The sequence below is a fragment of the Agriterribacter humi genome (genome assembly GCF_009192765.1).
Classification (GTDB): Bacteria; Bacteroidota; Bacteroidia; order Chitinophagales; family Chitinophagaceae; genus Agriterribacter; species Agriterribacter humi.
The window spans coordinates 1-106,712 of sequence record NZ_VOHQ01000017.1 but is presented as its reverse complement, the minus strand read 5'-3'; the positions used below and the strand labels follow the sequence as shown (position 1 = coordinate 106,712).

Annotated in this window: 72 protein-coding genes; 45 read left to right on the top strand and 27 right to left on the bottom strand. The window is 41.2% G+C overall.

The window, feature by feature from the left end; all coding sequences use genetic code 11:
* Window positions 1-152: 152 nt before the first annotated feature.
* From FRX45_RS21110 to FRX45_RS21100, 3 genes are all read right to left on the bottom strand, one after another.
* Window positions 153-656: a hypothetical protein gene (locus tag FRX45_RS21110; RefSeq protein WP_152270473.1), complete on the bottom strand. Its 504-nt coding sequence runs from the start codon at window positions 654-656 to the stop codon at window positions 153-155.
* Window positions 657-783: 127 nt separating this feature from the next.
* Window positions 784-1,542, bottom strand: coding sequence for an SDR family NAD(P)-dependent oxidoreductase (locus FRX45_RS21105; protein WP_152270472.1), 759 nt, complete (start codon window positions 1,540-1,542; stop codon window positions 784-786).
* Window positions 1,543-1,643: 101 nt separating this feature from the next.
* Entirely contained in the window at window positions 1,644-2,780 is a 1,137-nt protein-coding gene (locus tag FRX45_RS21100) for a serine hydrolase domain-containing protein (RefSeq protein ID WP_152270471.1), read from the bottom strand.
* 66 nt (window positions 2,781-2,846) lie between these two features.
* Between FRX45_RS21100 and FRX45_RS21095 the strand changes: the two genes are divergently transcribed.
* Window positions 2,847-3,821 (top strand): D-2-hydroxyacid dehydrogenase, encoded by a 975-nt coding sequence (locus FRX45_RS21095; protein ID WP_152270470.1) that lies wholly within the window; start codon window positions 2,847-2,849, stop codon window positions 3,819-3,821.
* 63 nt (window positions 3,822-3,884) lie between these two features.
* Here the strand turns inward: FRX45_RS21095 and FRX45_RS21090 are convergent, their stop codons facing one another.
* Window positions 3,885-4,931 carry a nucleoid-associated protein gene (locus FRX45_RS21090; protein WP_152270475.1) on the bottom strand — a complete coding sequence of 349 codons (1,047 nt, stop codon included), beginning with the start codon at window positions 4,929-4,931 and terminating at the stop codon, window positions 3,885-3,887.
* Between the two features lie 67 nt (window positions 4,932-4,998).
* Between FRX45_RS21090 and FRX45_RS21085 the strand changes: the two genes are divergently transcribed.
* Window positions 4,999-6,915, top strand: coding sequence for an ABC-F family ATP-binding cassette domain-containing protein (locus tag FRX45_RS21085; RefSeq protein ID WP_152270469.1), 1,917 nt, complete (start codon window positions 4,999-5,001; stop codon window positions 6,913-6,915).
* 32 nt (window positions 6,916-6,947) lie between these two features.
* On the opposite strand, the gene FRX45_RS21080 is transcribed toward FRX45_RS21085, so the two are convergent.
* Window positions 6,948-8,597: a PAS domain-containing sensor histidine kinase gene (locus tag FRX45_RS21080; RefSeq protein WP_152270468.1), complete on the bottom strand. Its 1,650-nt coding sequence runs from the start codon at window positions 8,595-8,597 to the stop codon at window positions 6,948-6,950.
* 106 nt (window positions 8,598-8,703) lie between these two features.
* Between FRX45_RS21080 and FRX45_RS21075 the strand changes: the two genes are divergently transcribed.
* Entirely contained in the window at window positions 8,704-9,657 is a 954-nt protein-coding gene (locus FRX45_RS21075) for a site-2 protease family protein (RefSeq protein WP_152270467.1), read from the top strand.
* 118 nt (window positions 9,658-9,775) lie between these two features.
* A complete protein-coding gene (gene pepT / locus FRX45_RS21070; protein WP_152270466.1) occupies window positions 9,776-11,023 on the top strand; it encodes a peptidase T in 1,248 nt (415 codons plus the stop codon).
* A 95-nt stretch (window positions 11,024-11,118) separates the two neighbouring features.
* Here pepT and gcvP read toward each other — a convergent pair whose 3' ends face one another.
* The gene (gene gcvP, locus FRX45_RS21065; protein WP_152270465.1) at window positions 11,119-14,028 is read right to left on the bottom strand and encodes an aminomethyl-transferring glycine dehydrogenase; all 2,910 of its coding nucleotides are present in this window, start codon (window positions 14,026-14,028) and stop codon (window positions 11,119-11,121) included.
* A gap of 293 nt (window positions 14,029-14,321) precedes the next feature.
* Here gcvP and FRX45_RS21060 point away from each other — a divergent pair, with 293 nt between their 5' ends.
* The 3 genes from FRX45_RS21060 (at window position 14,322) to FRX45_RS21050 (ending at window position 15,968) form a co-directional block, all read left to right on the top strand.
* Window positions 14,322-14,840, top strand: coding sequence for a YkgJ family cysteine cluster protein (locus FRX45_RS21060; RefSeq protein WP_152270464.1), 519 nt, complete (start codon window positions 14,322-14,324; stop codon window positions 14,838-14,840).
* 154 nt (window positions 14,841-14,994) lie between these two features.
* The gene (gene parS, locus FRX45_RS21055) at window positions 14,995-15,492 is read left to right on the top strand and encodes a type II RES/Xre toxin-antitoxin system antitoxin (RefSeq protein ID WP_152270463.1); all 498 of its coding nucleotides are present in this window, start codon (window positions 14,995-14,997) and stop codon (window positions 15,490-15,492) included.
* A gap of 11 nt (window positions 15,493-15,503) precedes the next feature.
* Window positions 15,504-15,968 (top strand): RES family NAD+ phosphorylase, encoded by a 465-nt coding sequence (locus tag FRX45_RS21050; protein WP_193311802.1) that lies wholly within the window; start codon window positions 15,504-15,506, stop codon window positions 15,966-15,968.
* Window positions 15,969-15,971: 3 nt separating this feature from the next.
* On the opposite strand, the gene FRX45_RS21045 is transcribed toward FRX45_RS21050, so the two are convergent.
* From FRX45_RS21045 to folK, 3 genes are read right to left on the bottom strand one after another with little or no spacing between them, the layout of a single operon-like run.
* Entirely contained in the window at window positions 15,972-17,225 is a 1,254-nt protein-coding gene (locus FRX45_RS21045) for an MFS transporter (RefSeq protein ID WP_152270461.1), read from the bottom strand.
* Between the two features lie 13 nt (window positions 17,226-17,238).
* Complete coding sequence (locus FRX45_RS21040; RefSeq protein ID WP_152270460.1) at window positions 17,239-17,871, bottom strand: deoxynucleoside kinase; 633 nt, start codon at window positions 17,869-17,871, stop codon at window positions 17,239-17,241.
* A gap of 53 nt (window positions 17,872-17,924) precedes the next feature.
* Window positions 17,925-18,410 carry a 2-amino-4-hydroxy-6-hydroxymethyldihydropteridine diphosphokinase gene (folK, locus tag FRX45_RS21035; RefSeq protein WP_152270459.1) on the bottom strand — a complete coding sequence of 162 codons (486 nt, stop codon included), beginning with the start codon at window positions 18,408-18,410 and terminating at the stop codon, window positions 17,925-17,927.
* A 59-nt stretch (window positions 18,411-18,469) separates the two neighbouring features.
* Here folK and sppA point away from each other — a divergent pair, with 59 nt between their 5' ends.
* The 10 genes from sppA to FRX45_RS20985 all read left to right on the top strand — a co-directional run bounded on the left by sppA (window position 18,470) and on the right by FRX45_RS20985 (window position 35,822).
* Complete coding sequence (gene sppA, locus FRX45_RS21030; RefSeq protein WP_152270458.1) at window positions 18,470-20,227, top strand: signal peptide peptidase SppA; 1,758 nt, start codon at window positions 18,470-18,472, stop codon at window positions 20,225-20,227.
* 51 nt (window positions 20,228-20,278) lie between these two features.
* On the top strand, window positions 20,279-21,385 hold the full coding sequence (locus FRX45_RS21025) for an ABC transporter permease (RefSeq protein WP_152270457.1): 1,107 nt from the start codon (window positions 20,279-20,281) through the stop codon (window positions 21,383-21,385).
* A gap of 13 nt (window positions 21,386-21,398) precedes the next feature.
* Window positions 21,399-21,920: a hypothetical protein gene (locus tag FRX45_RS21020; RefSeq protein ID WP_152270456.1), complete on the top strand. Its 522-nt coding sequence runs from the start codon at window positions 21,399-21,401 to the stop codon at window positions 21,918-21,920.
* A gap of 216 nt (window positions 21,921-22,136) precedes the next feature.
* Window positions 22,137-22,568: a PepSY-like domain-containing protein gene (locus tag FRX45_RS21015; protein ID WP_193311801.1), complete on the top strand. Its 432-nt coding sequence runs from the start codon at window positions 22,137-22,139 to the stop codon at window positions 22,566-22,568.
* Between the two features lie 231 nt (window positions 22,569-22,799).
* Window positions 22,800-24,770 (top strand): pyrroloquinoline quinone-dependent dehydrogenase, encoded by a 1,971-nt coding sequence (locus tag FRX45_RS21010; protein ID WP_152270454.1) that lies wholly within the window; start codon window positions 22,800-22,802, stop codon window positions 24,768-24,770.
* A 448-nt stretch (window positions 24,771-25,218) separates the two neighbouring features.
* Complete coding sequence (locus tag FRX45_RS21005; RefSeq protein WP_193311800.1) at window positions 25,219-25,824, top strand: RNA polymerase sigma factor; 606 nt, start codon at window positions 25,219-25,221, stop codon at window positions 25,822-25,824.
* A 59-nt stretch (window positions 25,825-25,883) separates the two neighbouring features.
* Window positions 25,884-27,032 (top strand): FecR family protein, encoded by a 1,149-nt coding sequence (locus FRX45_RS21000; protein ID WP_152270452.1) that lies wholly within the window; start codon window positions 25,884-25,886, stop codon window positions 27,030-27,032.
* Between the two features lie 108 nt (window positions 27,033-27,140).
* Entirely contained in the window at window positions 27,141-30,416 is a 3,276-nt protein-coding gene (locus tag FRX45_RS20995; RefSeq protein ID WP_152270451.1) for a SusC/RagA family TonB-linked outer membrane protein, read from the top strand.
* 51 nt (window positions 30,417-30,467) lie between these two features.
* Window positions 30,468-32,165 (top strand): RagB/SusD family nutrient uptake outer membrane protein, encoded by a 1,698-nt coding sequence (locus FRX45_RS20990; protein ID WP_152270450.1) that lies wholly within the window; start codon window positions 30,468-30,470, stop codon window positions 32,163-32,165.
* Window positions 32,166-32,435: 270 nt separating this feature from the next.
* Window positions 32,436-35,822, top strand: a complete 3,387-nt coding sequence (locus FRX45_RS20985; RefSeq protein WP_193311799.1) for a VCBS repeat-containing protein — start codon at window positions 32,436-32,438, stop codon at window positions 35,820-35,822.
* 75 nt (window positions 35,823-35,897) lie between these two features.
* Here FRX45_RS20985 and FRX45_RS20980 read toward each other — a convergent pair whose 3' ends face one another.
* Window positions 35,898-36,521, bottom strand: a complete 624-nt coding sequence (locus FRX45_RS20980; RefSeq protein ID WP_152270448.1) for a 3-keto-disaccharide hydrolase — start codon at window positions 36,519-36,521, stop codon at window positions 35,898-35,900.
* Between the two features lie 301 nt (window positions 36,522-36,822).
* On the opposite strand from FRX45_RS20980, the gene FRX45_RS20975 reads away from it, so the two are divergent.
* The 3 genes from FRX45_RS20975 to FRX45_RS23655 all read left to right on the top strand — a co-directional run bounded on the left by FRX45_RS20975 (window position 36,823) and on the right by FRX45_RS23655 (window position 42,684).
* Window positions 36,823-39,819 carry a hybrid sensor histidine kinase/response regulator transcription factor gene (locus FRX45_RS20975; protein ID WP_152270447.1) on the top strand — a complete coding sequence of 999 codons (2,997 nt, stop codon included), beginning with the start codon at window positions 36,823-36,825 and terminating at the stop codon, window positions 39,817-39,819.
* Window positions 39,820-39,986: 167 nt separating this feature from the next.
* Window positions 39,987-42,449 (top strand): translocation/assembly module TamB domain-containing protein, encoded by a 2,463-nt coding sequence (locus tag FRX45_RS20970; protein WP_152270446.1) that lies wholly within the window; start codon window positions 39,987-39,989, stop codon window positions 42,447-42,449.
* Between the two features lie 16 nt (window positions 42,450-42,465).
* Window positions 42,466-42,684, top strand: a complete 219-nt coding sequence (locus tag FRX45_RS23655) for a hypothetical protein (protein ID WP_226805499.1) — start codon at window positions 42,466-42,468, stop codon at window positions 42,682-42,684.
* Here FRX45_RS23655 and FRX45_RS23755 read toward each other — a convergent pair.
* Window positions 42,629-42,745, bottom strand: a complete 117-nt coding sequence (locus FRX45_RS23755; RefSeq protein WP_262884223.1) for a hypothetical protein — start codon at window positions 42,743-42,745, stop codon at window positions 42,629-42,631. The genes FRX45_RS23655 and FRX45_RS23755 overlap by 56 nt on opposite strands.
* Before the next feature lie 176 nt (window positions 42,746-42,921).
* Between FRX45_RS23755 and FRX45_RS20960 the strand changes: the two genes are divergently transcribed.
* The 3 genes from FRX45_RS20960 (at window position 42,922) to FRX45_RS20950 (ending at window position 44,844) form a co-directional block, all read left to right on the top strand.
* Complete coding sequence (locus FRX45_RS20960; RefSeq protein WP_152270445.1) at window positions 42,922-43,869, top strand: sugar phosphate isomerase/epimerase family protein; 948 nt, start codon at window positions 42,922-42,924, stop codon at window positions 43,867-43,869.
* A gap of 118 nt (window positions 43,870-43,987) precedes the next feature.
* Complete coding sequence (locus FRX45_RS20955; protein ID WP_152270444.1) at window positions 43,988-44,371, top strand: hypothetical protein; 384 nt, start codon at window positions 43,988-43,990, stop codon at window positions 44,369-44,371.
* 191 nt (window positions 44,372-44,562) lie between these two features.
* The gene (locus tag FRX45_RS20950; protein WP_152270443.1) at window positions 44,563-44,844 is read left to right on the top strand and encodes a TFIIB-type zinc ribbon-containing protein; all 282 of its coding nucleotides are present in this window, start codon (window positions 44,563-44,565) and stop codon (window positions 44,842-44,844) included.
* Between the two features lie 307 nt (window positions 44,845-45,151).
* Here the strand turns inward: FRX45_RS20950 and FRX45_RS20945 are convergent, their stop codons facing one another.
* From FRX45_RS20945 to FRX45_RS20910, 8 genes are all read right to left on the bottom strand, one after another.
* Window positions 45,152-45,373, bottom strand: coding sequence for a hypothetical protein (locus FRX45_RS20945; protein ID WP_152270442.1), 222 nt, complete (start codon window positions 45,371-45,373; stop codon window positions 45,152-45,154).
* A gap of 120 nt (window positions 45,374-45,493) precedes the next feature.
* Window positions 45,494-46,090 carry a DJ-1/PfpI family protein gene (locus FRX45_RS20940; protein WP_152270441.1) on the bottom strand — a complete coding sequence of 199 codons (597 nt, stop codon included), beginning with the start codon at window positions 46,088-46,090 and terminating at the stop codon, window positions 45,494-45,496.
* A gap of 91 nt (window positions 46,091-46,181) precedes the next feature.
* Complete coding sequence (locus tag FRX45_RS23400) at window positions 46,182-46,682, bottom strand: transposase (RefSeq protein WP_193311798.1); 501 nt, start codon at window positions 46,680-46,682, stop codon at window positions 46,182-46,184.
* Between the two features lie 653 nt (window positions 46,683-47,335).
* The gene (locus FRX45_RS20930; protein ID WP_152270440.1) at window positions 47,336-56,419 is read right to left on the bottom strand and encodes an RHS repeat-associated core domain-containing protein; all 9,084 of its coding nucleotides are present in this window, start codon (window positions 56,417-56,419) and stop codon (window positions 47,336-47,338) included.
* A gap of 207 nt (window positions 56,420-56,626) precedes the next feature.
* Entirely contained in the window at window positions 56,627-57,355 is a 729-nt protein-coding gene (locus tag FRX45_RS20925; protein WP_152270439.1) for a hypothetical protein, read from the bottom strand.
* Between the two features lie 657 nt (window positions 57,356-58,012).
* Complete coding sequence (locus FRX45_RS20920) at window positions 58,013-65,872, bottom strand: PA14 domain-containing protein (protein WP_193311797.1); 7,860 nt, start codon at window positions 65,870-65,872, stop codon at window positions 58,013-58,015.
* A gap of 260 nt (window positions 65,873-66,132) precedes the next feature.
* Window positions 66,133-67,248, bottom strand: coding sequence for a hypothetical protein (locus tag FRX45_RS20915; RefSeq protein WP_152270437.1), 1,116 nt, complete (start codon window positions 67,246-67,248; stop codon window positions 66,133-66,135).
* 9 nt (window positions 67,249-67,257) lie between these two features.
* Window positions 67,258-69,723 carry a hypothetical protein gene (locus tag FRX45_RS20910; protein ID WP_152270436.1) on the bottom strand — a complete coding sequence of 822 codons (2,466 nt, stop codon included), beginning with the start codon at window positions 69,721-69,723 and terminating at the stop codon, window positions 67,258-67,260.
* Window positions 69,724-70,543: 820 nt separating this feature from the next.
* Between FRX45_RS20910 and FRX45_RS20905 the strand changes: the two genes are divergently transcribed.
* The 8 genes from FRX45_RS20905 to FRX45_RS20870 all read left to right on the top strand — a co-directional run bounded on the left by FRX45_RS20905 (window position 70,544) and on the right by FRX45_RS20870 (window position 78,546).
* A complete protein-coding gene (locus tag FRX45_RS20905; RefSeq protein WP_152270435.1) occupies window positions 70,544-70,852 on the top strand; it encodes a hypothetical protein in 309 nt (102 codons plus the stop codon).
* A 471-nt stretch (window positions 70,853-71,323) separates the two neighbouring features.
* Window positions 71,324-71,962: a PAQR family membrane homeostasis protein TrhA gene (trhA, locus tag FRX45_RS20900; protein ID WP_152270434.1), complete on the top strand. Its 639-nt coding sequence runs from the start codon at window positions 71,324-71,326 to the stop codon at window positions 71,960-71,962.
* Between the two features lie 318 nt (window positions 71,963-72,280).
* Entirely contained in the window at window positions 72,281-73,501 is a 1,221-nt protein-coding gene (locus tag FRX45_RS20895) for an MFS transporter (protein WP_152270433.1), read from the top strand.
* 60 nt (window positions 73,502-73,561) lie between these two features.
* On the top strand, window positions 73,562-73,996 hold the full coding sequence (locus FRX45_RS20890; protein WP_152270432.1) for a type ISP restriction/modification enzyme: 435 nt from the start codon (window positions 73,562-73,564) through the stop codon (window positions 73,994-73,996).
* 15 nt (window positions 73,997-74,011) lie between these two features.
* Window positions 74,012-74,476, top strand: coding sequence for a GyrI-like domain-containing protein (locus FRX45_RS20885; protein ID WP_152270431.1), 465 nt, complete (start codon window positions 74,012-74,014; stop codon window positions 74,474-74,476).
* A gap of 273 nt (window positions 74,477-74,749) precedes the next feature.
* Window positions 74,750-75,811 (top strand): calcium:proton antiporter, encoded by a 1,062-nt coding sequence (locus FRX45_RS20880; RefSeq protein ID WP_152270430.1) that lies wholly within the window; start codon window positions 74,750-74,752, stop codon window positions 75,809-75,811.
* An 88-nt stretch (window positions 75,812-75,899) separates the two neighbouring features.
* Window positions 75,900-77,252, top strand: coding sequence for a Gfo/Idh/MocA family protein (locus FRX45_RS20875; protein WP_226805497.1), 1,353 nt, complete (start codon window positions 75,900-75,902; stop codon window positions 77,250-77,252).
* A 256-nt stretch (window positions 77,253-77,508) separates the two neighbouring features.
* Complete coding sequence (locus FRX45_RS20870; protein WP_226805496.1) at window positions 77,509-78,546, top strand: alkaline phosphatase; 1,038 nt, start codon at window positions 77,509-77,511, stop codon at window positions 78,544-78,546.
* 52 nt (window positions 78,547-78,598) lie between these two features.
* Here FRX45_RS20870 and FRX45_RS20865 read toward each other — a convergent pair whose 3' ends face one another.
* From FRX45_RS20865 to fbaA, 4 genes are all read right to left on the bottom strand, one after another.
* On the bottom strand, window positions 78,599-79,279 hold the full coding sequence (locus FRX45_RS20865) for an AcvB/VirJ family lysyl-phosphatidylglycerol hydrolase (protein WP_152270427.1): 681 nt from the start codon (window positions 79,277-79,279) through the stop codon (window positions 78,599-78,601).
* A 7-nt stretch (window positions 79,280-79,286) separates the two neighbouring features.
* Window positions 79,287-81,800 carry a phosphatidylglycerol lysyltransferase domain-containing protein gene (locus FRX45_RS20860; RefSeq protein ID WP_152270426.1) on the bottom strand — a complete coding sequence of 838 codons (2,514 nt, stop codon included), beginning with the start codon at window positions 81,798-81,800 and terminating at the stop codon, window positions 79,287-79,289.
* Window positions 81,801-82,108: 308 nt separating this feature from the next.
* Window positions 82,109-82,651, bottom strand: coding sequence for a DUF4142 domain-containing protein (locus FRX45_RS20855; RefSeq protein WP_152270425.1), 543 nt, complete (start codon window positions 82,649-82,651; stop codon window positions 82,109-82,111).
* Window positions 82,652-82,977: 326 nt separating this feature from the next.
* On the bottom strand, window positions 82,978-84,045 hold the full coding sequence (gene fbaA / locus FRX45_RS20850; RefSeq protein WP_152270424.1) for a class II fructose-bisphosphate aldolase: 1,068 nt from the start codon (window positions 84,043-84,045) through the stop codon (window positions 82,978-82,980).
* Window positions 84,046-84,367: 322 nt separating this feature from the next.
* On the opposite strand from fbaA, the gene FRX45_RS20845 reads away from it, so the two are divergent.
* The 6 genes from FRX45_RS20845 to FRX45_RS20820 all read left to right on the top strand — a co-directional run bounded on the left by FRX45_RS20845 (window position 84,368) and on the right by FRX45_RS20820 (window position 92,933).
* Window positions 84,368-87,775 carry a SusC/RagA family TonB-linked outer membrane protein gene (locus tag FRX45_RS20845; RefSeq protein ID WP_152270423.1) on the top strand — a complete coding sequence of 1,136 codons (3,408 nt, stop codon included), beginning with the start codon at window positions 84,368-84,370 and terminating at the stop codon, window positions 87,773-87,775.
* A gap of 12 nt (window positions 87,776-87,787) precedes the next feature.
* Window positions 87,788-89,239 (top strand): RagB/SusD family nutrient uptake outer membrane protein, encoded by a 1,452-nt coding sequence (locus tag FRX45_RS20840; protein ID WP_152270422.1) that lies wholly within the window; start codon window positions 87,788-87,790, stop codon window positions 89,237-89,239.
* A gap of 45 nt (window positions 89,240-89,284) precedes the next feature.
* Window positions 89,285-90,169 carry a zinc-binding metallopeptidase gene (locus tag FRX45_RS20835; protein ID WP_152270421.1) on the top strand — a complete coding sequence of 295 codons (885 nt, stop codon included), beginning with the start codon at window positions 89,285-89,287 and terminating at the stop codon, window positions 90,167-90,169.
* 24 nt (window positions 90,170-90,193) lie between these two features.
* Window positions 90,194-91,486 (top strand): DUF4302 domain-containing protein, encoded by a 1,293-nt coding sequence (locus tag FRX45_RS20830; protein ID WP_152270420.1) that lies wholly within the window; start codon window positions 90,194-90,196, stop codon window positions 91,484-91,486.
* 120 nt (window positions 91,487-91,606) lie between these two features.
* A complete protein-coding gene (locus tag FRX45_RS20825; protein ID WP_152270419.1) occupies window positions 91,607-92,176 on the top strand; it encodes a collagen-like protein in 570 nt (189 codons plus the stop codon).
* Window positions 92,177-92,300: 124 nt separating this feature from the next.
* Window positions 92,301-92,933, top strand: a complete 633-nt coding sequence (locus tag FRX45_RS20820; RefSeq protein WP_152270418.1) for a hypothetical protein — start codon at window positions 92,301-92,303, stop codon at window positions 92,931-92,933.
* A gap of 11 nt (window positions 92,934-92,944) precedes the next feature.
* Here FRX45_RS20820 and FRX45_RS20815 read toward each other — a convergent pair whose 3' ends face one another.
* The 3 genes from FRX45_RS20815 to FRX45_RS20805 are packed head-to-tail and all read right to left on the bottom strand — an operon-like array spanning window position 92,945 to window position 96,205.
* Complete coding sequence (locus FRX45_RS20815; protein WP_152270417.1) at window positions 92,945-94,087, bottom strand: glycosyltransferase; 1,143 nt, start codon at window positions 94,085-94,087, stop codon at window positions 92,945-92,947.
* A gap of 2 nt (window positions 94,088-94,089) precedes the next feature.
* Complete coding sequence (locus tag FRX45_RS20810) at window positions 94,090-95,181, bottom strand: glycosyltransferase (RefSeq protein WP_226805495.1); 1,092 nt, start codon at window positions 95,179-95,181, stop codon at window positions 94,090-94,092.
* A 10-nt stretch (window positions 95,182-95,191) separates the two neighbouring features.
* On the bottom strand, window positions 95,192-96,205 hold the full coding sequence (locus FRX45_RS20805; RefSeq protein WP_152270416.1) for a Gfo/Idh/MocA family protein: 1,014 nt from the start codon (window positions 96,203-96,205) through the stop codon (window positions 95,192-95,194).
* Window positions 96,206-96,325: 120 nt separating this feature from the next.
* On the opposite strand from FRX45_RS20805, the gene FRX45_RS20800 reads away from it, so the two are divergent.
* The 7 genes from FRX45_RS20800 (at window position 96,326) to FRX45_RS20770 (ending at window position 102,725) form a co-directional block, all read left to right on the top strand.
* Complete coding sequence (locus tag FRX45_RS20800; protein ID WP_152270415.1) at window positions 96,326-96,835, top strand: hypothetical protein; 510 nt, start codon at window positions 96,326-96,328, stop codon at window positions 96,833-96,835.
* Window positions 96,836-96,935: 100 nt separating this feature from the next.
* Window positions 96,936-97,208 carry a 30S ribosomal protein S15 gene (rpsO, locus tag FRX45_RS20795; protein ID WP_152270414.1) on the top strand — a complete coding sequence of 91 codons (273 nt, stop codon included), beginning with the start codon at window positions 96,936-96,938 and terminating at the stop codon, window positions 97,206-97,208.
* 157 nt (window positions 97,209-97,365) lie between these two features.
* Window positions 97,366-99,546 (top strand): polyribonucleotide nucleotidyltransferase, encoded by a 2,181-nt coding sequence (gene pnp / locus FRX45_RS20790; protein ID WP_152270413.1) that lies wholly within the window; start codon window positions 97,366-97,368, stop codon window positions 99,544-99,546.
* 63 nt (window positions 99,547-99,609) lie between these two features.
* The gene (gene prmA / locus FRX45_RS20785; protein WP_152270412.1) at window positions 99,610-100,440 is read left to right on the top strand and encodes a 50S ribosomal protein L11 methyltransferase; all 831 of its coding nucleotides are present in this window, start codon (window positions 99,610-99,612) and stop codon (window positions 100,438-100,440) included.
* Window positions 100,441-100,501: 61 nt separating this feature from the next.
* Window positions 100,502-101,146: a glycerol-3-phosphate 1-O-acyltransferase PlsY gene (gene plsY / locus FRX45_RS20780; protein ID WP_152270411.1), complete on the top strand. Its 645-nt coding sequence runs from the start codon at window positions 100,502-100,504 to the stop codon at window positions 101,144-101,146.
* Window positions 101,147-101,260: 114 nt separating this feature from the next.
* Complete coding sequence (locus FRX45_RS20775; protein ID WP_152270410.1) at window positions 101,261-102,067, top strand: M48 family metallopeptidase; 807 nt, start codon at window positions 101,261-101,263, stop codon at window positions 102,065-102,067.
* 139 nt (window positions 102,068-102,206) lie between these two features.
* Window positions 102,207-102,725, top strand: coding sequence for a hypothetical protein (locus FRX45_RS20770; RefSeq protein ID WP_193311796.1), 519 nt, complete (start codon window positions 102,207-102,209; stop codon window positions 102,723-102,725).
* Window positions 102,726-102,755: 30 nt separating this feature from the next.
* On the opposite strand, the gene dnaG is transcribed toward FRX45_RS20770, so the two are convergent.
* On the bottom strand, window positions 102,756-104,699 hold the full coding sequence (dnaG, locus tag FRX45_RS20765; RefSeq protein ID WP_152270409.1) for a DNA primase: 1,944 nt from the start codon (window positions 104,697-104,699) through the stop codon (window positions 102,756-102,758).
* Between the two features lie 152 nt (window positions 104,700-104,851).
* Here dnaG and FRX45_RS20760 point away from each other — a divergent pair.
* On the top strand, window positions 104,852-106,712 hold a 1,861-nt coding region (locus FRX45_RS20760), incomplete at its 3' end, for a PKD domain-containing protein (protein WP_152270408.1).

Sequence of the window (106,712 nt, the reverse complement as noted above, 5' to 3'; positions counted from 1 at the left end):
GGCATAGGAGGCTTGCTCAGGTTTTGTTTTGAAATAAAACAATGCTGAATATAAAATAACGGGATTTCGAAAGCTAAAGTCAAAGGGTTTCAATGTTGGTTCATTGAAACCCTTTCGTATGCCACCGTACTTAATAGCAGTGACAAAATATATTATCTTGCTTTTTTATCGGCCGCCTCGGTTTTTCTGAACAGCATTACATAACCACATAAATCCTTCTTTTGTTTGTTATTTACCTGCAATGGTTTTATCATATGATATTCAGACATTTTAGGGATATAAGAATAACTGATAATATTGCCATTTATGTCACTCCATCTTTTCTTCTCGTATACCACCTGTTTTTCATTATAATCATACATCCTTACCTCATACATATTAGATTTCATGTCGCCAATAAAAACAAACTGGTACGATGTACCTTCACTCATGGGCACTATAATAGGAATTTCATATTCGCTCTCCATAGTAATAGAAGCTTCACGCAGTACGGAAAAACCGCCATCTTCGAGTAAATGTTTTACGCTGTCGGCCTGTTTTTGAATGGATTGGTTATCACAGGGGCTAATACGAATGACATTATCTGATTGAGCAAATGATGAAAAACTAAATAATAATGACAGGGCGCATATGGCTGAAAGGAGTGGCTTTTTCATTTTTAATATTTTTACAGGGTTGTGGATTGGCTTATCCCCTTATTAATCCGGGTCGAATGAACTGCATTAACGAACAAATCATTTTTAATTTACCCGTAAAATATTCAACGCAAATATGCTGCCTAAATTATTCTTTGTGAAAATAAATGGCATCTGCCTGCTGTGAAGGACATATAACAAGGTCGTTAATGCAAACATGCTCAGGAACTGTTGTACAATAGAAAATAACATCTGCAACATCCTTAGCTGTTAATGGTTTAAAACCATTGTATACTGCATTGGCCTTTGCTGCATCTCCCTTAAACCGCACTAATGAAAATTCTGTTTCTGCTGCTCCCGGATGAATAGCAGTTACTTTTATGTTATGCCTGAGCAGATCAATCCGCATGCTTTTACTTAGGGCATCTACTGCAAACTTACTGGCACAGTATACATTACCTCTTTCGTATACTTCCTTTGCTGCCACTGAACCCAGGTTGATGATATGTCCTTTATTTTGTGAAATCATTAACGGCAGCACAGCCCTTGAAACATATAACAGGCCTTTTACATTAGTGTCCATCATTGTATCCCATTCATCCAAATCCGCTTCATCAAAAAAATCGCGCCCGAGTGCAAGGCCTGCATTATTAATAAGAACATTTATGTTCCGCCAGTCACCGGCAATACCATCAACGGCACTAAAAACAGCGTCACGATTGCTTACATCAAAAGGAAGAGACAGTACCCGGACAGAAAATTTTTCTTCAAGATCTTTTTTAAGCTGCTTTAATCTGTCTTCTCTTCGCCCGTTAATAATGATATCGTATCCCGCTTCCGCAAACTGTAAAGCGCAGGCTTCACCAAATCCTGAAGTAGCGCCGGTAATAAAAACAATTTTGTTCATTTAAAATAATGAATATATGAGCGGCAAAGGTAAAGTGAAAAAACACAAGTGAGCAGGGGCGCTAAGTAAAAGATGCTGTATGTTATCAGGATACCTGCGCTTTATTTAAGCGCCTGTGCCCAGGTTATTAATTTATTCACTTCTGCAGGAACATTGTTAATTTTTTCATCTCTTTCTTCTCCCAAACGAACGATAACCATATTAAGAGCGGGTATACAAATGATATACTGACCCAATATGCCTCTTGCATAAAAGATGTCCTGCTGATCGGGTATGATCCACCATTGATAACCATAGTAATTGCATGGTTTGTTGTTCTCATCCGGAATTAAGCAGGGGGTAACGGATTTGTGGAAATAAGCGCTGTCAATAACAGGATTGCCGTTTATTTTTCCGCTATCCAGCATCAGTTGACCTATGCGTGCAAAATCGCGTGCATTGCTGTTAAAGCAGCAATAGGCCTTTTCCTGACCTCCTTGCTTATCTGTGCTCCATAAGGCATTGTGTTCTGCTCCCAGCGGTTGCCAAAGTTTTTCGGCAGCATACACGCTTAGGGATTTGCCCGTTGCTTTTTCTACGATCAAACCCAGTAATTGCGTATCGCCGCTTTTATAGGAATGATATGTGCCCGGCATCTTAACAATATTTACACCAGTGGCAGTTTTATATACATCAGACCCATAATATAATTCAGTGGTTACTGAAAATGGATTGGCATAACTTTCATTCCAGTCGCTGCCACTGCTCATTGTTAACAGATCGGCAATTTTTACTTTAGCTTTTTCTCCTTCGGCAAACTCAGGAAGGTATTTACCCACCGGATCGTTTACTGAACCAATCTTACCCTCATGTATAGCCGCCCCTATAAGCAGGCTGGAAATACTCTTCGCGACTGAAAAAGAATTGGATAAGGAACTGTCACTATATCCATTCCAGTATTTTTCAACAATGATTTCCCTGTTTTGCACGATCAGTAAACCAATAGATTTTAATGTTGTAAGATATTGCTCCAGCGTATCCGGTATTTTTATTTTACCGTAATCGGTGGAAAGACGCCAGGGAACAGGTTGTATTGCCGGTATTGTACGGTTATCAAAAATGGTATAGTCATCAACGCCGGCAAAATTATATACCACAGCTTTATACAAATAGGCTTTGCCTGTTAGTGCAGGCAATATCAGAACGGCAAGCACAGCAATAAGGATAAATTTTCCGGGTCGTTGTTTATTTTTTTTCATTGTGGCGGGGAGGTTAGGACAATCCTGCTTATTTTCGGGGCTACTAAGATACAATAAATTATAAGCATGAATATTGTAATACTTGACGGCTACTCGATTAACCCGGGCGATTTAAGCTGGTCGTTACTGGAAACATCTGGCACCTTAACCGTTCATGACAGAACAGCGCCAGGCGAAGTGTTGAAACGCTCGGCCTGCGCGGAAATTGTACTTACCAATAAATCAAAAATCCCGGGTGATGTGATTAATGCATTGCCTCAATTGCAGTATATAGGCGAGCTGGCAACAGGTTACGACAATGTAGACATCCGGGCTGCTGCTAAACGGAACATTCCTGTATGCAATGTACCCGGCTACAGTACGCAATCGGTTGCGCAATTAACATGGGCGTTAATACTGGAACTTACTTATAATGTTAACCACCGTTCTGCTGAAGTGCATAATGGCGCATGGACTAGGAGCAAGGATTTTTGTTTTGGTCATGAAGGCTTATTTGAACTACAGGGAAAGACGCTGGGACTTATTGGGTTAGGACAAATTGGTTCTGCAGTAGCAAAAATAGGAATGGCTTTCGGAATGAAAATTATCGCTTCTGTTCGTCATCCTGATAAATATGATATTCCTGGTGTAAGCTTTACGGGTACAGAAGATTGTTTCAAACAATCGGATTTTATCAGCCTGCATTGTCCGCTTACCGAAGCTACACGTCAAATGGTAAACAAGGATATGTTACAGCTCATGAAACCTTCGGCATATATAATAAATACTGCACGCGGGGCTTTAATAAATGAAACAGATTTAGCCGCCGCATTACATGCCGGTGAAATAGCCGGAGCAGCGCTTGATGTATTATCAGCAGAACCTCCTTCTGCAGATAATCCTCTTTTAAAAGCTCCCCATTGCATCATTACACCACATATTGCATGGGCTACAAAGGAGGCCCGGGAAAGACTATTGAAAGAGGCAGCGGAAAATATAAAAGCCTTCTTAAATGGCAAACTTAGAAATGTGGTAAACGGTGTAGGACCCTCCAAAAAATAAAGCGGCTTTAGTACTATGGATAGTGAATTTGCATTATAGGTGGAATAGTGAATTCATTGGGGTTTAATGCTCCTCGTCAAAATATATTTTATAGTATTTTTTTCCTGTCATTTCATCGTACCCCTTTTCCATCAAATCACGCCTTCCATGTATATATACATGGAAGTTCTTATCTAATTTCAATATGCTTTTAAACGATTTTTGTTGCTTTTTTACGGCAGACAGATGAATATCAAACTCATCCTGTATTTCAAAATTCCGGGATGCTTCAAATTTTTGCTTATACTCCATAAATGTATCTACCACTTCGGGATGGTGTATCACTTCACTGGCAAATTCCTGTATGTTAAATTGTTCTTTCGTTTTAAAATAATCCATAGAACGGTTCAGCAGATCAATCTGGTCGCTTTTGCTGACTTCAAATTTTTCTGTATACTCATTGCTGATAAAATTTTTACACAATCCTAAATATTTATCGGTATTGTGGTAACTGTCGGCATAAGGTTGTACCTGCAAAAAATCATTGACCCAGTATTGAGTGTCATTTTGTTTGTTTGCATTATCTACCACACAAACTTTATATCCTTCGCTGGTATGGGTTTTAAATACAATACAGCCTTTATCCAGTTTATTAATATTGATTCCTTCTTCCTGTATGATTTCCCAGTTTTGACCATGCGGAAAAATCCTAAGAAATGTTTCCCTGCTTTCCGATTTAAAAATGCCCAAAGCCTCTGTTTCACCACCTTCGAAAGGTATTTTATCAAACAAAGCCACATATAATTCTCCTTCTTTTACTTTTACATGGGTGGATTTGCTGTATAAAAAGCGGGCTAATAAATGAGTCTGTTCTACAAAAACATCCCCATTTTCAAATATTTGACGGGTATAATGATAAACCTCATTAAGGTTGATATCACTTAAATGGGTAAAACGGTATAGCTCATTATCGTTAAAAGCATGGAGAAAATACCTGGTAAGCATGCTGCGTACTATGCCATCGTTTAAAATAAGGGGCTGTACGGACAATTTTAAATCTTCTGCGCGGGTAGGGTTTCCGATTTTATGAACAATCACTTTCGACAATGATGCGTTTTCTATTCCAGTCATGCGCCAAAAATACAAAGACATTGCAGCTTGTTGCGGAACTCTCTAAACTCTTTTTTATCTTTGCCACATGCATTATGTATCTGCTGAAGGATTGGGAAAGTCTTACGGAGTAAAACCACTTTTTAAAAATCTGGATTTTCATATTGAAGAAGGCGATAAGATCGCATTAATAGCCCGTAATGGTTCGGGAAAATCTACTTTACTTAAAATTATCGCCGGCAAAGAAACACCGGAGGACGGAAAACTATGGGTACATAAAGATGTAACTGTGGCGCTTTTTGAACAGGAACCGTCCTTTATTGATGACCTATCTGTGCTCGACAATATATTCCATCACAATCACCCGGTTATTAATGCCATTAAAGCGTATGAAGCGGCAAGTGAAAGTGAGGATGAGATTTCACTGGGCAATGCCATTATAAAAATGGATGAGCTGAATGCCTGGAATTTTGACAGCAAGGTAAAGCAGATCCTGGGCAAACTTAATATCCACCAGTTTCAGCAAAAAGCCGGTACGCTTTCGGGTGGCCAGCGCAAGCGGGTGGCGCTTGCCCGAACCTTAATTGATATTGGTTTTGAACACAAGCATGTTCTCCTTATTATGGATGAGCCTACCAACCACCTGGATGTTGAAACAGTGGAATGGTTAGAGCATTACCTGAACCAGGAAAAGGTAACCTTATTGCTGGTTACGCATGACCGTTATTTTTTAGATGCAGCATGCAACGAAATTTGGGAAATGGATGGCAGCGAATTATTTGTATATAAAGGAAATTACGAGAACTATATAGAAAGAAAAGCTGCGCGGCTTGAACAGCAGGCATCCGGTATTGATAAGGCGAAAAATCTTTACCGCAAAGAATTAGAATGGATACGAAAGCAACCAAAGGCCAGAACTACCAAATCGAAAAGCCGCATAGATGCATTCAGTGCGGTGGAAACCAAAGCCAAACAACGGATGCTGGATAACCAGGTGCAACTACAGGTAAAAATGAGCCGCCTGGGAGGTAAAGTAGCAGAACTAAAAAAAGTATATAAGGCTTATGGAAGTCATGTTATATTAAAAGGTTTTGATTATACATTTGCAAAGGGCGAACGAATAGGTGTTGTAGGAAAAAACGGTGCTGGTAAATCTACCTTTTTAAATATCCTGCAGGGACTTGAAAAAGCCGACAGTGGAAAAATAAACATTGGTGAAACTATTGTTTTTGGTTATTATTCACAGCTGGGCCTTGAAATAAAGGAAGATGTCAGGGTAATAGAATATGTAAAAAATATAGCGGAAAACTTTCCGTTGGCCAATGGCGGATCACTCAGTGCCGCCCAGTTCCTTCAGCTTTTTTTGTTCGACCCCGATCAGCAATACACTTTTATATCGAAGTTAAGTGGTGGTGAAAAGAAAAGGCTGCTGCTGCTTTCCATACTTTTCCGGAATCCTAATTTTTTAATATTAGATGAACCCACCAACGATCTTGACCTTCCTACATTGGGTGTGCTGGAAAATTTTTTAAGTGAATACCAGGGCTGCCTGCTGATTGTTTCGCACGACCGTTATTTTATGGACAGGCTTACGGATCACCTATTCGTTTTTGAAGGAAATGGTGAAATAAGAGATTTCCCGGGAAATTATACCCAGTACAGGTTGTGGAAGAAAGAACAGGAGGAGGAGAGCCGGTTGCAGCTTGCCGGAAACAAATTACAGCAAACAGGCAAGGGGCTTCAGGGTACAGGAGCAAAGGAACAGGATTTGGATATTGAAAAAAAGAAACTTTCCTACAAGGAAAAAAGGGAATTTGAGCTGCTGCAAAAAGAAATAGGGGAGCTGGAAAAAGAGAAAAAAGATATTACGGGTAAGCTCAACAGCAGTGCCCTGCCTTACGAACAATTACAGCAATTTTCGAACCGGATAGGAGAAATTTCACAACTATTGGATCAAAAAGAAATGCGCTGGCTGCAATTAAGCGAAATAATGGAAAGCATTTAAGGATTCTGGCTGGTTTTACGCTCGGCCTCGATTTATACTTCAAATTCCACGTTCAGCACAAATCCTTTCCCCGGCGCGGTATCCATATTTATTTTACCCTGGTATAATTCAATCCTGTTGCGGATATTCCTTAACCCCATGCCCTGTCCGTTATCAACGGTAAGATCGGTGCCAACGCCATCATCGGTAATTACAAGCAATACTTTCTCCTCCATTTGTTCTATGTGCACCGTAACATTATGTGCGTGTGCGTGTTTAACAATGTTATTCAGTTGTTCCTGCACAATGCGGTACAGCATCAGCTTATGGCTTTCCATAAGCCTTGCTTCATCAAGATGCTCTATGTCTACCCGGATATTAACAGGCTGAACTTCTTCTATAGCTTCACCCAAACTGATCAGCGAATGTTCAAGTCCCAGTTCGGCAAGCAGCGGCGGGGCAAGGTTTTTGGAAAGATTTCTCAGCTCTTCAATTACCTTATCAATATATTCATTGCTTTTTTTAAGCAATCCGTCCCTGATTTTATCATTAACAATGGAGTGTTCAATATACAATTTTACCACCCCCAGCAACTGGTTTACGTTATCGTGCAGTTCTTCGGCCAACTTCCTGCGTTCACTTTCCTGGGTATCCATAACTGTTCGGGCCAACTGCCGGCGATATATGATTTCTTTTTCGGCTAATTGCTGCTGCAGGTTGCGTTGTTCGGTAACATCGTGCATAGATACAATGAGCCTGAAAGCCCTGCCTTCACTGTTACGCAAAATAGAAAAACAGTCTGTTATAATTTTATACGATCCGTCTTTACACGCAAACCGGTATTCGTTATTGAGTGTTGTAACATGAGAGATTTGCAGCGCGGCATTCATTTTATCCATTATTTTCTCCTTATCTTCCGGATGAATATTGGCCTTCCACCAGCTATAGCCCTGTTGCAATTCGGCATCATCATATCCAAACAACAGTTTAATGTTTGAATTATAATAAATTTGTCCGGTCAGCATATTCCAGTCCCACAATCCTTCCATAGTAGCCATGCTGAGAATATTATACCGTTTCAGGCTTTCCTCAAGTTTTTTCTTTTCATTTCTTTTATTTGTAATATTTTCCAGAATCAGAATGTAAACCGGAGTACCGGTTTTGTCTTTCACTTCATTAACAGATATATTGCAGATAAGCTTTGTCTGGTCTTTAGTGGTAATGCCTGCAAGGTTTTTCATTCTGTTGAGCTTACCCTGCTTTAGCATCATATCCCAATATTCCAGCTCAATATTATCTTCAACTTTTATAATTAAGCTGTAATGTTTTTGTGTAAGTTCAGAACTCGTATAACCCGTTAGTGTACAAAAAAAAGGATTTACATAAAGGAATTGCCCCTGGCTGTTTAAACGCGCAATGCCCAGGTCGATTTCGGCAAGAATGGTTTCCAGTTCAGTATGGTTAAAAACAAGGGTATTGTATTTTTGATTAAAATATTTACTGTTCCGCCGGATAATAAGGTAGATGATTATTGCGGTTAGGCCTACAAAAGCCACGCCTTTAAAGCTTTGCAGGTAATGATACAGCCTTATATCATTACCAAAAGCCTGGAGCAGGAGATAATCAGTACTGAGTATCCAAATTAATGCTAAAATGAGAAAGAATGTTACGGCCTGGATGGTTGATAAAGGGCGTCCTTTCATACAATTAATTTACGGCAAACATCACCGCCTGAAATTTTGTTATTAATTATTCAAAATAATAACTTATTTTTTGATTTAACACGCATATGCGCAGAAACATATCCGAATGACAAATGGTACCTCAGCAGATGAGCCCGGAATACATGGAAAAAAGCCTATACAAACTGCATTTGCCCGGCCTGGCCACACCTTACTGAAAACAATAATCAGCTTCGTCCTGTATATAGCTGTATATTATTATTTTTTTCAGGATAATTTAAAATGGCTTGTAATGCTTACCGCTGTTATTCTTTTGCATGAAGCCGGTCATTTTATTGCTATGAAAGGTTTTGGCTACAAAGATGTGCGGCTTTTTTTTGTTCCTTTTATTGGCGCTTTTGTTTCAGGAGAACCAAAGATCGTGTCGCAGCGGCAGCGCATTGTAACCCTTCTTGCCGGGCCGCTCCCGGGCATGCTGGCGGGGCTGTTGTTTTTTATACTGTTTCTTCAAAACCACCAGCCCGTTTACTATCAATTGTCGTTTGTGCTGGTGATGCTCAATGCATTCAATCTTTTGCCGGTTACACCATTAGACGGAGGGCAACTGCTTGAAAATCTCTTTTTTCGTTCGTCCGGAAGAATACAACTTGCTTTTCTTATTGCATCGGCTGTACTCCTGTTTTACCTGGCTGTATATACACGAAATTATTTTATCGTCTTTGTTGTATGGCTCATTGTTATCCGTTACCGGAAAATCAGTACTGTATACGAAGTGCGGAATGAACTGGATAACGATAACCTGGGTTATAGTAAAAACTACGATGAACTCACAGATGAAGAATATATGGCGACCCGGAGAATAATGATAAAACACGTTAAGGCATTGAAACAATATGATCCTGAAATTGTGTCCCCCGATGAGGAAGATGTTGTGGCATATCTTAATAAAGTATTGATCCCTCCTGTACAAAACGAAATTACCGTCCAGGAAAAGATTATTATTATTGTTGTTTGGATTGTACTGTTGGTTATCCCGTTTGTGGTGTACAGCAAATATTCAGTAAGGTATATTTTGGCATAGGAACAATATGAAAAGCAGGGTAAGACGGGCATCGTAATTTTAAGAGCTGGTTTATTGATCTTGCAGCGATGTTATTTTTTAAAAGACGCGAAAATACTAATGATTAAAAATTCTTTCTATGTTCAGCATTTATGATTTTACAGTGGCAGACAGGTTTATGCGTTATGTTCAAACCGATACTCAGTCGGATCCAGATTCTGGATCATTTCCTTCCACTGAAAAACAAAAGAATCTTTCACGCATCCTGGTAAAAGAATTACAGGAAATGGGCATTGCCGATGCGGAACTGGATGAGTACGGGTATGTGTATGCTACGCTTTCATCCAATACAGAAAGAAAAACACCCGTTATTTGTTTTTGCTCGCATGTAGATACTTCGCCCGATTGTGCCGGTGAAGGAGTGAAACCTGTTTTGCACCGGAATTATGATGGGAATGATATTGTTTTACCTGACGACCCCGCCCAGGTAATCAGCACAACTGCGCATCCCTACCTGTTGCAAAAGACAGGGGAAGATATAATTACTGCATCGGGAACCACCTTGCTGGGAGCCGATGATAAAGCAGGTATTGCTGTAATAATGGATATGGTTCATTTTTTTGTAAGACATCCTCAAATTAAACACGGAACAATTAAAATATTATTCACCCCCGATGAAGAAATTGGCAGGGGAGTGGATAAGGCAGATCTCAAAAAATTAGGCGCTGATTTCGGCTATACTTTGGATGCAGGTGAACGTGGGGTATTTGAAGATGAAACTTTTTCGGCAGACGGTGTTACCATTACTTTTAATGGCATAAGTGCACATCCGGGTTATGCAAAAGGCAAACTGATGAATGCGATAAAAGCAGCATCTTCTTTTCTTGAATCACTTCCCGAAGATTCGCTCTCGCCCGAAACCACAGATGAACGGGAAGGGTTTATTCATCCGGTACAGATTAGCGGCATTGCGGAAAAAGTAAGTGTCCGGTTCATTATACGTGATTTTAGTACTGCAAAGTTGCAGGAATATGAAGCCTTATTGCAGCAAAAGCTAAATGAAACACTTAAAAAATTTCCTGGTGTTACGGCTGCATTTGAAGTAAAAGAGCAATACCGCAATATGAAAGAAGTGCTGGATAAATATCCGCAGGTAAGCCGGTATGCTATTGAAGCGGTGCAAAGAGCGGGGATACGACCTGTATTGAGCAGCGCAAGAGGAGGCACGGATGGCTCACGCCTTTCATTTATGGGGTTGCCCTGCCCCAATATTTTTACAGGAGAAATGGCTTTTCATGGCAAACACGAATACGTGAGCGTGCAGGATATGCAAAAAAGCGTTGAAACCATTGTTCACCTGGCAATGATTTGGGAGGAGCGGGGATAAGGCTTGAAAGATATAAGCAAAAAACCAAGAGGTGAAAAGGAAAAATAGCTTCTTTCCTCCTTATACCCTACACTTTCTTTCCTCTACTTTATTCATTAGCTTTTCTCTGCCTCCATATAACTTTCTACCGGCTCGCAGGTACAAACCAGGTTCCTGTCGCCATAAGTATTATTGATTCTTGAAACGCTCGGCCAAAATTTATTATTGGTGATATAGGAAAGCGGGAAAGCGGCTTCCTGCCTGCTATAGGGGTGGGTCCATTCATCAGCACATACAATCTGCAGGGTATGCGGCGCATTTTTCAGAGGATTATCGGTTTTACTTATTTTCCCTTCCTCAATAGCTTTTATTTCATGATATATACTGATCAGTGCATCACAGAAGCGGTCTAATTCTGCTTTATCCTCACTTTCGGTTGGTTCAATCATAATGGTTCCCGGAACAGGGAAACTCATAGTGGGAGCATGAAAACCATAATCCATCAGCCGTTTAGCCACATCTTCTGCCTCAACGCCCGAGGTGGGTTTAAAAGGACGAAGGTCAACAATAAATTCGTGGGCGCATGTGCCATTGGCACCGAGGTACAGTATGTCAAAATATTTTTCCAGCCTTGACCTCATATAGTTAGCATTGAGGATGGCATATTGCGTTGCGGCTTTCACTCCTCCGGCACCAAGCAACCTGATATAGGCATAGCTGATCAACAATATGGACGCCGAGCCATAAGGTGCAGCACTCACAGCTCCGTGCGAGTCGGGAAACGGGTGTGCTCTTAATTCAATTTTATCATTGAATATATGCGATGGAAAATAAGCAGCCAGATGTTCCTTAGCGCAAATTGGACCCATACCCGGACCTCCTCCTCCATGCGGAATGGCAAAGGTTTTGTGCAGGTTAAGATGACATATATCAGCGCCAATTGTTCCGGGGGAGGTTAAACCACATTGTGCATTCATATTGGCGCCATCCATATAAACCTGTCCGCCATTATCGTGTATTATCCTGCATATATCTTTAATGCTTTCTTCAAATACACCATGGGTAGAAGGGTAAGTAACCATTAATGCCGCAAGTGTATCTGTATATTGTTCCGCTTTTGTTTTCAGATCAGCAACATCAATATGCCCTTCTTCATCGCTCTTCACCACTACCACTTTCATACCGGCTAATACGGCTGAAGCAGGGTTGGTGCCATGCGCTGAAATTGGAATAAGCACCACATTCCGGTTTTCATTCCCCGTGGCTTTATGGTAACGGTTAATAGTAAGCAACCCGGCATATTCGCCCTGCGCTCCGCTATTTGGCTGCAAACTACAGGCATCAAACCCCGTAATATCACACAGGTATTCACTCAATGCATTAATAATATAAGTGTACCCTTTTACCTGGTAAGCAGGAGCGAAAGGATGAATTTGTGCAAACCCGGGCCAACTTACCGGTATCATTTCGGTAGCGGCATTCAGCTTCATGGTACAACTTCCCAATGAGATCATGGAAGTTATTAGTGAAAGGTCCTTATTTTCAAGCAACCTTATATAACGCATCATTTCAGTTTCACTGTGGTGCGAATTAAAAACCTGGTGGGACAGATACCCGGAATGACGGATGGCATGATCCGGAATATTATCGGGCAGATCATCTTCATTGAAGGTAAGCGATACACCGCTATGCCCGGAAGCTTCTGCAAAAAGATACAGGATATTGAGCACGTCTTCTTGTGAAGTGGTTTCATCTAAAGAAATGCCAATATATTTTTCATCGAAGTACCTGAAATTTACCTCATTGTTTTCTGCTATGGATTTTATTTTTGATGCATTATTAACCTGCACTTTAAGCGTATCAAAATAATAACTGTTTACATTGATGTAGCCCAGCTCATTTAATCCGTCTGATAAAGTTTTTGCCAGTACCGTTATCCTTGTAGCAATCTGTTTTAGTTTTTCCGGTCCATGGTAAACTGCATACATAGCCGCCATATTGGCCAGCAACGCCTGGGCGGTACAAATATTAGAAGTGGCTTTTTCTCTTTTAATATGCTGCTCCCTTGTTTGCAAAGCCATTCTTAGAGCCCTGCTCCCCTGTGCATCAATGCTTATGCCAATGATACGGCCGGGCATATTTCTTTTAAATTCCTCTTTTGTGGCAAAAAAACCTGCATGTGGTCCGCCATAACCGGGAGGCACGCCAAAGCGTTGTGCAGAACCAATAGCCACATCGGCCCCCAGTTCGCCGGGAGCAGTAAGTAAGGTAAGCGCCAGCAGGTCCGTGGCCATTACTACATACCCATTAATGTTATGTACTTCATTAATAAAACTTCTGTAATCATTTACCGAGCCGTTGTTATCGGGGTATTGAACGATGGCGCCAAAAAAACTATCGTCAACAGAAATATCCTGGTAAGCTCCAAATACAAGTTCAATGCCTATGGGTGCCGCACGGGTAATGAGCACATCAATGGTTTGGGGGAATAAAGCGGTATCTACAAAAAACTTAGGCTTCCCTGGTGTTCCTGCTTTATTTACATGATGAAACAGCATAGACATCGCTTCAGCCGCTGCCGTGGCCTCATCTAATAGTGAAGCATTGGAAAATGGCAATGCGGTAAGGTCTGCTACAATCGTTTGAAAATTAAGGAGACTTTCCAGTCTTCCCTGTGATATTTCTGCCTGATAAGGGGTATACTGGGTATACCATCCCGGGTTTTCAAAAACATTTCTTAATATTACAGAGGGCGTTATTGTTCCGTAATATCCCTGTCCTATATATGATTTAAATACTTTGTTTTGTTCTGCTATTTTCTTCAGTTCCTGCAGGTACTCGTATTCGTTTTGTGCTCCGGGGAGTGCCGGTGTTTTTTCAGATATTATAGAAGATGGGATCGTTTTTTCAATGAGCTCTTCTAAAGATGAAACCCCGATGGTTTCCAGCATTTGGCCTGTTTCTGCTTCATTGGGACCAATATGACGTGAGCGAAATTCATTGGTTTGTATATCAAATACATTCATATAATAGAGTTGATCTTTTAAAAAGATGTGCAAATTTAGGATGAAAGCTTCAGATCAAAAACGGATTGTGGAAAGCACGCAAACGATTGTGGATAAGCCAGCATTATATTTTCCCGCCATTGCCGGTTAAAGCCAAACCCGGAATATCAAACACATTAGCTATTTTCTGTTTTCAGCCTGCAAATGCTCCTTTAAAATATGAGTTAAAGTAACAATTGTGGATTAAATGTGCTGTATCTTGCATTGTGTTTTTTAATCCTTTAACAGGCAAAAGGGGCAATTATATTGTATGCATGGAAGAACTTAAAAAAGATATTTCAGTTTTTACATCGGGTGAATGGAGAGATGCGCAATGGCAAAAAAAAGCTGCTACGCAATATAAGACCTATGCCCGTATGCTGCAAAAACCCAATAAGAATAAGATATTAAAACAATTACCCCATTTGCATGAAGAGGCCTTTTCTGTTATTGATTGCCTGAATTGCGCCGCCTGTTGTAAAAATTATTCTCCCCGCTTTAAAACGCCAGATATAAAACGCATCAGTAAGTATCTTAAAATGAAAGAAAGCACGTTTATTGATACTTATCTCCGCTTAGATGAGGAAGGCGATTATGTAGTAAAGCAAACACCATGTCCCTTTCTTGGCAGCGATAACCGTTGTAGCATTTATACTATCCGTCCCTCAGACTGTGAGCGGTTTCCTTATACCAATGAGGATGTACTAATCAATCGCGCCCGTATTACTTTAAAAAATTCCACTTTTTGCCCCGCTGTTTTTTTCGTCCTGGAAAAGCTTTTAAAAACCAGTTAGCATGCATTCCCGCGCTCCCAATACTACGTCCTATTTAATATGGATGTAAAGCGGATTGACAAACCTCTTAAAAACGAAATTGAGCGAAAGGGCGGAGAAAAAAATAAATGCGACAAAAAGTTATTTTTAAAATCAAAATGTCGTATATTTGGGTATGGCAAAATCTAAAAAATATATTACAGAGGATGAGGCGCCGGAATCCATTGTTGAGGAAGCCGCGGTTCATTATGAAACCATGCGCGTTGTTTTGGGTGGAAACAACCTCTTTTCTGTTCCCTCTTTTGATGATATGGATCTTATCCGTCTTTCCCGAAACGGCGTACGCAAATCTTCATTAAAGCCGCTAAGCCAGTATCTCGGTATTACTATGGATAAAATGAGCACACTCCTGCATACATCACACCGTAATATTCAACGAAAAGACGACAATGAACTTTTAGATGTTTATAAATCTGAGCGGGTTATAGAAATAACCCAGGTGATAAGCAAGGGGCTTGAACTTTTTGGAACCGCCGACAACCTGCAGCAATGGTTACATTCTACCATCCTGTCTTTGGGCGGTAAAAAACCCATTGATCTCCTCGATACATCTTTTGGCGTTCGTATGATTCTAAAACTTTTAGGCCGTATTGAACATGGCGTATATTCTTAATCCATCTTTTCGTGAAGCTATATAGAGTGTGTAGTTTTAAATACCTGCATGATCTGAGTGGTGCAGGCGCCAGAATTAACGGAGGCCGGTGGAATAGTGTTGGAAAAGCTGCATTGTATACTTCTGAAAACAAATCACTGGCTATCCTTGAAGTACTTGCCAATACGCCGCTTGCCATTTTGCGAGCCGATTTTTCGATCTTAACACTGGAGATAACGGGTAATTTTTCAACAGATGAATATGGATTGAAGGATCTGCCTGCCGGGTGGAATACCTATCCTGTTCCTATTTCTATTACAAGAATGGGAGACAGGTGGCTTACCAACGGCAAAACACTGTTATTAAAAGTACCCTCCGTTATTGTGCCTTCAGAATATAATGTCATCATCAATCCAACACACCCCGATTTTAATAAAATAAAGATAACAGCTACGGAAAAGCTGGTAATAGATAAACGAATCGAAGAAAACCTTTAGCCATTAATATTGCAACTTTCTTAATTGTGGCACTTTGAACCAGGTAGTAACAGCCACTAACAATGTCATACAACCGCCAAACATAACGGAAGGTACTACACCCATTATTTTCGCCATTAAACCACTTTCAAACTGGCCTAATTCATTACTTGAATTGATGAACATGGAATTTACGCTCATTACCCTGCCTTTCATTTCATCGGGCGTTCGTAATTGCATAATAGTGCCCCGAATAACTACGCTTATCCCATCCAATACACCACTCAGCATCAATGCGAAAAACGACAACAGGTACCATTTGGATAAAGCAAAAATGACAATGCATATACCAAATCCCGAAACTGCAATTATGAGCCGCCGTCCCTGCTTTTGTTTCATAGGAAAAAATGTAAGCAGTAATACACTGCATATAGCTCCTATATCTGAAGCTCCGTTTAAAATGCCAAATCCTTCCGGCCCGATTTTTAAAATATCGCGGGCAAATACAGGCACCATGGCCACAGCTCCTCCAAAAAAAACGGCAAACATATCCAGTGAAATAGCCCCCAGCAGGTCTTTTGTTCTAAAAACAAACCGCAATCCTTCCTTAACGCTTTCTATTGTCTTTTTTTCACTCTTTTGTATGAGTGCAGGTTTCTTTTTAATACGAAAAAGCGCAATGAATGCAGCTAACATACCGGAACAAATACACAACAAGGTTCCACTGTTTCCCAAAAGAGCAATGCAAAAACCTCCCAAAGCATGACCCATAACAGATGCCGTAAGCCATGCTCCCTGGTTCCATGTAATGGCATTTTGTAAAACACTCCGGGGTACAATCAGTGCAAGCAACACATTAAAAGAAGGACCTGCAAAAGCACGGATTATGCCCGTGCAGAAAATTACGGCATAAATGCAAATGACTATTCTGTGCTGAACAAGATGTTCACTTGTAAACTTTGTTGAAAGCAACAACAATGCAATGGCAGCGCACACGTACATAAAAACTCCTGTAAGCAGCAATTTCCTTTTTTCGCTCATATCAATTACATGTCCTGCATATAAAGCAAGACTAAGCGCAGGAACAACTTCAGACAAACCAATAAGCCCAATGGCAAACGGTGCATTGGTAAGCTGGTATATCCACCAGCCTACCAGGGTGCTCATCATACGCAGCGACAGGATAAACAGGAACCGCCCGCTCATCAAATATCTGAACTCCGGTATTTGCATTGCTTCAAACGGTCCACTTGTTTTGAAATAGGTTTGAAGGTTCATCACTTACAATTTTTCAGGGAAGGGCTACATAATGCTGGCCAGCCTCGTAATCTTTGCCAAGTGCATCAATAATTGCTTTCAGGTGACTTTCATTACCTAAAAAATCGGCCTTACCGGCATCTACATACAGCGTTCTGATATTATGCTGTTTTATGTAATGCGTGTAGGTTTGTTGTATGTTGAACAGGTATTCATCGGGTATATTTTGCTCATAGCTACGTCCGCGTTTTTTGATATTTGTCTGCAGGTTACCAACAGGAGCATGCAGGTAAATCAGTATATCGGGTTGAATGAGCTGCTGATTAATAATGTCGAACAGACGCTGGTATAGCAGAAATTCTTCATCCGGCAAGTTTACTTTTGCAAAAAGCAGGCACTTGGTAAAAAGATAATCCGATATCGTTATACTCTGAAAAAGATCTTTGGTATGGATCAGTTCTTTGAGTTGCTTGTACCTTTCGGCCATAAAAAACAACTCCAGTGGAAAGGCGTTTTGTTTGGGGTTTTCATAAAATTTAGCAAGAAAAGGATTGTCTGCGAATTGTTCCAGTATCAGCCGCGCATTAAAATGCCTTGACAACAGGTGGGCCAAAGTTGTTTTGCCTGCACCTATATTGCCTTCAATGGTAATGAAATGATATTTCATAAAGAAAGCCAAACTTAAACAACCCTTTTAAATAAACGCAAAAGGGTTATACACTAATTTTCCAGTTTTCGTACTTCTAAAGCATCAGCACATTCTTCTAAAAGACTAAGGATACTTTTTTTGAACACCGGATGTATAACTCCGGGGGCTATTTCGCTAAGGGGTTCAAGAGCAAACCGCCTGTTGGGCAATTCGGGATGAGGAATTTTCAGGTTCGGATGGTCAATGACCTCATCATTAAATAACAAAATATCAATATCAATGATCCGGGGGCCAAATTTTTCAACCCTGTGCCGTCCCATACTGGTTTCAATATGCAATATGGTATGGAGTAAGTCATTAGGGGATAAGAGCGTATTCAGCATAATAGCCTGGTTAAAAAAAGAAGGCTGATTGGTTTTCCCCCAGGCTGCCGTTTCATAAAAATGCGATAAGAGGGTTATTGTTCCGCATGCTTCGCCAATTTTGATTGCCGCTTTTTGCAGTTGCTTTTTCCTGTTGCCCATATTACCGCCTATCAGTAAATACACTTTATTCATGGATAGTATGTAATTTCCGCTTCAAATATCTCTATTTTTACCAGATTAAAATTTTAAACGTGAGGAGTTTTTTTAAGTTTTTCCTGGCAGCTTTGCTCGCACTGGTTGTTTTTACCCTAATTGGTTTTTTAATTTTATTTGGAATAGCAGGCAGTATTGCCAGCAGTGAAAAAGCAACAATAGCATCAAAATCTGTCCTGTTACTTGATCTGTCCCGCAGCTTTAATGATAAAAAACCCGATAATACCATTGCACGCCTTAGTGGCGACAGGGATATATTTTCGGCATCTTTGTATGATGTTATCCGTCTTCTTCAATATGCTAAAAAAGATTCATCGGTAAGAGGTATATATATTAAATGCAATGAAAACGCAAACGGATTTGCTGCAAGTGAAGAATTACGCAATGCGCTTCTTGATTTCAGGCAGAGCAAAAAATTTATTATTGCTTATGGTGATATGATTTCACAGAAAGCTTATTTTGTTGCCAGTGCAGCCGATAAAATTTACTGCAATCCTAAAGGCATAATAGAGTGGAAAGGATTTGCCTCCCAGCTTTTCTTCATGAAAAACGCATTAAAGAAACTTGAAATTGAGCCGCAAATATTTTACGATGGTAAATTTAAAAGTGCTACGGAACCATTGCGTGAAGAGAAAATGACCGAAGCCAACCGCTTACAAACTACGGTATGGCTTGGAGATTTATACAATCGTTTTTTACTTACCACAACGGCTGCAAGAAATATAGATACGGCAACACTTCACCGGTACGCCAATGAATATATGATACAAACAGCTAATGATGCTGTAAAATATAAGCTGTTGGATGGTGTAAAATATGATGATGAAGTAAAAGACGAGATCAGGAAAAGACTGGGAATTGGCGGGGATGATAAAATTGAATTTGTGCACATGGGAAGTTATGCTGAAGCAACTAATATAAAAAAATACGGATCAGAAAGAATAGCTGTTATTTATGCCGAAGGAGATATTGTATATGGTAAAGGAACTGATGGACAGGTAGGCTCCGATGAATTCAGAAACCTGATTTCAAAAGCCCGGACAGATAAAAATGTTAAAGCGATTGTATTGAGGGTTAACTCGCCCGGAGGCAGTGCTTTGGCGAGTGAAATCATTTGGCGCGAAACCATGCTTACCCGCAAAGCGGGAAAGCCTTTGGTGGTTTCCATGGGAGATGTTGCCGCTTCGGGCGGTTATTACATTTCTTGTGCTGCCGACAGCATTTTTGCGCAACCCAATACCATTACCGGATCCATTGGTGTTTTTGGTATTGTGCCCAATATGCAAAACTTTTTCAAAAATAAATTAGGAATTACTTTCGACCAGGTGAAAACAGCGCCTAATGCTGATATCGGTTCAGTAACCCGCCCTTTAACTGAAGGGGAAAAGATAATTATACAAAGCGAAATAGATACCATCTATCATGATTTTAAAACGAGGGTTGCTGAAGGAAGAAAGAAAGATATGCTCTTTGTTGACAGCATTGCACAGGGAAGAGTATGGACAGGCAGCAGGGCTATGCAGATTGGACTGGTAGATCGTATGGGCGGATTAGACGATGCTATAGCATGTGCCGCAAAAATGGCAAAACTTACAGAATACGGATTGAGAGAATACCCCGAACCAGCATCCTTCTGGGATTTGTTAAAAAACAATTACAGCAAAACGGCAAAAGCCAAAGCCATCAAAGAAGAATTGAATTACAACGAATACCAGTTGTTTATGCAGTTAAAACGCATCAGGCAAATGGTAGGAACTGCGCAAACAAGATTGCCCTTTGATATTGTTGTAGAGTAAGTATTTAAAGATAACAAATCAGCTATCTTTGCCGCGCAAATTTATAATTGCATGTCGAAATCCTATAGCCAGTTTAAAGCCATGTTAGCTATTGCCAAAGCCGGGCTTATAGCTATTTTCAAAAGTCCTTCGGCTGTTGCCTTCAGCTTTGCTTTTCCCTTAATATTTATTCTTGTCTTTGGTTTTTTAGGTGGAGGAGGCAGAATTTCCATTCGTGTGGCTCTTGCTCCCGGTGCCGATACAACCAATTACCTCTATGGTATCATCAAAACCGTTCCGGGTCTTCGTATAATTGAAAAACCAGAGGCCGAAATAAAAGAAGATCTTGAAAAAGGGCGGTTAACGGCTATCATCTCTATTCAAAAAAATGAAAACGCGTCACCGGCTTATTTTATCAATCTAAAAAGTTCGGAAGCGGTAAATCCGCAAAATTTGCAGGTGCTGCGTTCCATACTGGAATCCATCATAAAAAATATTGATCATAAAAAATATCCTGGCGCACCCACAGTTGCTGTTATAAATAATCATATTGAAAAAATTCCGGGCCGAACATACCGTACCATAGATTTTATACTACCAGGCCAACTGGGCTTTTCGTTATTGAGCGCGGGCGTATTTGGCGTGGCATTTTTATTCTTCAGCCTGAGACAAACTTTAGTACTGAAACGCTTTTTTGCCACCCCGGTAAGCCGCACTTTTATCGTTTTGGGTGAAGGGCTCAGCAGGGTGACCTTTCAGTTGATTACATCTATAGTGATTTTGCTGGTTGGATATTATTTTTTTCATTTTACCTTAGTACATGGATGGATCACTTTTATTGAGTTGCTGGTATTGAGCTTTATAGGCCTGGTGGTTTTTATGTCTCTGGGATTTGTAGTAAGCGGTATAGCCAAAAATGAAAGCGCTATTCCACCATTGGCTAATATTGTTACCTTACCCCAGTTTTTGCTTGCCGGCACATTTTTCCCTATTGATAATTTTCCTGCCTGGCTCCAGCCTTTTTGCAAAATACTGCCGCTTACTCATTTAAACGATGCCATGCGCAATATTGCTTTTGAAGGCGCACATTTAGCAGATTGTGGCAAACAGTTGGGAATACTTGCTATATGGGCTGTAGTGGGTTACGCGCTTGCGGTAAAAACATTTAAATGGGAGTAAACAAAGAAACAATATGCGATTATTAAAACAGGTAGCAATTGGGCTTATAACATTCAGCATAATATTATTGTTTTTTTCTTTCCTGCTACCTTCAAAAATAAGCGTATCAAAATCGGTATTGGTACATGCTCCTAAAGACAGTGTAATGGCTGCATTACTGCGTATTGATGACTGGAAGAACTGGAATCCTATTTTGCAGGACAGCAGTGCTTCATATTCCATATTATCACCACAGCAGGTGGAGTGGGTAAGCGCCAATGGCATTTCAAATTCCATACAATTAGAGCAATTTGCAGCGGATAGTATAATGGCTATCATAAAATCGGATAACAAACAGGTTTTTAGCAGCGGATTTTCTGTTGTACAGCATCAGCAGGATGCCTTGCTTACCAAAGTAGAATGGTGGATAAATGAAGATATTAAATGGTATCCCTGGGAAAAATTTTATGGCTTGTTTTCCGAAAGCTTCAGAGAAACATATATGGACAACAATCTGCAGTTATTTAAATATTATATTGAAAACAAACAACGCTAACATTTATTTGCCTGCACAAACCAACGCTAAAAGCACCGTTAAAAACAACGGATACCTTTTACAATGAAAAGTTAAATGGCCTTTGTTCTGAGCAATTGCATATAAGTAAATAAGCGATTAACATCTTTTAAACAAATTACTTACTTATTTCACGCAGTGAATTATCTGGTTGTTATTAAACAACAACTTTCTCACCCGTTATCTAAAATGCATTGTATGAAAAAGACACTCCTGTTACTGACATTGCCTGCCGTTTTATTATTCAGTTCCTGCACCAAAGAAAAAGTAGTAGCGCCCAATGACCTGCCTGCAACCAGCACCAATTATATCAGCACCCACTTCCCGGATCAACAGATCGTACAGGCTGTAAAAGAATTCGATGATCTTAAAATAACATACACCGTTTATCTGAACAACGGAACCAAAATTGAATTTAACCAAAGCGGAGAAGTAAAAGAAATGGAAGGTAATGATGCACTGCCCGATAGCGTTATCCCTTCTGCCATACTTACTTATATTGAGAACAACTATCCATCTGAATTTATAAAAAACTGGAACCTGGAAAAAACAGTGCAGGAGATTAAACTGTCCAACGGCATAACCCTGGAATTTGACAAGAACGGAAATTTTCTTCGAATTGATAATTAGGTTTTTTTCGCCATCGTATGAAACAACCGTACCCTCATTACCCGGTTTGCATCAGATAGTATTGTGTAAACAATATTTTTTCTCATTTATGCATGGGGCAGAGAAACCTGCAAGCAGGCGAGACGTCAGATTCTTACGCTTCCCGTCTGCCGTTTCACGCTCAACTTAACACCAGGTTTTGTAAAACATCTGTACATTTATAGTCATATCACTTTCCTCAATATTTCGGTTATGCCATTAAAAAAAATAATGATTACCGCTATTGCGTTGAACATTGCTTTGATTTCTTTAGAGGGACAATCACTCCATGATGCGAAAAATAACAAAAAAGATAGCGGATGGCCTGCTTATGGCGGCGATGCAGGAGGCAGCCGTTACTCGGCATTGCAGCAAATTAACAACGAAAATGTAAAGCAACTGCAGGTGGCCTGGACTTATCAAACCGGCGAATTAAAAAAATATGACGGTACAAACGCAAAGGAGAAAGCTGCTTTTGAAGCTACGCCCATCCTCGCAGATCATACCTTGTATTTCAGTACGCCTTCCTGCCGGGTGTTTGCCATAGATGCTTCATCCGGAACTCAAAAATGGGTTTTTGATCCGGAGATTAATTTAAAGAATGATTTTTCGGAAATTACTTCCCGCGGTGTTTCCGCCTGGCCCGCGCCTGGTGATAAAGCGAACGGTTCCACGGCAAAAAGAATTTTTATCGCTACCCTCGACGGACGTTTGATAGCATTGGATGCAAGAACCGGCGACCCTATTATTTATTTTGGTAAAGACGGCACAGTTGATTTAAGAGAAGGCTTTGGCAAAGACCTCAGTATAACTTCTCCACCGGCAATCATTGGAAATCTTGTAATTGTTGGCTCCTCTATGGGAGATAACCAGCGCTTCGATTATCCACGGGGCACGGTAAGAGCCTATGATGCTGTTTCCGGCGAACTTCGCTGGAGCTGGGATCCCATTCCAAAAGATTCTTCCGATAAGGCCTGGCAAACATGGAATGGCCCGAAAGCACATAGGAGTGGCGCTGCCAATGCATGGTCCATTATTTCGGCTGACGCTGAGCGTGATCTTGTGTTTATTCCTACCAGCAGTCCAAGTCCTGATTTTTACGGTGGTGAGCGCTTAGGTCAGAATTTATATGGAAACTCCATTGTAGCGCTTCGTGCTTCTACCGGAAAAATGGTTTGGTATTACCAGGTAGTGCATCACGATTTGTGGGATTATGATATTGCGGCCCAACCTATGCTGATAACTATAACTAAGGATGGAAAAAAGGTGCCTGCTGTTGCAGTGGGTACTAAAATGGGCCACATATTTATATTGAACCGCGAAACCGGCGAATCCATATTTCCTGTTGAAGAGCGGGCTGTGCCGGCATCTGATATTGCCGGAGAAGAAGCAAACGCCACTCAACCTTTCCCGGTGCTCCCTGCTCCTGTGGGTTTGCAAAGCATTTCTACTGCAGATGCATGGGGTATAACGGCGCAGGACAAAGAAGAAGCAAAAAAACGGATAGCACAATATGTTAATAAAGGTCCGTTTACCCCTCCCAGTTATGAAGGCACCATTGTGGCGCCGGGAAATGTAGGAGGCATTCACTGGGGTGGCATGTGCTTTGATCCTGAGCAGGAACTGCTGATCACCAATATTAACCGCATACCGGCTGTTATAAGAATGTTGCCAAGAGAAAAAGTAGCACAATTGGAAAAAGAACATGCAGAAATTATGCGGGCAGAAACCGGAAGGCAAACAGGCACACCTTATATAATGAAGCGCGATTACCTTTTTAAAGCCGGTGATAAAGGTTTGATGATGCAGATCAAACCGCCATGGGGTACGCTGCTTGCCATTGATATGCATAATGGAGCAAAGCAATGGGAGGTGCCGCTGGGATACATGTATGATCCCGCACAATATCCTGATACTAAAAAATGGGGTTCTATTAATTTTGGCGGCGCCATTGTTACTGCGGGCAACCTATTGTTTGTGGCCGCTACTTTAGACAATCATTTCCGTGCTTTTAATACCAAAACCGGTGAACTGCTTTGGGAATATGCGCTGCCGGCCAGTGCACAGGCCACGCCCATGACCTATGAAGTGAACGGCAAACAATACGTAGTGATAGCCGCCGGCGGACATGGAAAGCTGGGAAGCAAACAAGGTGATTTTGTGGTTGCCTTTTCTCTTCCGTAAATACAATATCGCTACCAGAACTTTAATACGATACAAATGTAAATCCGGAGCTTTACCCAAAAAGATAAACTGAACGACGATACCCTGGCATTCTTTTTAGCGAACAAGCACATCAGAGTGTTGCAGATGTTCTACTAAAATGGGATGAATAATTTTGATCCTACACACAAAGCCTATAAATAATATCATTAATGAGCTGCTTATGCTTAATCTGCAACAGGATTTGTAAAAATATCTTTCTATGTGTGGCCGCTATATATAATACAAGTTATGATTTGAATGAAGAGCGGCTATTGATTACGGACTGACACGGTTAATGTCATTAAAGCCGGCGCCTGGTTCTAAACTACGTGTATCCATATATTTTTTTGAAATAATTGTTATTTGGTTATCTTTCCAATGGATTAGTTTTTTGGAAAAACTAATTTACCAAACCAAAATCCCACAATTGCTTATAAATAACGATGATAATGAGTCCAGCAGCCAGGTGCAAATGCTTTATAGTTTGCATGGCAAATATTTTGATCATCTTATTAATATTGGTCTAAGGTTTGGCTGGAGTCGCGAAGATCTTAAAGATATTATCAACCAGATGTTTCTTGACCTCATTGATCAGCGGGTTCAGTTCAATACTGTTTCTAACCATAAAGCCTACCTCAGTACTACTTTTCGCAGAAAACTCATTGACAGCGGCAGAAAAAATAAAAAACAGCAATGGGTGCATAAGCTTATGGCATCCGACGTATCGTATGAGCCGGGTATTGATGAAATGAGAGACCGGGCTCAGGATGTAATGGAAATGGCAGGCAGAATAAAATTGCTGTATGAAAAATTGCCTCTCCGTTGTCAAAAAGTAATTCATTTGAAATTCTATGAAGGCTTAACTACGGAACAAATTGCGGAAAGAACGACTTTATCTACCCGAAGCGTGTACAATAATTTATTTGAAGGCTTAAAAGTATTAAGAAAGGGCCTACTCCAGTACCAGGCTATTCCAAGCACCTCCTTTTCTTCGCTTTTTTTGATAATCTTTTTACTATTTACAGGAAAATAGAAAAAGGGTTGGTAAAATCTCTGACTTTTTCCGTCTTAGTGTGGTAAAGTTTTATTCGTATGCAAAACACCCATATAGTGGAGGAGTTGGTTGTCAATGATTCTTTTATTAGCTACTGCTACCGAAGAAATCAGGAGGATATTAACCAGTGGGAAAATTACCTTCTATTATTTCCTGATCAAAAGAATAATGTTGATCAGGCAAGGAATATAGTGCTTGGAATTTCAGAAATGTTACGGGAACAGCAATATGACCTTGCATTATCTGAATTAAAGGCCGCTGTATTGCTAAAATATAATACTGAAGAAAAGCAGAACTTGTTCTATGCGGAGCAAAGGCCGGCAGCACCTAAATATGCATTTCGAAAATATATAGGTTATGCTGCAGCGGCTGTTGCGGTGTTAACCGGGCTCTTTTTATTTTTTTGGCCCGTCAAGCTCAGTGAAAGCACGCAAATAACACAACAACCCGCTGCAACAACTCCTTCTGCAGTGGTATATCAAACGAATTACCGCGAAAAGAAAGTAATCTGGCTGCCTGATAGTTCAAAAGTGATTTTAAATGCAATGTCAACATTGAAAACAGGGGAAGGTTTTGGTATAACTAACCGTACTGTATACCTGACAGGTGAAGCGCTTTTTGATGTAGTTCATAACAAAAAGATACCTTTTACTGTTACCATGCCGTCTTTTAATGTAAAAGTTTTGGGCACCCTGTTTAATATTAAGGCTTATCCTGAAGATCAAACACAGGAAACTTCACTTATCCGCGGCAGTGTAGAGGTTGTTATAAAAAACAAAGAGCATAGTAACTTTTTTTTAAAGCCGAATGAAAAGGCGATCATACCCAATAATGAAACACCACGGGATGCCCTATCCGGAAAAAAGAACAACCAGCCACATATCAGGGCGCTGGAACAAGTTCCAACGATTATTCCGCTTACTGTAAACAGTAGTGATAGCTCAATAGTAGAAACGGCATGGATATATAACAGGTTTGACATCTATAATAAAAAATTCTCGGCAATAAAGACTGACCTGGAACGGATTTATAGTGTAAAAATCAATTTTAAAGATAGTAAAGTGGCTAATTACAGGTTTTCGGCAGCATTTGAGGATGAAACGATTGAGCAGGTGCTACAGGCCCTGCAACTCTCTTATCCTTTCCATTATGTTATAGAAAATAATGCAATAACGCTTTCTGAATAAAAGGAGGGAATGCTGAACACATTCCCCCCTGGTCTAATTGCAGAAACAGGAACTTAATTGAAGTTTGCGCCTGTTTCCTTTTTTAACAGTTAAAACCATAACTAAGGTATGAAAAAAAACAAATCCCTTAATCCATCTCCGCTGAGATGCGGAGTATTAAAAGCGTTTCTGCTTATGAAACTTAGTGTTTTAGTTATTTTACTTACAAGTCTTCAGCTTTCCGCCAAAACATTTTCACAGGAAATGCTTACGGTAAAACTGAACAATGTTGATTTATCAAAGGCCCTTAAAGAGGTTGAGAAAAAAAGTAGTTATCGCTTCGTTTTCAGCAATATGATATTGCCTGAAAACAAAAGAGTGACTATTGACGCAAAAGCAATGCCACTGGACAAGCTACTTGGCAAACTCCTTGAAAACACAGGGCTCAGTTTTAAAATGATGGGCAATAACCTGGTGGTTATTAACAGCCCCTTTTTCGATCAGAAAATAATTACGGTTAAAGGAAAAGTTACCGATAGCAAAGGGGAACCCTTGCCCAATGTAAGTATTAGCGTAAATAAAAGTGACAAAGGCGCTACTACCAATGAGATGGGAGAATTTTCGCTGGATGTAGAGGACAATGCCACCCTTACTTTCAGTTATGTTGGCTATGAAAGTCAATCAGTAAAAGTAGAAGGAAGAACCAATATAGGTACTATTATATTATCAGCATCTTCATCCAATCTCACCGATGTAGTTGTGGTTGGATATGGTAGTGCGCGCAGGAAAGATGTTACCGGTGCGGTATCCAGTATTTCAGCAAAGGACTTTACGCTTGGCCTGGTTACCAATCCCATGGACCAGATTCAGGGCAAGGTTCCCGGACTTGTAATTACAAAAATTGATGGTGATCCTAATTCACCGGTTGTTATCAGGCTACGCGGGCAAACATCTTTATCAGGTGGGCAAAGCCCTTTAGTAGTGGTAGACGGAGTTATAATGGATGATATCAACCAGATTTCAAATATACCGCCGGGTGATGTTCTTTCTTATGATGTATTAAAAGATGCTTCTGCCACCTCAATCTATGGCTCACGTGGTGCCAATGGTGTAATCATCATTAATACCCGGAAAGGCCGTGATGGGCGCATGCAGGTTGATTATTCTGGTTATTCCTCTTTTTCAAAAGTGGCTAAAACGCCCAGGTTATTAAATACTCCTGAATTTTTGAAAGAGGCAGTTATACTTGGACAGGATCCGGCATTGCTTGAAACTGCAAATAGCAGTCCTGGTACAACCAATGATTGGGTAGGGGCCATTTTGCGTAAAGGCTTTGCCCACAATCATACCGTAGGTATTAGTGGTGGAACAGATAAATTCAATTACCGTGGTTCCGCAAGCTATTTAAACCAGGAGGGTATTGTCATCAATACAGGAAAGGAACAGATTGGTTTGCGTTTTAACGCGCAGCAAAAAGCTTTGAATGATAAACTGGATATACAGGTGGGCATTGTAAATACCAATACCAACAGAGATCTGGTGAGCAGGAATATTTTTAACTGGGCTTATGTAATGCCCCCTTATATACGTATTAAAAACGCCGATGGTATTGATAACCCCGTTTATCAATATAATTATCAAAGCCCTGTTTTAATGCAGAATATGGTAACCAATAAGGCAAAAGAGCATTTAACCCAGGAATATGCAACCGTTAATTATAAATTACTTAATGACTTATCAGTTGGGGTTACAGGTTCACTTACCAAATTTAATACGCAGGGTGATTACTACCTGCCTGTAATTCCGGGTTGGAATAATTTGAATAGTGCAACAAAATCGTCTTCCAACCGCGATTCAAAAAAAGGTGATATGCATGTAAACTACCTGAAAAATATTGGGAAACATAATTTTACTGCCACCGGAGTATATGAATATAATTATTATTCTTTTGATCTCTATAGCGCTTCGGGTAAGGATTATGTTGTAGATGCCAATACCAATAATGCACTGCAGAATGGTAACTCAAGCCTGAATGTTATAAATTCCTATAAAGAAGAATATAAAATTATTTCGTTCTTAGGCAGGTTAACGTACAACTACGATTCAAAATACTATATCACGGCCAGTGTGCGCAGGGACGGTTCCTCTAAATTCGGTATCAATCACAAGTGGGGTAATTTTCCATCTGTTTCGGCCGCCTGGCGTTTAAAAAGTGAATCTTTCCTGAAGGATGTAGCATGGCTGGATGAACTAAAAATTAATGCAGGATATGGTGTGGTAGGCAACCAGGATGCCATTAGTGCTTATAATACACTAACTACTTTAAGTAGTGGAGGTGTTACCTACGATCCTACCAACACAATCAATCCTTTTCCTGTAGGGTTTTCTCCCAACCAGAATCCCAACCCGGATCTTGTTTGGGAAGAAAGACATGGTAAAAATATTGGGCTTGATTTTGCAATTTTGGGAAACCGGGTGACAGGATCATTTAGTGCATTTAATGACAAGACCAGGCATTTGTTGTACAATTATGCTGTTCAGGTACCACCAAATTTTGTTCCTAATGTACTGGCTAATGTTGGAAGTCTTGCCAATAAAGGAGTGGAGTTGCAACTGAATGGTGAAATCATACAATCAAAGGATATTAGCTGGTCAGTGGGCGGACAAATTACTACTATCAATACCAAAATAACCAGTCTTTCCGGAACATGGAACGGACAAAAATTAGCGTCAGATAATATCGCTGTTGGATCGGCGAGCGGCCGTGGATTAAGTTCTAATCCTATTACTTTTTTAGTCGTTGGTAAATCACCTTATACTTTTTATCTGCCTCATTACGTGGGAAAAACAGACGATGGATTGTCGACCTTTGAGACAGAGGATGGAGGTACCACAACTAATTATTTAGATGCCAAAAACAGGTATATCGACCCTTACCCAAAGTTTACTTACGGTTTTACAACCAATTTCGAATATAAAAGCTGGTCGTTAAATGTATTTCTTCGCGGAGTTTCCGGTATAAAAATATTTAACAATACCAATCTGAACCTGGCCAACTACAACAATTTGCCTTCTGTAAATACTTTGAAAGAAGCGGTAACCAGTGGTTTAAAAGATAATCCCACGCCTTCTGATTACTGGCTTGAAAATGCCTCTTACATGAGGCTCGAAAGCATGACCTTATCGTATAGCCTTCCAAAAATAAAGGGCATTGAAAGCCTGCGTTTATACCTTTCGGGAAATAATCTTTTTGTGATAACACCTTACAAAGGTTTGGATCCTGAAATTGCAACAGTTGATAACCAGGCAACACCGGCATTTATTGACTTAACTTATAATGGAGGAGGAGGTTTTTATCCAAAATCCCGTTCACTCACAGTAGGTTTAAATATCTCTTTCAAATAGAGCAAATTCCGGGTGAATAAATTTTGAACCTTATATAAATTCTTAAGAAACATGGAAAAAATAAAATTTAATATATCGCTTTTTGTGATGCTTATATTATCACTTACCGGGCTGCGCTGTGTTAAACTTGATTCTAAAGTATACAGCCAGATCGTAAATGATAATTTCTGGCAAACCCCAGCCCAGATTGCCGCGGGTAAGTCGCCGGCATATGCCGCATTGCAGGTAATGGGAGGAAACTCCGGCATTTACTGGGAACATGAGATTTCCTCCGATGAAATGATTACGCCTACCCGTGGTGGAGACTGGGGCGACGGCGGTATGTGGACTAATATATGGAACCATATTGAAACCGCAGATGCAGGTACAGTTAGCTGGGCATGGGGAGATATTTATAACGGAGTAGGTAAGTGTAACTATATCATATATACACTAAACACGCTTGATCCTGCACCTGCTACCCTGGAAGCTGACCTTGCCGAGATGAAAGTACTAAGATCCTATTTCTATTATCATGCCTTAGATCTTTTCGGAAACGTTCCCTACGTTACCAATTTTAAGCAGGACCCCAATACCGTGGCAACCATTCCCCGGGTGCAGGTGTATGATTCACTTGTAGCAGTGCTTACGGATGCTTTACCTGTTCTTTCTACTTCACATGATGTTACAACTTATGGTAAAGTCAACAAGTATTTTGCGCTTAGCATACTTGCAAAACTGTATTTGAATGCTGAAATATACACTGGCACGCCAAGATGGGCCGAATGTATAGCACAGTGCGAAGCTATACAAGCCGGTAATTTTTCGTTAATGAGTAATTACTATGATAATTTTAGGGATGTAATTCAGGAAACATCAACGGAAAACATTTTTGTTGTTCCTTATAAAGCAGGAGTAGTGCCTTCGGGAAGTGGTAATTATATCAATGTAGCATCCATCATGGCTAATAATGCTTTTTTTACGTTTGGCCAAAGTGGCATGGGCAACAATGGCATGAGCACCACCAAACCATTTTATGATTTTTACGATACCACTTCAGTTTATCAAACAAGAGTTGTTAACGGCAATACCAATGTTTACCGGACATTTAATGACCAACGCTCCGGCCAGTTTCTAAAAGGCCAGCAATATGTGAATGGAATTAATTATCCGCCTCACCAGGATATCCTGTATTCAAGCAGCAATACAGATAAAGTAGGAGTTGGGCCTTCTAACCCCGGTGCGTTAATGATTTATGATGACCAGTCGGGACTTCCGCTTTCGTATTTCGATACGATGTATTTAATTTCCAATCCTGCGCCATATTTTAGATTGGCCGGGTTGAGGAATATCAAATATTGGCCGGAACCAGGTGGAAATGTGGGTGATAACATCAGCAATGATGTACCTCTTTTCCGCTATGCCGATGTCCTTTTGATGAAGGCAGAAGCAGAGCTTCGTTCAAATGTAAACCTGGAAGATGCGCTTGCCAATGTAAACATGGTTCGCCGCCGTGCTTACTCAGGAAATACCAGTTACGACTGGGGTCCGGCAGACCTTACCCTGGATAACCTATATGCTGAAAGAGCGAGGGAATTGGCCTGGGAAATGGTGAGAAGGCAGGATATGATTCGGTTTGGTCATTTTCTCAAACCCAGAACAATCCCGGTAAAAGCGGCCGATGACGCGGATAAGCATACTTACCTTTTGCCTATACCTTCCGCAGTAATTTTATCTAATCCTAAAATTGAACAAAATCCGGGATACTGATAAGGTTGTAAATATTTTATAAAAGAAGTAGCAGCTTAGGTTGCTATTTCTTGTTTTCAGGACATTATTAAAATGCAAAACCTATCTTGGAAATACATCAGATTTAAAAGGACAATAAATCCCTGATTAGTATTGGAAGCAAGACATAAATTACAAATCTGATATTTTATTTTAAATAACTAAGAGACCGTATAAAATATCTCTTGAAAAACAGGAATAATCATGGCGGTGAATACCGGTTGGAGAAGTTTGTCTATTTATATTTATTTTATGAAATCAGATTCTTTTAAAGTATCATCATCTGCAGTGTATTGTTTTTTTTCGTCACTTTTTCTATTGCTGATATATTCCTGTTCAAAACCTAAGGATACATTATTTACTCCATTAACATCTTCGGAAACAGGTATTGATTTTGAAAATACCAATATTGATACAGATACCTTAAGCATTATAGATTACCTGTACTATTATAACGGTGCGGGCATTGCTGTTGCCGATATTAATAACGACGGGCTGCCCGATATATATTTTGCATCCAATACCGGAGGAAACAAATTATATTTAAATAAAGGCAATTTAAAATTCGAAGATATTACTGCAACTGCAGGAGTAGCGGGAAAAGCGGATTGGACTACCGGTGTAACGATGGCCGATATCAATGGCGATGGATACCTGGATATTTATGTGTCTACCGTTTCTAATCATGATCCACATCTCAAAAATGCGCCGCCCCATAGTTATTTTAAAAATTCCAGGAACCAGCTATTCATCAATAATCATGACAACAGCTTTACCGAAAGTGCAGCAAAATGGGGTATTGCAATAGAGGGATATAACACGCAGGCTGTTTTTTTTGATTATGATAAAGATGGAGACCTTGACCTTTTTCAATTGCAACATTCTACTCATCAGCCCGATGCTTATGGGCCTGCCACCCTTCGCGATAAATACAGTGAAGTAAGCGGCGGAAAACTCTTCAGGAATGATGGTAACCATTTTACCAATGTAACAAAGGAATCGGGCATCATTAGCAGTGCGCTGGGATATGGATTGGGGGTTGCAGTTGCCGATGTTAATCACGACGGGTATGATGACATTTACGTGAGCAACGACTTTCACGAGAATGACTATTACTATATAAACCAGGGTAACGGCAGTTTCAAAGAAATGAATAGGGAAGCCTTTGGTCATGAATCAACATTTTCAATGGGCAATGATATTGCAGACATCAACAATGATGGATGGCCGGATATCATAACTGCTGACATGTTGCCTGCTGATGAAAAAGTATTGAAATCCTCCATGGGAGACGGTCCATTGGATACTTACACTTATCTGCGAACATTCGGCTACTCCTACCAGTATGCCCGCAATTGTTTACAAATTAATATTGGCCGGGGAAAGAAGTTTGCAGATGTTGCCCTTTACAGCGGCGTAGCGGCTACAGACTGGAGCTGGGCGCCATTAATAGCTGATTATAACCTGGATGGTTATGCCGATATATTTGTTTCCAACGGTATAAAAAAACGGCCAAATGACCTGGATTACATAAAGTTTATTTCCGGGTTGCCCAAAAATAAACCGGGAATCAATCCCAAAGCAAATGACAGGTTAATACTGGAGCACATGCCGGAGGGCGCATGGCACAATTATATCTTTGAAGGGGCTGCAGATTTAAAATTTAATGATCAGTCCTTTGCCTGGGGTTTTGAAAAAGCATCCCTTTCACAGGGAGCTATGTATGCAGATTTAGATGGAGACGGCGACCTGGATATTGTTACCAACAATATGAATGAACCCGCCGGCATCTATAAAAATAATACACGTGAAAAATTACCGGGCAATCATTATACAAGTTTCAGGCTGAAAGGGAAAAGCCCTAATGGTTTTGCCATTGGAGCCAAAGTTTTTCTTTTTAATGATCAGCAGGTTTTATATAAGGAGCTACAAACGGTTAAAGGTTTTATGAGCAGTGGAGATTTTTTATTGAATTTTGGATTGGGAAAAAGCAATAAGGCAGATAGTATGATAATCATCTGGCCCGATAATACTTTTCAAACCCTGAAAAATATTACTGTTGATAAAATAATGGATATCGCTTACGACCGTAACAACAGTGATACGATTCTCAACTACCCGGTATTCATCAACAAACTTTTGAACACTACAGATAATTCCGGGTTTACAGATATAACCGCGCAACTGGGTAATAATTTCAAACACGAAGAAGACCATTATTTTGATTTTAATGACCAGTGGTTTATACCTCATCAATTGTCTACGGAAGGGCCCCAAATTGCTACAGGGGATGTAAATAATGACGGGCTGGAAGATTTTTTTGTTTGCGGTGCAAAAAATCAGGCAGGAGCTATTTTTTTACAGCAAAAAAACGGAAGTTTCAAACCTTCACCCGATAGCGCTGCTTTTATAGCCAATAAAGCCTGCGAAGAAGTAAACGCTGCTTTTTTTGATGCTGATAATGATGGCGACCTGGACTTATATGTTGTAAGCGGGGGAAATGTTTATACGGGGATTACTCCTTTGCTGAATGACAAATTGTATATGAATGACGGAAAGGGGCATTTCAGCTTTATTGATGGACTGCCTGCAATGAATGAAAACAAATCGGTGGTATGTGCAGCAGATATGGATCATGATGGTGATTTGGATATTTTTGTTGGTGGCCGGTCCTTCTCCCGAAATTATAGTAAAATACCAGCCTCATATCTTTTAATCAACAATGGTAAAGGGGAATTCAACTTTGCTGAAGCAGGGATAACAGAAGAGCTGCGGCAACTTGGGATGGTTACTGATGCAAGCTGGACAGATACGGATAAAGACGGATGGGCCGACCTTGTGGTAATTGGAGAATGGATGCCGCCCATTTTATTTAAAAATGATCACGGTAAGTTAAAGAAGGCGGGTTTAACAAGTAATGACGAGGATTTAAAGGGGTGGTGGTGTTCTGTTAAAACTGCAGACCTTAATGGTGATGGTTTTGATGATATATTGCTGGGTAATTATGGACTTAACAGCAAGATAACGGGCAGTACTGATTATCCTTTAAAAATGTTCAGTATAGATTTCAATAATACTGGGCGTGATCACCAAATTCTGGCAGTGGCCAAAGAAAAAAAATATTATCCTTTTTTGAATAAAGAAGACCTGGAAAACCAATTGCCTTATCTAAAAAATACGTTTTTAAAATATGGGGAAATGGCCGGGCAAACTGTTGAAGCGATTTTTGGAAAAAAACTGGAAGAGGCAACTGTATTTACCGCCACCACTTTTGCTTCGGTTGTGCTTATCAATGATGGCAAAGGGCAGTATAATATGACGCCCCTGCCCATGGCAGCACAATGGGCTCCTGTATATGCTTTTGCAACCGGAGATTTTAATCACGATGGGAAAGTGGATTTTCTTGCGGGAGGTAATTTTTATGGAACCAGGCCGTATGAAGGACGTTATGATGCCATGCCGCTTACTCTTTACCTGGGTGATGGCAAAGGAGAATTTAAGGTGGTACTGCCATTGCCGGATTTATTAAGCAGCGTGCAGGGTGAAATAAGAAGCATACAGCCGGTTAAGCTTTCGGGTGATAAGAAAGCCCTGCTTATTGGAATCAATAACAGCCATTTGAAGTTGTTTCAATATTAATGCGATAAAAAGGAAAACGCAATTGCATTGCTGCTATAATCATACCGGTATCGTTCCTAATAATGGTTGCCGCATTCATTTTCCTTCTAACATCCTTATCCGCACTTCCCTGAAATAAACCTCCATATCCATACCGCCATGTAATTGCAGGGCAATGCGCCCGGCGGTTCTTCCGGGGTCGTTGGTGAGATGAGCAGTTTGTTTTCCGTTAACCCATACCGTTATTTCTTTACCTACGGCACGAACTTTCATCTTATTCCATTTGCCGGGCAGGTACCATTTTTTTACTGCTGCTGCAGTGGGTTGTACCACCCAGGCTCTGCCACCGGTTTCATATAATCCGCCGGCATCTTTGTCGGGGTCTATTTCGGCCTGGAAACCATATACACCCACCGCATCTTCCACTTCCTGCGCCCTGAAGTATAGTCCGCTATTGCCTTTAACGGCCTTGTAAGAAATTTCAATTTCAAAATCAGCGAAAACACTGTCCGATACCAGTAAGCCGTGCTTCGGTTCTGCAGCCGTACTTGTACCTGCTATTATACCATCCTGTACTTTCCATTCACCACCCGGTAAAATATGCCAGCCCTCTAAGTTTTTACCATTAAACAAACTGATCCAGCGCTGCGCCTGTATTGAGGATACGGTTAAAAGCATTATAGCGAAGAGTTGCAATAAGGTTACAATATATTTTTTCATAAAATGATACTATAGTGAAATGATATTCTAATATAAAACAAAAAAGGGTAGTTAGTGATAATTAATTAAAAATGAAACCAATCGTCCTGCAGGAGACCTTCACGATCCAACCAACAAATACCTCATTAACCCGGGGAATGGAGATACATTCATTTGTAAGCGATGAGCTTCAATATCATGAGGGCTCTTAGCCGCTCACATATTTTTCATTAAGATCCCGGCGCAACATTTATTAATTTTCAAACCATCCTGTTTTTTATCTTTATAAGGATTTCCTTTTCCGGGTTATAAATCACTTATCATGAAATTGTTTTTGATTTTTCTGTTGTCAATTGCCTGCTTATACAGTGATGCGCAGACCCACCAAATTGACAGCCTTACCAGAGAGATGAAAAAAGCAAAAGGCCAATCCAAAATAGAGCTGTTCAATGCGCTGTCTTACCAATACAGCTTTATAGCACCTGATAAATCAATAGATTTCGCTGAAAAAGCCTTAGCGCTATCAAAAACCTTAAACGATAAACAGGGACAAATAAAAAGCTATTATAATCTTGGCCAGACCTATATGGAAATGGGCGAAAACAAAACCGCTTTATTGAACCTTGAAAATGGGCTTGGCCTTTCAAAAAAAATAAATGATCCTACCTTAACAAGTATGGGTTTATTGCATTTGGGGAATTATTATGGCATTTCAGGCGAGCCTCAAAAGTCCATTGAACATGTCAATGCATCTTTGAGCCTTGCAAAAAAAAACGACTTGCAAAAAATACTTTTTCAAGGTTACAACCACCTGGGCATTACCTATCAAAAGTTGGGCAACTATAATAAATCATTGGAATATTATTTTCAGTCGCTCGCCATCCGGGAAGCATTACAGGATCAAAGAGCTATTTCAATATGCTTTACCAATATTGGGATGGTTTTTCAACTTTCCGGTAAATACGATGATGCTCAAAATTACTTTTTCAAGGCGTTGGATATAGATCGAAAGAACAATGATGATCAGGGCATTATGATCAACCTGTTAAATATAGGTGTGGTATGTCAAAAAAAGAAGGCGTTTACTAAAGCCCTGCTTTATTTTAATGAAGCGATTGAGATTTCCAGAAAACTTAAATTTAAAAAAGATGAAGCTGTCTTGTTGGGCAATATCGGGAGCACGTTACGGCAGCAGGGACAATTAAATGAATCATTGCCTTATCTTCTTTCGGCATTGGAGTTGCAAACCGGTTTTAATATGGAACAAAGCCTGGCACATACGCTCAACAATTTGTCTGAAACCTACCTGTCGCTTAATAAAATTGACAGTTCAAAAAGCTATGCAGAGAAAGCCATTGATTTATCTGCAAAGTCGGGTGAATTAAATCAACTGAGGTATGGCTATCAAAATTTATCGGACAGCTACCTCAAATTGGGCGACTATAAAAATGCCTATACATTTTACGGTAAATCTGTAAATACCAAAGACAGTTTATTCAGCATTGAAAAATCGAGGCAGATTGAAGAACTGCAAATAACTTATGAAACTGAAAAAAAAGAACAGGAAATAACTTCATTGTCCCAACAAAATAAAGCTGCTGCATTCAGGAGAGATTCCTACGCCGCGTTAGCCGGGTTAATTTTAATTGTGGGCTTTTTGTTTTACTACAATCAAAGGCTTAAAACAAAGAAAAACCGGCAATTGCTGGAAAAAGAACAAGCGGTTGAAAAAATGCAGTCCCGTTTTTTTACCAATATAACCCATGAATTCAGAACCCCTCTTACCCTGATCCTGGCTCCGATTGCAACCATGTCAGAAAAGATCTCTGACCCCAGGCTAAATCAGCAACTTAACATTATGAAAAAAAATGGCAGGCGGTTGTTGACTTTGGTAAACCAGTTGCTTGACTTATCTAAACTGGAATCGGGAAATTTGAAATTGAATGTGGCCCCGGGAAATATTATCTCTATTATTAAAGGGGTGACCATGTCTTTCCAATCCTTGGCCGAAAGCAAACAAATTGAGCTTCTGGTCAATTCGGAAGCCAGGGAACCAATACTTTATTTCGATCAGGACAAAATTGAAAAAGTGTTGAGTAATCTACTGTCCAATGCGTTTAAATTTACACCTCCGGGCGGCCGCATCCAGGTGATAGTGCAAGCTCCAGCTATCGCTAAAAATAAAGACCCGAAAGAATGGCTTCAAATAATAGTAAAAGACACGGGGAAAGGGATACCGGCAGATAAAGTAGCACACATCTTTAATCGTTTTTACCAGGTTGATGACTCCCTGGTAAGGGAATATGAAGGAAGTGGTATCGGTCTGGCACTCACAAAGGAATTCATAGACCTGCACCATGGAAGCATTGAGGTTTTTAGCCAGGAGACAAAAGGAACAGAGATGGTACTGCGGCTACCGATGGGCAAAGAACATTTTATAGCCGCCGGAATAAAAGTGCAGGATAAAATAGAAAATAGTTTTTTGCAGGAGGAAGAAAATATCTTGCCCATAATCAGCGGCAATGACGATTTTAATGAAGGAACTTCTCCCGATCAGCAAAAGCCTATCGTTCTTTTGATTGAAGACAATGCTGATGTAAGGCAATACATCAAAGAAATTTTGATGGAAGACTATACCGTTATACAAGCTGCTGATGGGGAGGCAGGTGTGGAAAAAGCCGGGGAACAAATTCCGGACCTTATCCTGAGTGACGTGATGATGCCCAAAATGAATGGCTACCAGGTTTGTAAAATCCTGAAAAACGCTGAAAAAACCAGTCATATCCCCATTATCCTTTTAACCGCCAAAGCTTCTCTTGAAAGTAAATTAGAGGGCTTGCAAACAGCGGCCGATGACTATCTTACCAAACCTTTTGTTTCGGGGGAGCTATTGGCCCGTGTTCACAATCTTATACAGTCCCGCAAAAAACTACGGGAAAAATTTCGTGGGCAAATCATTCTTAAACCCAGCGAAATTGCAAGCAGCTCAATAGACGACGTTTTTCTGAACCGTTTAATGAAAATAGTGGAAGAGAATATGGGCGATGAGCTTTTTGGTGTAGAGCGGTTAAGTGATGAAATGGGTATGAGCCGATCGCAATTGCACCGTAAGCTCAATGCCTTGATTGGCAAGGGGCCCAATCAGTTGATCCGATCCTTCCGGTTAACCCGTGCCCATGATTTGCTAAAGGTAAATGCAACCACCCCGGCAGAAATTGCCTATATCGTTGGCTTCAGTAGCCCTTCTTATTTCTCCAAATGTTTTCGTGAACAATTTGGATATACGCCTTCCGACATTCCGGGGAATTCCATCTCTTAAAAAAGTTAATCAGGTTTAATCATTAAAAGAAAATCCTTTTTCAGGCTCTGAAGTTTTCTTTTGCGACATCTTTTATAGCATTTGCGACATAAGTGATAGTGTTCGCCCATACCGCTTATTAGTTTTGAAGTGACAACCAACGCTCCCTTCACTAAAAAATATACGTTATGAGATCGCCCATTTTCCCACTTCAAAGCGCCTTGCTATATGCCATACTATCAGGAATTTTAGTAATGAGCGCCTGTCAAAAGGAAGTAACTAAACCTCCAAGGCAAACCATCTCCATACCTCCAGTTTCGGGAACAGTAGGTGGAGGTTTCGAAATTGAGTCAGACAATATCGTGGAAACTACAAACGGCTTCAACTTCACCGGTTCGATAAGCGCCAAAACTGATGAGGGATTGCCATTTAATGTAGGGGAAGGGGAGTTTCAGGTGGTAACAAACAGTGATAGTTCTATTGCCAGCATTAAAGGCGTTGGCATTGCCCAGTTTCCTGATATCGGAATATTTAAACACATAAAGACATCCTTTTTGTGGACAGAAATAAAATCCCATATCGAATACGAAAAAGGAAGTTATTACCTACAAGCATACGGTACTGATTTACCACTTGCCGCTGAACAAAAATACCTGCATTTTAGCGTGTTTGACCAAAGTAAAGACGGTGAATACCAGCTTAGAAGCGTGGCCAACTCAATAATTTATAACTTCCTTGATTTATATATTGACCCCAATGATCCCGCGGTTTTCTTCAAAACACAATTGTGGAAACCTGGCGGTAATAAAAAAGAAGCAACCAATCTGGTTAGCACATTCTGGAAAAAAGTAGGTGATAAGCTGGTCTCGGCAGGTGGTACTGCGTTTGATTATGCAGATGCTACAAGCATGGCTATAGGTATTTCTAACCAGGGAACATTTCTTTCACAACCATATGATTTTAAGGTAACTGATCCGGAAACATTCAAAACAAAATTTGGGTTTAACCGCTTTGAGGCGTTGCCGTCTCATTTATTTTTCAGGCTGGCAGGCATACCCATACCTGAAACCGGCGTATTGCAAATGACAGGTGAAGCTTTTATCCACTATCCATATTCAACATTGATTCCTCCTGCCTCTGTTAGCCCCGTAAAGCAAAACTACCAGGATGCATTAGACTGGTTTATAAACGATGAGCAAAATGGATATATGGTTTCTTTTACCGGTAGCATTGATCCCGGCGCCAAAGGTATTGGACTGGCGCTTGGCATGCTACCCAATGTGAATAAGATAGTGGGGAAAGAAATCTTTAACGAGGATTTTGATATTGATATTATAGGGGCTACCTCGCAATGGCAAATCCCAGGACTCAACCAGGCGGGAAGCAGGCAGGTGCCATCATTCTTTAGGTACGGTGGCGAAACAAAAATACCAGTAGTGTCGGAAATATTTGGCGAGGGAATAAAGAAATACTTGTATAACCCACCTACCGCGGGTGCGATTTTTTATTACAGTCTGGGCCCCGAAATAGAAAATATTGTTGTTTATAGCGAATGTGAGGCTCATATGCGAGTTCCATATTATGGCATAATAGATTTTGGCCGTGCCAGTTTTGCGATCAGCATTGATGGTATAGATTTCGTTGTTAAAAGAGTAAATGCAATTGGCCCTTTACACCTGTGGGGTGAATTAACAGGCAAACTTTCTCCACAAGGGTTTAATCTGAAAAGTACTGTTGACAATAACATTACTTTACCCAGCGGAGTTGAGCTATTTGCCAATAAAATGGATCTCACTATCAGCAGCGATTCCGGAATAACATATAACGGTAATGTAGATCTGCCTTTTGATATTGGAGAAGCCAAAGCTAAGGGTAAGCTCACAAGTGAAGGGGTATCCCTTTCCGGGAAATTAAAAGCCGGCTCTGAAATTGTGTTGCCAAACGGGGTGAGATTACCGTCTGCAGGTATGACTTTCAGCGCATCCAGCAACCCGGCTGAAGGTGTTCAACTGGCAGGCAACCTGGATATTCCCCATATTGGAATGGTTGCCGTTAAAGGTAAAATCAACAAAGATGATTTCCTGTTGGAGGGTAAGGTGAATACAGCTGATATAACTTTTGGAAATGTAAAACTGCCATCCACAAATGGTATTGTAAGGATTTCAAAAAAGACTGGAATATACTTCAAAAGTGAATTCGACCTCGGCATTGTTTTCGGCAGAAGCAGGTTGATGGAAGGATACGTGAATGCTGCAGGGATAACAATGACAGGGCAACTATCTAATTCGATACGGATTGCAGGCGCCAATTTCACTTTTGCCAATGGAAAAATAACTGCCGGACCAGCCGGAGTAAAAATAGGCGGCAATATTGACCTTAACATTTTTAAAGCAAACGTAGCAGGTGAATTATACGGAGTGAATAACTTCCTATTAAAGGGAGCATACAGTTACAATACCAAGTTTTTCAAAAGCAGTATAGGCGTTGCAGTTACTCCTCAGAAAGTTAATTTAAGCGGGAATGGAACAGTATATGGAGCATTAGGCAATGAACTTTACAATGGAGGAATGACATTTGAGCCAAATTGGAGTGCCAGTACCGTAAGTGCCTGTTATATTCTGGGCGGGACAAAAGCCTGCATAACCCTTTAACCGCATTTTGATTAGCATGATATTATTAACTGAAAAGATGCAGGGCGTTTGCTCTGCATCTTTTCAGTATTATTTTATCGCCCCGGGCAATTCCATTTATCACAAAACCCCCTTAGTGCTCGGCCGTAAATTGCTCAGCGGATCGCGCTTTACGCCATACGGATGGCTTTGGCAATGGCTTAAAGGATGGCTTCCATTTTATGATGTTTGTTGTCACCACGGCATTCAATATTGAGATTGCACTTTGCGGCGTCAGAAAATGATTTGAAAAAATGAAAGAACATTTCGGAAAACACTTCTCCTATCTTCCCCTGCTTAAATTCGGTGTTCCATACAATCCAGTTCCTCTTGCTGCAGATGAAATGGCAATAACTAAAAAACACAACACAGCGCTACTGAAAATTAATTTTCCCAGGTTTCACCGAAGACATATATTTACCCTTAATGAAAACTGTACATTAAAAAATCTGCCATGTCTGTAAATAAAAATAATGCTTATAATGCTTCACGCCGTTCATTTTTATTAAAAGGATCAATGGCTTCGGCGGGCTTGTTGATTGGCGGTTCGGCTGCCTGGTCAAAATCTTTTTTGTTTGGTAAAGTACCAGACTCAAAATTCTTTGGCGTACAGATCGGTGTAATTACCTATTCCTACCGGAGCATGCCTCACAATGTGGAGCAATTGCTGCAATATATTGTTGATAGCGGTATCAGCGCTGTGGAACTGATGGGCGAATCGGTGGAAGACTATGCAGGAAAACCCGCTGATAAAAGCCAGGTGGCAGAATGGCGTAGCAGCGTTTCTATGGATAAGTTTAAGGAGGTAAGAAAAATGTTTAAAAAAGCCGGGGTCAGCATTTATGCTTTCAAACCCAGTGCATTGGGCACAAACAATACCGATGCGGAAATTGAATATGCACTAAAGGCCGCCAAAGCGCTGGGAGCAAATTCCGTTACTGTTGAGCTGCCCAGAGATCCTGCCCATTCCCAACGCCTGGGAACACTTGCTGCAAAACACAAGGTATACATTGGCTACCACGCCCATACCCAGGCTACAGATACCGCATGGGATGAGGCATTGGGCCAGTCGCCTTACAATTCTATGAACCTCGATTGCGGCCATTATATAGCTGCCGGGGGAAATAATACAAAAGAAACGTTATTGGCCCTTATCCAGGCAAAGCACGACAGGATTACAAGCATGCATATAAAAGATCGCAAGACAAAAGAAAATGGCGCAGACAATCTGCCCTGGGGACAGGGTGATACGCCGCTCAAAGAAATACTTACCCTCCTGAAAGAAAAAAAATATGATATTCCTGCGAGCATTGAGCTGGAGTATGATATTCCTGGAGGCTCCGATGCAGTAAAGGAAACAAAAAAATGTTTGGCCTATGCTAAGGAGGCATTGGGCGCATAAAGTAAGCTTCCAGCTATGGGTTGACACTGCACACCGGTTAGCCGTTGATCTTATTAAAATAATAACATTTTGCCCGGCTTTTTTCTGATATTTTTGCTGAATTGAATTTTTTAAAAAAATGTCGCTGAAGAAACATATTGATTTTAAATGCAGGCAGACTGCCGCGTTCATTATGTTTTTTTTGAATTTCTTTTTTGCAGCAGCTCCTTTTATCACTGCTTTTGCAACCAACAACAACGGCGCTTATCTTTCGCAACAGCACAATAACCATTCCGGCGCCGAAGATACCAATCATTTATCCGATGCTACTGAAGGGCGGATTGGCTATTCATTCTCTTCAAACAAAAAACAGCAGGTTAGCCGCTTTTTTAACAAAGGCGGTCAATACGCTGTTTCCTCCGCTGCTGCGGATGACAGCGTTTTGGCTCATCCACTCGTTTCTTCCTCTTTGGTAGTACGGCCGGCTTATTACACTTTGCTCTTCCTGTACCACCTGTTTTAAAGCGCTGCCGGTAGTTTCATTTGTCATAAATAATACAATCATCTCCCCAATACTTTAATTGCTGTGCATGGCTGTTTAGCGGTGCTACATGATGATTGCATAATAATGCCGCCGATGGCAAACAAGTTCATTACGCAGAAATATCCCGGCAAGAATCCGGGTATCCGTTCAAAATCAAAAAAAATAAACACATGAAATGTCCCAATTGCAACGAAACACTTTTAATGACCGAAAGAAACAATATTGAAATTGATTATTGCCCTTCATGCAGAGGTGTATGGCTCGACAAAGGTGAGTTGGATAAAATGCTTGATTATGTGGCGCAAAATACAGCGGCTCCCCAAAACAACCAGCAATACAACCCAACACCGGGCTATTATGATCAGAAGCATACAAATCCTAACCAACGGTATGGTCATCAAAAACCTTATAAAAAGAAATCGTTTTTAGGCGATATGTTTGATTTTGATTAATGCAGGAATGCTTTCAAAATAAGGCAGGCTTCTGTATTTCTGGCAGCCTTATCTTATAAACGGGCGCCGCGCTCAATAAAAAATGGGGGAGGGGGAAGGATATGCCCCCTTCTATGCCGGTTGCCGGTAAAACTAAAGCAAAATAATGGGGTTAAATTTCGTATACCATTTGAAGAAAGCATACAAAATTGGTCAGGCATCGAACAACAGACCGAATAGCCTTAATACAACAGGTGTCTAACCGCATTAGCATAGCTATCCGCATAAGCGGTATAATTGAAAAACGAACGAGGGGCCTCTATATTTTTTACTGTTTTACGGATAAAACAGCGCCGTTCAGCACACCGTTTTCTTCTCCTTTTTCGATGCGCAACAGCGTTTCGTGAATTTTTCCTAATACATTAAATGAAAGCACGGCCGTTTTTTGAACTACATAATCCGTAAAAGTGGTGGCGCTTTCTTTTGAACTCTTACCAAACTCATTTTGATACGACTTCCGCAAATCATCTATTAATAAATTCGTATACATAACACTATCCTTTTTGGGTATTGATTTTTTTATGGGCGCATAAGGTAAGCTTGTTTTCCGGATTGCAAACAAATTTCTTTAACTGTATGCTCATAGCCAGGGTTTCATTACTAAAATGAATCAGGCAATCACTGCTGAGGCTGTTTTAATGTTAATACCCAGCAACCGGTAAAACTCTTTTAAAATGGCGGGGTGGCCGGGCCATGCGGGTGAGGTGGTAAGGTTGCCATCTGTTACCGCTTCATTAACGGCCACTTCTTTATAGGTTCCGCCGGCGAGGGCGATATCGGGGCCAATGGCGGGATAAGCTGTAAGCGTTCTGTCTTGTAAAACCCCTGCCACTGTTAGTATTTGAATGCCATGACATATGGCTGCAACCGGCTTGCCCGTATCAAAAAAATGCCTGGTAATTTCGATTACTTTTTTATTCAAACGGATATATTCAGGGGCCCTGCCACCGCATACGTACAGTCCATCGTAATCTCCGGGGTTTACCTCACTAAAAGTTTTATTCAACTGGAAGTTGTGACCTCTCAGCTCTGCATAGGTTTGAAAGCCCACAAAATCATGGATGGCGGTAGCTACCGTATCGCCCGATTTTTTATCAGGACAAACAGCATCCACTTCGCAGCCCACCGACAGCAGGCTTTGAAAAGGTACCATTACTTCGTAATCTTCTACAAAGTCGCCGGCCAGCATTAAAATTTTCTTTGCCATAATGCTCAATATTTAATGATGTGAAGGAATAAAAATGTTTGTGTAAAGTTACCGAAACTGTGGTTTTACCGGGATGAAATTTATCCTTGTCCTATTCTGTAACAGAATTCACAACAATATATGTTCTCCCTATTTCTTCGCACGGGGGCTTCCATTGGATGAAACAGGAGAACCGATCTGTTTGCCCGCCAATAATTTTATAAGGTTCATCCGATGTAAAATTGATTCTCCGCAGCGTGCCTGGCTTGCCCACAAAGTCGGAAGGACACACTGCGTAGAAGGAATGCAACGTATCTACATCACCATCGCGTAATGGCAATGTTCCATCCAAAAAAATGATACCATGCATATGGTTAGGCATAACCTGGAAAACATCTAATGCCGCATTAGAAAAATGCTGCGGAATATCGTACCAACAATCCTGAACAATTGCACCCATACCCGATAAATGCATTTTACCATCCTTACATTCTCCCAGGAAATGTGTTCTGTTTTTGGTGCATATGGTAATAAAATAGCTGCCTGCATTACGATAATCCCAGCCTTTGAGTCGGGCGGATCCGGAGCGATATTTATTGAGGTAGAGAGACATTGGTAAAAAACATCAGCCTCTAAAAAAGATCATCCTTCTTCCGGTTTGTAATAGTTGATTCATATTGTTATTGCCTTCAAGTTGACTCCAGCGCAAAGGCAATACATTTTGGTAGAATATTGATTTACCAATTGCAAGCACCACATCGTCCGGCAGTTGCACGAGGCTATAGAAGAGCATTTAAAAAAAACTACCAATTGGTTGGACCCAATGAATAAGTATGTGAGCCTCCCTCATTGTCTATGTATACGTAATAATCTATAGTTCCTTTTAATCCGAGGATTATATACCACGAATTCAGTTCCAAAAGCCCTATTTTCTTCCTTTCTTCCAAAGCATTCCAGCAAGAAGTCCACTTCCAATTTTCATCTTCTCTATCAAAATAAATCTTCGGACGATTAGCGCCTTGTATAGATGATTCTTCATAGCAGAAGCTTGAATCGATAATATAATCAGATAATTTAAACCTGTTGAAATTTTTAGCGAAAACAGAAATACTGCTATCTAGTAATTTTATTTTTGCAATCTGAAAGCCCTGGTACCCGCCATTTGACCACCCCGTGCTATAGATATAACTTCTTGTTATTGTCACGTTATTACCGCATGAGCAAAACAAACACAACCCGATTACAAGAAAACCCAATGAATATATATTATTTATCCTTTTTCGCATCACTAGTTTGTTCTTTTGTTGTCAAGAGAATTCCCAAATTAAACAGCCTTTCCTTTCGACGACCTTTATCGGAATTTATATAGGCTAATCTAACGCGCCAACTGTTCAATGATACCTTTGTGTTAGCATCAAGCTTATTGGGATCCAGATTATTTTCTTTCATATATTTTATCTTCCATTGTTTGTAGTCTGCAAGGATGCCGATAAATTTATTCTGGCTCATTGCGGACATAATTGTTTCGCCAGCTATCTTTTGGCCGATTAGCATCCGAAAAGGTATTGAATTCAAATACTGTTGTGTCTCTTCAACCATTTGCTTATCCGCAAATAAAGTCCTCGTGTCCTCCACCACATCATATGCCTGCAAACTTGCATAATTCATATCATGTCTTTTAGCAATAGCGTCAGATGCGTCAATTGGCCTCCATGAAAAATCATAATCTTTTGTCCCGGTTTTGGTAATTGAACCGTCCCCAGAATAAATACCGTGAGCTCCCAAAGAACTAATAAGTGAGTTTTGGGGTAAATTCCAACGTGGTTCTCTCGCTTGCATACCACTTTCGTAATAGTATTCATGTTTTACTCCTTTTCCTTCTGGGCCATAACCTGCAGAATTATACCAGTTTGCCGGGGTACCACCATGAGCCAATAATGTTTTTTCATCCATTTGATAGTACACAACATCCTTGGTTGATATAATTTGTTTATTTACATTTAAAATATGAATTCGTTTTACATATTCCAACCCATCCAGATCTACCCCATCAATAGGTCGGTTTGAAGCAAACTGGTACGGTGTAAGCTCAGGATATTTAGGTGTTAACGGATCAACCGATTTAAACCTCGCCAGCCTTGGATCGTAAATCCTGAACCCATAATCATATTGTACCGGGCTTTCTTTGTCGTGCTCCTTACCATTAAATCCATAACGATAATTGTTGCCACCCGTGAACGTTCTTCCCCGCCCGCCCCTGAAGGTTCGGGCAGGCATCATCATTCCAAACGGGTAATAATCCTGTGCGCTCACGACATCTGCTTCATAATAATCTATTGTTCCATCGCCTGCATCATGGGCTTTCTTTTTATCACTCGCCGTTGCCAGTACATTGCCCAGATGGTTGCTTAGTTCAAAGAACTTCTTGCCTCTTTCAAATATAATTAAATTGCCGCTGTTTCCATAACCCATATTAAGCGGCGGAGGTGGCGTTATGGAGAGGTCTTTGTTGGGATTGTATATACCTAAGCGGCTACTGCCATAGAGGTGCTGCTCGTTCAAAAATAATTTACTATCACTGTTGTTTATACCGTACACAGCCATTGTGTTACCGTTGGCATCGCGTACATACAGGGTAGTAGTGGCAGCGCCGTAGGTAGTTACTGTCTTGCTAATGCGATTTCCTGCTGCATCATAGGCAAAACCAATCTTTTCTCCATTGGTTTTGGTAATGCTTTTTATCTTTCCATATACCGTCCATTCTATTTTATCAATTCCTTCAGCCTTGTCTTTAATCAAATTACCAATTTCATCGTAATCATAATTGCCTGCCTGCTGATCATCTATATCTTCGGTATAGTTAGCAGAAGGCGCCCTGTCTTTTACGTGGTCTAATTTGTTATTGCCCGGCTGGTAATGGTATGCCAGATTATCCATTGCCACAGTTGAACCAAAGCCATTTCTGTTATAAGTGAGTATATTACCATTGGCATCGTAACTTATTCTTTCTTTATAATCCTGCACAGCAGTGAGCCCGTTGTCCCATATATTATTGCCGGCAAGATTTCCGTTATAGGCATCCATGCCTGTTATGCGATTAAGCTGGTCATACTGGTAATTGTACAACACCCCCATCCCCGCAAGAGGTGCAAGAAATACAGCCATACTGCTGATGCTGCCATTGTAAAGTGGCTTGTATGCATTGAGCGATTGTAGTTTTGTGCTTAACCCGATATAGGCATTTGGTGCGCTGATGGCGGTGTAGTCGTTGCCATAATAATGCAGATTGAAATGATAAGCGTCTCTTGCTACCAGTCTTTCTTCCGTAGCTGTACCGTTCACTCCTTTTAGCCAGCCCTGTAATGTGTAGGCATAATCAATGCCCTGTACCTGGTTTTCACCAACAACAGCCCGGCTTAATGGCCCGTGTTGGTAGTACTGGTAATGGGCATCATGTTCCCAATGTACTTCATCGGCGCTGGTAAATACATCGGTGAGGCGGTTTTCGGCATCATAACTATAGTGGTGAAAAAACGCATCGGGTTGCGCAATGTATTGTTTAGTAACGGGGTCGTACAACCTGGGTTGATAACTTATAGTGTTTACTTTACCACTGATAAGATCATACTGGTAAGTAATGCGTTTATAGCGGTTGCCCTGCTGCGCCAAAAGGCCTGCCGGTCCGTAATCCTGCAACAGGGTATCCACATTGCCTGCTATATCATAATGATAAAATGCAGCATAATCATAATTGTTTAAATCTCCGTCTGCGGCAAACACCGTAAATGCCACGCGATTCCGCAAGCTATTTTGGCGTATGATATAGGGAGAAAGATCTTTATGCAAATAGCTTTCCTTTGCCGGAATATCATAAAAAGTAGCTGTTATTTGTTTGCGGTTGGTATTGCTGTTCATCCAGTTTTGCAACTGAACTGGATTGCGGCTAATGCTGTTGTTCATTGCGGGACCGGCATTGTTGATTTGGCCTACTTCGGTTATGCGACCCAGGTAGTCGTAGCGGGTGTAGCTGTACCTCATCTGCCCCGGCGGACTAGCCCCCGGCCCGTCTCCACTGGTGGATAGGAGGATAGCCTGTTTAGCATTCTGACTTACAGCCAGCCTGCCGAGGCGGTCGTACCAAAACCTGCTTTCACCGGCATCAGGTGTTTTTTGATGCACTACCTGGTTGAGGGTATTGTAGCGATATTGTGTAGCTAACCCGTGATCAGGCACAACAACAGCATTTCCTGCACGTGCATTTTTTACAGCTTGTAACCAGTTTGCATCATAATTGGGATGAACACCTTTTGGCGGTATGGTTTTTACCAAACTACCCGTCTGGTCATAATAATACAAAGTATAATGATATTCACTTACCGGCTGCTGAACTATAAATCGCTCGTGTTGCGCCGCCTGCAGGCATTTCGTTATAAATGTTTGGGTAAATGCGCCACGCACCGAATCGCTGTACACGCTGTATCTTTCGTATCCGCGGCTTATGGCAAAGTCTATACTGTCGGCGCAGGGGGATTCGTTTCCTGCTTCCACAGTTATCTGTGAAACTGTGTTTTTCCCGCAAAGCAATAAGGCGGGATTAAATGAAGGTGGAACTATGCTGTCGCCACAAATGTTTAATGTAATGCCATTGGCTTTATACAATGAATCAATTTGACTAAAATTGTATGTTTCGCCGCATAGCCTGTTAAAGTACCTCGTAAATTTAGTGAAGCAATCCGCAGAAGGACACTGGTAGTTTTTCGCTTGCGAAGCCAGATTAGCAGTATCATTAAAGTCTTCATAAAGAATTAGTTCATCGTTAGTTCCATAAAGCTTCATCCAATCTAATTGAACATTTATTCCCTGTTGAAACTGAAGATAAGGTCCAATGATGTCAATATAACTTCTTCCATCTCTTGGAATTTTGAAAATTAAGTTTCCCTCATAATATACGCTAAATGTATCCTGTTTAGCAGACAGCTTAATAACGCGCCATTCCTGAAAATCTTTATAGCTAAAGGAAGTGTCATAATGTCTTACACCCCGTAATCTGTAGAATGATGCATTTGACCGGTTAGGTACAAAGTCGACAGCGAAATCTTCATCAATATCACTACTGTCAATATTGATGCTATGTGTATTGGTGCTAATCACTACATCGCCACCCTGGGATGCAGCAACGGGATTTTTTATTCTAACTTCAACTGCATATTCATTTTGTACACAAATATCTCTTATGCTTTTATAATTGATTGATGAATAATACAAAGGATCCGATCCTGTGGGCATGTGCAAAACGCCTGTGTCAACAATCATAGACAAATCGTTAGAGCGGACAGGCAGCCCGGTATGTATAGAAAGCCCCCCTGAACTCCAATAAACAGGAGGAAGCCCGGTATCAATGCCGCTATCATTGATAGAAGTATAGTTTTTTATATAAGAATCGGCTATGTGCATTAGTGAATCTTTGCGTGTGGAGCCATCTTCGCATACATTAAGGTGCTTGCCGCAGGTTTCAAAATATATCGAATCAATTTGCTCATAAGTATAACTGGTTCCTTTTTGCCCGTTATAATATTTTACAAAGGCTGCCTGGCAATCCGGCACAGGTTGCGAACAAACAAAAGACGGGCTAACCGCTGACCTTGTATCAGTGCTGTTAAAGTCATCAAAATAAACCGGCACATCATTACCATCATACACCCGAACCCAGTCGATCGCTGCCTGGTAATCTAAAAAAGCAAGTGTAAATGCCGGCCAATTTCTTAATAGCATATCCCCTGCCACATCTTTGATTAACCTGCCGTTATAATACACTTTAAAATGCGTAGGCGACATTGAAAATTTTATAACACTCCATTCTTTATAAATAATGTCGGGATCGTTATCCATTAATTCAAGTCCATTATAGATATTTACTATTGATGCATCAACAGTGCTTTTCGCATTTATATTCCTAAGGTAAAATCCGGGTTTTCCCGTTTCCTGCTTGTAAAGAACAAATCCTCCATTTCTATCGGTAAAATAAAACACATCGTCATTGGGTCTTAACACCTTTTTAAGCGACTTAAATCTGAATTCAATGGAATACCCGTTTTCCAGACAAAATGAGCCTGCTCTTCTGTGCTGAAAATATACCCAGTCGCGCCCGGTAGTATCTCGTATGGATTTAGGCCAGTGCAGGTATCCATCACTCACAATCTCATTTAAATCCTTAATAAGAGGTGGATCAAGTTCATTTGAATGACAAAAAGCTTCCACCCGGTATGGGTTCGCATCTTTGTTAAAACTCCTGATCATATTCCCCAGGCTGTCGCAATCATTCAAAATTTTTACCGAACAACTATCCATAAACGATAAATACTCCTGCACCCGTTTTGCAAATCCAAACCTTTTGTTCATATAATAAGTAAACAGTTCATTCTTTTTTTGTTGCTCATCTGTTGTTGCTTCAAACCCGGGTATTATATTGGGATAGTTGACGGCAAAAGCGTCAAAGCCTTCTTTAATCGCAACGCAGGGTATACAAACATTATCCACTCCGCATTGCAGCGCCGGTGGAAGATGAATGGGAGTAGAAATAAATTTACAGTCAATGGAACCAGAACAAAGATTCAGCAAAGTATCTAAAGCGCCGTCGCTCATGGTAGTATGCAGCGTTCGTTCAATATAGGCGGAAAAGTCAGGGTCGTTGTTTTCCTGTGTATATACGCTATGCAATTGTGTAATTTTTTCACATTCGCAGGGTTCGGGTTTGGTAATTACAGGTTTGTTGGCCAGCACCTGCGGCGTTGAATAGGGAGCAGGGAAATTGAGCAGGCTGCCATTGCAATCCAATACACCGATGGGTGTGGCGGGGTTAGCGTTGTTGTATATTTGCACGTAATGCGCCAGCACTTCATCAAAATCATTATAGGTATTGGTTGCATCAGGAGCTATGGAACTTGCACCCATTACATGTGTTTCATCGGTTCCCTTTGTACACACGGTTACCAGGTCGGCTAATAATTGCGCTTTATAAGGCATCAGTTTTTGAATATCACAGGGTGTAAGTTTTTGCCACCACAATTCGGCATAGCCTGCACATGAGCTTTGATCTGTATAGAAATTCTGCAATGCCGCATCTACGTCATCTTTGTTATTAATATCACTTATACCTGTGCCATTTTTTATGGCATCTGTATTATTGGTGAAATACGAATGGTATTTGGTTTCATCTATTACAGGAGTGGTTCCGGTAATGCCTTTTACCATGTCCAGTATCAATTCGTCTTTCCTGGATTTGTACATTGCCCGGAAAGCCCGCCATGCCATATCAAGGTCGGCCGCACAGCCCTGTGTGCCAAAAGGATTGGCAATTTGTTTTTGCAAACAAGCCAGGTCATCCTGGTCTGTGCAAAATCCCGCTATAGATGCTGCATTCCATATATCGGCTATATAGCCACCACCTACAGCAACCTGCTGCATGAAATTGTGCATTTGGTTTCGCAGGCTGCTATGCAAAACAAAAAATGGATCTGCATTACTGCTATTGCCGTTAAATATTGTAGCATACCTGTTGGTAAATGAAATATTATTTGTAGGATTGAGGAACCCCTTTTGCTGCGCCTGTACAAATGTTTCTGTTGTTATGAAATCCATATCCCAGTCGTAACTGGCGTTGCCTACTGCCGGCTGGTTATTAAACACCGCGGTTGTATTCAATATATTATACTGCATTCTTTCGGGATGCAGGTTATCCGCCAATGTTTCGGACCAGGAGGGTTGAAAATGTGATACAAATTCTTCGATGGTTAATTGTTGCGGTTTAAGCGTTTGCCAGTTACCGTTACGCAAAAGGGTAACTGTTGCAGAACTTCCGTCCTCATTTTTATAATTCAGCGAGGCAATGGTATAACGATAATTATTGTTGCCGGAACTGATGGGGCCGAAAATACCATTCTCGTAATATTCTTTATTGTCGCCGGTTCCTGTATAATCTTCAATATTGGCGTACTGGCCGTAAGGAGGGGTTACATCCTGGAGCATCAGCATACGCAAATTGTCCAAATAATTTTTTTGTTTGGCAGTGCCGCAAAGTTCTTCACACTGAGCTAATAATTTTGTATACGCGGTTATAGCTAATTGCCTGTCGGATGCAAGATTTTCGTTTAAGCCGTTATCTGTAATAAATTTATCAATAAATGCTTGTTGTGAAGTGCCTAATTGCTGCTCACAATTATAGCAGGGTGAAGCGCAATTATTGGTACTGTTTAAAAATATTTGTTTTTGTTCTTCCACAAAATCCTGTACGGTTTTGCAAAGATTACTACCGGCAAAAATTTCCTGGTAAGCTTGCAGCGCTTCATCACGAATAGTTAGTTTTTTAGTAACCGTATAACTGCCTTCCAGCAGTATTTTATCAAAATTTTTAGTAAACATTTCCGGAATACTGGCGCAATCCGTATCAATGCCGCCTATAACATCGGTATATATAAAAGGATTGCCACCAAATTGTTTGTTACCGCAATCATCGCTAATCGTAATTTCAATCGTATAAGAACAGGTATAGCATACGTCCGCATCTTTACAATCTCGGATGTTAACATTTTCAGGCAAAAGAGAGTAGCTGAATTTATGATTTCCCGTTTTTGCAACCAGCAATCCTTTACTGCTTTCAATAGTAAATCCCTTTACAACATTATTTGAAGCATCTGTAAGGGTTTTGGTAAGATAGCTATCCTGTTTAGAAGGGAGGTAGTCTAATTTTATATCCGCGGGTAAATCGCCGGCTAAAGCAGTAGCGATAGTGCGGCCATGCATATCCATATAGGATACACTGTATTGCCCGTTTGCATCTCTCACCATATTTTTAAAATAGTGGGACGCGTCACCGGTTTCCGTACCAAACAACGCATCTAATTCAACCTGGTCAGGATTGCCGTAATAATATTTTGTTTCATGACCGGTAGCCAACTGGTGGGCAGGCCCCACACCACTTTGCGCAGCTATACGGCCGGTATTGTCCTGTGTATACTTTGTTTCGGCGAAAGGAAAGCCTATAGCATCTGGAATGAGTTTATTATTTCCCTCCTCTTTCTGAGGGTTTTGAGATGAATAGTATTGCGCTGCACCTCCTTTTGAAGGATCCAGGGGGCCGGCGGTTCCGCTGCAATAGTCGCGGTTAGCCGAAAGCTTATCATAATTGTCTTTATAATATTCAATTGCGTTTAAAAAATTATTGAAATGTGGCGTATGCTTTATCAGTGTATTAATAGTAGGAGAGGGGAGCACCTGTATGGCGGGTCTTCCCTGGTAATCGTAAAATGTTTCCGCTACCACTGTTGTGTTTTCCGTATTGTCTTTAGTAACGGTTTGCCTGTTACGCAAACTGCCATCAAAATATTGCAACACGCTTTTGCGCTTGCCTTCTTCGGCAAAACTTGTTGACGCCTGCCAGTTGAGGTTTGGCTGATGACCAAAAATAAATTCAAATGAATTGTAATTGCTCCAGTTGGTTTCGGTACGTTGCCCCGAAGGCTTTACCTGCACAGAACGCACCCGAAAAATAAGCAAGCCATGTTTATCGTATAACAAGGGGATATTATAATGGTGCAGGGCGCTGTTTAGCGTAACGCGGGCTGCATTGTTTTTAAATACATTCGTCTCAAAATCTTCACTGCCGGGTATTCCATATACATCGGCCGCGTATGCCGGGTGGTCAATGTAAGTCCATTCCAGGTCATATTCATCTGCTCCTTCCGCAGGTTGCCAAAAAACCTTCAATTCATCGGCATCACTACCAGCGGGTTGTAAAAAGTTTATCTGCTGAACCTTGTTATCTTCACAATCAAATGTATATATCCTGTTTATCTGTAGCTCATTGGTAAGTTTTAAAGATGGAACCGGATCCCACCCTTCAGCATTTGTTGTAATGCTTACAACCTTTACTTTTACTTTCACTGCATTTTCAAATACAAAACTGTTTTTTGCATTGAATGATTTTCCCTGTGCGGTATCATAATTAATAACCAGGGTTTGATTGTCAACCAATGAATCTTCAGTATTGGGATTGCTTTTAAAACTAAAGTATAAACGATATACAATGGTAGCCTGGAAAGGTGACTTTAAAAATAGATGTGATGCTTCATCAATAGAAAATGTAATGATACTGCGGGTATATGTCTCTTCATACTTCTTAGGATTGCGTTGCAGATCTGCATAAAAATCCATATCCTGCACCTGAGCGAAAGAGCCGGATTTTAACTGACCCAGGCGGCCTTCAAGTGGTGAAATGACGGGTGGCTCATCCACGGCTCCGGCAGCAGACAGGAAAACCATTCCCAAAAGCGACATAAACAGGTGTCTTAGCATAAGCGCAAATGCTTTTTGAGTTAAACATTGGTCTTACTATCTCTCCATCTCTTTCGTTTTTATTCCTTAGTATTAAAAAAAGGATAAAATCAAATTCAACGGAGAGAATAGATCAGACCCGGTGTTGTTATTCATTTTGTAGTATATACAAACGTTCTTTATGATTAGTCTAAAGCATGCTCTCGGAAAATAGCTTGCTTTTACATTTCATTCAACGTATACATTGTTTACTACTGAATAACTATTATAGGTAGCAACGGATGCCCATTTATTGTTTTGTTTTTTTATAAACCTGGTGTAATCGAAAGTCATGTCTTTAAAAGCCGCGTTGCTATAAGCCGAAAACAGCACAGTTACAATGATGCCATTGGGTTTGCTTTTCCCCGCTTCATAGTTTTGCGTAGCCCTTTGTATATAACTTATTTTTTGAGGCCGGTATGTTTTTTTGTTATAAGTAATAATGCAGTAACTGTAGTATGATTCCGGTGTAAAATAAAAATGTAAGGTTCGAAGCGCTTTTTTATCTGAGAGCATTACAGAATCAATATTAGCGGCAATGAAAGCGGAATCCCAGTTGTCAATTACCAGTCTTCCTTTTTCAGTACTTGTAGTCGGATTAGTGAGCACGATCATTTTTTCATTATGATACACAGCCGCGTTCACACTGTCGTTTTGAATAAATTCCATCTTATCAATTTTGCAATAGTACTTGCTGCCTTTTATTTTTATATAAGCAGTAAGGGTGTCCAATATTTTTTTAGGAGCGGTCTCCATTGCATACTGGTATTGTATGGTAAAGCTGTTATAGCCCGAATCTGAATAGGAATTCCTGATTTTGAAAAGCTCTTCTGCTGCACGGTCGAAATGCTGGGTATAGCTATTACCTGTGAACAGCAATAACAATAAAACGATTGGTATTTTCGCGGTTAATGACATGGTATTTTTATTTTATTTTAGGTTATTCTCTTCTCATTCTGCTATGCAATACGGTCTGGTGTTCCTTCGTTGGGTACCGATCACGCCATTTCCTCTCATTTTCAAATTATCTCTTCCGCCTCATCCCCGCCCGACTGAAGGCCGTTCGGGCGGGCTCTTATCCTTCTCCTCATGGTAAAGGACGGTGCTTTAGAATAATTCCAAACGATAGGTTCTACCACATCAACTAACCTCACCCTCTTTCCCTCTCCCCAAGGGTAGAGGGACGGTGCTGGAGAATAAGACCAAACATTTCGTTTTTTCACTTCAAACTATATATATCCAAGCCCTTTATCAATTACCCGCCGTCTGGCGCTTCTTCGTCGCATAAGGAAGCAACATTTCCCTTCATTTTCACATTCTTCCTTCCGCCTCATCCTCTTATCCTTCTCCTTACAGAGAAGGACGGTGCTGGAAAATAATTCCAAACGATAGGTTCTACCACATCTTCTTTAGAATATATCCATGTCCATTAGCGAATTTTAATCTTATTGCAGTATAGCACTTCCTTCGTCGCATGCTGACTGCAGCAATTCCCTCATTTTCAAATTTTAAAATTCTCACGCCAGCCTGCCGTCCGCCCGGATGACCCGGTCGGACGTGGCAGGTTTCCACATCCTATAACCCCAGTCCACTCCTGGTTTCTCTAATTGTTTTGATGCCTCGTTCCGTTTCTTTCTTCACTCTTACTAAAGATCCGTCATCATCATATTCATAAAATGTTGCGTAATTATTTTCATCCAGTTCACTCATCAGTCGCAGACTTACCGCATCATACACAAATGATTTCATACTGCCGTTGTATGGAAGAAAGCGCCAGTCATCGAAAAATATTTTCCCTGAATTGCCATTGTTGGCGGCTTCAAATTGAATTTCCATTTTTTTTGCTCCCTGCGGTATGGTAACCACTTCTTCTATTCGCTGCCATCCTTCAATAATATTCCCGTATGGCTTAAGTATATTGCGCGGTGAAAAATGATTACCCAATTCATCCGTATAATTAATTACAACAGACGCATTTTCATAATTATCACACCTGCAATCCTTTTGTTCTTTTACCCATGCACTTACTATATATTTATTCCCGGTGGAAGGCGCAAATTCATCATATACTATATTGGCAGAAGCTCCTGTACCCTCCCAACTGATACAGCGGGTTGTATTTTTAATAAGGGCCGCTTCTGCCGCGCTAACACTGTTGTGCAGGTTGGTAACAGGAATAATTTCAGGATTGGTCCTGTTGGGTTTCTTCCAGTTGAGCACTGCAAGTCCTTCACCCTCACCATCGGTATGTTCTATTCGTATTTTGTATAGTTTACCATGATGCATTTTAACCGGATCGCTGTAAAAGGATGTATTCCTTGCATTGTTAAAATATATAGGCTCATTAGGAAAAGCATTCAGTACCAGTTTATCATCTACCCATAATTTAAAAGAGTTATCGGCCGCCACACTAAACTGGTATATGCCTTCGGGGTCTGTATTACCGGCATTACGGCTTTTGCGAAGTGTAAGATATCCTTCCCATACTATTTTATAAAAATGCTGGTTCCTGGTTAACCCGAGTTTATTCCTCGTTGAACTTCTCCTGTCGTAATTAACATCTACTCTGTCTTTAAGAACCGGCGCAGAAGTACCTGTACTGTAATTATAAGCATCCAGCCCATAATTATCCTTCCAGTAATTGTAATTTTTATAAACGGTCGCTTTTAATCCCGCTCCGTTGCTCACCCGGGTGATTGTGCTGCGATATGCAGTATCTGATGCAAACTGAAGATAAGGAAGGGTCCTTACCCGCAAAGTATCTTCCAACAGAACCGGTATTTTTATATCGCTCCCCACAGGAAGACCCAGGCTAAACTTTCCGCTATGCGCTTCTTCATTGGTTATATAATTATTCAGCGCCTCAGTATGTATATGTTTTTGAATTGAACAGCCTTCATCACATTTGTTATTACTGTATGCATAATCTTCAAATCCATCAAATGCATGATCTGTATATTTTGCATTTTGTGTTACAGCCACCGGCAAACTTTCATTGTATCCATATTGCACGGCATTGTGTCTGCCTAAAGGATCTTTGTTTTCCGTTTCAAATCCTTTACGGTTAAATTGTGTGCTTTGCATATTCCATACCCAGCGAAGGGTATCGGTTGACGCATTTATTCCGTTTGAACCAAAGATCCAGAAAGGATCAAACGCGCTAACAGTACCATAAGTGCGGATATTGGTTTTGCCATCATCGCCGGATATTTCACTTTCTGTTCTGTTTTCAAAATAACTGTAAGCCCTTTCTAATCTCCAGTTACCGAGTATACCCCAACGGTAAGGATTGGTTGCGGTATCGGCAATCTGCGAAATACAAGTATCTATTGCAACTGTTTTTTCACAGTAAAAAGAATCGCATTCCTGTACAAGCCTTTCTCCATCGCTGCAGGAAATGTATTCAATGGTTAATTGCGGAGCTGTGGAACAGGGAATATTTAATTTGGCGCCGGCATCGTAGCCATCGGTTACATTGCTGCAACTGCTGCATTCGGGCAGAGTAAGCGCAGGAGCAACCAAAGCCGATCTATTTTGCTGAACCGCCAATGATTGATTGGTAAGTGTATTTTTGTTGCTAACCGGGCCGTATTGATTACAGCCATTTATATAATCCTGCGTATAACTGTTAACCGACCAAAAGCAAAGCTTATTAGCCCTCTTATCGTGGTGATTTGCTTTTATTCTAAACCAGCCGGGGCGCGAAGCTTTAGATAGTGACTCATTTACGAGGCTCTTTACATTTATAATATAATTGTTTTGTTTATCGGTTGCGAAAACCCTGGATGAGGAGCTACCCAGGTTATTTCCATTAAATATACTCCTTGTGTCCGCATCGTTGTCTCTTAATGCATTAAGATATACGTTATTTAATACGGTGTTTAAGTCCAATTGAATTTTAGCCTCGTTATCGTATTGCCCGCTATTGTGCGGATGTAATGCCTCATGATTCCTGTGATCCGCATATCCCCTGGTTTCTGTATGATCTCCCAGGTGAGGCTGAAGTTTAAGTTCAGCTTTTATTATAGTAGCATTCGCAGGCAGCATACTAAAATCAAATTTCATCCAGCTTTCCAATACATGCGCTTCTCTTCGGTCAAACCTCCGCTCAGGCGTATTTTCTGTACATTCAAAATAAGGGGTGTTAACAAAGGGGCGAATATCTTCATTGTCAATGCCACCCAATCTTTTTTGTTTAAAATCGCGGCTTATTGAAAATGTTTGATCCGGCAGGGGATTAAGTATTATTTTTTTCACCGCGTTTGTTCTTGTAGTAACCGTTACCGGTTGGTATCGCGCATCTTCCACTTTCCAGAAATCATTGTACGAAAGAGCTGAAGTATGAATCACTTTAGTAGCAGCATTCAACACCAATTTCCACTTTCCTGCTACCTGTTGCACAGGGTTCTGCAGGCTTACGATATTGCCTATACTGGTAGCGGCCATATTTCGTTTGCCGGAACGAAGTATTTGTAAATCGTTACCCGTTCCGGTAAAAAACCTTCCATCTTCATCAATAAAATACATGCCCGTCAATCCTTTGTTAAGGTGAATTTTAGAAGAATGTATGGCCCATAGTTTTTTAGCGGTGGTAGCACCCATAACGGGGTCGTTACAAATACCAAAACCCGTACATACATTTATGCCATTTTGCTCCGCCAGTCTTTCAAGTCCGTTAAATACTTTGATCTCATCACCGCTTTCAAAATATTTTTCAATAGCGGGATAGCCCGGGGCATTTATAATTTTTCCATTGCTGAAAGTGATATCATGAAAAACAGCAGCGATATTATTATAAGCCGCCCCCATACCGCTATAAGCCCAATGCGCGGGGTAATTGAACTGGTATACCGGATCATTGAATTCATTTTGAGTGCGGGTTAATAAAACATCGCCCGTTTCGCCATCGTATAAAAGATTTTCAGTGGTAACCAAACTGCCCTTCTCATATACCATTACTTTATCAATAATACCATAGCGCTGCACTACTTTGGTAATAGCGGCCGACCGGTAGCGGCTCATTTCAAAATGCGGCATCAGCCATGGAAATGGAATGGTTACAGGAATAGGGCCGGCCATAAACCCATCTATATTAAATTCAATACCTGCGCCCTGCGATTTGAATTCCTGCTCCCTCATATCAACCATCAGTTCAACATCTTTTCCCACCTGTGCCTGCATATTGATATGACCATTGGCCGAATCAACAACCGCCACAGTATTGAACAATCGTTTGAACTCCGCATTTTCTTGTTCCACTTTGTAATAGTATTTCGTATAAGCCAAAGGGTTATCCGGATCGTTTTCCGGATAAGAAGCTGAGCCTTTTGGTTTGCCATTCATATCGTTGGTTTCTATTTTAAAGCCCTGCGAAAAAGCCAGTGCTTTTTTTGAATACAGGTTCAAAATTTGCAGCAGGTTCTCCGAATTGTATTTTCTTTTTTCTAATGGCGTATGCTCCACTATAGTAGGAAAATCATAAGTGGTATAGAATTCCGATTCTTCATAACCATTTGCCGATTTCACATCTTTATAATGAATAGTATGTATCCTTACTTTACTATAGCCTACAGCGGCCGAAGGGAAAAAGGCTTCTCCCAGGGGATATTCAGAATACATATTATTAACAGGCGCCAGTGGTGCTATCTGCTCATTATACTCAATGGGTTCGCGAAAAGGATTCTCTTCATTACCAATACCGGGTTCGTAACTTGCCACACCGCTGCTTATGCGCATTTTAACGCCATTCATATCTTTTACAGTTGTATACACATATTCCTGCCCGTAAGTAGCATCCTGTTCGGCCCCTGCAGTCATTTTATTCCAGTTATCATAAATCGTTATCCGCTTAACTCTTAACCCATCGCCATATTTTTTATATTCAGGGTTATTCAGTCGTACAAAAGATTGTTCCGTATTTACCCTTTTCGCCCAGCCTCTTATCCTGGCCTGCACCGGGAATTTTAAAAACAATTCACTGATGCTGCCCATTACGGCAAATGTGGCCTTTACTAATGCCAGCGCATCGAAATCTCCGTTAAGGTCGGAACCCGGATAAGCTTTGGAAGGCAGATTAAGTCTTAAAACCTGCAACGCTGTTTTAGCCAACGGACTTGCATCTCCATCACCGGGCTTTAATATGTCCGTTCCTTTTATTTTGATCCAGGCAATACTATTGTCGGTGGTTAAGCCGTAATCTTCATATTGTGCATAGGTAGCTACCTGCTCATCACCACCTCCATATATATCAGAAGGCATTTGCACCCTGAGCCGGAAGTATAATGTGGAAGCTCCGGATAAATATTTCTGTAAAATTTCTTTTTTAATTCCGGCAGATGTTGTGGCGCTTATGGGTGAGGGTAATTTGATGAATATATACCGGTTATCCTTATACGCTTCTGTGGCCACGCCGTACAGAGCATTTGTTTTCCTGCCCAGGTCAGGGGAGCTACCAAAACCAATTATCCTGCACATTTGCATGGCTCTTTTATTTTGCACATAGGCATAATCGTCAGATTCATATTGTATATTCATTCGTCCGCCGGAAGGAAGCACGATATCGCTGAGCGTCCATGCGGCTGCACCCACGGCGGCTTTTGCACTGTCCCATTTGCCATTGTTGATTTCATTGCCATTTTGAAGCGTATAGGGATAATCGGCATTGCTCATTTGCGCCGGGTTGTTTCCGGCATCTTTATAATTGCCCCAGCGATCGAAACCTTTAGGGTCATATGCGGGATTGTAAGCTGCTTTGGGAATGCTATTGGGATCATTTGCATTCTGCGGGTGATACAGGAAAACATAAGGATTTTTTTGCCCCTTGTCATTCTTATTATAAGTAAACCAAATTTTTTTTAAGGTCAATTTTCCTTTGCCGGAAGAGGAGGAGGGTACACCCTGGCAAAGCTCATAATTGTATTCGAAATGAACAGTTTTAACGGGTTTGGCTGCATCATGGTTTTTGATATAGTCTGCCTTACTGTACAAATCAATTTGTTTAAGGTACCGGAGGGGCAGTTGCAGGTCTGTTCCCCCGTTTTCATCTTTTGATCCGTAAGCATCTTCCCTTAATTCTCCTTTTTGCGGATCATTGAGTGTAAAAGTGGCGATCATGGATTTCGATTCAAGCGAATGGAGATACCATATTTCTTTTTGTCCGTAGATATAGCTGCCTTTGTCATCGCTGTTATCCGTTTTCAATCCTTCATTGTATGTAGCATTATTTTGAGCAAAGGGTACACGCCAGCGAAACATATTATCATTGCCGTAGATCCTGCTGTAATTGAATTTTACGGCATCACCCATATCATCATCGGTTATACCATCGCCGGTTTTATCCGCATAATCTGCTGAAACAATTCCTGTAAGCAAAAAAGAATGTGCATAGGCCGGTATCTCTTCCGCCCCGTAAAAATTATCCTTCCCTTTTGTATTGCGGGTAGTATTATCCAATCCCGGTGAATATGCTACTAACCCGGTTTGTATATCAGCACCACTTTTGTCTACGCTAAAGCTCACATCTTTCTGCATCGTATTATAAACAGGCAGACCATACACATATCGCCTGCCATCTGCATTCAGCACGGTTATTTCAGAGAGATGATGCTTTTTTCGAAAAGATGCGGTACGAGTTTCCGTTGCTATTGTTTTGCAATTTTGAGGATCGGGGTCGTTGCAAACAGGCACATCACATTTGCCTGCAAAAAAAGTATTTACAGGATAGATGGATATTTTTTTATCTAAGCCAAACCATCCCGCATCAGCGGCAGTTAAGTAGCTGATCACCTGGCTTCGTTTATCCCTGTGGCGCTTTATAGTTTGCAGGGAGTCTATCTTAATTTCATTGCCATAAGGCAACAGGTTTTTATACCGTTGAATGAATGGCGAGAGTGTGGGATCATCGTTGGCGCTCATTACAGGCAATACCGGGTCTGTGTCACCCAATCTATCATAATAACTTTGCAGGTTAATGGTTTTTTCCGCAGGGTTCTTAAAATAAACGGACTCAAAACTACTATCGGCTTCTTTAAAAGGCAATTGTGTAGCCAGCAGGTTGCCTTCGGTCCAGGCGCTGTTAGCGGTTACAGCCGAATTCACACGCACATCGTAACCTGCATGCACAAGGTTACCTGCTCCCAGGTCTAAAGAGATGCTTCCGTCTAAACTTTTGGAACGAATATCTGCATCTCTCACATACCCAATATCTCCACGGTAAGGGCGGAACATACCACCTGTTCCTTCAGCAGTAATGCTATATACATCATAGGTATAATTTGGAATAGCAATATGCGGGGTAGGAGGAGTGGCCCGGTAAGTAAGTTCTTTCTCCCGGTTATAGTCCAACAATGCGTTTGAAATATTGCGGGCTTTTTGATAATACATATAACCAAAGGCCGGAAGCATTTGCTTTTTATCATCTTCGGCTATATATTGCCGTGAAAAAAAACCACCGAAGGAAACATTGGGGTGTGCGCCAAAAACTTCACCACCGGGTTTCAGATTAAAACTGAACTGGTAGCTGGTAAAGGGTATACTGGCAGACGGGGTATAGGCCTGGTGGGCGAATGAAATATTCACCAGATCACGTGAAGCGGTATAGGATGAAGCGCTATTAGCAGATATATTATTCTTATTATCATCTTTGTACTTAATCCTGCCCTTTGATGCAATGCTTAAAGACTGTAATCCGCTGCGGGTGCTGAATGATGAGCTGACGGAGTAGCCACTGGTTTGTATACCTGTAACTTCCGCATTTTTTCTTTTATATTCCAGTTCAAATGATGGCGCAATGCTTACCCCGCTTTGCGAATTGGATTGCAGTCCCAGACCAGCCGTAAAGGAACCCTTACTTCCAATAGATGACTGATAGCCCACAGAAGCGCCTGCCGAAAGTCCAATGCCTTTATAATTATTGTAGAACAAGGAGCCATTTAAACCAATATTGAAATTGTTTAATTCCAGTCCAAAAAGTTCCATTCCGAAAGCAATATTTCCACCCGCTGTCCAGTTGGGGCGCAGGGAATTTGTTTTTGTAACCACATCCTCCCCATTAAAGTCATCAGGTAATCCACGCATATTTCTTCCAATAGAACCTGGATTAATGTTCCATCCCAATCCTACCCAACTGGCTTCCTGATCCATAGTAATACCGCTGCGGTAATGAATATTAACAGCATAACCACCTGCATCAAGCAACGGTATGGAATAAGAGAAATCGCCACTAAACAGATCAACCAGGTTATTGCTGTTTACACTTTGAAAACTTTGCATTTCCGGTTGGCCCGGACCGGGACCTGAAAATGTATTTTTTCGTTCCCTTCTGTTCTTTATATCATTATTATTTTCCGATGGAAGATGCGAAATAGGAGCGGGAGTTGTTGTAGGATTTTTTACAATAGTATTACGTAACATATCATCCGGAAAAATCGCGGGCATGTACGAATTTACATCACGGTATGAATAAAATGTGTTAACCGAAACAGCAGTCCATTGAATTCCATACAGGGAACAACATAATTGTGAAAAGAATACCGACAATAATATAGCAGCGGCTCCCTTCCGGTGCCTGCTCAAAAACTGGTGGATCATTGATATGGTGTTTTTATAAGTTAGCTGTTCCCCTGAAACCCGACCCCGTAACCTAAAACTTGCCGTTGAACCCTGTAACTTGTACCCTGTAACTTGTACCCTGTAACCTATTCGTCCCTTACATACTTAAACTTCAGATTCCAAGTTTCTTTCCGGTTATTTATTACCTCAATTAAATACTGTTGTCCGCTTTTATATTTTCCAATGCCGTCTGTCTCCATTTCGATAAAATTTTGCCCGGGCTTCATACGAATCTCCCTGCTTTCTACTTCCATTTTTTGTTCGCCCTGCCATTCGTATACTGCTACCTTCACCAATGAATCGCCTGTTTCATTATTGTATTCAAATTTCATATTGCCCCGGCATATATAGGAATGCGCATCATAACCCCTTCCTAATTTCGGGTAGGCGTTAGCGTCAATTTCAATAATGGTGGAGTCTGTCTTAACTTTAAAACTCCATGCTTCCGTCTTTTGCGCGTATGCCTCACCGTTTCTGGCAATCACCTGCCACGCATAATGTTTACCCGGCTCTAATGATTGGGCAGACGAAGGATAAAGCAGGAAGGCTGTTGATAAATATCTGTCCATATAAACAGGTGTATTTTTTTGAATAGCGTCATATGCATTTTGCCCTTTTTTTATCTCAACCAGTAATATTTCATAATGCAATTGAGGAACCATAGCCGCAGGTGACGGTGGAAGCCATGTAAAACTGGGATAATGGCTTTCCACCCATGATGTATCGGCCGGTGTTATTAATTGTGGGGGCGCAAGCGGTTCTATTTCCACAGGCACACATTCTTTCAAAACAGGAAGCTCCGTTTTATTGTCGGTAGTAATTAGCGTATAACATACCATATATTTTCCGGTAATCAGCATTCCCGCCGCATTGCCGGTTAATGAGATATTCGACCCGGAGTAACTGTATTGTACCGGTTCCAGGTCGGATTCCTTTAATTGCTTTACACCCTTGGCAATTGTAATAGGCCCTGATATGCCCGTTAATATTTTTTGTCCCGAGTGCATATCAATCATCGTCATTTGCACCTGTGCGCTGATGCTATAATTGTAATTGCTGATGAGCAAAATATTCCAAAGCTGGTTTTTGTGCAATAGTCCGGCAGCAGGCAATTGCGGATTAATAAGTATTTGCCCGCTTGCAGCAATGGTTGTTAAGAAAATCACCCCAAAAATGAATACGCAAATGTTCAGGCTCCTCATATGCTGTATTTAAAATGTTTTGAAATAGATGATGCGGAACATATCATTTGGCAACAAGGTTTGCGACACTGCCGGTAAAAAGCCACGGTCGAACGAAATACTCACTTGCCCCGGTTTATTCAATTGCACCTGTGCATTGCCGTAATAACCCAATTTAGCAGGTTGCCCGTTCATCCCGTTCAACTTTAATCCTCCACCGGCTGTGAGCCATTTACTGATAGTGTATTGTATGCCCTCGTCTGCCGTAACCAGCTTATAATCCTGGCTGTAGCTGAGGGAAAGCATCGAGTTAAATGTATACCCCCGCCCTGCAATACTGTGATTAAACATCCAGGTACTGGCATTATAATATACGAAGTTTTGTTGGCCGGCATCGTTAAAGAATTTGCTGTACATGGCAGATACATGCATATTATACTGTTTTACCCTGTACATATAACTGGCTGTAGCCATGATCATATTAAAGCGGGTTTCCATCACTTCACTGCCCACTATGTTCAATTGCGAAGAAGGCATATAGCCTGCAGAAATTAGCGGCCATTTTTTCATGCGCAACGTTGCCTGGATGCTTTTAAAAATGGCATTGCTTTTATAATTATAAATGGTGTAAGGTGAATTGTATTCATTGTTTTTTACGGATGCCGTTACAAACAAGGTTCTTTTAAAGAAATACTGGTCGGCCCTTAGCTGCCAGGCGGAATACTGTGCATTGTAATTAAAAACCGTAAAGGATTGAAAGTTAAGTCCCATGCGTTTGTATTGCCCGTACATGCGGGTAGCGGTAGAAGGAATATTAGAAAACAACTGAATGGAATACGCTTCATTGCTGCGGTCAGACAATGCGGATGGCTTTGCTGAGCGACCACTGCCGGCAGGAAGGTTTTGTAAAGGAGCGTATTTCGGGTAGGAGGATTTAGCTATTTCCACAATAATATAATTGTGCTTGTTCAGGTAATACCTTCCTTCAAGAGTGATGCCCAGCACGGGATTCGTCAATGGTTCATTATTACCGGCAAAGCCCGGAGCCTGCTTGCTGCCCCTGTATGCGGTAAGTATTAAACTGTTGGCTTCTTTTTTCCCAATACCCGCTCTTACCAGGGTAAGCCATTGCCCTGGTACACGACTGCGGTTTGCAATAAAATCGCGGTAACGATAATCCACCGTGCCTGCGGCCACTGCATAATAGAACCGGTCATTGTAGACTGCATTTACACCTGTGACACTTATATTCTTTGCAGAAAGCTCAGAGTAATCAACCATACTACGACCAATGGAAAATCTTTTAATCGCCATCAGTTGTTTTACCCGGCGATAGGTGCTATTGCTGTCGAGCCCGTATTTTTTAACCAGGCTTTGCAATACAGCCGGGTCATCTGTTGCATCAACAAGTTGACGAACAGAATCCATTGCCTGCCGGGTTGATGTTTTTTCTTTGTTGTATTTTTCTTCCCATTGTTGCACTTCGTCTGAAACCTGTTTGTATTTTTCCTTCTTCTCCATATACTCCTTTAAATACGCAATTGCCTTTTCCTGCTTACCACTAAGCGCTGTTGTTGTAATGGAGGACATATCTTGTTTTTTTAGAACATTGAGTCTTTTTATATTACCGGAAAGCGCCGCGCCTTTGTGCATCCATTGTGTATAATCTGTACGCTCACTTACATATGACACTGCATTTTGCATTGTATCCTGTAAACAGATTTTTACGCTTTCTTCCAATATCTTCTTAGTGTATTCTGAAATATCCGTGTCGCTCATAATGGAGGCAACAGACTGGCGGCTATCCATCAATTGCTGGATCTGGCGCCCATCCTGCAGCCATTGACTGAGTTGTTGCTGTAAAGTGTATTTTTTTTGCAAACCGGCATACAGCAAACTATCCGTATTGCTTTTCCGTATTTGCTCCATCATCTTAGCCTTCAGTTTTTCCTTTAAACCAGATTGCCAGGCCTGCCCGTCAAATTCAATACTGGCGTCTATGTAGTTTTTAAAAAGCCAGGAATTGCTTTGCCGGGTATTGATATGGATAGCTACAGGCAATGTTTTTTTGATTGTGATATAAATGTTTGTACGGGCACTATGCTGCATAATATGATCGCCGGCGTATGGCGTATCCATAGCAGAACGATAAAAGAAATCATAGCTCACATCTCCGTGTATGCCCGGAATGGCATGAGACAAGACTGGTTCTTTAGAAATGACTGTTTGGGCTTGTACTGGTAAAGGCTGTGATTTGAAAATATGCTTCGAGTAATAATTTCCTTTGCAAACTCCGGCAATAAAAAGAAGATAATAAACAGTGCTGTCGCCTGCGTTGTAATATGCTTTAAAGGGAAGTATTAAACTATCTACTTTAGTATTATAAGTCGTTGGGAATAAATGAGGTGAGTTAGACAGTACATTGTTCAACTGCTGTGCAATGACGAGCATGGGGAACAGGCATAGCAAAAACAATATAGCTTTGGTGTTAGCCAAGGTGTTTTACAGGTGTGGTGTTAGCAACTAAGTTTCAAGACTAAGCTAAAATAAAGATTTATAAATCGCAAATTAATTTTATTGTTTTTTTGAAAAAATAATTTTTTATCTCTTCCGGAAGTCAGATGAACAATTGTTGTTAAGCTACCATGGGTAAGGATTGTAAGGTTATAGTATGAGTGAATAGCAATCCAACAAAAAGTCTTTTTTTATTTATGTCAGCCTTGGCGCAAGAATGAGGCATAGGAAAAGAGCGAGGGTTTCTTGTGCAGTGGCATCTAAAAAATGGTGAATTTAGAGACGCTGTTTTAATATAATAATCAACCTGATTGTATATTTTACTTTACTAAGCCTGAGGATTGGAAATATAGTAGCGTTCATGATTTTTGTGGATGAAAGGATTAATTGATTTAAAATATGGTTCATAAACATAGCACAAGAAGGCCGGGCTACAAGTTATGCCTCATTCTTGCGCCAAACAGGGGGATGCCCTAATTAATTGTTGATATTTATATTGTAATACATGGCAATAAAACTACCAGAAATACTAAGAAAACTATAGAAAATTTTAGTTAAGAATAATTATTCTTTTAATGAGGGTTTATCAAAAACTGAGATTAAGGCACAATTTGAGAATATTAATATAGTTGCATCAAATGAAATTGTAGATGTTTATAGTTGGAAGAATGGGCTAAATGACCAAGGATTAGAAACCAGTTTGGAGTTATTTCCACTTGGGAATTTTTTTTCTTTGCAAGGAGGTATTCAAATTTATCAGTATTATGTAGGAAACAATTATTGGTCAGCTAAATTATTTCCCATGTTCGGTGCAGGAAATAGCGAGTTTTTTTTAATCGACTGTGATCCACTTTCAAAGCAATACGAAAGGATCTTCTTTTTTTCCTTCACTAGTGGTTTTACAAATACTCCAGTTTCATACTACGACAACATACAAACACTTTTTCTGAGTGTTACAAAATGCTATGATGAGAATGCATATTATTTTGAAAATGCTGATGATCCCTATTTTTCGATTGATCGTTTGAAAGAAATTTCAATAAACGATAAATATAATCCAAACTCAATTTATTGGAAACTTATTAATCAACCAGGCGCTACAGGTCCGTAAAATTTTACGAATAAGCTATTGAAGCTATAAATCTGATGCTGGCGCAGGTCCATAGCGTTGGCGTTGCAAGTTAGCCGAACTCTTGCCATCGAGTTACTTGATTTACAAAACAAAAAAAGAAGCTTGGTCATTGCCGGGCTTCGTTCTCCGCAGAGTCTCAACTCAAAGCCATGTGTGTTGGCTGGACTCTGCGGTAGGCAGAGAATCAAAGCCAAAAGCTTAACTCGTGTAATATAAGCGTAGGGCAAGAAGTGCAGAAGGTTTGTAAGGTATCCCACCGTCTAAGTACATCCCCCAAGCTGGCGCATGCCTTGTAGGGTAGCCAAGCGAATGAGGCAAACCCTTGCGAAGCCGGGCAGGTTGCTCGAATATCTTATTTTTCTTATTTCACGAAGCCCCTTCCGCGCAACTCAAATACCCTAACTTTGCAACCATTACCATCATCTTTACCACGCTACCCAAAATATACATATGCAAACCACAGATCCGCAGGTGCGGATAAAACAGGAACTGGTTAACAGCATCATACACGGATTCGGTATCCTCTTCGGCATTGTTTGTATTCCCATCCTCATTGCTATGGCAACCAAAAGCGAAAATACACCCGGCATTATCGGCGCTGCCATTTACGGCTTTTGCTTTTTAATGGTGTTTACTTTTTCTACATTGTACCACGGCTTTCAGCACCCTCAAACCAAAGAGGTATTGCAGATCCTCGATCATATCAGTATTTATTTTCTCATCGCAGGAACCTATACGCCCTTTTTGCTCATCTATATGAACAATACATTTGGCATTACATTGCTATCGGTATTGTGGGCGCTAACGGCATTGGGTACGGTATACAAAATATTCTATACCGGCCGGTGGAATAAATTGTCCACTTTTATATACCTGGCCATGGGCTGGATAATGGTAACCGGCGGACGAACATTTTTTGTAGCCCTGCCGCAACCGGTGCTGATCATGCTTCTTATCGGCGGCGTATTGTATAGCCTGGGTGTTGTTTTTTACCTGTGGGATAAATATACCTATAACCATGCCGTGTGGCATTTTTTTGTGCTGGCAGCAGCCATTTGTCATTATGTAGCCATTTTGCTGGCGGTGTAATAGCACCATGGAAATCCCAAATGCAGCAGCGCCTCTAAGTAATACATTCTATTCAGTTATACTGTTTTCCTTTAACAATTTACTGTGGACTTTGATGCATTATAATATTTTAAATCATTACCGCGATTAAAAATATTATAAACAGCTAAAAGTCTTTGCTGAAGCGGATTCTGCTCCCTCTCCGCGAGGAGAGGGCTGGGGTGAGGCGATAAAATGAAATTCAACTGCTTATTAACCTTTGTCGGACAATAATATTTAAAATCAGATGCAAGTAAATCCGGAAGCGCTAATTTTGCACCCTCAAAGAATTCAGTCAATATGAAACGCAATGAAGCAACGGGCATAGCCGTGAGCATAGAGCAGGCAGCGCAGCAAACTGTTTTTCCCATACTTTTCGCCATTAGTTTTTCGCATCTTTTAAACGATACCATCCAATCCATTATCCCTGCCATATACCCGCAGCTCAAAGATGCATTCTCTTTGAATTTTGTGCAAATAGGATTGATAACGCTCACCTTTCAGCTCACCGCATCGTTGCTGCAACCCTTAGTGGGACTGTATACCGACAAAAAGCCACAACCGTTTTCCTTGGCCTCCGGCATGACTTTTACTTTAACAGGACTGGTATTGCTTGCAAGCGTAGAAAGCTTTCATGGGGTATTGCTATCCGTTGCACTGATTGGCGTGGGCTCCTCTGTTTTTCATCCCGAAGCATCCAAGGTAGCCTATATGGCGGCGGGCCACCGGCGCGGGCTGGCCCAATCAATTTTCCAGGTGGGCGGTAATGCAGGTTCTGCTATTGGTCCTTTGCTTGCGGCCTTCATTATTCTTCCGCACGGCAGGCACAGTATTTCATGGTTTTCGATTATCGCCTTGCTGGCCATTTTTGTATTGTGGAGGGTAGGCCTGTGGTATAGTGCCAGTTACCTGCACATTGCCAAAAAAACGAGGAGCGCCGCTATCCCGCACCAGCTCTCAAAAAATAAAGTAACCGGTTCCATTGTCATACTCCTGCTGCTGATCTTTTCCAAGTATTTTTATATGGCCGGCATCAGCTCTTATTTTACTTTTTATGTAATAGATAAATTTGATGTAAGCATACAGCAATCGCAGATATACCTGTTTGTGTTTCTGGCTGCAGTGGCTGCAGGCACACTTGCAGGTGGCCCTATTGGCGACAGGATCGGCCGCAAATACGTGATCTGGGGCTCCATACTGGGCGTGGCGCCTTTTTCACTCGCACTGCCTTATGCTAATCTTTTCTGGACGGGTATCCTTATCTTCATTATTGGCGTAATACTCGCTTCCGCATTTTCAGCCATCCTCGTGTATGCGCAGGAGTTATTACCGGGCAAAGTGGGTATGGTATCGGGTTTGTTCTTTGGTTTTGCATTTGGTATGGGAGGTATAGGATCGGCGCTGCTGGGCAAGCTGGCCGATATAACCAGTATTGAATATGTATACAAAGTATGTTCCTTTTTACCCCTGATCGGGCTGCTTACGGGTTTCCTTCCTGATCTGAAACAGCGGAAGCTGTAAGGAATTGCCTGGTACATTTTAGAAGTGGGGATATTTATCAGAAAAGCAAATGATTTCAATATGGAAGATCTATATCAACAGGGGTTTCCTGTACCGTCATTGTTTGTAAATCCTCCTGCGGATGCTGTACTGTATACAGAAATGTATATTGATTTTGCCAGGAAGGCCGTATCTGCCATTGACCCTGGAATTATTCAAAGAATAGCTGCTAACATACAATTGAGCTTTGTACCCGAAAAGGAAAAAGAAAGTGAAGTATGTTTTATCAATAGTGAAGAAGTGCGCCCGGAATTCAAACTCAGCTTCGCACCGGTTGACTTATCGGATTACATCTTAGCTGTACTGCACCATTCATATAATGCCCGGCATAAACCAATACCGGAAACCGGTCGTATGAGCATACCTTATCCTAAAGACGCGGTTGGCTTTTGGAAATTGGTTAAGCTGGGAGAAAAATTAAGACATGATCAGGATTTAAAAATTTTGCCAGAATAAAACACATCACTATTTATGAATAAATTTGAACTGGAAGAAATACGATTGATAGGCCTGGCTTTAAAAACAAAAACATTTAATGCAAACGGGCAGTCTGCCATTGATTGCGGAAAGCTGTGGCAGGATTTTACAAATGGAAACTATGCTGATAAGGTTCCCGGTAAATTAAACAATGATATACTCGCCGTGTATCACCAATATGAAGGCGATCATACTAAGCCCTATTCTTATTTCATAGGTTGCAAAGTAAACGCCAATACGCCGGTCCCTCCCGGGATGGACAGTTTAGTTATCCCCGCAGCACAGTATCAAAAAATCAGCGCCAAAGGAAAAATGCCGGATTGTGTGGCAAACGCCTGGAGAGCAATATGGCAATCTGATATTTCCAGGGCATACCGATTCGATTTTGAACTGTACGACGAAAGAAGCAAAGACCGGAGCAATACCGAAGTTGATATTTACATTGGGGTTAAAGAATAAGTTAGAATTTTGGGCTTTATCCAATATTTAAAATAGCGAAACCGCAGGATATTGCATATTGGTGCTGAATTTCTATCGTTTTAAGAATTCATTAAAATGTAGCATTACTTTAATTTAATAATTATATCTGCAACTTTAAACATTCATGATACTTTATCTCGTGTAAGGGACCACTTTGTTTGCTGCGCCTCTCTTGGAGGCATTATATTTGATGCGATAATTTCCGGGTACAATTGTGTTCTGCAAAAGCTGTAACTTTTACTACCAATGCACATGGAAAAAAAAGAAAAGATAATCATTATTACTGGCTTTATTATTACAGCTGTTGCCGGTGTTTTGTACTATACGCATGCTAATGCTGTGCTGGCATTTTGTGTAACAGCGGGTGCGTTGGCCTTACTGGCGCTAATAGTGGGTGATGCAACGGAACAGTTGGGTAGTAGCTTTGGGCCGGGAACCACAGGTATTTTACAAGCGGCTTTTGGAAATCTACCTGAATTATTTGTTTGTATTTTTGCATTAAGAGCAGGGTTGAATAAAGTAGTTCAGGGCGCATTAGTGGGTTCTATTTTGGCAAATTCATTATTAGTCCTGGGATTGGCTATTCTTTTTGGTGGTTTAAAGAATGGCACACAGCGTTTCAAATCCAATCCACCAAAAATGGTAGCCACTTTAATGATACTGGCTTTTGCCGCCTTGGCTATACCTACCCTAACCCGTTTGTTACATACTTCTGCCGAAGCGCACCTGAATACGCTTGATGTTTTTCTTGCTATTATTTTATTGATCACTTTTATTGCAAGCACTTTTTTTTCATTGAAAGGAGATTCAGCAGTTGTTCCTGCCAAACCTGTTAGTGGAAAGAAGGCTGCTCACTGGCCGATGAGCTTAGCCATTATCATGCTGGCATGCGCCGCTGGAGCAGCCGCCTTTGTTTCTGATTGGTTTGTTGTTGCGCTTGAGCCGGCTATGAAAATACTGGATATAAATGAAACCTTTGCGGGCCTGGTAATTGTTGCTGTTGCTGGAAATGCAATTGAAAACCTTGTTGGAATTCAGTTTGCCTATCGCAACCAGATGGATTATTCCATGAGTGTTATTATGAATAGCTCATTGCTTATTGCACTTGGATTATTTCCATTGCTGGTACTGCTTTCCTTTGTTTTAGGGGGCGCCATTTTATCCTTTGTATTAACGCCAATGTTGCTCGTTTGTTTGGCTTTAGCGGTAATAGTAAGTGCTTTTATAGTTTTTGACGGTGAGTCTATATGGCTAGAAGGAATTGCTTTAATTGGACTCTATTTATTAATTGCTGCTGCTTTTTGGTGGGGCTAAAATGAGCTTTTCTCAATCATTTGCTGTATATTTCCTTTTTCCAATTTTATAATATTTGCTTTGCATCATGAAAGAAAAAAATCCATTAATGTCTCGCAGGCAATTTGTTGCCACGGCTGCAACCGCCACTATTGCCGGTCCCATGATCTTTAGCCAGGCGGCGCAGGCAGCTTCCCGGAAGGGAAAACTCAATCATGCCAGCATTGGTGTTGGCGGAATGGGTTTTCACGATTTGCAGCAATTCAAAAGTCACCCCAATGTACAGATTGTTGCATTGTGCGATGTAGACGCCAATAACCTGAAAAAAGCTGCGGAGCTTATTCCCGGCGCACGGTTGTACAGCGACTGGAGGGAACTGTTTAAAAAAGAGGGCAAAAAAATTGATTCGGTCAATGTAACTGTACCGGATCACAATCATTTTGCCATTGCCATGCAGGCTTTAAGAAACGGCAAGCATGTATATTGCCAGAAACCCATGTGCCACGATGTTGCCGAAGTGCGGATGCTTACACAAACCGCCGTTAAGGCAGGTGTTATCACGCAATTGGGAACACAGATCGCTTCGGGTAAGGGCGACCGTACGGCTGTGCAATGGATCAAAGAAGGCGCTATAGGAAAAATCAAACATGCTTACCTGTGCTCTAACCGTCCCGGAGCCATTGACACTTACCGGCTGGTTGGCCCACGCCCTGCGCAGGGCCAGGAACCACCTGCACATCTCAACTGGGACCTCTGGATCGGCACAGCACCCGAGCGTCCGTATGCACCTGAAATTTATCACCCCACCAAATGGCGGGCATGGCAGGATTTTGGAACGGGGTGGTCTGGCGATATTGGCTGCCATATATTTGATGCCGTTTGGAAAGGCCTCGGTTTAAAGCCGCCCATATCTGTTGTTGCGGAAGTACAGCAATCATGGAAAGATGCACCGGAACGGAGAGCGGATACCTGGCCGCAGGGTGATCATATTACCTGGATGTTTCCGGGAAATGATCTTACAGAGGAAAAAGTATTGCCGTTAGAATGGTTCGATGGTGCATTTTATCCACCACAGGAAATACGATCCTTATATAACGGCAAAGAATACCCTGCAGAGAGCGCCATGCTCATTGGCACGGAAGGTGCCCTGCTGATACCACATGGAGGAATGCCAGTGTTATTACCGGAAGATAAATTCAAAGCACATACACTTCCCGAACTGGAAGAACGCAATCATTACCATCATTTTGTTGACGCCTGCCTGGGCGGACCAAAAACCGAATCGCATTTTGCACAATCCGGCCCAATGACGGAGGCTATTATTCTTGGCACCGTAGCCATAAGAGTGCCCGGACAATTGCTGGAATGGGATACGATGAACATGAAGTTTCCCAACTATCCCGGGGCTGAAAAATATTTGCGGAGGTCTTACCGCAAAGGCTGGGAAGTGAAAGGCTTGTAGTCAATGGTGAGCAGCGAATAGTGAGTGGTCAGTAGTAGTGAGCGATAGCTGACGGCTAAATTAAACAGCCTGGTGAAGACCATCAGAGGTTGACTGATCTGTTTAGGCTATATCAATGTTCATCCTATATTAACTATTTGTGAACAGGTGCATATTGTCGTTTAGAATCCGGAGTTTTGAGTTTGAAAATGTATTTATCTCAAGAAATATAAAGTTCATGATTAAAAACTGCATTTGCGTCCTTTCGCTTTTACTAATGAGTTCAGTTGTTTTTAGCCAGCAAAGCAACAGCAAAAAGAAAGCTAAGAATATTATTTTAATGATTGGAGATGGGATGGGAACGGCACAGATATTTGCCGGATTAACTGCCAATAAAGGAAAGCTTAATTTGGAAAGATTCCCGTTCAGCGGTTTTCACAAGAGCCAGCCTTCAGAAGGCTACGTTACAGATTCAGGCGCCGGTGCTACCGCTTTTTCTATTGGTAAAAAAACATACAATGGCGCTATTGGGGTAGATGCCACGAAACTGGCACAGCCTACCATTCTGGAGATAGCCGAAAGGAACAATCTGGCAACGGGTATGGTGGTGAGCTGTGCGGTTACCCACGCTACGCCGGCTTCTTTTATAGCGCATCAGCCTTCGCGCGGTATGCAGGAAGAAATAGCGGCGGATTTTCTGAAAACAGATATTGATGTTTTTATCGGCGGCGGAAGAAAATATTTTAACCAGCGTAAAGATGAACGGAATCTTTTAGACAGCCTTAAAGCGCGCCGGTACCAGGTGCTGGACACATTAACAGCTATAGTAAAAGTGAACTCCGGCAAATTGGCCGGTTTCATAGCCGATGGCGAACCGCCAAAAGTATCGGAGGGCAGGGGCGATCAGTTGCTACAGTCAACGCACACGGCATTAAAACTGTTGCAACAAAATAAGAATGGATTTTTTTTGATGATAGAAGGTTCGCAGATTGACTGGGGCGGTCATGCCAATGATATAGACTACCTCACCACTGAAATGATTGACTTTGACAAAGCCATTGGCGCCGCGCTTGATTTTGCAATAAAAGATGGTAATACGCTCGTGATTGTTACAGGGGATCATGAAACCGGGGGGCTTTCTTTAAACGGCGGCGATATAAAAGCTGGTAAAGTAGATGCCAAATTCACTACCAAAGGACATACCGCTGTAATGATACCCGTTTTTGCCTACGGACCGGGCGCCGAAACATTTGGTGGCATATATGAAAACAATACCATTTTCGATAAAATGATGAGCGCATTCCGGTTTAAATAAAGAGGTATTGCCGTATAGTCTATCTCCCCCTGGCATTTTATTGTACAAATGATTACCAGGTGATATACTTGAGCAGCACCCTGGCAACTTCCTCCGTATCTCCATCAAAGTGATGGCCGCCGGGAAGTATTTCATGTGTGTATTTTTTTAAAGAAATTTCTTTTAAGTCAGGCGTATGCTCATCGCTGGCAGTAACAATAACAAGGTTAGCTTCAACAAGTTTATTTATTTCAGATACAACATCCATACTTCTTTTTTTGTTTTCTCCCAAAATATCAGACCAGTGAATTTCAAAATCAGTACTTCCGGAGGAAGCCATCATGAAAGAAACCCGTAGGTTTTCATGAATGTTTTTTGAGAGCCTGTTAATAATAAAGGGAAGTACATCGGCGCCAAAAGAATAGCCGATAAGTACAACCTGTTGATTTTTTCTGCCTGCTAATCTTTTGCTTAGATAATTATTCACATCCATTGCTGTTTTTTCGGGTGTTTTTTTATCCCAGAAATAGGTTCTTGCATTTAATGCAACAACTTCATATCCTTCTTTATTCAGGGCAACACACAAATCTGTGGAATATGTATTCATGCCCCCATCGCCTGATATATAGAAGATGAAAGCCTTATCACGGGAGGCTGCAGCCCATTCCCGTACCGGCAAGGCTTGTGCAAATAGGGTTAACGGGAATAAGCGTTGCGTTGATAAAAGGAGCAGCAGGAGTATTTTGTGCATCATAATGTTATCAGGGTTTCATCACTTTATTTAAAGCTACAGGTAATTGCAGCAGGTCATAATCGGTTTCAAACACCAAAAATTTATCTTTCCAGGTGCTGGCATACTTCTGTTTAAAATCGCGCAATCCCTGATAATGTTTGAAACGTTTAAATCTCTTCCCGGCATATTTAAAGAGTTGCTCAGCAGGATTTTTGGGATCAGCGATGCCCGTCATAGGCACAAGCCCCATGTTTATAAACTGAACTTTATTTTCTTTTGCATACGCTATGAGTTTAATAATAAGCGCGTCCATACATCCCCCCGGCGCTTCAGCGGTTTTTCTAATAAGGTCGTATGTACATTCGGAAGGCGCATAATCGGGTATGATATTTAGAAATGCTGTAATATTTCCTTGCGCATCGGCAACAGTAATTACATCCTGCTGCGTTATTTCATTTGCATTAAACAGTCCTTGCGAAAAAACCTGTTCTTCCTTGCCGAAAGCGGCTAACCATTCATCAGATATTCTTTTGAGCGTAAGCACCAGGCTATGCTCTAATGGCGCTTTATGAACCGTGGTGGTAAACCCTTTTTTTTGCAGGCTGTTCAAAGCATTTCTCAATGATTTTTTTTCTTTTCCTTCTAATGTAAAATTTTCAGCATCTAATATGGCTTCCTGTCCAATAATCATTTTTCGTTTTCCAAGCTGGTCGAACCACAAAATGCTGCTTTCATCTACCCGGTAAAAAGCGGTTCTTAATCCCATATGGCCGCACTGTTTATAAAATTCCGCTAACACATCCATTGTATGCTCCTCCTTACACACAGGTGTTTCCAGTGCTATGGCAAAGCCATTGGCAATACGATAAGATATGAAAGCATCATGCAGGTTAGAAAAGAAAAAAAGTTTATCTGCAGCTATTTTAAAATAATCCATGGAAGAATTTCCATACGCCGCCAACAGGGATTTTGCACTTTGCCTGCTTGCTTCATTGATGGGTTCTGTTTTTAAAAATGGTTTGATGAGTGTAAATAAAAGAAATCCCCAGGCCGCAAAGCCTAACCAATGAATCATTTGTATAAACTGATGGCCAAAAGGGGTGAGGGGGTGGAGTGGACTATCGTTGGTGAATATGAAACTTTTGATAGTATAAACCAGTGACTGCCGCCAGGTAAAATCTATACCAAAATGTTTGATATCAATGAAATAAAAACTTACAAACCCAAAGATTAAGACTGCCAAAAAAATGGCAGCAACAGATAACAGTCCAAAACGGATCCATTTAACGCTGCTCCGCACCGGGTATTGGCTGCGGCTGATTAATAATAAAATAATGATTGCTGCGGCAAAAATAGCTTCCTCGTAATCCAACGCTTTTGTGAGGTTGCCAATGAGCGACAAAACAGAAAGCAAAAGCGCCAAACGCCAGGCGTTCTTTAACCCCTTAAGCATAAATGCCGCGGTAATCAGCATTGCCAATCCTATAAACAACACCAGCACGTTTGAAGCGTTAATCGCTTCCAGCGGAAGAAAGGCCTTTATCAGTTTCAGGCGCGGGCGCAATGGTGGCGTTACCACAGATATGATATTGATTAATCCCAGCATGAAAATAAATAAAGCGGGAACAATTCGCACAAACAATTGCCTTCCTCTCCATGCAAATGCCAGCATTCCAAAAATCATAGGAAGCCAGAACTCGAAGACCCGGTACAAAACCGTTACAGATAAAGCCTGAACCGTTGAGTAGCCATATATTTCTAAAATATAAACCAATGATATTTCTACCGCGCCAAGCCCTCTTAAAAACGGGGAGCTGATCATTAATAATACAGAAACAATATATGCTGTTGCGGCAATGGGGAACGAGGCGGGCAGGCCCAATGCCAGCATGGCAATAAAAATGTGAAATATTCCGCTAAACTCCACACCGGTTGAAAATAAAATAGCGCCTGCATATTTTTTGTTATTGATATGAGCTGCAAAAAACGCATCAATTGCAGGAGTGATACGGGGAAATTTATTTTTAATGAGCCCGTATATCCTTCCTTTTGCTTTTAGCGATTTTGCAATAAGGGTAATGCCTGCCAGTATAAGAATAACAAACAGCAGGCTAATCCATGCATTCCATAAGTGCCGTTTGGCCGATAAGGCAAACAGGATGATTACCGGAAAGCCAACAAGGAAAACGGTGAACAATCCCGCAAAAGCATACAGCCCGCTAGCCTGGTGTACCTGTGTTTTATTAAATCCTCTTTTTTTAAACCGAGATGGCATATAAGCCAAAGCGCTTACACCCCCGGCAGGTAAAAAAATACTCAAAAAATTTCTTTTCAAAAAAAGTTCAGTGGCGTCAACTAATTTTAACGGGGACCCTATAGCGGCAAAGCTGCTTGTATACATGCCGCTTTGGAGAAGTATATAAAGAATGGTTACGCCCGTGCCGGCAATCAGCCAGCTAACATCAGCGTCTTTAATACGGGGGATAATTTCCAGCAACTCCTTCCTTTCACTTCTAAAGAAAACAAATGCCAGCAGCACCATTAACGCTGCCAGGATTTCTCTCCAATATAGTTTTGCTGAAAAGAATTGTACCTTTTTATATAGGGCAGGAAAGTTCAGGTTTTTTTGTAAAGATAGGAAACAAAAAAAAGTTGTACCAGCGTAACCTGCTTTTGCCAGGCGATTGCTGCAATGCCAACGCTGTTATTGTGTTTTTTCACCAACGATGGAAGCGGTGGGTATAATACAATAAAGGTTGGCAACCATTTATAAATTGGCTATCAACCTTCATGCTTTAATCCCGGCATTGGCGAAGTTCCTTCAATCACCAGTACATAGAAACTGCTTTACTATTTAAATTTTTTCTGCACCATTTCAGCATGCTGAAGGTGCGCTTTCAATGACGGAACAACATGCTGTAACAATGCCTTCAGTTCCGCGTTTTCTGTTTCAGGTATTAAAAGCCCTTCTACTGCACCAATAACCGCTTTATGATAAGCTACTTCATTGTCTATATATGCCTTGTTAAATGCATTGCCCTTTTTTGAGCGCAATGTTTTTTCGGTTTTTTTAGCATCAGCCAGTAGCTTTTGACTAACGGCGTTGTCTTTTGGCGTAACCCCTAATTTTTTAACCAGCGCTGCCGCCTGATCAATCACTGCTTTGTGATTATCGGCCATCATATCAGCAAATTTCAGGATGTCCTCATTCTTTGACTTTTCTTTCGCGATGACCGCGTAATTAATGTCAATCTGGTTGGCTACCACTGCAGCAGAAGCCACCTCCGCATCCGAAAGTTTTGGATTATTCTGTGAAAATGCAGTTGTGAAAAGCATAGCGGCAGAAACAACCGCAAATGCGAAGAATGGTTTTACTAATTTATTAGCTTCCATGTTTTATTGAAGTTTAATTAAAAAAAATTGACTTACGATTGTTAGATCATGCAAAACAAAAAAGGTTACAGGAAATCGAATAATGTTAATAATTGCTTTGGAACTGCGTGCACTCAAGATGTAAGCCTGGTACAGCGTGGCATAGAAAAAGTAGATAAAGTGGGCATAAACAGGGTGATCACCGAAACATATAAGAGGATAAAAGAATAGCTAATTTTTAAACACTCTTTATATACCAGGATGGTTGTAAAATTTGAAAGGTTGACAATCCTTAGCAGATTGCCAACCTTATTATTTTAACCGGCAAAACCGGAAACCAAAATACTTTATGCGTTTCTGTTAATGCAGTTCAAATCATTAAACGCTACTTCTAATCTTTTAATAAAGGTTTCTTCACCTTTACGCAGCCATACGCGGGGATCGTAGAATTTTTTATTGGGTTTATCCTCACCTTCGGGGTTACCCAATTGTCCCTGCAGGTAGGCCTCACTCTTTTTATAATTGCCCAGTACGCCTTCCCAGAAAGCCCATTGGAGGTCGGTATCGAGATTCATTTTAATAGCGCCATAGCCAATGGCTTCGCGGATCTGGTGCTGGGGTGAGCCGCTTCCGCCATGAAACACAAAATAAACAGGTTTGGCTGCGGTTTTTAATTCTTTTTGAATATACACCTGGCTGTTGTTCAGGATCTCCGGACGCAGTTCTACATTTCCGGGCTTGTATACACCATGCACATTACCAAAAGCGGCAGCTATGGTAAACAGGTTGCCCACTTTACCCAATTCCGTATAGGCATAAGCTACATGCTGCGGCTGTGTATATAATTTATCGTTGTCAATATTGCTGTTGTCAACCCCGTCTTCTTCGCCACCGGTAACGCCCAGCTCAATTTCAATACTCATGCCTAAGGGCTGCATGCGCTTAAAAAATTCAACAGAGGTTTCAATATTTTCTTCAATGGGCTCTTCGCTTAAATCAAGCATATGCGAACTAAAAAGGGGCTGCCCTTTCTCTTTAAAATATTGTTCGCCGGCATCTAACAGTCCACTGATCCAAGGAAGCCATTTTTTTGCCGCATGGTCTGTATGCAGTACAACAGGAACACCATAATATTGAGCCACATTATGAATATGCAGTGCGCCTGAAACGGCGCCTGAAATATTGGCCTGCAGTTTATCGTTCGGCATTCCCTTTCCGGCAATAAATTGTGCGCCGCCATTGGAAAACTGGATAATAACGGGCGAATTAACCTTTGCAGCCGTTTCAAGCGTAGCGTTAATGGTGTTGGTGCCAATGCAATTAATGGCTGGTAAAGCAAACTGATTTTCTTTTGCATCTTTATATAACGCTTCCAGTTCTTCACCAAAAAGCACTCCGGCTCTATACTTTTTCATACTATGTGTTTGATTTTTTTTATCGTTTAAAGATATTATTGACAACCTCAGTAAAGGCTGTAAAGCGGCGCGAAGATAATATACTTCGTTTTCATACAAAATTTCTTCCCTGCAAACTGTTGTTTTGCTGCTGTTGTCAGAGGCATGAGCGCTTTCCTTTGCCAGGATATTTACGTACATCGTAATAACCCTTAAAAATGATAGAAAGGATTTATTTATCTTGCATATGGCTTTGTTTAAAATTTTTTAGAAAATAAAGCGTTTTCAATCAACGTTTTACTCCAAATCATTGTCCTATTAAATAATACATAAACTAACTGATATGATTTTTCATAAAAAGGACTCCGACACCAGGGAGTACTTCGGGCAATTTTCAAAAGCACTTTGTCTCACGTTTATCGTACTATGCTTCTTTTATACCGGCTCACAGGCCGAACATGCAAATAAAGGCGAACGGCGTTTCCAATCTGCCCGTGACTCTGTAAGGGTAAACGGGAAAGTAACAGATGGGGATGAACAAATTGCGCTCGGCGGGGTATCTGTTGAAAATCTCAGGAGCGGTGAGGGAACACTAACCAATACAGATGGTGAATTTGTAATAGCTGTAAAAAACGGCGATAGCCTGCAATTTACATTTATCAGTAAAGCGCCTAAAATTGTTGTTTACAGGGGAGAAAGTTTCCTTGATATAGTACTGACTAAAAATGAGGGCGCCCTGGCAGAAGTGGTTATTACCGGTTTTCAGAACCTCGATAAAAAGAAATTTGCCGGCGCCGCCACTTCGCTGAAAGCTGATGATATTAAAATGAATGGTGTGGCCGATGTGAGCCGTATGCTCGAAGGCCGTGCCGCAGGGGTGGCTGTTCAAAATGTTTCCGGAACCTTTGGAGCTGCTCCTAAAGTAAGGGTTCGCGGAGCCACTTCATTAAATGGCGACAACAAGCCTTTGTGGGTAGTGGATGGCGTGGTGCTGGAAGACATCATCAATATTTCAAACGACCAGTTATCCAGCGGCGATCCCACTACTTTGCTTGGTTCAGCAGTTGCGGGTTTGAATGCCAATGATATTGAAAGTTTTGATATTCTTAAAGATGCCGCTGCTACTGCATTGTATGGCGCAAGAGCCATGAACGGGGTAGTGGTGATCACCACAAAAAAAGGACGGGCCGGCAAAACTACGGTAGCGTATACGGGCAATTTTACCACTCAGTTAAAACCCACATACTTCGATTACAATATAATGAATTCCCTGCAACAAATGTCGGTGCTGGGAGAACTGGAACGCAAAGGTTCCTTAAATCCCGATATTCTTAACCGGGCAGATAACGGTGTATACGGAAAGATGTATGAATTAATGAGCGCCGATGACAACGGGAATTTTCCGCTTGAGAATACCCAGGAAGCAAGAGCGGCTTTTTTGAAACGCTATGCTACTGCCAATACCGACTGGTTCGATATTTTATTCCGCAACAACCTGGTGCAGGAGCATTCACTGAGTATATCCGGCGGTACAGAAAGGTCGCAGAATTATTTTTCGATGAGTTATTATGGAGACAATGGCTGGACGATAGCCGACAAGGTTAACCGCTATACCCTCAACTTCCGGAACAATTATAAATTCTCCGATAAATTTTCCGTTGGCTTCGCCACCCTGGGTTCTGTTCGCCAGCAAAGAGCGCCGGGAACCTTAGCCCGGAATCCCAACCCGGTTGAGGGGCAGTACGACCGCGACTTTGATATTAATCCTTTTAGCTTTGCATTAAATACGAGCCGTACCATTACAGCATACGATGAAAATGGCAACGAAGAATACTTCAGGCGAAATTTTGCGCCTTTTAATGTTATTAATGAACTGAGGAATAATTTTCTTGATATTAATATTATTGACCTGAGGCTGCAGGGAGATATTAACTACAAATTCGCCAGGAATTTCAGGTATGAATTTACCGGTGCGTTGCGTTATGTAAAATCAACCCGCGAGCACCAGGTTACCGAAAACGCCAATATGGCCGAAGCCTACAGGTCGGCCGGCACAGCTACTATTGCCGAAAACAATAAATTCCTGTACCGCGATCCGGATGATCCGGAAGCAGAACCCGTTGTAGTATTACCCTATGGCGGTTTTTATAACAGGGCTGAAGATTTTTTACTGAGCTATGATTTCCGGAACAGTATCAATTATTCCACTGTTATTAATGACAACCATTCGATAAATCTCCTGGGAGGTATGCAGGTAAAATCTGCCGACAGGCAAAACTTCAGCAATACCGGGTATGGATACCAGTACGATAACGGTGGTTTGCCCGCCATTGACTACAGGATACTCAAACAAACCATCGAAAGTAATTTTCCCTATTACGGAATGAGTAAGGACTACGATCGTTTTGTTGCGTTTTATGCAACGGGCAATTATACCTTCAATTCAAAATATAATTTTACAGCCACCGGCAGGTATGATGGTTCAAACCGCCTGGGAAACTCCAGTACGGCACGCTGGTTGCCTACCTGGAGCGTTGCGGCATCGTGGAACGTGGACAGGGAATCTTTCATGCGTGATATAGGCTGGCTGGATAATTTATTACTAAGAGCCAGCTACGGCTTAACGGCAAGTATGGGGCCCGCCAATAATTCCAACGTGGTTTTAAGAAGCATTAATGCCAACAGGCCGTATTTGTCGGAACGGGAATCCGTAATTCAATTGGCCAGCCTTGAAAATTCGGAACTCACCTGGGAAAAATCATATACCGGAAATATAGGCCTGGATGCTACATTGTTTGACAGAAGGTTGAATATTAGCATTGATGTTTACCAGCGTAAAAGTTTCGATCTGATCAGCATTATTAAAACTTCAGGTATTGGTGGTGAAGCCTATAAAGCAGCCAATTACGCCGATATGGATTCATGGGGCAGCGAGCTGCTCCTGGGAGGTGAAATTATACGTGAGCGCAATTGGGGGTGGAAAAGCACATTCACTTTCGGTTACAATAAGAACAAGATCACCAATGCCAAAAACATTCCTAACATCTTCAGCCTTGTGGTGGCGGAAGGAGGCAATAAAGAAGGATATCCCGTACGCAGCCTGTTTTCGCTGAACTATAAAGGACTGGACCCCAATACCGGTATACCGCAGTTTGTAGATGAAACGGGCAAAACGGCTTCGGCTGTTTACCTTCAGGATGAAAAAACCGAACACCTGGTATATGAGGGACCTGTTGATCCGCCCTTTAATGGCGGTTTCTCCAATACCTTTCATTACAACGCATTTTCCCTGAATATTTTTATTACTTACCAGGCTGGCAATAAGATAAGATTATACCCCGCATTCAAAACCTATTATTCCGACCTGGATGCCATGCCTAAGGAGTTTAATGACAGGTGGGTATTGCCGGGCGATCAATTGTTAACAAATGTTCCTTCCATATTGGAAGCCTTTGAAGCCGCGCAGCTCAATGCCGCTTATCCTTATAATAATTATAATTATTCTACTCAAAGGGTTGCCAATGGTGATTTTGTACGTTTAAAAACCGTCTCTTTTTCTTACCAGTTACCCTTAACAACAGTACAAAGCTTAGGTCTCAATAGTTTGTCGGTAACGGCTGCGGCCGCAAACCTGTGGCTTATATATGCCGATAAAAAATTGAAAGGACAGGATCCTGAATTTTTTAACTCAGGTGGCGTGGCGCAACCCATTCAAAAACAAATTACACTTTCCGTAAAAGTGGGCATTTAATATTATTCAATCATGAAAAAAACTTTTATATACTTCTCTGTTGTATTGCTTGCAGCAAATACCGGTTGTAAAAAATACCTGGAACATTTGCCTGATAACAGAACGGAGCTTAATTCGCCCGAAAAGGTTTCACAACTCCTGGGCACGGCATATCCCCAGGCCAATTATATGGAGTTTTGTGAGTCGCTGTCGGATAATGTTGCCGATAAAGGAGTGGGGGAGCAGGACAGGACTAATGTTGACTCTTACCTGTATAAAGATGTAGCCGATAACCAGCAGGATTCTCCTGAATACTACTGGAATGCCTGCTATGCGGCTATAGCTGCGGCCAACCATGCATTAGAAGCCTGCAATACCGCTTCAAACCCCGCCGATTACCAGGCCCAAAAAGGAGAAGCGCTGGTTGCCAGAGCCTATGCACATTTTATGCTGGTAACCTTATTTTCAAAAGTATATGATCCTGCTACCGCCACCAGCGACCCTGGCATTCCATACGTTACAGAACCGGAAAAAGTGGTGATCAAAAATTATGAAAGAAAAACAGTGAGCTATGTATATGAAATGATTGAAAAAGATTTACTGGAAGGACTTCCTTTAATAGTGGACCAGCAGTATACTGTTCCGCGTTATCATTTCACCAAAACCGCAGCCCATGCATTTGCCGCCCGTTTCTATTTGTTTAAAAAAGAATATGCAAAAGTTATTGAACATGCCAACCAGGTTTTTACCAGCAGCAATGTAACTACCTTATTGCGCCCCTGGAATACAACCTACCTTACTTATACTTACCGGGAAATGTGGGCAGAATATGCAAAAGCAACCCAGTCGGCTAATTTACTGCTTGGAGAAACGCCATCGTGGTGGGGACGTTATTATTACAGTGTGCGGTATGGTATGACATCCGCGATCCGTGACGAAATTTTTGCAAGTAATGTTACAGGCGGTAACTGGGCGTTCAGAAACCATATATACACAGCCGGCACCAATAATTATATGATCCCCAAGATCAATGAATACTTTGTACGCAACTCTGTAAATGCAAATATAGGTGTGGGATATATTATGGTTCCTCTTTTTACAGTGGAGGAAGTATTGTTCAATAAAGCTGAGGCCAATAACGCCCTCAATAATACCAATGATGCGCTTACAGATCTCAATAGTTACGCTTCCACACGGATCACCGGCTATAATACAGCAACACATCGTATTACTGAAACGAAAATTAAAAATTTTTACGGCACTTCTAACCTGCAGAATGGCATACTGCAAACGATACTCGATTTTAAAAGGGCCGAATATGCGCAGGAAGGGATGCGCTGGTTCGATATTTTAAGACATCAGATTGTGGTAACGCATACTACCACCGAAGGTGAAGTAATTGAACTGGGCGAAAATGATTTGCGAAGAGTATTGCAAATACCCGAAACAGCAGAATTATCGGATGTGGATCAGAATCCAAGGTAGCAACATAAAATTGGCTTACAGCACAATAAACTTATAAACCATTATATGAAATCATTACAAACCTTTTTATTCGTTTTTTCCTGTACAGTGACAATGCTGTCCTGCAGAAAAGACGATATTTCAGGCAATGCCGATAATATTGCCGGTCTGGGAGGTGATACCTGGGTAAAAGGTCCCATTGACGAGTGGATACTCAGCAACCTTACCGTGCCATACAATGTGGCGGTAAAATATAAATGGGACCAGTCTGAAATGGAATTCAATAAAATTATAGTGCCGCCCGATGAAGAGAAAGTGTTACCGGTGCTGAGCGCGGTAAAGCAGGTGTGGATTGACAACTATGTGGCCGAAACCAATGAATTGTTCATGAAAAAATATTGCCCAAAGTTTTTTGTACTGGCGGGAAGTGCAAGCTGGAATATGGATGGCACCATTACATTAGGCCAGGCCGAAGGCGGACGCAAAATATTATTGTACCAGCTCAATGATTTCCGGGTTAAGGGAATGGATGGGTATCAACCCTCAGATTCTTTTACCGTGAAACAAATGTTTCATACCATAGAGCACGAATTTGCCCATATCCTGCACCAGAACGTGATGTATCCCCAGGAATTCAAACAGGTATCCGTGGGCAATTATACTTCCAACTGGAACAATGTAAGCGATGAAGCCGCCAACGAACTGGGATTTATCTCTGCCTACGCCATGTCTTTCCCGGATGAGGATTTTGTAGAAATGACTTCTATGATGCTGGTAGAAGGCAGAAACTGGTTTAACGCGATGGTAAACGGTCTTGCAGATGAAGAGGCACAAACCAAACTGCGCCAGAAAGAAGCTATTGTGGTCAATTATTTTAAAGACGTTTGGAATATTAATTTTTACAGTTTGCAAACCCGTACAAGAGCATCCATAACGGCGCTGGTGAAATAGGACCAAAAAATAAAAAATATACAGATGAAAAAGATCGCTTTATATATTTTATCAATAACGCTTTGTCTTACGGCATGCCGTAAAGATGAACCGGTTTTTGATCAGTCGCCCGATGAACGCATTAATAAAACACTGAGCGATTACCAGGCTGCACTTGTAAGTTCACCAACAGGCTGGAAGGCTACTATCATACCGGGCAGTGGTGGTATTTACCATTTCTATTTCAGGTTCAATAACGAGAACAGGGTATTCATGTATTCGGATTTTGATACGGTTACCGCCAAACACCAGAAAGAAAGCAGCTATCGTTTAAAAGCATTGCAGCAACCCACATTAATTTTTGATACCTATTCCTATCTCCATCTTTTGTCCGATCCCGATGCTGCCGTAAACGGAGGTTCTTATGGAAGCGGACTGCTTTCCGATTTTGAATTTTCACTGGATACTTTATATGCAGACAGCATTATACTTACCGGAAAAATGAATAATACCAAACTCAGGCTGGAAAAAGCTTCGCAGCAGGAGTTAGATGAGTGGCAAAATGGCGAATGGGCAGATGCCTTATCTTTTATAAATGTAGCCAACATTAAGAATTATTTTAAAAGATTAACCCTGAATGGTGTGGAATATGAAGTATCTGTTGACCCGGCTTCCAGGACGATTATTTTTCAATGGCTTTCGGGTGGAACAATTAAACAGTTTTCTACTTCTTATTATTTTAATGCCGGGGGCATTGTTTTCGAGTCTCCATTGATAAACGGGAGCCAGACCATCAATGGATTTTCGGACGTTTCCTGGAATGAGTCCACCCAAACGCTCAATCTCTCAGCAAATAATGCTGCCGGTGTCATTGCCGGCGCCTTCATGCCTTTAAAAGTGGATGTAAACGCTCCGCAACGCTGGTGGCAAACCGCTGTAAATGACGGGGCTTACTGGGAATCTTTCGCAGGCTTTCATGTAAACGGTGCTGATGATGCTTTTGGAATAAATACACTGAGCAAATTTTATTCACTGATATATGCGCCCGAATATGATTCCGGAGTGGATTTTTTTGCGCCGCTGTTTATAAATGCTGCGGGTACGGGTCTTGAACCACATTACGGTGGAGCTGTTGGTACCCCCGAATTCACTGCTGACGGGAGAGCCGTGTTTTCTATACTAGGTACATATGGAACATACCCATCTTCGGGTCCTGCAGCGCAAAGCCTTATTCAACTATTAATTCCACAGGGATATTATTTTATACAAACCAGTGCTACCAGCTATGATATGGTAAGCGCCCTTGATGCCAAAACATGGATAACATGGAATTATTAAACATGGCTGGGAAGGACAATTTCAATACAATTTGCTGCAAAAGATAAATTGCTGCGATATAATATAGCCTAATCATTAATTCACTATTTTTAGTGTTCTATTAACCAAAATTGATTCGGTATGAAAAAATTGACTTTTCAAATAGCTGTCATTGCATTTGTGGCAGCAAGCATATCATTAGCATCATGTTCAAAAGAAGGGCCGGCCGGTCCTGTCGGCCCGGCAGGAGCAGCTGGTCCCACAGGAGCCCAGGGACCCGCAGGAGCTAAAGGGGATGATGGTACAGCCAATGTAATTTATTCAGAATGGCTGGATGTAAGCTTTGATGAGAATGGTGTAGCCATTGTTCCTGCCCCTGGTTTGTCGAATGAAATATTGAATTCTGGAGCGGTAAAAATATACTGGAATCTCAACAATGCTGATAATCCTCTCGTTGTCTCTCTCCCTTGTTCTGTGCTACCGACCATACTTTTTGATGCAGAAGAAACGGATCCAAATATTGTAATCAATCCATATCTTTCGGCAGATACAATTGTTCTAACCTCCAATTACGATGTATCAAGTAGTCAGGGTATATCTCAGTTCCGGTACATCCTTATTCCCGGGGGCACACCGGCAGCCCGTAAAGCAGCAGCCGTTGACTGGAACAATTACGCTGAGGTTAAAAAATACCTGAACTTAAAAGATTAATTTTTCTTTGTGTGAAGCTTGCAAGATTACTTTAAAAGTCTTGCAAGCTTTGCCCTTTGGAGTTATAATAAGTGAGAAAAGCTATAACTATTATATATATTTGCATTCTAATGCATTAAACCCTATGCGCACTATCCCTGCATTCCTGTTCATGCTCTTATCGGCATTTTCCCTTCTGTCGTGCCAGAAAGAATTGTCGTTTGAAAATCCTTCACCCGGTAACAACCCGGCTTCATTGCTGGGCGTGTGGAAATTTAACGGGCTTAGCGTGGCAGTGGAATCCGGAACTACTTTTGACTATGGAGGCGTTCCGGGAAGGATCGTGGCCACATATGCCACCACTACGCAAAACAACAAGGGTATTCTTACCGTTACAGCCGATAAAATGGAAACCACCGATGTGGGTTATACCATTTCGGCCACCGTTAAAATAATTACCTATCTGGGAGGCATCCCTCTCGATCCGCAGGAAGAACAACTTGATTTTGACCTGCCTTCCAGCAGTGCCAGCAGCGATTACCAGCAGGTAGGCAATGATTCCCTCTATTTCCCAAACGGATCTATATTCGACATTCCTGATACCAACGGGCAACAACCGCCGGGCGCTTCGGATCCGGCAGGCGCGAGGTTCACCATAACCGGCGATACACTCGTTATACAATCGGCCGTAAACAGGTCAACGATTACCAGGCAGGGTAATGATGAGTATGAGGTTACACAGAAAGTGAATGGAACAGCTACTTTTCTAAGACAATAAGAAGATGACGATCATTCTGCCGAAAACCGTCCCCATATCCATTCTATTAATTGCGCGGCATTGCGCCGGTTATTAAAATGCTTTTCAAGCAATGCATGCCGCTCCGCTATCGCTTCTTTTGTAAATGGCTGATGGTATAACGCTTGTATAGCAGCTTTAAAGGCCTTATCATCTTCCGCAATGGTACAGGCGTTTTCCATGCCCGTTCCCGCCGCCATAGCTGTATTTGCAATGCAATGCCTTCCGCAAAAAAGAGCATGTAAAAATTTTAATTTTATTCCCGTAGTGGTAAAGGAAGGTAACAGGTTGATCTGCGCATCTTCAACCAGTTGCTGCATTTCTGCTTGCGAGGGATTTTCGATTATGCTGATATGCTCATGAAGTTGTACTTCTTTTTTTAAGGTAGGAGAAGGATTTTTGCCCGCAATCATAAAGGGGATCTTCAAACCGGAAAACACATTTTTAATAAGCCATATGGCAGCCCGTTCATTTTCACTTACCGATAAATTACCCTGGTAAAGGCAATAAAATCCCTTCCCTTCTTTGCCTGCCATGGTATTCCATGCAGTAAAAACAGGAAGATGGCGGGTATTCGTTACACCAAACAGAGACGCATAAGTTGCGGCATCCTTTTCCGTTACAGCAATAGTAAGGCTGGCTTTATGAGCGATCTTTCTTTCATACCGCTTCAGAAAAACACTTTCCACCGCATAATATATTTTATGGAATGGGGAAGTAGTATGGCGCGCTAACTGGCGATAATATTCAAATTCGATGTTGTGCAACCGCAAAATTACTTTTCTTCCTGCCAGCTTATTTTTGTGCAACAGGTAAGTGCTGTGTATACCTTCTACAAGTACGGGGTAATTATCTTTAAACAGATTTTGCAGTAATTCCGGATCGGCACGCGAGCCAACAATGTATGGTATTCCTGCTACAAGCCCCCGCCAGCCTTTGGAACGTTTATAATACTGAACCGTTTTACAATACTGCAGCAATGCATCCTGCTTTCCTCTTCCATATTCATAACAATGCAAATGAATGATCACGTTCTTTTCATGCAGGTATTTCAATTTGTAATAAAGATCAAATACCCCGCCATAGTCAGGCGGGTAAGGCACATCTAAGCAAACGATATGTAAATGGTTTTCCAATCTTATTGCAGTAGATTGTTGTAAAATTCAACCAGCTTCTTTTCTTCCTGCTGCCAGTTGTATACAGCTCTTGCGGCCAGACAATTTTCACAAAGCTTTCCGTATAACGCGGTATCGGCTAGCAATATATTAATCTGTTTGGCAATATTTTCGGAAGATAAATCGGATATGAGCACTGCAACTTCAAATTGTGCATTCATTTCACGATACACCGGGTAGTCTGCACAAAGCTGTGGTATACCTGCGTGTATATAATCAAAAAAACGATTGGCCAATGAATAATAATTACTCATTCCTTCCCTGTCAAACAGCGTAATGCCAATGGTGGCCAACGGCGTTATCTTTTTTAATGCATCCGGGTTAATCTTTCCCTTAAAAATAACTTTATGTTTTACGTTATACTTTTCAACCAGTCTTTTTACCTCTTGCATAAAATTGCCATCGCCGCATATCATCAGTGGCACATCAATATGCTGCATAGCAGGAATAAGGGTTTCAAAGCTCCTGCCTTCATTAACCGCTCCCTGGTATAAAAGAAAGGTTTCCGTTTTCACCGGCTGCAGTTCAGGATTATTCAAAACCGCAATGTTCCTGATTATGGCATAATCAACATTATACATTTTTTTAAATTCCTGCGCAATCGGCAAATTAACGGTATAACCCAGCTTAAACCTGGGAACAGCAAACCGCTCTATCTTTTTCCAGAAGCGGTAAATACGCTCACGGGTACGCACTTCTTTCATCTCGCAGAACAATTCATGTGCATCATATATCCTGGGTATTCCCTTCACACGCGATACCCAATAGCATGGAAGAATGGTATCCAGGTCAATGGCGCAGAGCGCATCCATTTTTTTGAACAGCAGGTAAAAAAACAGGCGGATATTAAATTCAATATATAATGATTTTCCTTTGGTAAACCAGCAATGCAGCCGTACCTGTTGAAAGGGGTGTGACTGCAGCGTGGCAGCCCTTTTGAACTGCCGTCCTACAAGCACAACCTCATAATTTTGGCGCGACAGCGTACCGCATATTCTAATCATACGCTGATCGTAAACCAGTTCATTAATTACAGTGAAATAAATTTTTTTCAAGAACAGTTATTTAAAAAGACTTTATACCCGCGTAAATTTTCTCAATGATCTCAACGGTTTTAATTCCGTCTTCAGCCATAGCAGATTCATGCTCCCTGCCATCCAGCCCTTTTAAAAGGTTTTCGTATACCTTATCATGATTGCTCATGCTTCCTGTATAAAAACCATATTCATTAGCGCCTTTGCTTTCAGGAAGGTGAGGAGCCCTGTAATCCAGGATACGCTGGTACTCCAGCACATTGAGGTATTGTCCTCCAATTTTTATCGTTCCTTTTTCTCCCAATATGGTAACAGATCCTTCCATATTGCACTCAAAGCTGTTTATACTGAAATGCAATAATCCTATTGCACCATTCAGCATTTCAAATTGTACTATGCCGGTGTCTTCAAATTCAATACAATCCTGGTGCTGGTAATTACGGCCTATAGCATTTACATTTTTTACATCGCCCAGCAGCCAGTACAGCAGATCAATAAAGTGGCTGAACTGGGTAAATAATATTCCTCCGTCCAATACTTTGGTACCTCTCCAGGAATGCTGGTAATATGCTTTAGGCCGGTTCCAGAAGCAATTGATCTGGAAGCTATATATAGCTCCCAATGTATTTTCCCTGATTATTTTTTTCAGTTCAGCCACCGGCGGATTGTACCTGTTTTGCTTTACAACAAAGAGTTTTTTGTTATTTGCAATGGCTGCCTGCATCATATCACTGGCGTCTTTTACAGTAATGGCCATCGGTTTTTCGCAAAGCACGTGCATTCCATGCTTCAGGCATGCTATAGCGTGTACAGCATGCAATCCATTTGGAGTGCAAATTGCGGCAACATCAATCGCCTTTTCAGAGCGCAGCATTTCGTCAATATGGTAATATGCCTTTGAATGATACCGTGCAGCCATTTGATCTGCCCTTTGCCGGTTGATATCGCATACCGCCCGGAGGCTTCCATATTTCTTTATTTGTTCTGCATGCCTTACACTTATTTGGCCGCAGCCTATTATTGCAAAATTGTATAATCTGCTCAAATCGCCTGAATTTTCCGGGAAATTACTGATTATCAAAAGTATTTTAGATTCTGAATATTTTAAATCGCTTTCAGATATAAGAATCTTTTATTATCCTTGTACACTAAAACACATCAAGCCATGGAAAATTTTGAACCCGGTCAACCAGTTTCTAAACCTGCAAGACCCGTATTTCTTACCGTTTTATGTATTCTTACTTTTATTGGAAGCGGATGGGGTATCATCAGCGGAATAAGCAGCTATCTTACCGCAAACACCGCGGCCGGGGTTGCGCAGGCCGCTATGCAGGATGCCAAAGAAAAACTGGAAGATGAAGGAAATACAGGATCCAGGCTGGCCGAAAAAATGTTATCGGGAACCAGCGAAATGCTGCAACCTGCCAATATTAAAAAAAGCGCGCTCTTCAGCATCGTTGCTTCTGTATTCACACTCCTGGGAGCTATACTAATGTTTGGTTTAAAGAAAGCGGGATTTTACAGTTATTTGCTGGGAACGGTTATAAGTATTGCGGGTCCTTTTATAGCTTTTGGAGGAGGAAATTTTCTGACGATCATAACCTCATCGGCAATTGCTTTTATCGGAATTCTTTTTGTGGTATTATATGGTTTGAATGTAAAGCATTTACGTTAAAAAATATTTCAATAAATAATTCCCCTTTTTATGATCTTTTACTACCTTTGCGGCCAAATAAGAAGAAGATATTATTGGGATGTTTTAAAAAAAAATTGAGATGCCAACATTAGTCGCCGACAAAAAAACAAAGATTTTCGCAGAATTTGGTGGAAAAGAAACCAATACAGGTTCTATTGAAGCGCAAATTGCTTTATTAACAGAACGCATTGCACATATTTCCAAACACCTGCAGCAAAACAAAAAAGATTTCTCCAGCAACAGGGGCCTTCTGCAATTGGTAGGGGAAAGAAAGAGTTTACTTACCTACCTTAGCAAGCATAACCTTCAGGGTTACCGCGAGCTGATTGAAAAGCTTGGACTCAGAAAATAACGTATTCGTCAATCATAACTATTCCCAACCTGCAATGTTGGGAATAGTAGTTTTATGACAATCGTTTTATTATTTTATTTAACTACGCGGTTTGCAATACCACGGTATTTATTCTCCACTGATACTTTAATTGCAGGCCATAAATTCAAATCATTTTATGCTCTCTCAACCAATTAGTGTATCATTTGACCTGGACGGCGGACGTACCATAACCATTGAAACAGGTAAACTTGCACGCCAGGCGGATGGCTCTGTTGTTGTGCGCCAGGGAAATTGCGTGATATTGGCTACCGCAGTAGCCAACAAAGAACCAAAACCCGGACAAAGCTTTTTTCCGCTGAGCGTGGATTATATGGAAAAATTTTCTTCCGCAGGCCGTATCCCCGGTTCCTTTTTTAAACGCGAAGCAAAATTGAACGATTATGAAGTGTTGACCAGCCGCCTGGTTGACCGTGCTTTACGTCCACTGTTTCCTGAAGACTATTTCTGTGAAGTACAGGTAATTATAACGCTTATCTCAAGTGATATTGAAGTAATGCCCGATGCTTTGGCCTGCCTCGCTGCTTCAGCGGCATTAGCGGTTTCAGATATTCCTATCAAAGAAATTATTTCTGAAGTGCGTGTGGCCAGGGTTGAAAATGAATATATTGTTAATCCTACCCGTACCCAACTGGCAAAAGCAGATATGGATTTTATGATAGGGGCTACAGAAAAGAACCTGATGATGGTAGAGGGCGAATCAAAAGAATGCGCCGAAGAAGACCTGGTAAAGGCCCTTGAAGTGGCTCACGAAGCCATTAAACTACAGATTAAAGCACAGCAGGAGCTAAGAGGTAAAAAAGGAATCTCTGAAAAAAGGGACTATCCAAAGCCTGTACAAAAGGAAGAGGTACTCGAAAAAGTAAATGCTTTTGCCAAAGATAAAATATACGAAATTGCTAAAGCAGGTTCTGCCAAGCATGAAAGAAGCGATGCTTACGCAAAGCTCAAAGAAGAACTGATAGCCAGTTTTGGTGAAGAACCGGAAGAAGAAGATATAAAGCTCGCTGGTAAATATTTTGAAGACCTTCAGTGGGAAGTGGTAAGAAACATGATCCTTGATGACCGCACCCGGCTTGATGGCAGAAAGTTAGATGAAGTACGCCCACTGGCAATGGAAACCGATTTCCTGCCAACACCCCATGGTTCTGCGTTATTTACCAGGGGCGAAACACAGTCGCTGACTACCGTTACTTTAGGAACGCCCTTAGATGAGTTGCTCATAGAAAGCGCTGCGAAATCTGACTACTCAAAATTCATTTTACATTATAATTTCCCTCCTTTTTCTACTGGTGAAATTAAGTTTTTACGTGCCCCCGGCAGAAGGGAGATCGGACATGGAAACCTGGCATTGCGCTCATTAAAACAAATGATGCCCGGAAATGATTATCCCTATACCGTAAGGGTAGTGAGTGATATTCTTGAATCAAACGGATCATCTTCCATGGCTACCGTTTGTGCAGCTTCACTGGCATTAATGGATGCCGGCGTTCCCTTTCCCAAACATATAAGTGGTGTGGCTATGGGATTAATTACGCGGGGAACCGATAATAAATATGCGATCTTAACCGATATCCTGGGAGATGAGGATCACCTGGGAGATATGGATTTTAAAGTTACCGGAACAAGAGAAGGAATTTGCGGCGTGCAAATGGATATTAAAATAGACGGGCTGAGCATGAATACCATGCGTGAAGCACTGGAACAGGCCCGCAAAGGACGTTTACATATATTAGATGCCATGTATAACTGCCTGGGCGCTGCACGCGAAGAAGTGAAACCGCATGCACCACGAATGGAGAAATTGTTTATTGACAAGGAATTCATTGGCGCGGTTATCGGGCCCCAGGGCAAAGTAATACAGGAAATTCAAAGAACTACAGGCGCTACTATTAATATTGAGGAAGTAGGCACGGTAGGGGAGGTAAGTATTTTCTCTCCGGCTAAAGAAGGGTTGGATAAAGCAGTAGCGTGGATAAAAGGCATTGTTGCTGTACCTTCAGTAGGCGAGGTATATGAAGCCACAGTAAAAGGGATAAAGGAATTTGGCGCATTTGTAGAGTTCCTGCCTGGCAAACAGGGGCTTTTGCACATAAGCGAAATTAGCTGGAAACGCCTTGAAAGCATGGAAGGTGTACTGAAAGAAGGCGATGTGGTAAAAGTAAAATTGGTAGGCGTTGATCACAAAACCGGTAAATTTAAGCTAAGCAGAAAAGCGTTGATGCCTAAACCAGACTTTGCGCCCAAGCCGCGGCCCGCAGACCAGGGACAGAGTGAGTCAAATGCATCTCATAATTAGTTTTATAATAGATATTTCATAAAAGCTACCTGTTATTAATGGGTAGCTTTTTAATTTTAACTAATGGAAGAAAAATATATCGAAATAACATGCGAAGTAGAAAGCAGTGAGCAGGGCGAAATGCTGATTGCACGTTTGAATGAGGGTATAGAGGCAGAAGGATTTGAAGAAGGGGAGGGCTTTGTAAAAGTATATATTCCTGAAACAAAGTATAATGAAGCTGTATTTTATCAGCTAATGCAGCCAGATACCAGGTATTCCATATCTGTTGTTAAGAATGAAAACTGGAATGCCATTTGGGAAAATAGTTTTGAACCGGTAATAGTTGAAAATTTTGTAGCCGTAAGAGCTAATTTCCATAAAAGCATAAAGAATGTTGCATATGAAATTATAATCACCCCCAAAATGAGCTTTGGCACGGGGCATCATGCCACTACCGGTTTGATGCTTGAAAGCTTGCAGCAGAATAACTGCGCCGGGAAAAAGGTGGCGGATTTTGGAACAGGTACAGGTATATTAGCCATTCTTGCCGAAAAAATGAATGCAGAAAAAGTGCTGGCTATTGATTACGATGATTGGAGCATTGAAAATGCTTCAGAAAATATTAAAAGAAACAGGTGCAGAAAAATACAGCTTATAAAAGAAGATCATTTTCCTGGCGGAGAAAAATGGGATATCATACTTGCCAATATCAATCTTCATGTTATTCTTGCCAATATGCAAAGTTTTCATCAGACCTTAAATAACAACGGCTTATTGATTATTAGCGGTATATTGCAGGAAGACAGAACTGAAGTGGAGTCTTTAGCCTTTAGTCAGTCTTTTTTAACACACAATGTTCAGCAGAAAAATAATTGGCTTTGTATGGCGTTTAAAAAGGAAGCTACTGTTTAAAAGCGATCTTTAGTTGTAAAAATATATATATATTTGCAGCCTTACTTCAACCTGATATCTGATGAACGAACTTACACTGGTAATATTAGCATACCTCATAGGCTCTGTTCCTACTGCCGTATGGGTGAGCAGATACTTCTTTAATATTGATATACGAGATTATGGAAGTGGAAATGCAGGTGCTACCAATACATACAGGGTACTTGGATATAAATGGGGTACCGTTGTAATGATCGTAGATATGATCAAAGGATTTGCCGCTGTTAAACTGGCTTACCTGTTGCCTTTTTATATTGTTGATGAGTTTGCAAGAACGAATTTTCAGATAGGATTGGGATTATGTGCTGTTCTGGGCCATATATATCCGATATGGGCTCAATTCAGGGGAGGAAAGGGGGTTGCTACATTATTCGGGCTGGTGCTTGGCATTTCTCCATGGACAGCCTTATGTTGTATAGGCGTTTTCTCACTTGTATTATTTCTTACCCGTTTTGTATCGCTCAGCTCTATTTTGGCCAGTTTGGCCTTCCCGGTATTCATTCTCGTTATTTTCAATGTAGATAATCACGCCTATCGTATTTTTGCTGTAGTAGTGGCGCTGCTCGTTATTCTTACGCATCAAAAAAACATTTCCAGGCTTTTAAAAGGAAGTGAAAGCAAGGCGCCTATACTGAAGTATCGTGACCGCAGAAAAATAAGGCGTTGATTATTTTTTGCCCCGCTTAAAAAATAACACATTCATATTACTTTTGGTATGACAATTGAATTATACCAATTGTATATCATATTAGCTAACAATACAGATTCAAATCAAAAACACATGCGTTTAAAATTATTTTTTATTGGGGGTTTGGCCTTTTTAACCGTTTCCTGCAGCCGGAACGCTATTACGGGAAGAAACCAGTTGCAATTGTTACCGGAAGCAGAGTTGCAATCTATGGCTAAATCAGAATATCAAACCTTTCTTTCACAGAATAAAATTGTAAGCAGTTCGGTAAGTAAAGATGCTGAAATGGTTAAACGGGTGGGCAACCGCATTTCAAAGGCCATCACTCAATATTATACTGCTGAAAACAAAGGCGATATTTTACAAGGTTATCAATGGGAGTTTAATCTGGTAGATTCAAAAGACGTTAATGCATGGTGTATGCCCGGTGGAAAAGTAGTGGTATATACAGGCATACTTCCTGTTACACAAAATGAAGCGGCTTTGGCAGTAGTTATGGGACATGAAATTGCACATGCCATAGCGCAGCATGGCAATGAAAGAATGAGCCAGGGTCTCCTTGCAGAAGGGCTGGGAACAGTAGGCAGCGTGTTAACCTCCGGCAATCCCACAGTAAATAATATCTTTAATACAGTATACGCACCCGGGGCTCAAATTGGTGTGTTATTACCCAATTCCCGCAAGCAGGAATTAGAGGCCGATCAATACGGATTAATTTTTGCGGCAATGGCAGGATATAACCCCAATGAGGCTGTGCCGTTCTGGGAAAGAATGGCAAAAGCCGGCGGCGGGCAAAAGCCACCCGAATTTTTAAGCACCCATCCTTCCGATGAAACACGTATTGCAAAGGTCAAGCGCTATGCGAAAGACGCAATGAAATATTATAAGCCTGTAAAATAAGCGGCAAACAAAATTTCCCGGTGCTGCTTTTTCATTTCTTCTTTCTTTTTGCGGACTTATTTAGTGCAAAAGTTGGTCATGCAGCATAATTTTATTATCTTGCAACTCTTTTTGCAACAATTAAAAATTGTGTTGAAGCATGATGCAGACTATGTTTGAAAAACTTCAACTTACTGAAGAAAAGAATTTACTTATCCAGGGCCTACCTTCTTCCATCGAAAAACAATTTGCCAAGATTGCATTTGCCAAGAATGTTACTCCTTTGCTCAAGTCGAGACGTATAGATTTTGCATTGGTATTCGCTATTAATGAAACGCAGTTAAATGGCATATTAAAAGAAGTATTACCCGCCCTGGATGAAGATGGAAAATTATGGATAGCTTATCCCAAAACCACTTCAAAAATTGTGAGCGATCTGAACAGGGATTGCAGTTGGAAAATGCTCAATCAAAATGGCTTTGAAAGTGAATACCAGGTAACGCTCGATCATGTTTGGACTGCGCTGCGGTTTAAGTGCTGCAGGCCTGCATCTGCTGTTAAGGAATTAACACCGATCATTAAAAAAGATAAAGGTACTGTGTTAATTGCAGTTCAAAGTAAAACCCGAACAAGCCGCTACTCCTCCGGCAGAGCCGCAAATGTTGTAGCGGGAAAATAGCCTGTCATTACAGAATTACATATAACCCGTTTATCTGAAGATTACCGTTCCATGATCTTTGGTAAGTGCTATTTCAAGCTGTTTCAAATGCTGGTGTGTTTGTAATAAAGTAAGTTGGTCCTCCGAAGAATATGCTTTTTCAAGATCGCGCTGATTTTCGTCAATCAGCCTTTTAATTTTTCTCAATTTAAGATAGTTCAGTGTTGAAGAAACTTCTTCTTTATAAAGATCTTCACGTGTAGGCAGGGGTCCGTCATAATGATCTTTCCAGTTAGCGCTTAATTCATAGCGGGTATCCATTAAGCCAATAACAACGGCACTAAGCTGCACATCCGGATGATATAAAAATTGTTTGGGGCCGGCATCAATGCCTTCTTTAATCCACGATTGATACGTTTCAATTACCAAAAGCATTTGTTTATTATCTATCAATTCATGCAATCCGTTGATTTCAAACTCCTCAAAAATATAATCCGATACTTTGCGCTGTTCATCCCAGGCATAGCCACCAAATTCAATCAATGCTCTGGTTATGTTCCGCTCAATTAATTCATCCTTATTAAGAAGTTTTAAAGAATCTTCTTCCGCTGCTAATGGCTCCTGGCCTGCTTCAGCAGCAGCTTTTGCATCGTCCGATGCAATTTTATTTTCCTGCTTTGTGATTCTTTCCCGGATAAATTTATTAACTAAAGCATTTAATCCCGCTTCATCAATCTTAAGAAGTCCGGAGCACTGCCGGATATAATCCTGCTGCCTGGTAAAATCTTCAGCTTTATTGAGCCTTGATATGGTTTCGGCAATACGGTTAACCACAGCCGCTTTTTTATTAGAATCACTTCCTGCATCTTTCAGCGACACTTCCAATTGAAAAAGAACAACGTCTTTTTTATTACCGGCTACAAATTTTTTAAATTCCTCACTGCCTGTTTTTTTTACATAACTATCGGGATCTTCATTGTCGGGTATCAATACCAGTTGTACCTGTAGTCCTTCCTCCAAAGCAAGGTCAAGTCCCCTTAATGCTGCTTTAATACCCGCTGCATCACCATCATAAACAATAGTAAGATTTGTGGTATATTTTTTTATCAGTCGCAACTGGTCAGCAGTTAAAGATGTGCCGCCACTGGCTACTACATTTTCAATGCCTGCCTGGTGCAAGGAAATCACATCGGTATAGCCTTCTACCAGCAAACATTCATCTGCCTTATCAATTGCCTGCCTGGCGAAATAAGAGCCGTAGAGTATTTTGCTTTTGCTGTATATCTCATTTTCCGGTGTGTTAATATACTTTGGAGCCCTGTCGTTTTTACCAATGATGCGGGCGCCAAAACCAATAATTTTACCGGTTTGATTGTGTATGGGAAATGTGATACGCCCCCGGTAATTATCAACCAGTTGATCGTCTCTCATTACTACCAATCCCGTCTTTTGTAAATACTCAGGATTGTATTGCGCTGCCACAGCGGCTTTTGCAAATGCATCCCTTTGCTGACTGCAATACCCCATTTGAAATTTTTCGATAATGGATGCATTGAACCCCCGTTCTTTCAGGTAACTCAGCGCAATGTCCTGGCCTTCTTCACTCCGGAGCAAAAGATCGCTGAAAAATTGTTGAGCAAAGTTGTTGATGATATAAAGGCTATCGGCAGTTTGATGCAACTCCCGGGTGGCCGGGCTCACTTCCGTTTCCTCCACTTCTACATTATACCTGTTTGCCAGCCAGCGCAGCGCCTCGGCGTAACTGTACTTTTCATGGTCCATCAAAAAGCTGATGGTATTTCCGCTTCGCCCGCAACCAAAACATTTGTAGATTTCCTTTGCAGGTGAAACGGTGAAAGAGGGGGTTTTTTCATTATGAAAAGGACATAGCCCCAGATAATTAGTACCTCTTTTTTTAAGCTTTACAAAACTTCCCACTATGTCTATAATGTCAATCCTGGAAAGGATTTGCTGTATGGTAATTTGTGAAATCAATTAAAAATCAATTGGTGATATTGTTACAAGTTAACACCTGCAAAGCTATCCATGAATTTTTTTTTAAGGAAATGGTTTGCAACAATTTAAAAATATAATATACGTTATTACCACTGTTGTCTATATCCTCGATTAACTAAGAATAATTTCCTATGAAGAGAATTATACTGTTCGTATCTCTGCTGTTATTGACATATGTCAATTCAAATGCAGGCAATAACATGGGAGGTGAGCCATCCGCTTTAACAGCGGATTTTTCGGCTTCTGTAACTTCGGGATGCGCACCATTAGTTGTACAATTTACGAGCACATCAACTTTCAACGCAGGCGATCCTATTGTAAGCTATACCTGGAATTTTGGAGATGGAGTTACCATTACAACTGCCAATGCCAATCCCTCACACACTTATTCGGCAGTTGGAACTTTTTCAGTAACATTAACGATAACTTCACAAGGTGGCAGCACAAACACAACTACTAAATCATCTTATGTAAATACATTTGAAAAGCCCGTGTTTAGCCTGGGTAATGATACTTCTATATGCACGGGAACTGAACTCACACTGAGTTCTGTATCCGGTTATGACACGTATACCTGGGAAGACCCGGCATATAATACTTTTCCCAATCGCTTTGTAACCCCCCCCGCAGGCGTTAACACCTATTGGGTTGAAGTAGGCAACGGAACCTGCCTGGTAAGAGATTCAATAATGATTACAGTTTCCCCAGGAGTAAAAGGAAAATTCGGATATGAGATAATAAGCGATTGCGGAAATGTGCAAGTTCAATTTCACGATAGTTCTTCATATTGTGATCCTGCAAAACCCATAAACTATATTGGATGGCTTATTGATGGTGCTGATTACTATGTGTATAATCCTGTTCATACCTTTCCAACCGGAGGTACCTACGATATATTTTATGAAGTTGGTAACGACTATGGCGGATACGATTTTATTGAAACGCAAATTACACTTCCCAACCCCACACCCGGCCCTGCTCCGGTTAATATGGGTCCGTCTAAAAATATTTGTGCAGGCAGCAGCGTACAACTTGATGCGGGCTCGGAACCAGGCGCCACTTATGTGTGGTCGCCAGCTACGGGTTTAAGCAGCACTTCTGTATATAACCCCGTTGCCAGTCCTTCCGTAAACACAACCTATACCGTTACCAAAACCAAATGTGGTGTTGATGCAACGGGTACAATAACTGTAAATGTAAATCCTCCATTGTCCGTAAATCTTGGTCCCGACCAAAGTATGTGCACTGGCGGAAACCTGACCCTGGATGCCGGAATAACCGGCGCTACTTATCAATGGGGCAGCACGTATAATCCCATTGCATATGCTGGTGAAATCAACAAAACTACGACCGCTCTGGGTGCAGGAAGCTATTGGGTAACTGTTACCAAAAACGGCTGTGTTGCAAGAGACACCGTTGTTATCACTGCAAAACCAGCGGTTGATCCTATGTTTACTTATACCCAAACCGGTGTTTGTGGTAATCTTTCTGTAAACTTTACGAATGCTTCTATACTTTGCAGCGGAGGCATAACTAATTATGTATGGGATTTTGGGGATGGCAGTCCTGCTATTTCCGGTGACAATCCGACAATATCACATAATTATTCTATTGCCGGAACATACCATGTAATCCTTACTGTAACTACCAGTGGCGGTGTTTCAGATTCCTACGAACAGGACATTATTGTTACGGGTGGCACACCGCCAGCGGTGAACCTGGGAGCTGATGCAGCCATCTGTGCAGGAAGCAGCATTACCCTTGATGCAGGTGATCCCGGTGCAGGCACAACTTATAGCTGGATGCCCGGCGGACAGACCACCAGAACCATTTCTGTTAACACTGCAGGTACTTACACCGTAACGGTAACACGCAATGGCTGTGATGCCACAGATTCTAAAGATATTACCGTAACAACACCACCAACAGTGAACCTCGGTGCTGATGCAGCCATCTGTGCAGGAAGCAGCATTACCCTTGATGCAGGTGATC

Coding starts and splice junctions, on each gene's coding strand:
- FRX45_RS20960 (WP_152270445.1), top strand. CDS start 42,922: ATGTCTGTAAATAAAAATAATGCTTATAATGCTTCACGCCGTTCATTT.
- FRX45_RS20930 (WP_152270440.1), bottom strand. CDS start 56,419: ATGCTAAGACACCTGTTTATGTCGCTTTTGGGAATGGTTTTCCTGTCT.
- FRX45_RS20980 (WP_152270448.1), bottom strand. CDS start 36,521: ATGAAAAAATATATTGTAACCTTATTGCAACTCTTCGCTATAATGCTT.
- FRX45_RS20975 (WP_152270447.1), top strand. CDS start 36,823: ATGAAATTGTTTTTGATTTTTCTGTTGTCAATTGCCTGCTTATACAGT.
- FRX45_RS20820 (WP_152270418.1), top strand. CDS start 92,301: ATGCGCACTATCCCTGCATTCCTGTTCATGCTCTTATCGGCATTTTCC.
- FRX45_RS21040 (WP_152270460.1), bottom strand. CDS start 17,871: ATGAAATATCATTTCATTACCATTGAAGGCAATATAGGTGCAGGCAAA.
- pepT (WP_152270466.1), top strand. CDS start 9,776: ATGTTCAGCATTTATGATTTTACAGTGGCAGACAGGTTTATGCGTTAT.
- FRX45_RS20925 (WP_152270439.1), bottom strand. CDS start 57,355: ATGTCATTAACCGCGAAAATACCAATCGTTTTATTGTTATTGCTGTTC.
- rpsO (WP_152270414.1), top strand. CDS start 96,936: ATGCCAACATTAGTCGCCGACAAAAAAACAAAGATTTTCGCAGAATTT.
- FRX45_RS20895 (WP_152270433.1), top strand. CDS start 72,281: ATGAAACGCAATGAAGCAACGGGCATAGCCGTGAGCATAGAGCAGGCA.
- FRX45_RS21045 (WP_152270461.1), bottom strand. CDS start 17,225: ATGAACCTTCAAACCTATTTCAAAACAAGTGGACCGTTTGAAGCAATG.
- FRX45_RS21085 (WP_152270469.1), top strand. CDS start 4,999: ATGCATTATGTATCTGCTGAAGGATTGGGAAAGTCTTACGGAGTAAAA.
- FRX45_RS20870 (WP_226805496.1), top strand. CDS start 77,509: ATGAGTTCAGTTGTTTTTAGCCAGCAAAGCAACAGCAAAAAGAAAGCT.
- FRX45_RS20860 (WP_152270426.1), bottom strand. CDS start 81,800: ATGGTGCTGCTGGCATTTGTTTTCTTTAGAAGTGAAAGGAAGGAGTTG.
- FRX45_RS20855 (WP_152270425.1), bottom strand. CDS start 82,651: ATGGAAGCTAATAAATTAGTAAAACCATTCTTCGCATTTGCGGTTGTT.
- FRX45_RS20995 (WP_152270451.1), top strand. CDS start 27,141: ATGAAAAAAAACAAATCCCTTAATCCATCTCCGCTGAGATGCGGAGTA.
- fbaA (WP_152270424.1), bottom strand. CDS start 84,045: ATGAAAAAGTATAGAGCCGGAGTGCTTTTTGGTGAAGAACTGGAAGCG.
- FRX45_RS20890 (WP_152270432.1), top strand. CDS start 73,562: ATGGAAGATCTATATCAACAGGGGTTTCCTGTACCGTCATTGTTTGTA.
- FRX45_RS20955 (WP_152270444.1), top strand. CDS start 43,988: ATGTCGCTGAAGAAACATATTGATTTTAAATGCAGGCAGACTGCCGCG.
- FRX45_RS20940 (WP_152270441.1), bottom strand. CDS start 46,090: ATGGCAAAGAAAATTTTAATGCTGGCCGGCGACTTTGTAGAAGATTAC.
- FRX45_RS21060 (WP_152270464.1), top strand. CDS start 14,322: ATGGAAGAACTTAAAAAAGATATTTCAGTTTTTACATCGGGTGAATGG.
- FRX45_RS21020 (WP_152270456.1), top strand. CDS start 21,399: ATGCGATTATTAAAACAGGTAGCAATTGGGCTTATAACATTCAGCATA.
- FRX45_RS20950 (WP_152270443.1), top strand. CDS start 44,563: ATGAAATGTCCCAATTGCAACGAAACACTTTTAATGACCGAAAGAAAC.
- FRX45_RS20905 (WP_152270435.1), top strand. CDS start 70,544: ATGTTCGGTGCAGGAAATAGCGAGTTTTTTTTAATCGACTGTGATCCA.
- pnp (WP_152270413.1), top strand. CDS start 97,366: ATGCTCTCTCAACCAATTAGTGTATCATTTGACCTGGACGGCGGACGT.
- trhA (WP_152270434.1), top strand. CDS start 71,324: ATGCAAACCACAGATCCGCAGGTGCGGATAAAACAGGAACTGGTTAAC.
- FRX45_RS20865 (WP_152270427.1), bottom strand. CDS start 79,279: ATGATGCACAAAATACTCCTGCTGCTCCTTTTATCAACGCAACGCTTA.
- FRX45_RS20915 (WP_152270437.1), bottom strand. CDS start 67,248: ATGAGGAGCCTGAACATTTGCGTATTCATTTTTGGGGTGATTTTCTTA.
- FRX45_RS20990 (WP_152270450.1), top strand. CDS start 30,468: ATGGAAAAAATAAAATTTAATATATCGCTTTTTGTGATGCTTATATTA.
- FRX45_RS21110 (WP_152270473.1), bottom strand. CDS start 656: ATGAAAAAGCCACTCCTTTCAGCCATATGCGCCCTGTCATTATTATTT.
- FRX45_RS21090 (WP_152270475.1), bottom strand. CDS start 4,931: ATGACTGGAATAGAAAACGCATCATTGTCGAAAGTGATTGTTCATAAA.
- FRX45_RS21080 (WP_152270468.1), bottom strand. CDS start 8,597: ATGAAAGGACGCCCTTTATCAACCATCCAGGCCGTAACATTCTTTCTC.
- FRX45_RS20775 (WP_152270410.1), top strand. CDS start 101,261: ATGCGTTTAAAATTATTTTTTATTGGGGGTTTGGCCTTTTTAACCGTT.
- FRX45_RS20875 (WP_226805497.1), top strand. CDS start 75,900: ATGTCTCGCAGGCAATTTGTTGCCACGGCTGCAACCGCCACTATTGCC.
- FRX45_RS20880 (WP_152270430.1), top strand. CDS start 74,750: ATGGAAAAAAAAGAAAAGATAATCATTATTACTGGCTTTATTATTACA.
- FRX45_RS20945 (WP_152270442.1), bottom strand. CDS start 45,373: ATGTATACGAATTTATTAATAGATGATTTGCGGAAGTCGTATCAAAAT.
- FRX45_RS20830 (WP_152270420.1), top strand. CDS start 90,194: ATGAAAAAGATCGCTTTATATATTTTATCAATAACGCTTTGTCTTACG.
- FRX45_RS20885 (WP_152270431.1), top strand. CDS start 74,012: ATGAATAAATTTGAACTGGAAGAAATACGATTGATAGGCCTGGCTTTA.
- parS (WP_152270463.1), top strand. CDS start 14,995: ATGGCAAAATCTAAAAAATATATTACAGAGGATGAGGCGCCGGAATCC.
- FRX45_RS20800 (WP_152270415.1), top strand. CDS start 96,326: ATGGAAAATTTTGAACCCGGTCAACCAGTTTCTAAACCTGCAAGACCC.
- FRX45_RS20840 (WP_152270422.1), top strand. CDS start 87,788: ATGAAAAAAACTTTTATATACTTCTCTGTTGTATTGCTTGCAGCAAAT.
- folK (WP_152270459.1), bottom strand. CDS start 18,410: ATGAATAAAGTGTATTTACTGATAGGCGGTAATATGGGCAACAGGAAA.
- FRX45_RS21100 (WP_152270471.1), bottom strand. CDS start 2,780: ATGAAAAAAAATAAACAACGACCCGGAAAATTTATCCTTATTGCTGTG.
- FRX45_RS20770 (WP_193311796.1), top strand. CDS start 102,207: ATGATGCAGACTATGTTTGAAAAACTTCAACTTACTGAAGAAAAGAAT.
- FRX45_RS20970 (WP_152270446.1), top strand. CDS start 39,987: ATGAGATCGCCCATTTTCCCACTTCAAAGCGCCTTGCTATATGCCATA.
- FRX45_RS20835 (WP_152270421.1), top strand. CDS start 89,285: ATGAAATCATTACAAACCTTTTTATTCGTTTTTTCCTGTACAGTGACA.
- plsY (WP_152270411.1), top strand. CDS start 100,502: ATGAACGAACTTACACTGGTAATATTAGCATACCTCATAGGCTCTGTT.
- FRX45_RS21015 (WP_193311801.1), top strand. CDS start 22,137: ATGAAAAAGACACTCCTGTTACTGACATTGCCTGCCGTTTTATTATTC.
- FRX45_RS21075 (WP_152270467.1), top strand. CDS start 8,704: ATGACAAATGGTACCTCAGCAGATGAGCCCGGAATACATGGAAAAAAG.
- FRX45_RS20845 (WP_152270423.1), top strand. CDS start 84,368: ATGATTTTTCATAAAAAGGACTCCGACACCAGGGAGTACTTCGGGCAA.
- FRX45_RS20985 (WP_193311799.1), top strand. CDS start 32,436: ATGAAATCAGATTCTTTTAAAGTATCATCATCTGCAGTGTATTGTTTT.
- prmA (WP_152270412.1), top strand. CDS start 99,610: ATGGAAGAAAAATATATCGAAATAACATGCGAAGTAGAAAGCAGTGAG.
- FRX45_RS21095 (WP_152270470.1), top strand. CDS start 2,847: ATGAATATTGTAATACTTGACGGCTACTCGATTAACCCGGGCGATTTA.
- gcvP (WP_152270465.1), bottom strand. CDS start 14,028: ATGAATGTATTTGATATACAAACCAATGAATTTCGCTCACGTCATATT.
- FRX45_RS21010 (WP_152270454.1), top strand. CDS start 22,800: ATGCCATTAAAAAAAATAATGATTACCGCTATTGCGTTGAACATTGCT.
- FRX45_RS21025 (WP_152270457.1), top strand. CDS start 20,279: ATGTCGAAATCCTATAGCCAGTTTAAAGCCATGTTAGCTATTGCCAAA.
- FRX45_RS21000 (WP_152270452.1), top strand. CDS start 25,884: ATGCAAAACACCCATATAGTGGAGGAGTTGGTTGTCAATGATTCTTTT.
- FRX45_RS20920 (WP_193311797.1), bottom strand. CDS start 65,872: ATGCCCGCGATTTTTCCGGATGATATGTTACGTAATACTATTGTAAAA.
- FRX45_RS20825 (WP_152270419.1), top strand. CDS start 91,607: ATGAAAAAATTGACTTTTCAAATAGCTGTCATTGCATTTGTGGCAGCA.
- FRX45_RS21105 (WP_152270472.1), bottom strand. CDS start 1,542: ATGAACAAAATTGTTTTTATTACCGGCGCTACTTCAGGATTTGGTGAA.
- FRX45_RS23655 (WP_226805499.1), top strand. CDS start 42,466: ATGATATTATTAACTGAAAAGATGCAGGGCGTTTGCTCTGCATCTTTT.
- FRX45_RS23400 (WP_193311798.1), bottom strand. CDS start 46,682: ATGTCTCTCTACCTCAATAAATATCGCTCCGGATCCGCCCGACTCAAA.